106 protein-coding genes (1 of these 106 running past the window's edge) are annotated in these 115,343 nt (G+C 53.8%); 57 read left to right on the top strand and 49 right to left on the bottom strand.

The annotated features are described in order from the left end of the window. The 9 genes from ADINL_RS03275 to ADINL_RS03315 all read left to right on the top strand — a co-directional run. Positions 1-441, top strand: a 441-nt coding sequence (locus tag ADINL_RS03275; RefSeq protein WP_036543978.1) for a methyl-accepting chemotaxis protein, incomplete at its 5' end; no start/stop codon positions are given. Between the two features lie 17 nt (positions 442-458). Next, the gene (locus ADINL_RS03280; protein ID WP_036543981.1) at positions 459-2,393 is read left to right on the top strand and encodes a methyl-accepting chemotaxis protein; all 1,935 of its coding nucleotides are present in this window, start codon (positions 459-461) and stop codon (positions 2,391-2,393) included. Further along, positions 2,390-3,484 carry a chemotaxis-specific protein-glutamate methyltransferase CheB gene (gene cheB, locus ADINL_RS03285; protein WP_051632519.1) on the top strand — a complete coding sequence of 365 codons (1,095 nt, stop codon included), beginning with the start codon at positions 2,390-2,392 and terminating at the stop codon, positions 3,482-3,484. The genes ADINL_RS03280 and cheB overlap by 4 nt, the downstream gene beginning before the upstream one ends. After that, positions 3,481-4,962 (top strand): CheR family methyltransferase, encoded by a 1,482-nt coding sequence (locus ADINL_RS03290; RefSeq protein WP_036543983.1) that lies wholly within the window; start codon positions 3,481-3,483, stop codon positions 4,960-4,962. The genes cheB and ADINL_RS03290 overlap by 4 nt, the downstream gene beginning before the upstream one ends. Positions 4,963-4,965: 3 nt before the next feature. Further along, positions 4,966-7,083: a hybrid sensor histidine kinase/response regulator gene (locus ADINL_RS03295; RefSeq protein ID WP_036543985.1), complete on the top strand. Its 2,118-nt coding sequence runs from the start codon at positions 4,966-4,968 to the stop codon at positions 7,081-7,083. Between the two features lie 23 nt (positions 7,084-7,106). Then, positions 7,107-7,469: a response regulator gene (locus ADINL_RS03300; RefSeq protein ID WP_036543987.1), complete on the top strand. Its 363-nt coding sequence runs from the start codon at positions 7,107-7,109 to the stop codon at positions 7,467-7,469. Between the two features lie 26 nt (positions 7,470-7,495). Continuing rightward, on the top strand, positions 7,496-9,193 hold the full coding sequence (locus ADINL_RS03305; RefSeq protein WP_036543989.1) for a diguanylate cyclase: 1,698 nt from the start codon (positions 7,496-7,498) through the stop codon (positions 9,191-9,193). Beyond that, positions 9,186-9,707: a chemotaxis protein CheW gene (locus ADINL_RS03310; RefSeq protein ID WP_051632520.1), complete on the top strand. Its 522-nt coding sequence runs from the start codon at positions 9,186-9,188 to the stop codon at positions 9,705-9,707. Before ADINL_RS03305 ends, ADINL_RS03310 begins: the two co-directional genes overlap by 8 nt. 2 nt (positions 9,708-9,709) lie before the next feature. Beyond that, a complete protein-coding gene (locus tag ADINL_RS03315) occupies positions 9,710-10,114 on the top strand; it encodes a hypothetical protein (RefSeq protein ID WP_036543994.1) in 405 nt (134 codons plus the stop codon). Here ADINL_RS03315 and ADINL_RS03320 read toward each other — a convergent pair. From ADINL_RS03320 to prmB, 16 genes are all read right to left on the bottom strand, one after another. Further along, entirely contained in the window at positions 10,093-13,692 is a 3,600-nt protein-coding gene (locus ADINL_RS03320; protein ID WP_036543996.1) for a DUF6701 domain-containing protein, read from the bottom strand. The genes ADINL_RS03315 and ADINL_RS03320 overlap by 22 nt on opposite strands. Then, positions 13,689-14,093, bottom strand: a complete 405-nt coding sequence (locus tag ADINL_RS03325; RefSeq protein WP_051632521.1) for a hypothetical protein — start codon at positions 14,091-14,093, stop codon at positions 13,689-13,691. Before ADINL_RS03325 ends, ADINL_RS03320 begins: the two co-directional genes overlap by 4 nt. Beyond that, positions 14,090-14,914: a type II secretion system protein gene (locus tag ADINL_RS03330; protein WP_036543998.1), complete on the bottom strand. Its 825-nt coding sequence runs from the start codon at positions 14,912-14,914 to the stop codon at positions 14,090-14,092. The genes ADINL_RS03325 and ADINL_RS03330 overlap by 4 nt, the downstream gene beginning before the upstream one ends. Next, the gene (locus ADINL_RS03335; protein WP_051632522.1) at positions 14,911-15,381 is read right to left on the bottom strand and encodes a type IV pilus modification PilV family protein; all 471 of its coding nucleotides are present in this window, start codon (positions 15,379-15,381) and stop codon (positions 14,911-14,913) included. Before ADINL_RS03335 ends, ADINL_RS03330 begins: the two co-directional genes overlap by 4 nt. Then, on the bottom strand, positions 15,371-15,844 hold the full coding sequence (locus ADINL_RS15835; protein WP_051632523.1) for a GspH/FimT family protein: 474 nt from the start codon (positions 15,842-15,844) through the stop codon (positions 15,371-15,373). Before ADINL_RS15835 ends, ADINL_RS03335 begins: the two co-directional genes overlap by 11 nt. Further along, positions 15,837-16,289: a prepilin-type N-terminal cleavage/methylation domain-containing protein gene (locus ADINL_RS15840; RefSeq protein WP_051632524.1), complete on the bottom strand. Its 453-nt coding sequence runs from the start codon at positions 16,287-16,289 to the stop codon at positions 15,837-15,839. Before ADINL_RS15840 ends, ADINL_RS15835 begins: the two co-directional genes overlap by 8 nt. Positions 16,290-16,310: 21 nt before the next feature. Next, the gene (locus ADINL_RS03350; protein ID WP_084154378.1) at positions 16,311-16,721 is read right to left on the bottom strand and encodes a prepilin-type N-terminal cleavage/methylation domain-containing protein; all 411 of its coding nucleotides are present in this window, start codon (positions 16,719-16,721) and stop codon (positions 16,311-16,313) included. A 38-nt stretch (positions 16,722-16,759) separates the two neighbouring features. Then, entirely contained in the window at positions 16,760-17,275 is a 516-nt protein-coding gene (locus ADINL_RS16750) for a type II secretion system protein (RefSeq protein WP_051632525.1), read from the bottom strand. Positions 17,276-17,353: 78 nt separating this feature from the next. Then, positions 17,354-17,824 carry a type II secretion system protein gene (locus tag ADINL_RS03360; protein WP_036544000.1) on the bottom strand — a complete coding sequence of 157 codons (471 nt, stop codon included), beginning with the start codon at positions 17,822-17,824 and terminating at the stop codon, positions 17,354-17,356. A 3-nt stretch (positions 17,825-17,827) separates the two neighbouring features. Next, positions 17,828-19,054, bottom strand: coding sequence for a type II secretion system F family protein (locus ADINL_RS03365; protein WP_036544002.1), 1,227 nt, complete (start codon positions 19,052-19,054; stop codon positions 17,828-17,830). A gap of 9 nt (positions 19,055-19,063) precedes the next feature. Further along, positions 19,064-20,824 carry a GspE/PulE family protein gene (locus tag ADINL_RS03370; protein WP_051632526.1) on the bottom strand — a complete coding sequence of 587 codons (1,761 nt, stop codon included), beginning with the start codon at positions 20,822-20,824 and terminating at the stop codon, positions 19,064-19,066. After that, a complete protein-coding gene (locus tag ADINL_RS03375) occupies positions 20,821-21,186 on the bottom strand; it encodes a hypothetical protein (RefSeq protein WP_036544004.1) in 366 nt (121 codons plus the stop codon). The genes ADINL_RS03370 and ADINL_RS03375 overlap by 4 nt, the downstream gene beginning before the upstream one ends. Next, complete coding sequence (locus ADINL_RS03380) at positions 21,179-21,868, bottom strand: type II secretion system protein M (RefSeq protein ID WP_036544006.1); 690 nt, start codon at positions 21,866-21,868, stop codon at positions 21,179-21,181. Before ADINL_RS03380 ends, ADINL_RS03375 begins: the two co-directional genes overlap by 8 nt. Then, positions 21,865-22,509 carry a hypothetical protein gene (locus ADINL_RS15850; protein WP_051632527.1) on the bottom strand — a complete coding sequence of 215 codons (645 nt, stop codon included), beginning with the start codon at positions 22,507-22,509 and terminating at the stop codon, positions 21,865-21,867. The genes ADINL_RS03380 and ADINL_RS15850 overlap by 4 nt, the downstream gene beginning before the upstream one ends. Then, a complete protein-coding gene (locus ADINL_RS03390; RefSeq protein WP_161667729.1) occupies positions 22,506-23,318 on the bottom strand; it encodes a type IV pilus biogenesis protein PilM in 813 nt (270 codons plus the stop codon). Before ADINL_RS03390 ends, ADINL_RS15850 begins: the two co-directional genes overlap by 4 nt. A gap of 322 nt (positions 23,319-23,640) precedes the next feature. Then, positions 23,641-24,558 (bottom strand): 50S ribosomal protein L3 N(5)-glutamine methyltransferase, encoded by a 918-nt coding sequence (gene prmB, locus ADINL_RS03395; protein WP_036544010.1) that lies wholly within the window; start codon positions 24,556-24,558, stop codon positions 23,641-23,643. A gap of 112 nt (positions 24,559-24,670) precedes the next feature. On the opposite strand from prmB, the gene ADINL_RS03400 reads away from it, so the two are divergent. Together ADINL_RS03400 and ADINL_RS03405 are read left to right on the top strand one after the other, a co-directional pair. Next, the gene (locus ADINL_RS03400; RefSeq protein ID WP_036544012.1) at positions 24,671-25,936 is read left to right on the top strand and encodes a mechanosensitive ion channel family protein; all 1,266 of its coding nucleotides are present in this window, start codon (positions 24,671-24,673) and stop codon (positions 25,934-25,936) included. A gap of 88 nt (positions 25,937-26,024) precedes the next feature. After that, the gene (locus ADINL_RS03405) at positions 26,025-27,254 is read left to right on the top strand and encodes an EAL and HDOD domain-containing protein (protein WP_036544014.1); all 1,230 of its coding nucleotides are present in this window, start codon (positions 26,025-26,027) and stop codon (positions 27,252-27,254) included. A gap of 60 nt (positions 27,255-27,314) precedes the next feature. Here ADINL_RS03405 and ilvD read toward each other — a convergent pair whose 3' ends face one another. Continuing rightward, entirely contained in the window at positions 27,315-29,150 is a 1,836-nt protein-coding gene (gene ilvD, locus ADINL_RS03410; RefSeq protein WP_036544016.1) for a dihydroxy-acid dehydratase, read from the bottom strand. Positions 29,151-29,301: 151 nt separating this feature from the next. Between ilvD and ADINL_RS03415 the strand changes: the two genes are divergently transcribed. The 4 genes from ADINL_RS03415 to ADINL_RS03430 all read left to right on the top strand — a co-directional run bounded on the left by ADINL_RS03415 (position 29,302) and on the right by ADINL_RS03430 (position 31,991). Continuing rightward, complete coding sequence (locus ADINL_RS03415; protein WP_036544018.1) at positions 29,302-29,562, top strand: hypothetical protein; 261 nt, start codon at positions 29,302-29,304, stop codon at positions 29,560-29,562. A 163-nt stretch (positions 29,563-29,725) separates the two neighbouring features. Next, positions 29,726-29,914 (top strand): PepSY domain-containing protein, encoded by a 189-nt coding sequence (locus tag ADINL_RS03420; RefSeq protein WP_161667730.1) that lies wholly within the window; start codon positions 29,726-29,728, stop codon positions 29,912-29,914. A 29-nt stretch (positions 29,915-29,943) separates the two neighbouring features. Then, positions 29,944-30,627: a response regulator transcription factor gene (locus tag ADINL_RS03425; RefSeq protein WP_036544022.1), complete on the top strand. Its 684-nt coding sequence runs from the start codon at positions 29,944-29,946 to the stop codon at positions 30,625-30,627. Then, entirely contained in the window at positions 30,627-31,991 is a 1,365-nt protein-coding gene (locus ADINL_RS03430; RefSeq protein ID WP_036544023.1) for an ATP-binding protein, read from the top strand. Before ADINL_RS03425 ends, ADINL_RS03430 begins: the two co-directional genes overlap by 1 nt. Here the strand turns inward: ADINL_RS03430 and argA are convergent. The 3 genes from argA to ADINL_RS03445 all read right to left on the bottom strand — a co-directional run bounded on the left by argA (position 31,984) and on the right by ADINL_RS03445 (position 35,403). Continuing rightward, complete coding sequence (gene argA, locus ADINL_RS03435; RefSeq protein WP_036544026.1) at positions 31,984-33,333, bottom strand: amino-acid N-acetyltransferase; 1,350 nt, start codon at positions 33,331-33,333, stop codon at positions 31,984-31,986. The two genes, ADINL_RS03430 and argA, sit on opposite strands and share 8 nt — an antisense overlap. Positions 33,334-33,435: 102 nt before the next feature. Then, positions 33,436-34,701: an inorganic phosphate transporter gene (locus ADINL_RS03440; protein ID WP_036544028.1), complete on the bottom strand. Its 1,266-nt coding sequence runs from the start codon at positions 34,699-34,701 to the stop codon at positions 33,436-33,438. A gap of 21 nt (positions 34,702-34,722) precedes the next feature. Then, on the bottom strand, positions 34,723-35,403 hold the full coding sequence (locus tag ADINL_RS03445; protein ID WP_036544030.1) for a TIGR00153 family protein: 681 nt from the start codon (positions 35,401-35,403) through the stop codon (positions 34,723-34,725). 237 nt (positions 35,404-35,640) lie between these two features. Here ADINL_RS03445 and glnE point away from each other — a divergent pair, with 237 nt between their 5' ends. Beyond that, a complete protein-coding gene (gene glnE / locus ADINL_RS03450) occupies positions 35,641-38,544 on the top strand; it encodes a bifunctional [glutamate--ammonia ligase]-adenylyl-L-tyrosine phosphorylase/[glutamate--ammonia-ligase] adenylyltransferase (protein ID WP_036544032.1) in 2,904 nt (967 codons plus the stop codon). Between the two features lie 51 nt (positions 38,545-38,595). On the opposite strand, the gene ADINL_RS03455 is transcribed toward glnE, so the two are convergent. After that, positions 38,596-39,594, bottom strand: coding sequence for a branched-chain amino acid aminotransferase (locus tag ADINL_RS03455; RefSeq protein WP_036544034.1), 999 nt, complete (start codon positions 39,592-39,594; stop codon positions 38,596-38,598). A gap of 166 nt (positions 39,595-39,760) precedes the next feature. Here ADINL_RS03455 and ADINL_RS03460 point away from each other — a divergent pair, with 166 nt between their 5' ends. The 5 genes from ADINL_RS03460 to ADINL_RS16755 all read left to right on the top strand — a co-directional run bounded on the left by ADINL_RS03460 (position 39,761) and on the right by ADINL_RS16755 (position 44,622). Then, positions 39,761-40,669, top strand: a complete 909-nt coding sequence (locus tag ADINL_RS03460) for a mitochondrial fission ELM1 family protein (protein ID WP_036544036.1) — start codon at positions 39,761-39,763, stop codon at positions 40,667-40,669. After that, positions 40,666-41,766, top strand: coding sequence for a glycosyltransferase family 4 protein (locus ADINL_RS03465; protein ID WP_036544038.1), 1,101 nt, complete (start codon positions 40,666-40,668; stop codon positions 41,764-41,766). The genes ADINL_RS03460 and ADINL_RS03465 overlap by 4 nt, the downstream gene beginning before the upstream one ends. Continuing rightward, positions 41,763-43,007: an O-antigen ligase family protein gene (locus tag ADINL_RS03470; protein WP_036544040.1), complete on the top strand. Its 1,245-nt coding sequence runs from the start codon at positions 41,763-41,765 to the stop codon at positions 43,005-43,007. The genes ADINL_RS03465 and ADINL_RS03470 overlap by 4 nt, the downstream gene beginning before the upstream one ends. After that, positions 43,004-44,056, top strand: coding sequence for a glycosyltransferase (locus ADINL_RS03475; RefSeq protein ID WP_036544042.1), 1,053 nt, complete (start codon positions 43,004-43,006; stop codon positions 44,054-44,056). The genes ADINL_RS03470 and ADINL_RS03475 overlap by 4 nt, the downstream gene beginning before the upstream one ends. A 437-nt stretch (positions 44,057-44,493) precedes the next feature. After that, a complete protein-coding gene (locus tag ADINL_RS16755; RefSeq protein WP_161667731.1) occupies positions 44,494-44,622 on the top strand; it encodes a glycosyltransferase family 4 protein in 129 nt (42 codons plus the stop codon). A 43-nt stretch (positions 44,623-44,665) separates the two neighbouring features. Here the strand turns inward: ADINL_RS16755 and ADINL_RS03485 are convergent, their stop codons facing one another. Together ADINL_RS03485 and ADINL_RS03490 are read right to left on the bottom strand one after the other, a co-directional pair. Next, positions 44,666-45,643, bottom strand: a complete 978-nt coding sequence (locus tag ADINL_RS03485) for an NAD-dependent epimerase (RefSeq protein ID WP_036544047.1) — start codon at positions 45,641-45,643, stop codon at positions 44,666-44,668. Then, a complete protein-coding gene (locus ADINL_RS03490; protein WP_036544049.1) occupies positions 45,640-46,434 on the bottom strand; it encodes a glycosyltransferase family 2 protein in 795 nt (264 codons plus the stop codon). Before ADINL_RS03490 ends, ADINL_RS03485 begins: the two co-directional genes overlap by 4 nt. Before the next feature lie 107 nt (positions 46,435-46,541). Between ADINL_RS03490 and ADINL_RS03495 the strand changes: the two genes are divergently transcribed. Both ADINL_RS03495 and asnB read left to right on the top strand, forming a co-directional pair. Further along, positions 46,542-47,621: a glycosyltransferase gene (locus tag ADINL_RS03495; protein WP_036544051.1), complete on the top strand. Its 1,080-nt coding sequence runs from the start codon at positions 46,542-46,544 to the stop codon at positions 47,619-47,621. Next, on the top strand, positions 47,622-49,460 hold the full coding sequence (asnB, locus tag ADINL_RS03500) for an asparagine synthase (glutamine-hydrolyzing) (RefSeq protein ID WP_084154381.1): 1,839 nt from the start codon (positions 47,622-47,624) through the stop codon (positions 49,458-49,460). An 8-nt stretch (positions 49,461-49,468) separates the two neighbouring features. Here the strand turns inward: asnB and ADINL_RS03505 are convergent, their stop codons facing one another. After that, positions 49,469-50,395, bottom strand: coding sequence for a lysophospholipid acyltransferase family protein (locus ADINL_RS03505; RefSeq protein ID WP_051632529.1), 927 nt, complete (start codon positions 50,393-50,395; stop codon positions 49,469-49,471). A 109-nt stretch (positions 50,396-50,504) separates the two neighbouring features. Between ADINL_RS03505 and msbA the strand changes: the two genes are divergently transcribed. Both msbA and ADINL_RS03515 read left to right on the top strand, forming a co-directional pair. After that, a complete protein-coding gene (msbA, locus tag ADINL_RS03510) occupies positions 50,505-52,262 on the top strand; it encodes a lipid A export permease/ATP-binding protein MsbA (protein WP_036544053.1) in 1,758 nt (585 codons plus the stop codon). Positions 52,263-52,277: 15 nt separating this feature from the next. After that, positions 52,278-53,750 (top strand): glycosyltransferase family 39 protein, encoded by a 1,473-nt coding sequence (locus tag ADINL_RS03515; protein ID WP_036544054.1) that lies wholly within the window; start codon positions 52,278-52,280, stop codon positions 53,748-53,750. On the opposite strand, the gene waaA is transcribed toward ADINL_RS03515, so the two are convergent. Beyond that, the gene (gene waaA / locus ADINL_RS03520; RefSeq protein ID WP_239644326.1) at positions 53,751-55,019 is read right to left on the bottom strand and encodes a lipid IV(A) 3-deoxy-D-manno-octulosonic acid transferase; all 1,269 of its coding nucleotides are present in this window, start codon (positions 55,017-55,019) and stop codon (positions 53,751-53,753) included. It lies immediately after the preceding gene. Between the two features lie 88 nt (positions 55,020-55,107). Between waaA and ADINL_RS03525 the strand changes: the two genes are divergently transcribed. Genes ADINL_RS03525 through ADINL_RS03535 form a run of 3 tightly spaced genes read left to right on the top strand, consistent with a single transcriptional unit; the run spans position 55,108 to position 57,298 of the window. Further along, positions 55,108-56,139 carry a glycosyltransferase family 2 protein gene (locus tag ADINL_RS03525; RefSeq protein WP_084154382.1) on the top strand — a complete coding sequence of 344 codons (1,032 nt, stop codon included), beginning with the start codon at positions 55,108-55,110 and terminating at the stop codon, positions 56,137-56,139. Then, positions 56,139-56,510 (top strand): GtrA family protein, encoded by a 372-nt coding sequence (locus ADINL_RS03530; RefSeq protein WP_051632530.1) that lies wholly within the window; start codon positions 56,139-56,141, stop codon positions 56,508-56,510. Before ADINL_RS03525 ends, ADINL_RS03530 begins: the two co-directional genes overlap by 1 nt. Further along, positions 56,507-57,298 (top strand): ChbG/HpnK family deacetylase, encoded by a 792-nt coding sequence (locus ADINL_RS03535; protein ID WP_051632531.1) that lies wholly within the window; start codon positions 56,507-56,509, stop codon positions 57,296-57,298. Before ADINL_RS03530 ends, ADINL_RS03535 begins: the two co-directional genes overlap by 4 nt. Here the strand turns inward: ADINL_RS03535 and ADINL_RS15855 are convergent, their stop codons facing one another. After that, positions 57,299-59,212, bottom strand: coding sequence for a methyl-accepting chemotaxis protein (locus ADINL_RS15855; RefSeq protein WP_051632532.1), 1,914 nt, complete (start codon positions 59,210-59,212; stop codon positions 57,299-57,301). 171 nt (positions 59,213-59,383) lie between these two features. Between ADINL_RS15855 and lptM the strand changes: the two genes are divergently transcribed. From lptM to ADINL_RS03565, 6 genes are read left to right on the top strand one after another with little or no spacing between them, the layout of a single operon-like run. Then, on the top strand, positions 59,384-59,500 hold the full coding sequence (gene lptM / locus ADINL_RS16190; protein ID WP_084154383.1) for an LPS translocon maturation chaperone LptM: 117 nt from the start codon (positions 59,384-59,386) through the stop codon (positions 59,498-59,500). An 8-nt stretch (positions 59,501-59,508) separates the two neighbouring features. After that, positions 59,509-60,765 (top strand): diaminopimelate decarboxylase, encoded by a 1,257-nt coding sequence (gene lysA, locus ADINL_RS03545; protein WP_036544059.1) that lies wholly within the window; start codon positions 59,509-59,511, stop codon positions 60,763-60,765. A gap of 12 nt (positions 60,766-60,777) precedes the next feature. After that, entirely contained in the window at positions 60,778-61,608 is an 831-nt protein-coding gene (dapF, locus tag ADINL_RS03550; RefSeq protein ID WP_036544062.1) for a diaminopimelate epimerase, read from the top strand. After that, positions 61,605-62,312, top strand: coding sequence for a DUF484 family protein (locus ADINL_RS03555; RefSeq protein ID WP_036544064.1), 708 nt, complete (start codon positions 61,605-61,607; stop codon positions 62,310-62,312). The genes dapF and ADINL_RS03555 overlap by 4 nt, the downstream gene beginning before the upstream one ends. A 1-nt stretch (position 62,313) precedes the next feature. Next, the gene (xerC, locus tag ADINL_RS03560) at positions 62,314-63,228 is read left to right on the top strand and encodes a tyrosine recombinase XerC (RefSeq protein WP_051632533.1); all 915 of its coding nucleotides are present in this window, start codon (positions 62,314-62,316) and stop codon (positions 63,226-63,228) included. Further along, a complete protein-coding gene (locus ADINL_RS03565; protein ID WP_036544066.1) occupies positions 63,221-63,964 on the top strand; it encodes an HAD family hydrolase in 744 nt (247 codons plus the stop codon). The genes xerC and ADINL_RS03565 overlap by 8 nt, the downstream gene beginning before the upstream one ends. 8 nt (positions 63,965-63,972) lie before the next feature. On the opposite strand, the gene hemW is transcribed toward ADINL_RS03565, so the two are convergent. From hemW to ADINL_RS03600, 7 genes are all read right to left on the bottom strand, one after another. Beyond that, the gene (gene hemW, locus ADINL_RS03570) at positions 63,973-65,133 is read right to left on the bottom strand and encodes a radical SAM family heme chaperone HemW (protein WP_036544068.1); all 1,161 of its coding nucleotides are present in this window, start codon (positions 65,131-65,133) and stop codon (positions 63,973-63,975) included. Further along, the gene (gene rdgB / locus ADINL_RS03575) at positions 65,130-65,735 is read right to left on the bottom strand and encodes an RdgB/HAM1 family non-canonical purine NTP pyrophosphatase (protein WP_036544070.1); all 606 of its coding nucleotides are present in this window, start codon (positions 65,733-65,735) and stop codon (positions 65,130-65,132) included. Before rdgB ends, hemW begins: the two co-directional genes overlap by 4 nt. 3 nt (positions 65,736-65,738) lie before the next feature. Further along, positions 65,739-66,176 carry a DUF4426 domain-containing protein gene (locus ADINL_RS03580; protein ID WP_036544072.1) on the bottom strand — a complete coding sequence of 146 codons (438 nt, stop codon included), beginning with the start codon at positions 66,174-66,176 and terminating at the stop codon, positions 65,739-65,741. Positions 66,177-66,201: 25 nt separating this feature from the next. Continuing rightward, on the bottom strand, positions 66,202-66,792 hold the full coding sequence (gene metW / locus ADINL_RS03585) for a methionine biosynthesis protein MetW (protein ID WP_036544074.1): 591 nt from the start codon (positions 66,790-66,792) through the stop codon (positions 66,202-66,204). Continuing rightward, entirely contained in the window at positions 66,782-67,939 is a 1,158-nt protein-coding gene (metX, locus tag ADINL_RS03590) for a homoserine O-succinyltransferase MetX (RefSeq protein ID WP_036544076.1), read from the bottom strand. The genes metW and metX overlap by 11 nt, the downstream gene beginning before the upstream one ends. 58 nt (positions 67,940-67,997) lie before the next feature. Beyond that, on the bottom strand, positions 67,998-68,531 hold the full coding sequence (locus tag ADINL_RS03595; protein WP_036544077.1) for a YggT family protein: 534 nt from the start codon (positions 68,529-68,531) through the stop codon (positions 67,998-68,000). 86 nt (positions 68,532-68,617) lie between these two features. Next, the gene (locus ADINL_RS03600) at positions 68,618-69,316 is read right to left on the bottom strand and encodes a YggS family pyridoxal phosphate-dependent enzyme (RefSeq protein ID WP_036544079.1); all 699 of its coding nucleotides are present in this window, start codon (positions 69,314-69,316) and stop codon (positions 68,618-68,620) included. Between the two features lie 90 nt (positions 69,317-69,406). Between ADINL_RS03600 and ADINL_RS03605 the strand changes: the two genes are divergently transcribed. After that, positions 69,407-70,441: a type IV pilus twitching motility protein PilT gene (locus tag ADINL_RS03605; protein ID WP_036544081.1), complete on the top strand. Its 1,035-nt coding sequence runs from the start codon at positions 69,407-69,409 to the stop codon at positions 70,439-70,441. Between the two features lie 22 nt (positions 70,442-70,463). Continuing rightward, the gene (locus ADINL_RS03610) at positions 70,464-71,639 is read left to right on the top strand and encodes a PilT/PilU family type 4a pilus ATPase (RefSeq protein WP_036544083.1); all 1,176 of its coding nucleotides are present in this window, start codon (positions 70,464-70,466) and stop codon (positions 71,637-71,639) included. Between the two features lie 60 nt (positions 71,640-71,699). Here ADINL_RS03610 and ADINL_RS03615 read toward each other — a convergent pair whose 3' ends face one another. From ADINL_RS03615 to metK, 9 genes are read right to left on the bottom strand one after another with little or no spacing between them, the layout of a single operon-like run. Next, positions 71,700-72,977, bottom strand: a complete 1,278-nt coding sequence (locus ADINL_RS03615; RefSeq protein WP_036544086.1) for a dihydroorotase — start codon at positions 72,975-72,977, stop codon at positions 71,700-71,702. A gap of 14 nt (positions 72,978-72,991) precedes the next feature. Beyond that, positions 72,992-73,990, bottom strand: coding sequence for an aspartate carbamoyltransferase catalytic subunit (locus ADINL_RS03620; RefSeq protein WP_036544089.1), 999 nt, complete (start codon positions 73,988-73,990; stop codon positions 72,992-72,994). A 39-nt stretch (positions 73,991-74,029) separates the two neighbouring features. Further along, a complete protein-coding gene (gene pyrR / locus ADINL_RS03625) occupies positions 74,030-74,542 on the bottom strand; it encodes a bifunctional pyr operon transcriptional regulator/uracil phosphoribosyltransferase PyrR (protein ID WP_036544091.1) in 513 nt (170 codons plus the stop codon). Next, complete coding sequence (ruvX, locus tag ADINL_RS03630) at positions 74,529-74,999, bottom strand: Holliday junction resolvase RuvX (RefSeq protein ID WP_036544094.1); 471 nt, start codon at positions 74,997-74,999, stop codon at positions 74,529-74,531. Before ruvX ends, pyrR begins: the two co-directional genes overlap by 14 nt. Before the next feature lie 12 nt (positions 75,000-75,011). Continuing rightward, positions 75,012-75,578 carry a YqgE/AlgH family protein gene (locus tag ADINL_RS03635; RefSeq protein WP_036544096.1) on the bottom strand — a complete coding sequence of 189 codons (567 nt, stop codon included), beginning with the start codon at positions 75,576-75,578 and terminating at the stop codon, positions 75,012-75,014. Positions 75,579-75,638: 60 nt separating this feature from the next. Next, positions 75,639-76,619 (bottom strand): energy transducer TonB, encoded by a 981-nt coding sequence (locus tag ADINL_RS03640; protein ID WP_051632534.1) that lies wholly within the window; start codon positions 76,617-76,619, stop codon positions 75,639-75,641. Then, entirely contained in the window at positions 76,616-77,569 is a 954-nt protein-coding gene (gene gshB, locus ADINL_RS03645) for a glutathione synthase (RefSeq protein ID WP_036544099.1), read from the bottom strand. Before gshB ends, ADINL_RS03640 begins: the two co-directional genes overlap by 4 nt. Before the next feature lie 34 nt (positions 77,570-77,603). Further along, positions 77,604-78,332, bottom strand: coding sequence for a 16S rRNA (uracil(1498)-N(3))-methyltransferase (locus ADINL_RS03650; protein WP_036544101.1), 729 nt, complete (start codon positions 78,330-78,332; stop codon positions 77,604-77,606). Between the two features lie 18 nt (positions 78,333-78,350). Next, positions 78,351-79,571, bottom strand: a complete 1,221-nt coding sequence (gene metK / locus ADINL_RS03655) for a methionine adenosyltransferase (protein WP_036544103.1) — start codon at positions 79,569-79,571, stop codon at positions 78,351-78,353. A gap of 248 nt (positions 79,572-79,819) precedes the next feature. On the opposite strand from metK, the gene tkt reads away from it, so the two are divergent. The 10 genes from tkt to ADINL_RS03705 all read left to right on the top strand — a co-directional run bounded on the left by tkt (position 79,820) and on the right by ADINL_RS03705 (position 94,095). Next, the gene (gene tkt / locus ADINL_RS03660) at positions 79,820-81,814 is read left to right on the top strand and encodes a transketolase (RefSeq protein ID WP_036544105.1); all 1,995 of its coding nucleotides are present in this window, start codon (positions 79,820-79,822) and stop codon (positions 81,812-81,814) included. A 33-nt stretch (positions 81,815-81,847) separates the two neighbouring features. Next, positions 81,848-82,867, top strand: a complete 1,020-nt coding sequence (locus tag ADINL_RS03665; RefSeq protein WP_036544107.1) for a type I glyceraldehyde-3-phosphate dehydrogenase — start codon at positions 81,848-81,850, stop codon at positions 82,865-82,867. A gap of 36 nt (positions 82,868-82,903) precedes the next feature. Then, positions 82,904-84,073, top strand: coding sequence for a phosphoglycerate kinase (locus ADINL_RS03670; RefSeq protein WP_036544109.1), 1,170 nt, complete (start codon positions 82,904-82,906; stop codon positions 84,071-84,073). A 27-nt stretch (positions 84,074-84,100) separates the two neighbouring features. Then, positions 84,101-85,165, top strand: coding sequence for a class II fructose-bisphosphate aldolase (gene fba, locus ADINL_RS03675; protein ID WP_036544111.1), 1,065 nt, complete (start codon positions 84,101-84,103; stop codon positions 85,163-85,165). 405 nt (positions 85,166-85,570) lie between these two features. Continuing rightward, on the top strand, positions 85,571-86,584 hold the full coding sequence (locus ADINL_RS03680) for an amino acid ABC transporter substrate-binding protein (RefSeq protein WP_036544113.1): 1,014 nt from the start codon (positions 85,571-85,573) through the stop codon (positions 86,582-86,584). A 94-nt stretch (positions 86,585-86,678) separates the two neighbouring features. Then, positions 86,679-87,857 (top strand): amino acid ABC transporter permease, encoded by a 1,179-nt coding sequence (locus ADINL_RS03685; RefSeq protein ID WP_036544115.1) that lies wholly within the window; start codon positions 86,679-86,681, stop codon positions 87,855-87,857. 1 nt (position 87,858) lies between these two features. After that, positions 87,859-88,953, top strand: coding sequence for an amino acid ABC transporter permease (locus tag ADINL_RS03690; protein ID WP_036544117.1), 1,095 nt, complete (start codon positions 87,859-87,861; stop codon positions 88,951-88,953). 15 nt (positions 88,954-88,968) lie between these two features. Next, positions 88,969-89,718 carry an amino acid ABC transporter ATP-binding protein gene (locus tag ADINL_RS03695; protein ID WP_036544119.1) on the top strand — a complete coding sequence of 250 codons (750 nt, stop codon included), beginning with the start codon at positions 88,969-88,971 and terminating at the stop codon, positions 89,716-89,718. Between the two features lie 188 nt (positions 89,719-89,906). Further along, positions 89,907-90,962, top strand: coding sequence for an efflux RND transporter periplasmic adaptor subunit (locus ADINL_RS03700; protein ID WP_051632535.1), 1,056 nt, complete (start codon positions 89,907-89,909; stop codon positions 90,960-90,962). A gap of 1 nt (position 90,963) precedes the next feature. Then, positions 90,964-94,095 (top strand): efflux RND transporter permease subunit, encoded by a 3,132-nt coding sequence (locus ADINL_RS03705; RefSeq protein WP_036544121.1) that lies wholly within the window; start codon positions 90,964-90,966, stop codon positions 94,093-94,095. A gap of 9 nt (positions 94,096-94,104) precedes the next feature. On the opposite strand, the gene ADINL_RS03710 is transcribed toward ADINL_RS03705, so the two are convergent. Beyond that, positions 94,105-94,782: a cytochrome b/b6 domain-containing protein gene (locus tag ADINL_RS03710; protein ID WP_036544123.1), complete on the bottom strand. Its 678-nt coding sequence runs from the start codon at positions 94,780-94,782 to the stop codon at positions 94,105-94,107. Between the two features lie 144 nt (positions 94,783-94,926). Here ADINL_RS03710 and ADINL_RS15860 point away from each other — a divergent pair, with 144 nt between their 5' ends. From ADINL_RS15860 to ADINL_RS03740, 6 genes are all read left to right on the top strand, one after another. Then, a complete protein-coding gene (locus tag ADINL_RS15860) occupies positions 94,927-97,008 on the top strand; it encodes a sensor histidine kinase (protein ID WP_051632536.1) in 2,082 nt (693 codons plus the stop codon). Continuing rightward, positions 97,001-98,317, top strand: coding sequence for a diguanylate cyclase domain-containing protein (locus tag ADINL_RS03720; protein ID WP_051632537.1), 1,317 nt, complete (start codon positions 97,001-97,003; stop codon positions 98,315-98,317). The genes ADINL_RS15860 and ADINL_RS03720 overlap by 8 nt, the downstream gene beginning before the upstream one ends. A gap of 198 nt (positions 98,318-98,515) precedes the next feature. Further along, complete coding sequence (locus ADINL_RS03725) at positions 98,516-99,565, top strand: ABC transporter substrate-binding protein (protein WP_051632538.1); 1,050 nt, start codon at positions 98,516-98,518, stop codon at positions 99,563-99,565. 61 nt (positions 99,566-99,626) lie between these two features. Next, the gene (locus ADINL_RS03730; RefSeq protein ID WP_036544125.1) at positions 99,627-100,406 is read left to right on the top strand and encodes an ABC transporter ATP-binding protein; all 780 of its coding nucleotides are present in this window, start codon (positions 99,627-99,629) and stop codon (positions 100,404-100,406) included. 16 nt (positions 100,407-100,422) lie between these two features. Beyond that, a complete protein-coding gene (locus tag ADINL_RS03735; protein WP_036544127.1) occupies positions 100,423-101,205 on the top strand; it encodes an ABC transporter permease in 783 nt (260 codons plus the stop codon). Positions 101,206-101,246: 41 nt separating this feature from the next. Then, positions 101,247-101,897, top strand: coding sequence for a TetR/AcrR family transcriptional regulator (locus tag ADINL_RS03740; RefSeq protein ID WP_036544129.1), 651 nt, complete (start codon positions 101,247-101,249; stop codon positions 101,895-101,897). A gap of 13 nt (positions 101,898-101,910) precedes the next feature. On the opposite strand, the gene ADINL_RS03745 is transcribed toward ADINL_RS03740, so the two are convergent. The 6 genes from ADINL_RS03745 to xdhA are packed head-to-tail and all read right to left on the bottom strand — an operon-like array spanning position 101,911 to position 109,900. Then, positions 101,911-103,104: a urate hydroxylase PuuD gene (locus tag ADINL_RS03745; protein WP_036544130.1), complete on the bottom strand. Its 1,194-nt coding sequence runs from the start codon at positions 103,102-103,104 to the stop codon at positions 101,911-101,913. Positions 103,105-103,107: 3 nt separating this feature from the next. Continuing rightward, positions 103,108-104,409 (bottom strand): guanine deaminase, encoded by a 1,302-nt coding sequence (gene guaD / locus ADINL_RS03750; protein WP_036544132.1) that lies wholly within the window; start codon positions 104,407-104,409, stop codon positions 103,108-103,110. A 3-nt stretch (positions 104,410-104,412) separates the two neighbouring features. Further along, complete coding sequence (uraD, locus tag ADINL_RS16510; RefSeq protein ID WP_084154385.1) at positions 104,413-105,267, bottom strand: 2-oxo-4-hydroxy-4-carboxy-5-ureidoimidazoline decarboxylase; 855 nt, start codon at positions 105,265-105,267, stop codon at positions 104,413-104,415. Next, on the bottom strand, positions 105,254-106,111 hold the full coding sequence (xdhC, locus tag ADINL_RS03760) for a xanthine dehydrogenase accessory protein XdhC (RefSeq protein WP_051632539.1): 858 nt from the start codon (positions 106,109-106,111) through the stop codon (positions 105,254-105,256). Before xdhC ends, uraD begins: the two co-directional genes overlap by 14 nt. Next, a complete protein-coding gene (xdhB, locus tag ADINL_RS03765; RefSeq protein WP_036544134.1) occupies positions 106,108-108,450 on the bottom strand; it encodes a xanthine dehydrogenase molybdopterin binding subunit in 2,343 nt (780 codons plus the stop codon). The genes xdhC and xdhB overlap by 4 nt, the downstream gene beginning before the upstream one ends. Beyond that, positions 108,434-109,900: a xanthine dehydrogenase small subunit gene (xdhA, locus tag ADINL_RS03770; protein WP_036544135.1), complete on the bottom strand. Its 1,467-nt coding sequence runs from the start codon at positions 109,898-109,900 to the stop codon at positions 108,434-108,436. The genes xdhB and xdhA overlap by 17 nt, the downstream gene beginning before the upstream one ends. A 181-nt stretch (positions 109,901-110,081) precedes the next feature. Here xdhA and ADINL_RS03775 point away from each other — a divergent pair, with 181 nt between their 5' ends. From ADINL_RS03775 to gpt, 5 genes are all read left to right on the top strand, one after another. After that, on the top strand, positions 110,082-111,608 hold the full coding sequence (locus ADINL_RS03775; RefSeq protein ID WP_036544136.1) for an ABC transporter ATP-binding protein: 1,527 nt from the start codon (positions 110,082-110,084) through the stop codon (positions 111,606-111,608). After that, positions 111,605-112,690 carry an ABC transporter permease gene (locus ADINL_RS03780; protein WP_036544138.1) on the top strand — a complete coding sequence of 362 codons (1,086 nt, stop codon included), beginning with the start codon at positions 111,605-111,607 and terminating at the stop codon, positions 112,688-112,690. Before ADINL_RS03775 ends, ADINL_RS03780 begins: the two co-directional genes overlap by 4 nt. Next, positions 112,687-113,619, top strand: a complete 933-nt coding sequence (locus ADINL_RS03785) for an ABC transporter permease (protein ID WP_036544140.1) — start codon at positions 112,687-112,689, stop codon at positions 113,617-113,619. The genes ADINL_RS03780 and ADINL_RS03785 overlap by 4 nt, the downstream gene beginning before the upstream one ends. A 34-nt stretch (positions 113,620-113,653) precedes the next feature. Beyond that, a complete protein-coding gene (locus tag ADINL_RS03790; RefSeq protein ID WP_036544142.1) occupies positions 113,654-114,718 on the top strand; it encodes a BMP family ABC transporter substrate-binding protein in 1,065 nt (354 codons plus the stop codon). 171 nt (positions 114,719-114,889) lie between these two features. Then, on the top strand, positions 114,890-115,343 hold the 5' portion of the coding sequence (gene gpt, locus ADINL_RS03795; RefSeq protein WP_036544144.1) for a xanthine phosphoribosyltransferase. 56 nt of this gene lie beyond the right edge of the window; the window shows 454 of its 510 coding nt (coding positions 1-454); it begins with the start codon at positions 114,890-114,892; its stop codon lies off the right edge, out of view.

A 115,343-nucleotide genomic window follows, 5' to 3' on the forward strand; every position in this document is an offset into this window, starting at 1 on the left:
AAACGCTTCTCGGTGGTAGCCGGTGAGATTCGTCGTCTGGCTGACAGTGTGACCGACTCCACGCTGGAGATTGAGGACCGTATTCAGGAGATACAGGACTCGATCAGCCGTCTGGTGATTAACTCGGAGAAGGGCGCCAGTTCGATTCAGAGTGGCATGGACGTGAGTGCGGTGACGGCCGTTGATCTGAATGAACTGGTGCAGGCCGCGACCAAGACCAGTAATGCGGCACAGCAGATTTCGCTATCGACACGGCAGCAGAAGACGGCCAGCAGTCAGGTGGTGATTGCCTTGCGGGATATCGCCAATGCCAGTACCCATAATGCACAGTCGGTGCGTGATATTACCGAAATCAGTGAGGTGATGCTGAGCATGTCAGCCGAGCTGGACTCACTGGTACGGGCCTTTCAATTAAGTCAGTCGTCTGATGTGAATTCTTGACACTTAAGGAGCTTTCAATGCAGAACCTGTCATTCCAGAAAAAGCTGCTCTTTTCGATGGCGGGGCTTTTGCTGGTCGCACTGTTGCTGCTGAGTCTTCTGGCCGGAAACCTGATGCAACGGGAAGTCAGCCAGGCACTGGCCAGTGAAATGCGCAGCAGTCTGGCGCAGACACATACCACCGCCTCCCAATGGGTAGATGCCAAAATTAATGTAATGCAGGCGCTGGCCGCCCAGTTGCCAGGCTATCCGGAGAGCTGGGAGCCCTGGGAAGAGCGTTTGACGCTGGGGCTTCAGGCCGGAGATTTCGATCTGGTGTATGTGGGTACAGCGCGTGGTGACATGATTCAGTCCCAGCCACCAGGCGACCTGCCTGCCGGTTATGATCCACGGACCCGCCCCTGGTTCCAGGGTGCCCAAACGGCACAGCAACTGATTATCACCGCGCCCTATGTCGATGCAGTGACCGGTGATCTGGTGATTACGCTGGCGCTGCCGCTGGAGCAGGCCCGCAGTCATATTCTGGGAGCTGACCTGCTGATTTCCGGAATCGTCAAGCAACTGCTGCAAACCGATCTGCGTTGGCCTGCGGAAACCTGGATGCTGGACGACAAGGGTCAGATACTCGCACATCCCAATGCCGATCTGCTGCAGCGTAATCTGAATGAGGTGTTGCCTGGCGTGAGTCTGCAGTCAGATATTCAGACTATCTCCTATGAGGGACGGGACTGGTTACTGTCGAGTGTCGAGGTTCCTCAGGCAGGCTGGACCTTTCTGCTGTTGATTGATGCCTCGGAGGTGAATGCCGGACTCGTCAGTCTGAGCTGGCAGCTGTCGGCACTGTCTTTGCTGGTGATCCTGATAAGTTGCCTGGTGCTCTATCAGTTAACACGTTCACTCAGTCAGCCGCTGGTCAGCTTTCAGCAACAGCTACAGCAGATTACTCAGACACTGGATCTGTCTCAGCGTATTCAGGTACGTGACCGATCCGAAGTGGGTGATCTGGCAAATCAGACCAATCATTTGCTGGAGCGGCTTGCCAATATTATCCAGGCTATTTTCCGCAATGCAGACAGCTTAACCCGCTCGGCAGACCGTCTGGCACATACGGCCGGGCTGGTGAACCAGAACACTAACCTGCAGCAGCAGGTCAGTCAGTCGATGGCGGCGGCGGTAGAACAGATGTCCTCCTCTGTGGCAGAGATTACCTCGACGATGGAAGAGCTGTCGGCCTCTTCCACCCAGATAGCAGACCACTCCCAGTCGGTGGTGGATGTGGCAAACCTGACGCTGGATAACAGCAAGAAAGGTGCCCAGGCGATGCAACAGCTGGTGCAGCGAATGACCGAAATTCAGCAGGATAATGCCCGCAGCCTGCAGGAAATCATGGAACTGGGTGCCAAGTCGAAGCAGATCAGCAAGGTCATGGATCTGATCAACACGCTGGCAGACCAGACCAAGCTGATCGCCTTTAACGCGGCACTGGAGGCGTCCAGTGCAGGCGAATCTGGCAAACGCTTCTCGGTGGTAGCTGGTGAGATCCGTCGTCTGGCTGACAGTGTGACTGACTCCACGCTGGAGATTGAGGACCGTATTCAGGAGATACAGGACTCGATCAGCCGTCTGGTGATTAACTCGGAGAAGGGCGCGAGCTCGATTCAGAGTGGTATGGAGGTGAGTGCGGTCACGGCAGATGACTTGAATGCTCTGGTGCAGGCTGCGACCAAGACCAGCAATGCCGCCCAGCAGATTTCGTTGTCGACACGGCAGCAGAAGACCGCCAGCAGTCAGGTGGTGATTGCCCTGCGTGATATCGCCAATGCCAGTAGCCATAATGCGCAGTCGGTGCGCAATATCACTGAGATCAGTGAAGAGATGATTCATATGTCCACTGAACTGAATCAGCTGGTACAGGAATTTCATTTGGCTGAAGCGGAGTCTGCCAAAGAATGAACCCGAGCAACCGCGTGATTCGTGTACTGGTGGCGGATGACAGCAGTCTTGCGCGAGGGCTGCTGCGCGCGATTCTGGAGGATGAAGCGGGAATCGAGGTGATCGCTGAGGCACGCCATGGGCGAGAGGCCGTAGAGATGGCCCGTGACCTGAAGCCGGATATTATCACCATGGATCTGAATATGCCGGTCATGGATGGTATGCAGGCTATTTCTGAAATCATGCATCAGAAAGCGATTCCCATTCTGGTAGTCAGTAATGAATCAGATGCGGAAAAAGCCTATGAAGCATTGCGCCTCGGGGCACTGGAAGTGATCTCCAAGCCTGATTACACCCCGGAGCAGGCGGCAGAGTTTATTGCCAAAATACGCTTGTTGGCGGGTGTTCCGGTGATTACGCACCTGCGCCGGCGCTGGGGACCGGACAGTGTGCCGTTTGTAGCAGAACCGCCTCTGTCTGGTCAGTATGGAGCTGCTCCCAGAGGCTATAACCGGGTCCTGGTCATTGCTTCTTCTACCGGGGGGCCGCAGGCTCTGGCTTGTCTGTTACCCAAGTTGTCAGTCAACTTCCCGGCCCCCATACTGATCGCCCAGCATATCAGTGATGGCTTCGTTGAGGGTATGGTGCATTGGCTGGGCAGTCTGTGTCAGTTGCCGGTCAAAGTAGCTCAGCAAGGTGAAGTACTGCGGCCTGGCCAGGTTTATGTATCCCCGTCAGAGCAGCATCTGACTCTGGCGGCCAATCATAGTGTTACCCTGATAGAGCGTCAGATGAGTGATATCTATCGTCCTAGCTGTGACCTGTTACTCAACTCGGTTGCCCGTCATTGTGGCGCTGATGCAATTGGCTTGATTCTCACAGGTATGGGGCGTGATGGTGCAGCGGGAATGTTGGCGATGTATCAAGCCGGAGGTATTACGCTGGCACAGGATGAAGCCAGCTCTGTGATCTATGGCATGAATCAGGAAGCGGTCAATCGGGGTGGTGTGCTCCGGGTCTTGCCATTGGATGCCCTGGCGGACGAGTTGCAACGGGTGGTGAGTCTGCCTGCTTCAGTTTATCGTGAACACCTGACACGAGGTGAGTCATGAACGATACCTTAGCACCCTTTAAAACCCTGATTTATGAGCACTGTGGACTGGTGTTAGAGGGAATTGCTGAAGCACGCCTGCACAAGGCATTGCATCAGGGTGCTGAACGTATGGCGGTGACACGGCTGAGTGAGTATTTTCAGCTTCTGCAACGTACCCCGGAAGAGTTTGAAAAACTGATCAGTGCATTGACGGTGAATGAAACCTATTTCTTTCGTGAACCGGATCAGATTGCACTGTTTACCAATCAACTGGTGCCTCGCCTGCTGTCACGTCAGAGTCGTCGGCCATTGAAAATCCTCAGTGCGGGCTGTTCTTCCGGAGAGGAGCCCTACAGCCTGGCGATGGCACTGGATACCGTGTATGGCGAGCAACGGCGGCATCTGTTTCAGATCGATGCCGGTGATCTTGATCGCCAGATTCTGGCCAAGGCCGAACAGGGTATTTATTCTCCATTTTCTTTTCGCAGCCTGGATGCCGCCTTGCAGCAGCGCTATTTTCAGCCACTGGATCGCAGCTTCCAATTGATCGAGTCGATCCGTAACAGCGTGAATTTCTACCCGCTGAACCTGATGGCTGAGCTGGGACCTCAGGGACTGGATCAATATGATTTGATTTTCTGTCGTAATGTGTCCATCTATTTTGATCCGCCAACACGTTTGCAGTTACACCAGCGTTTTTATAATGCATTGAATGAAAATGGTATTTTGCTACTCGGTGGGTCTGAAACACTCGGTAATGACATGGGTGTATTCGAGCTGGTTGAAGAGCACGGACACTATTATTTCATTAAGGGTGAGTCGTATCGTCCAGCCAGCAGTCAGGCTGTGAGCTGGTCTCAATCACGCCGTGCTCCTCAGGCGGTGGAGCACCCTGCCAGTGTGTCTCAGGACAGTGTCTTGAGTCCCGTCGCGGCGACTCCCACTGGGGCCCTGAACCTGCCGCCACTGGACTGGATACGCCAGTTGGTACAGGAGGGCCAGACGGAACAGGCGACACGCTTACTGGACCGCCATTTAAGCGAACAGGGGCAGCCCGTCTCGGTCGGTGTGAGTCTGCTGAAAAGCTGGTTGTTGTTGAACAGTCGCGTTTTTGCCGAAGCGGATCAGTTGTTGGATCGGGTGCTTCAGGAAGACCCCTGGTCTGTTGATGCATTGCTGCTCAAGGGACTGAATGCCAAATGGCAGCAGCGCCATGAGCAGGCTGTTGAGTGGTTTCGCAAGGTGATCTATGTCTGTCCGGAAAGCTGGCCTGCACATTATTACCTGGCAGAAGTGCATCGTCTGGACGGGCGTGATGAGCAGGCGATCAAAGCCTATCAGGCTGTTCGCCGAATTCTGTCGGATGATCGACATGCGCCTGATGGCCTGCTGTGGGTGCCTTTACCGCTGCCACGTGGCGATATTCTGTTTCTGAGTGAGCGTCATGTGCTGAAGCTACGGCAGCGGCTATCGGAAACCGGCGAGGGTGAAGGTTAAGTCATGGCACTGGATATCAAAAAGTTTCTGCAGCGATTTATCGAAGAAGCCCGTGATCATCTCAGCCGTCTGGCTGAGGGCGTTGCGGCGCTGGAACAGGGCCAGAGAGATCCAGAGCAGATCCATAGTCTGTTTCGTTCAGCACATACCCTCAAAGGCTCTTCACGGATGCTGAAGCTGGAGCCGATCACCGCCCTGTCACACAGCCTGGAAGATCTATTGAGCACATTACGTGAGGGACAGCTGCAGTTGACACCCGGGGTTACCGGACTGATGTATCAGGCTCTGGACCAGCTCTCGGATCAGTTGGAACGCCTAGCCGGGACACTTGATGCAGCCAGCCTTGCCGAGGTTGATGCTGCGTTATGCAAGGCGCTCAGTGAAGCCGCCAATCCACCAACATCGGCAACGAATCAGGCAGAAGAGGTCGCTGAGACACCGACGCAAGTTCCTGCTGCCCAGATTACATCCCGTCTGCAAACCCAGGATACTGTGCGTATTCGGCTACACAAGCTGGATGAACTGATCAAACTGATGGGTGAGGTTGTGTCCAGTCATGCCGGCCTTAGGGCTCTGGTCGGCGAAGCCCAGCAAATGCAGTCGAGTGATGCTTCAGCATCCACCCTGCCTGTTTTTGTCAGGACGCTTAAAGACCGGGTGCAATCCCAGGAACTGCTGATGCAGGAACTGCATGATACCGCCTTGCAAATGCGCATGCTGCCGCTATCCATCGTGTTTGAACCAGCTACACGTCTGGTGCGTGATCTGGCGCGTTCATTAGGAAAGCAGGTGGAGTGCCGGGTTCAGGGGGCTGATATTGAGCTCGACCGGCAGATGATCGATCAGTTGGCTGATCCGGTCATACACCTGTTGCGCAACGCACTGGATCATGGCATCGAATCACCTGATCAGCGCGAGGCAGCATCCAAGCCGGCACAAGGGCTACTGACACTGAAAGCTGCTCAGGATGGTGGCTGGGTTGAGATTGAAATAGCTGATGATGGCCAGGGTTTGAATCTGCAAGCGATACGTCAGAAAGCCCTGTCCAGGCAGTTGTTTACACCTGAGACTTTGGAAGGAATGACAGATCAGGAAGTGATGGACCTGATATTTTTGCCGGGATTCTCGACCAGTCATTTGATCACAGATCTGTCCGGACGCGGGGTGGGCATGGATGTAGTAAAGCGTTCGGTTGTCGATGGTCTGCAAGGTGTTATTTCACTCGATAGCCGGGTGGGTCAAGGGACTCGATTTACACTGCGCTTACCTTTATCCTTAGCAATGATGCGGGTGTTATTGGTGCGCGTTTCCGGTCATCTTCTCGGTTTTACAGCACAATATGTTGCCGAGCTGATTCAACTGCCACGCAGTGCCATGATTGATGTGGCAGAGCGTAATGCAGTGATTATTCGTAATGAATTCGTCCCGGTGATGAAACTGTCAGATCTGATAGATTTGCCGCATACAGAGCCTTCTCCTCGGCATTCTGAGCGCCAGGAAACGCATGCGCTGTTGCTGGTGACCCGGCTGCATCATGAAAAACTGGCACTGGAAATTGATGAGCTGATTGATGAGCGTGATCTGGTGATCAAGCAATTGCCGTCACATCTTGGGCAGTTCAGCCTGATTGCCGGGATGGTCACCACAGGACATAACCAGTTGGTCAGCCTGCTGCATGTGCCTCATCTGATGGAGCTGACCCGTCGTACACGCAGTCGGACAGCCAGTCAGACGGTTGCTGTCTCCGAAAAGCCCAAACCGCGTTTACTGGTTGTTGATGACTCACTCAACACCCGGGAGATCGAGCGCGATGTGCTGGAAGCCTGGGGTTATCAGGTGACGCTGGCTGAAGATGGGCAGGATGGTCTGAACAAGGCATTGGCTGAACGTTTTGACGCCGTGTTGACCGATGTTGAAATGCCGGTGATGGATGGTTTTACCCTGACCGCACGGCTGCGTCAGGAGCCTGATTATCAGAATACGCCGATTATTATCATTACGTCACGGGAAAAAGAGAGTGACCGGCGTCGCGGAATCGAGGTCGGAGCAGATGCCTATATTGTTAAAGGCAGCTTCGATCAGAACAGTCTTGTGGATACACTGAAGGTTTTGCTGGACTAGGATATAAATATAGGATCGACAGGATGCAGATACTCGTTGTTGATGATGATTTACTGGCTGGTGAGATGACTGCGGCTGTACTTGAGGATCAGGGCTATGAGGTTATTCAGGCTGCAGATGCGGTAGAAGCGATTAATCAGTTGAATCGTTATCCGGATATTGCCCTGATTGTCAGTGATATGAATATGCCATTGATCAGCGGTATTGATCTGTTTCGTGACCTGCGGGAACAGGGCAAACACCTGCCCTTTATTCTGCTCACCGGAGATGATCCGGTACAGTTGCAGCAACAGGAACCGAGTCTGAATGCCTGTGTGCAAAAAGACTTTAACCTGGAGTACACCTTGCCTGCCATGATCGTTCAGGTCATGGCAGGCTCCATATAAACAAACAGGCTGACGGAGAAATCCTGATGGATGTCAACAAGCCAACGCTGCAGGAAAAATTGACCCGGCTGAGAATGAGTTTTCTCAGTCAGATGCCTGCTCGTCTGGATAAAGCACAGCAGCAGTTCAGCGCCTTGTCTGATGATTGGGACAGTCATGCGTCTCAGGCGGTTGATCTGCACCGTTTCTTTCACAGCATCAAGGGAACGGCGAGTTCTTTTGGTTTTACTGATCTGGCTCATTTGGCTGGTGAAGGTGAAACCATCATGCTGGCATTGATTGAAACTCAGGATTCGACAGAGGCAGCCACACAGATCGCTCCTTTAGGCAGTCTGCTCAGTGCCATGAAGCAGCAGCTTAAGCAGTTGCAAAGCCATACCTCTAGCGATAACGGTACACAGTCTGCACCCTCTTTTGAGATGGAGCAGTTTGAATCCAATCTGATAGCAGGGAAACGCAAGGCGCTGATCTATATCTGTGATGATGAGCCTGAACAGGTGAGTCAGCTGGGTTACCAGTTACACTGCTTCGGTTACTCCATCGAGTTTTTTACGGATACGTTGAGCTTTCGCGAAGCCGTGATGAAGCGCCGTCCGGATGCCGTCATCATGGATGTGTATTTTCCCAATGGCAGCACAGCGGGTACGGATGAGCTGGCCCGGCTTTCTCAGGTCATCGGTGAGGCTCTTCCGGCCATTGTGTTGTCAGGTTATGGTGATTTTGAGGCCCGTTTGGGAGCCGTCAGAGCCGGGTGTATGGCCTATTTCACCAAGCCCGCCCGTGCGCTGGATCTGGCTGCCAAGCTGGATGAGCTACTGGAAGGCGACAGCCGTGAAGAGCAGCTGCGTATTCTGGTCGTGGATGATGAACCGGAAGTGGCGGCCTATCACAGTCTGATTCTGCAGGAAGCAGGTATGAGTGTGCGCCAGTTGCATGACCCCTCCGGTATTCTGGATGCCCTGCAGCAGTTTAATCCTGATCTGGTGCTGGCAGACATGTATATGCCCCGTTGCACTGGCGTTGAGCTGGCGGCTATCGTGCGCCAGTTGCCCGAGTACGTCAGTCTGCCGATCGTGTATTTGTCCAGTGAGACCAATCGTCAGAAGCAGTTCTCGGCCATGCAGGTCGGGGTTGAAGGCTTTATCACCAAGCCGGTTGTGCCGGAAGAGCTGGTTGCCGCCGTAGTGCTGCGAGCCGAACGGATGCGAACGCTGCGTGCCTTGATGTCACGAGACAGCCTGACCGGCTTGTATAACCATACCAGCACTACCGAAATGCTGCATACCAGTCTGGCACAGGCGATGCGGCTGGAAGAGAATCTGGTCGTGGTGATGCTGGATCTGGATAACTTCAAAGCCATTAATGACCTGCATGGTCATATGGCTGGGGATCAGGTGCTGATTGCGTTATCCCGTATTCTTCGACATCGGCTGCGCAGCTCCGATATTATTGGCCGTTATGGTGGTGAAGAGTTTGCTTTGCTGCTCAAAGGCGTGACCCCTGGCTATGCCGAAAAACTGGTGAACCAGCTGCGCGAGGACTTTTCCAATATCGCATTTACGGCGGGCAAGGCACGCTTTAACTGTACCTTCAGTGCCGGTATCAGTTGTTATCCGGATTATACCCATGCGGACAGTCTGCGGCTGGCCGCTGACCGGGCGCTGTATCAGGCCAAAAATCAGGGTCGTAATCAGGTGGTTGTCAGCAGGCCAAAACATGACTGAAACACTCGATAGCTTACTCGCATCAAGGGAATCTCAACGACGCGAGGTCGTCAATGTCGATGAGCCCATGATCAAACTGGTGATCTTTCGTCTGGGAGAGCGTTGTTTTGCCTTTCCCGGTGAGGTGATCCGCGAAGTCTTGCCAGGGGATGAGCCTGTCTACTTTGTACCGGGTATGCCATCCACGATAGAGGGGGTCATCAATGTCCGCGGTGATATTGAGTCGGTGATCCTGCTGCAGCGGGTATTACAGCTTTCGGCTGCAACAGAGCCTGCCAGTGGTCCCCGGGCATCGATTCTGCTTGGACAGGGGCAGCAGATGCACAGTGGTCTGCGTGTCGATCGACTGCTGGATGTGGTTGATGTACCACAAAGTCTGGTGCAGCCGCCACCAGACAGCCTGCCAGAGCATTTGCGTGAATGTGTGACGGGGTTGTTGTCGTATCAGCAGCTGGCCATTACCCTGCTGGACCTGGACCAGGTCTTTGCAATTTGGGAAAGAGGCACCTCCTGACGATGGCCTTGCCGCTGGTCATTTTTACCCATGGACCGTCCTGGTTTGGATTGGAAGCCCGTCATATTGCAGGGCGAGGCCATCTCTCTGCTGAGGATCAGGATGTGATTGCCTTTTCCCGACTGTTTTGCATGCACAGTGAGCCTTCCGGTCGTCTTGAATACCTGCGTTTACGGACATCAACAGCAGAATGGCGACTGGGCATCCAGGGTAAGATTGAGCTGATTGAACTCAACGCAGATGTGATCTTCCCGTTACCGGATCCCTTGTATAAGCAGCGCAGATTTTTGCCACTCAAGGCGCTGGGCTTTCATCATCAACAGCAGCATCAACAGCAATTGATTGCATTGCTGGATGCAGAGCAGCTGACTCAACTGGCGCTGGATCAGCGCCAGATTTCCCGCTGATAGATAATCGCCGGATTGCCGCGATACAGTCCCCAAACAGCGCGACCGACCGGATCATCGGTATGCCAGCCATTACCCTGCCAGTCATATCTGAGCCAGGGTTGATCACTGAGCAGAGGTGTCACATCGGTAAAGCCGCTATTGCCTTCACCCGGCGCGCTGAACCTGAGTAAGTATTCACCGGCTGACAGGTTGAACGGCCCTGCTGCATGCTCGGTGCTGCCTGTGGCAATGGCAATACTGCCAGTCTGGTTTTGGGCTTGATCATTGTCGAGTCGGAACAGTTGCAGCGGGCTGCAGCTGTTGGCGGTATGTCTGGCCCAGCGCTGTCCGTCAAAATATTCGGCAACCAGAGGCAGATTGATTGGCGCAGTTTCCAGATAGGCATGCCGTGAACCAACAGTTAACCGGCCACTGAGGAAGGTCTGCGCGGCGTTCATATCAGCTGATGAGCCCTGAACACTGTCACTGTCTGCCGCACTGAGCTGTGGATATATCTGCACAGGTGCGTGAGGGCGGCTGGCCATGCGCAGGTCGGTATCGAGACTGAAGTCAGCACGTCCTTGGGTAAAGGCTTGCAGGCTGAGATTCCAGTGACCGAATTGACCGCTGCTTTGTCCATCCGGTGTCCGTAATGGAATGCCGGATAGATCTTCAGCTGTTAGTTTGGCGAATCCGTCACGGTAGTTATGTGTCGGCTGGTTTTGCAGGTTGAGTGCCTGCACATGACCTTGTACCCGGAACGGTTGCCCTGCACTTTGATTGGCTGAACTGGTCTGCAGCCCTGTATAGCTGAACGCATCGGGGCTGCCTGGCAGGCAGGCTGAATCAACTTGATAATGCAGATCAAAATGGCTGGGGATAAAGCGCCCGATGGGTGCTGATGTGCCTGGGCTGACACTGCGCCCAAAATAGTTGCCCGCCATAGGCACCGCATGGAACCGGAACACTCCTACTTCGGATAACGTCAGGTCTTCTGTTGTGCTGCCTCCGGATGTGATCGGCATCTGGCTGACAGACAGTTCGGCACTCCGGCCTCCGGCAGGTGCAACCAGTTCTGCAGACACTGTAATGGCCTGCTGCTGGTAGTTTTCAGTTGTCGGATTATCACACAGCTGAGGGTCGTCATCTGCTGTCCAGCGTACCCCTCGCAGCTGCATGGCAAAGGTTTCGCCTGCAATCTTGAATACGGAACAATCGGCTAGGTCACCTTCGCAGGCTGCGTTTGCTTCCGGTGTTTCCAGACAGAGGCCGGCGGGCTTGCTGCTGAACTCACCGGAACCGGAGAGCACCAGACCCTGCTCAATAGTATTTTGAGCGCCACTATAGCGTGCTTCCAGCTGCTTCAGTCCGGCGTCATCATAACGTATGGGTACCTGGGCGTTGGCCTGCTCGTCAAAGGTCAGTTCCAGCTGCGTCCAGCCAGTGGTATTGCTAATGCTCTGATTGTTCAGCCTGAGCGGCAGACTGCCGGTTGCCGGATTACTGTATTGGCTGCGAAAGGCGACGGTACGTGTACCGGTAAAGGCAGGCGCACAGGATTCTGGATTGCTGCTGGAGGCGCGTCTGGCGCTGAGGGTAAAACTGTCGGGTTTTCCGGCTATCAGATCGGGCAATTCCATCAAAAAACCACTTTCAGCAAAGCTGAGCACGCAGGAGCCCTCAACACCCTGACGGAAACAGCGTGTAACATTTGCGGCTGACGGATAATTGGCAGACAGGCCGAGCGTCACATTACCGGAGGTATTGCGGCGTAATAAAAACTGCCCTTCACCCGCATCCAGCGTACCACTTGGGCCCTGTTCCCAGCGAATTGCACCACTGCTGGCAGGAGACAGCGTCACTGATGCCGGTCCGGAGAAACGGCTGCTGCAACTGTCGTTGGCACAGGCGATGACCTGAATCGGCTCGGCTGCACAAGTGAGACCACTGCCACGGTGCAAAATACGGTAATGATGTACATCGGCGATCAGTGGCTCCATTTTGAGTCCACAGACTTCCAGGTTATCGATTTCGTGATTGTCATTAGACCCCCCGGTGGAGCCGGTGAGCGTGAGTAACAAATTTTCCGGTACCTGAGCCTGGCCTGCGCTGCTGAGGATATCTACCGGACCGATCAACGGCGCGAATCCGCTGCCTAGATCTCGCTCTACGGTGACCCAGGATTGACCAGCAGCTCGGCTATCGATGGTGATGCGGTAGCGCTGTCCAGCGGTGCTGCGCAATGCTGGCGACAGGGTCTGGGTTCCTTGCAGGTAAGCGTAACCACTGGTTCCAGCACCTGAACCACGCATGGCAACACTGTGCTGGCGCCTGCCAGGCCCGCCCTGACGTCCTTCGGTAGGGTTGGAGTAATTACCAAAAGTATCCAGCGCAATGCCTAACCAGCCTCCGGCAAAGCCCTGAATACCGCTGCTGCGCTGGGCATAGCCGAGCGACCCTCCGTAGCCACCGGGTGCTGGCGTGGTAGCTGCGTCGGAGAAGACGACTGCGATACCATCCGCACCGCTGCCGCCATAAGCGAAGAAGTCAAATTCAATGGTGACCAGGTTATCGGCTGACGGAAACAGCCGCTGTAGTGTTGCCGCAGTGGCTACATTTGCTGAGGCGTCCGTCATTCGTAACCGCTGGTTGACAATACGCGGATTGCCAAAGCTGCCGCTTAGATGGGTGACAGACCAGTCGTTACCCAGCTGCTCCCGTGCAAAGGTGTCATTGAAACACTGCAAGACAGGCCCACCACAGTCACGCTGGGTGTTTTTCAGTGTGATTCGTTCGGCTTCAGTCAGTACCCGGTCATGCAGGCGCAGTTCATCGATCAAGCCGTTGAAGTAGTGGGTGGGTTGACTACCTGACCAGAGAAAGGCACCGATACGCAGATCACCACTGGAGACTTTGTTGGCTAGCGGGATGGACTGGTTGCCGGAATTCAGTGTTGCCAGTGGTGTATCCGATTGCTCGCTGTAGAGCTGACCGGTGAGCCGGACATTGTTGCTGTTGCCCTGGCGCTCAGCTGCAAAAGAGAAGAAATACCATTGTCCGGCACTCAGGTTGTAGTTGATGCTGCCGGTGTAGGAGCCACCCCAATGGTTCCAGAGTGTAAACTTGAGCTGTCCATTCTCGATAAACACATGATATTCATGTGAGCTGCTGTCATTACCTTTCATCAAGACAGTCATGGTACCGCTGACACTGTCCGGACGTATCCAGCCGGACAGATGCATCTCAGCGTTGGCACCCTGAGTCATTGGTGACAGTTCTGTCGTATGGGGTACCTGAATGTAATAACGGGCGGTATACCAGGTATTATTGGGGGCCGCATTAAACCCTTCGCCACGGAACCAGCCTGCCTGACAGACTTTACCGGCAACACTGGTCAGTCCATTCATGGCACGTCCATGGTGCGCATTACCGCTGCTGTCCTGTACCTCATTGGGCGTTGAGTTCCACTCTGTTTCATCCAGACGCCACTCAGCGAGCAAGTTGGCCTGTGCTGTAACTGAAAACACGCTGAGGCAGAGGCTCAGCAGACCGATGTACAGCCAGGGGGTTCGACGAGATGCATCGCAACGGTTCATGGGATAATACTCCAGATGGTTGCTTCCGTTTCACGCTGGACCACCCCAAAGGGTGTTTCTTGACTGACCTGGGCCTGCAGATGGTAAATACGTAGCAGATTCAGACCTTCATAAATATCGGTAGACTGGCAACTGAGCTGCAGCTGAAAGCCTGCCATTTCGGCCTGGCTGTCGGGGTAGCACGCCTGCTGTTCCAGTACCTGATAGCGTCCCCACTCCAGACCACTGCGAGCCACATAAAAGGCCTGTTTGCCTTGCTGTGATAACAGCATGCCGACATGCTGGGTTGCGCCCATTTGTGCCATAACACCGGCCAGTCCTCCCAGTACAATCAGGATAAACAGGACGGCAATCAAAGAGATGCCTTGCATTCTGTGCTGGGCGTAAGGGCGTATCATCATGGGGTATTCATCACCTGTGCCTGATACAGTAGTTCCACCGTTTCATCGGCTTCCGAGATGCTCAATCGCAAGGTGACCAGGCCATTGCGGATATGGTCACCGGGCAGATAACTGAATTCACAGCGCTGCAGGCGACTGGCCATCAGTTGTCCGTTATTCAGGCCGGTGGGTTGCTGGACCTGAAAGCCATAACCTGTGTAGCGTATCAGCTGATTATTGCGGCAGGCATAGGTGACGGGGCCCGTGGCCGGAATCAGATCAAAGCGCTGCGCATTCAGCGAAGGAAAGGGAAATTCTATTGCCTCGAAGATCAGTTGGCTCTGCGATGAGCCAGTCTGCAGGCGGGTTCGGTTGTCTCCCCGGTAAGCATTGGCACTGGAGTCAGGATCGACATTGGCGTTAAAAATTACCAGGTAATCACCGGGATTTATGTGTCCCAGCACACCTCCCAGAACATCAAAGCGCGTGACACTGCTGGTGAAGTTGAGCGACTCTCCAACCGGATTGTTGATATCACTCAGGTCTGCCTGAGCCCGATAGCGTCCACCACCCTGAGTGGGTATAAATTCCAGGAACTGATCACTCCCGGACGTGGTGATACGAACACTGTTGGGTAATGCCATGCGTACTTCCCGGGTCATACGCGTCAGGATTCTGTCGGCTTCAGCCACCAGACTTGCCCGCCGGGACTGGTCCTGAAAGGCCTGAATCGGTTGCAGCAGGATACCGATGGTGACGGTACCCAGGATACCCAGGAGTACAATCACCAGAATCAGTTCAATCAGTGTGAAGCCATGTTGATTATGATGGCAGCCAGTCATGGTCCCTCCTCAATCCAGGGGGCCATGAATGCACTGAATTCAGCTTCTACTGATGCAATGCGTTGATGATTTACCCGGATATGCACCCAGCAGCCATTGACCTGTTGTCCAGCGGGACCAAAAGCGGATTCAGTCACTTCAATACGGACCTGATAATCGGCCAGCTCGGCCAGGGCAGTGCCATCGATCTGTCTGGGGGATTCCTGGAGTTGATCGTAGTCATCTACATATTGCCAGTGTCCCCGTTGACCACCGGACGTGTTGCCGGGGTTGCAGCGTTTGGCCTGAATTTCTTCCATATAGCCTTCTGCAACAGCAACCGCCTGTTGCTGCAGTACCGGGTCGGCACTGCGCAGGATCGTATTCGTATAGACCAGCAGGATGCCGGCCAGACCGGCCGCCAGAACCACCAGCGTAATCACCAGCTCGATCAGGGTGAACCCCTGTTGTGATGACTTAGTGCACATGGCCAGTACCTGCTTCGATGCGAAGGCTATAGTCATCAATCTGAAGAAGTAAACCTTGTGAAGGCACGCCAAGTCCATCAAAAGTCAGGTTTGCAGCAGGTGACAGGGTGACCCCTGCTGGAATCTGCCCCCGACCTGAACGGCTGCCATCCCAGGGTTGGCCTGAGCCGGGGTTAATCAGAAAGTCGCCATCCGAAGGGCAGAGGCTGCCACGACAGATACGATACCCCCCTGTGGTAAATACCAGGGTGATGGGCTGGTTGGCGGCCACTGCACTTTGCTGGGCAAAGCGAATGGCCGATGCCAGCTCTTCTGTATAGCCATAGGCGGCAAAACCAGTCTGGGTAAATCGCGGTAATACGATGGCCGTCAACACACCCAGCAAGACCAGCACCAGTATCAGTTCCACCAGTGTGAAGCCTTGCTGTCTCGGGTGATGTCTCAGGCACAGCGTATCATTCATGGTTTCCCGCCAGGATGACTGTATAACGTGCGACGATGCCATATGGAGGTTTGTGTGGCCGGATGATCGCACAGTTCAGTGTGGTGCCGTCAGGTCGGCTGGATGGAAAGGTCGGCGCCGACTCCACACCGATCATATAGCCATCTGGCAAGGCCAGCTCATTAGCCAGAACCCGATTAGCCATTGTCAGGCTGCAGGCATCCAGATAACTGGTTGGATTGATGCGTACACACCGATCCGTGGACGCATCCTGTCCATCCAGTGCACAGGCGGCATAGTTAACCGACATGGCCGAGCTGATTCGACTTGCCGCGGCTTCCAGAGTGGCATTCTCAGCATCTGTACTGAAGTCAATAAAGCGCGGCAAGGCAACCGCGCTCAGCACGCCAAGAATGATGATCACAATAATCAACTCGATCAGGGTAAATCCTTGTTCCCTTGTCATTGGTGTCACCTTCAATGAGTATTATGGGGTAGTCGGTGGAGTAACCCAGCGTATTAGAGTGAAATCAGCGTTATCCGCTACTCCTGTAGCGCTTAAAGTACAGGTGGCTGACTGTCCATTGGCATTTGGTGCTGTTTCACCAGTTTTCAGTGCACCAGTGTATTTTGAGGTATCTAGGTTTTGGACTAGTACATTATTTACTTGAGCGATAGAACAATCAGTTACATCTTCACATTCATCTTTTCCAATAACACAGGCCGCATAGTTAATTGACATGGCTGAGCTGATAGCTGCTGCATTCGATGTCAGTGCTGCGGCTTCCGCATCGCTGGAAAAGTCGATAAAACGCGGCAGGGCCACGGCGCTCAGAATGCCAAGAATGACGATCACAATGATCAGTTCTACAAGGGTGAAGCCGGATTGGCTTTTCATGGTCTATCTCCTAACGGGTCGATTTAAGCAAATATGAATTAACAGTCATCAGTGACTTTGTTGATAGTGGGACGTCCACCTGCCGATGAGGGCGATGAGTAGTCAATACGGCAGCCTGGAATGCCATCCAGTTGAATCTGTACGGTGGCACTGGCACCTGTTCCGCCGCCAATAAAGGCAAAGCGGGGAGAAAAGTCATCAAACAGGGGCGTGATTTCAGAACCCTGCGCACGCGGATAGCCCCAACGGGTCAGGATAATGTCATCACCAGTACAGCCGCCCACGCTGGTGGCAGTGTCTCCGGACTCCAGTCCGACACAGCCTGCGGTAGCCGTATGGGCACCACCTGCTGCCGACTTGGCAAAGACGATATTGGCACCGGAGCGCAGTGAGCTGGTGGTGCCGTCAATGACGGCTACGCGTGCTTCACGCTGCAGTGAAATAAATTTGGGAATGGCAAAGGCGGCCAGTATGCCCAGAATCAGGATAACGATCACCAGCTCGATCAGGGTAAAACCCTGTTGGCGTGAGCGCTGTTGTGTTCCATATTGCATGGTATAACTCCTTAATGCTCTTCGTTATTAAGCTGCCGGGCAGAGATTGCCTGTGTCAGCTGAATTCATTGGCTGTCTTTAACAACCTTCCAAGCGCTGTTCCAGCCTGGGCTGCCCACCGGGCTGCTCCGGGGGTTGGTAGCGCACTAAACAGTCTGGCCGACTGTCGACGCAGGCTTGCAGCCATTCGCCATCGATATTCAGATGCCAGCGCCCGGATAAATCATCAAACAGGCGCAGGATGTTGTCGGTCGAGGTAATGGCCGGGTAGCCATACTGCACCTCGATCTCACTGCCTTCTCCCAAACCATAGGCTGTCAGGCGATAGCGCCGTTCCCCCAACTTGCCGACGGCACTGCTCTGTAAATACACCATCCGGCCCGCGAGCTTCAGGGATTGAGCAAAATTCTCAACCATCAACACCCGTGCTTCCCGTTGCAACAGCATGATGCGCTGTATCCCGGCTGTTGCCAGTAGCCCTGCCAGTATTACCACCACTGCCAACTCCAGCAGGCGTATCCCCTGGCTGTAGCCGCCGCGCCCGGGCATGGGTCAGCGTCCTGCCAGCTGTGTCAGATCCCACATCGGCAGGAAGATACCCAGCGCCAGTATCAGTACAATGACACCCACGGCCACGGTCAGAATGGGCTCGATAATGCTGGAGAGGTTGTCGATGTCATAGGCGACTTCACGGTCATAGAAATCGGCAACTTCGAGCATCATGGTATCCAGTTGGCCGGTCTCTTCACCGACCGCAATCATCTGCAGTACCACAGGTGTAAAAATCTGTGCAGCGGCAGCGGTGCGCAGGGTTGAATCGCCGCGTTCGATACCGCTTTGCATCGACAGTACTTTTTCTGTTACGTATGCATTACCCGTGGTGTAAGCCACACCTGCCAGCGCCTGTGTGATAGGGACGCCGGATTGCAGGGCGACGCCAAAGGCGCGCACAAAGCGTGCAATCGTTGCACGCAGCAGGATATTGCCGATTTTGGGAAAGCGCAGCTTGGTTTTATCCCACAGGTAACGTCCCTGATCGGTATTGCTCCAGTGGCGGAAGGCGAAGATACCCAGCATGATGCCGATGAGTATTTCCAGCCACCACTGAGTGGCAAAACCAGAAACCGCGAGAATGATGATCGTCGGCAGCGGCAGCTCCATTTTGACACTGTCAAATACCTGGGCAAATGCCGGAATTACCACGGTGGTCAGCACGGCAATAGCAATGGCAATAGCGATAATGACAAACATTGGATAGCGTGTGGCGGATTTGATTTTATTGGCGGTATCCCGATCGCGAGACAGATAGTCATGCATGGTCAGGAACACCCGGTCCATCTGACCGGTCATCTCTCCCACCTGTAACAGGCTGATATAGAGGGTGCCGAAGACCTTGCGATGACGACCAAAACTGCCAGCAACATCACGGCCTCCCTCAAGGTCACGGCTGATATCGCGCAGAATTTCTGCCAGGCGAGGGTTGGAAGTCGATTCTGACAGCCGACTCAGTCCCTGAATCAGTGGTACACCGGCTTTGGTGATGCTGTACATCTGGCGGCTGAAGAGTATCAGCTCATCCAGAGTGATTTTACGTGGCGGCAGCAGTTTGTTGATCTGCTCGGTAATCGATTCCTGTGAAGCTGATGCAGGCTGAATATCCAGTGGAATCAAACCATTGGTCAGTAGCTGGCTGGCGGCAGCATCGATGGAGTCAGCGGTCAGCCGACCTTCGGTAATCCGGTTTTGTCCCTGTCGGGCACGATACTGAAACTCTGCCATACTGCGTCCTTACTCCGTCTGCCGCTGAGGTTCAAGCATGACGGACTCCCCAGCCACCCGGATAACTTCTTCCAGCGTGCTGATGCCGTCTGCAGCCAGATCCAGGGCACTCTGCCCCAGTGTTTTAAAGCCGGGGCGGGTGTTGGCCAGGCGATGAAACTCACTGGTATCACTGCGTCGCAGGGCGTCGGCCAGTTCGGTATCTATCTCCAGAAACTCAAAGATACCCACACGGCCCTTGTAGCCGGTGTTGTTGCATTGCATGCAGCCCTGGCCTTTGACAAAACCCTGTCCCTTGAAGCGCAGCTGTGGATTGCTGCTCAGCCAGGCTTGCTCGTTGGCGTCAGGTGTGTGAGGGTGCGCACAGTTATCGCACACCTTGCGGATCAGCCGCTGTGCCAGCACCGCCTGCAGAGAGGTGGCGACCAGGTACCCGGCTGCGCCCATGTCGATCAGTCGGTTGGCGGTGCTGACCGCATCATTGGTATGCAGGGTCGACAGTACCAGGTGACCGGTCATGGCGGCACGCAGGCCGATTTCAGCTGTTTCCTGATCGCGCATCTCCCCAATCAGGATGACATCCGGGTCCTGACGCAGCGCTGTTCGAAGGACGCCTGCGAAAGTCAGGCCGATCTTGAAGTTGACCTGTACCTGATTGATCCGCGGCATGCGGTATTCAACCGGATCTTCAATGGTGATGATTTTGCGCTCTGCCCGGTTCAGTTCAGTCAGGGCAGCATAGAGTGTGGTGGTTTTGCCGCTGCCGGTGGGGCCCGTGACCAGAACCATACCGTGTGGCTTATGGATCACCCGCTTGAAGCGACTGACCAGCTCAGCAGGCATGCCGGTATGATCCAGACTGACCACACCCTGTGATTGATCCAGCAAACGCATGACGACTGATTCACCATAAATCGTTGGCATGGTCGACAGACGTACATCGATCGCGCGGTCTTTGACGCGGATATTGAAACGACCATCCTGTGGCATGCGTTTTTCAGAGATGTTCAGACCGCCCATCAGCTTGAGACGTGATACCAGCGCGGGGGCGATCCGTTTTTCTTTCATGATCTGTTCTTGCAGCACACCATCGATACGTTGCCGTAACCGCAGCACCTGCTCGTCCGGTTCGATATGGATATCCGAAGCCTTGACCTGAACAGCGTCTTCAAACAGCGATTGCAGCAGACGGACAACCGGCGCATCGGTGACATCGGCGCCACGGGCCAGCTGCGCCAGGTCAAAGTCACTTTCAGCCAGCTCTTCACCCAGCTCTTCAGCAATAGAGCTGATTTCGTCGGTGCGCCGGTAGAGCGTATCGAATGCATTCAGGACATCACTTTCACGCACAATCGCCGGGCTGACCGGGCGTTTCAGCAGTCGGCTGATCTCATCCTGAATGAAGATGTCGGTCGGATCCGCCAGGCCTACCAATAATCCATCGGGACGCTCTTCCAGAACGATGGCACGAAAGCGCCGTGCGAGTGTTTCAGGCAAAAGCTTGACGCTGGCCGGGCGTAACTGGAAATGGCGCAGATCGACATAGGGAATCTTCAGCTGCTCAGCGAGAAAGTCCAGCAGTCCCTGTTCATTGATAAAGCCCAGGGAGATCAGCATGCGTCCCAGGCGTGTGCCGGTTTTTTTCTGCTCAGAGAGCGCCTTGTCGAGCTGTTCGGGGGTGATGACCTGTTTTTCAACCAGCAGATCACCCAGACGAATTTTCTGACGTAGAGGGGCGCTCTGGGGGCTGGCTTGAGGCGTCTGGGTCATGGCTCACTCCGGTTCAGTTCGCTGTCAAAGGTCAGGCTGTGAGGCTGAATGATGACCGGCTGGCCATCAGTGTTGCGGCCCAGTAATACATTGTCGGTATGAATCTGCAGAATACGATAGCCATCAACTTCATCCCCGACACCGACGGGCTGGCTGTTGATAACGGCATAGGCGCCACGGCTGCCTGTCATGACAATGGCCTGTAAATGCAGGCGCTCACGGGCCTCTTCGGCGGGCGTCAGGGGTGACGGTGCGTTAAAGGGCCGTAAGGGGTCAGGGAAGTTGAAGTCCCTGGATTCTTCGGCCAGTAACGGCGTCAGGCAGAACAGACTGAGGCTGAGAAGCAGAGCTTGTCTATACACGTAACCAGCCCTCATCCAGCGTCAGCGTATACAGACGCAAGCGGAAGTGCACCTGCGGGTAGTCTTCGCTGATAACCTGAATCTGATCCCAACTGATCACCCAGGGTAACTCACTGAGCATGTCCAGATAGCGTACCAGCCCATGGTAGTTACCCAGCAGCTCCAGCTCGACACCTCGGCGGTAGATACCTGAACTGGCTTCAGATGCTGTCTGGACGGAATCGCTGTCATCTTCCACTGCGTCAGGTGCCGAGAAAATGATTTCAGTGGGTAAGCTGCGCAGTGAGTGAAGGCTGACCCCTTCGGTGACATTGACCAGCGCACGCAAGGCTGTATTCATCTGCTCGGGAGAGATAAAGCGGGCAAATTCCTGATCCAGTGCCTCGCGGGCCAGAGTGGCTTCCTGTTCCAACCGTTGAACGCGTTCGCGCAGTGCAATGTTGGGGTCGGCAGAGAGGCTTTGCAGCAGTTCCTGCTCCTGATTTTTCAGTGTGTCCAGCTCAAGCTGCTGACGCTCAAGTTGCTGCGTTAATTGCTGGTGCTGACGACGGTCCGGCTCCGTGAGCAGGGTGTCGATCAGCAGCACGACAACCAGTAATGCAATGAACAAAATGATGATCCGCTCGCGTAACGAGCGTTTTTCCAGCTGGGTTTCCAGACGTTGCCAGTAGTGCTTCATCATGGTGTTACCCCGTTCACATCCAGTGTACACCCCTGGGCTTTACAGCCCGCCATCAGGCGAAAAGACAGCACATCAGGCATACCTGTATGGCCAGTATCGGGTGGCAGTATTTCCAGAGTGTGAAAAACACGGCCAATAAACGCAGTTTCCATACCCAGCAGATCGATATAGACCGGCAGCAGTTCCGCTTCGGTGACATAGCCCTGCAGCAAAATATCCTGCCCGAGCCCTGCCAGATGAATACCGGTCAGCCAGAGCCCATCCGGTTTCTGACGGGCAAGTCCACGCAGGAAAAATTCCGGTTCGATGGCATCCAGCGGGATTAATGCTGTTTCACGCAGTGCGCGCAGATGGCGGATTTCGTTCTCCAGTCGGCGTGTCTGCTGAACCAGCACCGGGTCGGCTTCTGGGCGAGTCAGTGCTGCCAATTCGGTTACTGTATGGCGTTGCAGGTTGAGTTGCTGTGCCAGTTGCTGACTGTCGCGTTTCAGGTTGCTCAGACTGTAAGCACTCCAGCCGCTGTAGAGCAGCATTACCAGCGCAGCGATACCCAGCAGTTGTAGCAGTTGTCTGGCGCTCAGCTGTTCACGACGCTCATGCAGTGCAGCCTGATACAGATTGATCTGTTGGCGTTGCATCATGGTGCCAGCCTCCCGATCAACCCACCCCAGGCCAGGGGCGCCAGATCAATCTGAGCAGTTGGTTGGACCTGTGCAGGCATGTCAACCAGCGCTGTCTGGATACCCAGCAGGTTGGTTACTGCGGTTGGTAACCAGTCAATCTGGCCGCTACGATCCAGAAAGTGTAACTGGCGCACCGGTGACTGGCCAAAGTGGCTGTCGTAGTAATCCATAGTGCGCTGTACTTCCAGAGCAAACTGATCAACCAGTTGCAGTTGGGTCATTTCATCCTCTGTATTGAGGCGTTCAAGTCCCAGGTTAATGACACGTGTAATATAGAAGGTATCACCCCGACAGATATACAAACGGCTGTCATGCGCATGGCAGTGCACCAATCCGAGCGTATCGCCGGACTCTATACGTCGTTCAGCCAGGTTGCGCATGGCGAGTTGGGCGATGTCGATCACAGCCGGTTGCAGGCCTGCATCACGCACCAGCTTGGTCAGGGTTAGCAGGCGCTGGCGACGGGCGACTGCTGCAAACAGCTGATTGGAATGGCCATGACGTCCTTGAGGAACTTCAAAAATATCACTGATAGCTTCGGTGACTGGATATTCAAGGTACTCCTGAAGTTTCCAGTGCGTTGCGGCCTGTAGCTCTGTCTCAGGTACATCCGGCTTGTCCATCTGGATGAGTTCAAAATCACCTTGCTCCAGTGTCAGCACGACACGCGCACCTTGAAGCCCCAGCTCGGCCACCCAGCCCTTGAGTAATTCAGTTGCCTGATCCAGTGTTTTAAAATCAGACTGACGTGAATGCTTCAGGCTCAAAGGGTCTGCTTGATCGGTGTTAGCCGCTTGCACCAGACAAATGCTGTTACGGGTAACGCACAGGCCAATAAAGTCTGCTGACTGTTTGCGGGGTATGAGCCTGTGTAGCCTGTTTAACACATTCGACTCCGTCGGAGTATGCTGAGCGGTCCTTTCCTCAGTGCAGATAGGTACAGAGTCCTGTTATACCTGTAAAATTTGCAAGGCATGTTTACATTTGCTGCCAGTAAAACAGCCGAGCGCGCTAGAATAGCCTAGGAATTTCGCTTTAAACATGATCTTTGTCAAGCAGATAGCGCATTAATAAAGCATGATGGATGTTTCAGAAGTGGTTGCGATAGTGTTTTAAATCTTCGGAGGTGAGTAAAAACACACCATTCCCGCCTTTTTCAAATTCGGCCCAGATAAATGGAATATCCGGATAGGCTTCAATCAGGTGTGCTTCACTATTACCCACTTCAACAACGAGGAGCCCATCTTCAGCCAGATAGTCACTGGCTTCACGGAGAATTCGGCGGGTAATATCCAGTCCATCCGGTCCGGAAGTCAGCGCCAGTCTTGGCTCATGTTGATATTCCCTGGGCATGGTATCGAAGTCTGGTGCATCCACATAAGGCGGGTTGCTGACAATCAGATCGTAACGCTGTCCACGCAGGGCATTGAACAGATCGCTGTGCACAGCTGTCACACGATGTTGTAATTCATGGCGTGCAATGTTTTTGCCAGCTACGTCCAGAGCATCGGTGGAAATATCCACCAGGTCCACTTGCGCTTCAGGAAACTGATAGGCACAGGCGATCCCTATGCAGCCACTGCCCGTGCAAAGATCCAGTATTCGTTCTACCGGACCTGGTCTGAGCCAGGGTGAAAACTGATGTTCAGTCAGTTCGGCAATGGGTGAACGCGGGATCAGCACCCGTTCATCAACATGGAAGGGCATGCCCATATACCATGCCTCACCGGTGATATAGGGCAGGGGTATACGCTCTTCAGTACGCCGGCGAATGTAGGTCAGAATCCGCTGCTTTTCCTGGCTGGTCAGACGTGCATCCAGTACTTCCGGACTGGCATCCCAGGGTAGATGGACGGCATTCAGTACCAGTTGGACGGCTTCATCCCAGGGGTTGTCCGTACCGTGTCCATAGAACAGACTGGCTTGCTGAAAGCAGGTCATGGCCCAGCGAATATAGTCGCGCAGGGTGTGAAGTTCGGTGGCAGGATTGTCGGTCTGAAAGGTCATGCGTTGCGCTACTCTGGCTGTTATAGTGGCTGGCAGCAGTTTAACCCAAGAGCTGCTACGAGGGTAGCAGCCGGAATTGGGCAAGATATCTGGCTGGAAACGAGGAAAGGATATGTGGGTAGAGGCGGTCACGCAGTGGCTGGGGAAACTGTCAATTGAGCCAACAGCTCTGACGCAGCTGGTGGTTGCGTTGGGCTTGATTGTACTGATTGCGATTTTGACACACCTGGTTTTACACCGTTTGGTACGCCGGGTTATGGAATGGCTGGCAGGTAGCGGCGGAGCGGAGCAGGTCTGGAAACGCGCGTTGTTTGAGCAGCAGTTGTTCAAGCGTGTGTCATTTATTGTACAGGCACTGATTATCCAGATACAGGCTCAGCATTGGCTGGAGCCAGGCTCGATGACGCTGCTATTGATCAGTAGTCTGACCCAGCTCTGGATTCTGCTGTTCAGTGTGTTGGTGCTGTTCGCTTTGCTGGATGTGCTGCTGGAACTGTCGCAGTACAGTCGGGCTACCCGGGATCTGCCGTTGCGGGGGATTTTTCAGGGAGTGAAGCTGACCTCTGTGGTCTTGGCAGCAGTGATCGCCGTATCGATCCTGATTGGTAAGTCGCCGGTCATTCTGTTCAGCGGTTTAGGTGCCATGACGGCAGTGTTGTTGCTGGTCTTTAAGGATCCGTTGATGGGGCTGGTGGCGGGTATTCAGTTGTCTGCCAACAAAATGCTGTCGGTTGGTGACTGGTTGGAGATGAGTCGTTATGGTGCTGATGGCGCTGTGGTGGATGTCAACCTGACTACGGTCAAGGTGCAGAACTGGGATAATACCATCACCACAATTCCTACCTATGCACTGATTTCCGACTCCTTCAAAAACTGGCGGGGGATGCAGGAATCCGGTGGTCGGCGGATCATGCGCAGTGTTCACATTGATGTCAGCAGTGTTGCCTTTCTGACGGAGGATGACATTGCTCGCTTGCGTAAATCCAGTGTCCTGAGCCCCTATATTGAACAGCGACTCACTGAAGTGGCTCAGTATAATGAGGCGCATGGCATTGACCTCAGTTCGCCGTTAAATGGGCGTCGCTTGACCAATCTGGGCACCTTTCGTGCCTATCTGAACACCTATTTGAAAACACATCCACGTATTCATCCACAAATGATTATGATGGTGCGTCAGTTGGAAGCGACCAGTCAGGGGGTGCCTATCCAGATCTATGCGTTCACCAACACCACTGCCTGGGTGGAGTACGAAAATATTCAGGCGGATATTTTTGATCATGTGTTGGCGGTGATCCCGGTTTTTGGGCTGCGTCTGCATCAGTCCCCAACCGGCTATGATATTCGCCAGCTCAAGTTGCCGGATACGCGTACAGACTGATGCTTTAGTGACACAGGTGGTCTATTTTGTATATGCTACGGTTGTTTGAATTAACTGCCTGGATCACTATGGAGTGAACCCCGTGAGCATGATGCCGTTAATGGATGAGGATCAGGGTCTGCCGGTGCTGATGGCGCGCCAGGCCATCTATACCAAGAGTCAGGATGTTGCTGCCTACGAATTGTTGTTTCGCGATGAGCAGGGTAACTTTGTCATGGGCCTCAAGGATGATGATGCGACCCTGGCTGTATTGGTCAATTCGTATGCATCGTTTAGTAAAGCGACCAAAGCACAGGTGCCTTTTTTTCTGAAAGTGACTGACAAAGTCCTGCTCAATGATGAGTTACCGGATTTTCCTCGTCACCTGTTTGTACTTGAACTCCTGCCTCATACGCAGGTGACTTCACGCTTGATTGCGCGTCTTGAAACGCTGGCCAGTCAAGGCTACCGTTTGGCGCTGTCTGGTTTTGACCCTTCCGATACCAAGCTTCATCCATTATTGAAGGTCGTGCATGTTCTCAAACTGGATATTCAGCTGATCGGGCTGAGCCGGATTCCGTCGTTGGTGCAGAAACTGAAGCCTTTCAATCTGGAGTTGCTGGCTGACAAGGTCGAGACCCAGGAGGAGTTCAGGCAGTGTCTGGAAATGGGCTTTGCGCTCTATATGGGGTACTTTCTGAGTAAACCGGATCTGGTGCGCGGAAAAAAGCTGTCAGGCAGTAAAGTGTTGCTGATGCAGATCTTGCAGGAATTGCAGAACAAGCATGCCACCGCTCAGTCGGTTGAAGAGATTGCCCTGAAAGATCCTGAACTGACCTATAAAATACTCCGTGTGGTGAACTCGGCGGCAGTCAATCTGCGTCGCGAGGTCACCTCTTTATCGCATGCCATTGCGCTACTGGGCATGGATCAGGTGCGCCGCTGGGTAATGCTGTTCCTGGCCAAAAGTGACAATGGTAAACCAACGGAGTTAACACGGACCATGTTGGTGCGTGGACGAATGTGTGAGCTGTTGGCTGAAATGCTTGAATACCAGGACCCCATGGAGTGTTTTATTGTCGGGTTATTGTCGCAGCTGGATGTCATGATGGACATGGAAATGGAGGTGCTGCTCAATGAGGTGCCTTTGCAGCAGTCGGTCAGAGATGCGCTGTTGAATCGAGAAGGGCAATCTGGTGCTTTGCTGAGCGAAGTCGAGGTCTACGAGCGTGGTGAGTTTGAACGCCTGAAAAAACTCCTGCCTTCTCAGTTCTATGAGGTAGCCTATCGTCATAGCCTGAAATGGTCTGAACAGGTGCTGGAGGCTATGCAGGGATAACGCATCGGACCGGGATAAACTTCAGGTGGCGTGAAGCCACCTGAAACTTGATCCCAGATCTTAGTCCAGCAGTGTCAGATCGCGTACTGCGCCTTTATCCGCAGAAGTGACCAGTTTGGCATAGGCTTTCAGTGCAGCCGTCACTTTTCTGGGCCTTTCCATCGCCGGTTTCCATCCCAGAGCATCCTGTTCAGCTCGACGCTTGGCCAGTTCTTCATCAGACAAAAGGACATTAATGCTGCGGTTGGGAATGTCGATGCAGATTGGGTCGCCGTTGCGTACCAGTCCTATCGCACCACCGGAAGCAGCTTCCGGAGAAACATGGCCAATCGACAGTCCGGAGGTGCCGCCTGAAAAACGGCCATCTGTTAACAATGCACAGTCTTTTCCCAGTCCTTTAGACTTGAGGTAAGAAGTCGGATAGAGCATCTCCTGCATACCGGGCCCGCCTTTGGGACCCTCATAGCGGACGATCACGACATCACCCGCTTTAACCTGGTCCTTCAGAATGTGCTCGACAGCCTGATCCTGTGACTCGGTAATATGCGCGGGGCCTTCAAAGCGCAGAATAGAATCATCCACACCGGCTGTTTTGACGACACAGCCATCTTCGGCGATATTGCCGAACAGCACCGCCAGACCCCCTTCTTTGGAGAACGCATGTTCCAGGTTGCGGATGCAGCCATTTTCACGATCACCATCCAGTGTCGGCCAGCGAGTGGACTGGCTGAAAGCCGTTTGTGTCGGAATGCCAGCCGGACCCGCTTTATAAAACTCCAGTACCTCAGACGTCGGGTTGCGCATGATGTCCCAGTGTTCCAGAGCCTCTGCCAGTGTGTTGCTGTGAACCGTAGGAATGTCGGTGTGCAGTTTCCCGGCACGATCCAACTCGCCTAAAATGGCAAAAATCCCTCCGGCACGATGGACATCCTCAATATGGTATTTCGGCGTATTCGGAGCGACTTTGCACAGCTGCGGTACTGTTCGCGACAGGCGATCAATATCACGCAGGGTGAAGTCCAGTTCACCTTCCAGCGCGATGGCCAGCAAATGCAGGATGGTATTGGTCGAGCCACCCATCGCGATATCCAGTGACATGGCATTTTCGAACGCTTTGAAATTGGCAATATTGCGCGGTAATACCGAGACATCGTCTTGCTCATAATAGCGCTTGGCCAGGGTAACGATGCGGTGTCCGGCTTCTTCAAACAGGCGGCGACGATCACTGTGCGTTGCCAAGGTGGTGCCATTCCCTGGCAGTGACAGACCCAGAGCTTCAGTGAGACAGTTCATTGAGTTGGCGGTGAACATGCCGGAGCAGGAACCACAGGTTGGGCAGGCTGAGCGCTCATACTCGGCTACCATCTCGTCAGATGCATTACTGTCTGCAGCGATTACCATGGCATCGACCAGATCCAGCTTGTGTTCGGAAAGCTTGGTTTTACCTGCCTCCATTGGGCCACCGGAGACAAAAATAACCGGAATATTCAGGCGCATGGCTGCCATCAACATTCCCGGTGTAATTTTGTCGCAGTTGGAAATACAGATCAGGGCATCGGCACAGTGTGCATTGACCATGTATTCAACCGAGTCCGCAATAATATCTCGGGAGGGTAGTGAATAGAGCATGCCATCGTGACCCATGGCGATGCCATCATCCACGGCGATGGTGTTGAACTCTTTGGCAACGCCGCCAGCCTTCTCCACTTCCCGGGCTACCAGTTGGCCCATGTCTTTCAGATGGACATGTCCCGGCACAAACTGGGTGAAGGAGTTGGCAATCGCAACGATAGGTTTGTGGAAGTCGTCATCTTTCATGCCGGTGGCACGCCACAGGGCGCGGGCACCCGCCATATTACGACCGGCGGTCGACGTTCTGGAACGATACTCAGGCATCGGTTAGTCCTTGGGTAACAGGTGTGTTGTCGGTTTATCCCGAGTATATCAGATTCTGTCTGGCTGTCAGGCGTACAGTAAGGGTGCTTGAACAAAAGTCAGGTGCGTTCTATGCTCCCCGGTCATGAAAAGACAGCAGGGCAGATAAACGATGACCATCAAGATTGATAAAAAAGCGATTCGCCAGGACCGGATACTGCGTATCTGTATGAAGACCGGTATCCCTCTGAGTGTGTTGGCATTGATCAGCCTTTGGGTGGGCCAGTACGCCGGTTCGCCGGCACTGGGCAAAGTCTTTGTGGTCTCTGTGTTTTTTGCTATCCCTATCGGGCTGTTGTACAACGTCCGTTTCATGATGCTGTCGATTCGAGAGGTCAGACGTCAGCAGGCTGAACAGCGGCAATCAGACTGATTCGTTAATCAGGAGTTCATTTGAGACCAGATAGACTCGCTGTATTGAATAACCTGCCGGAGGAACCCTAATGTTCAGGGGGCGAAAAACTAACCTAAGCCGGATGCGGCGTACCCTCGTATCGGGTTTGATACTGAGCGCTTTGGGTGTATCCGGATGGCTGATGGCTGAACCTGTGACCAGCCTGAAGCGTGCTTCCGAGATTGCTCAGCAGGCGTTTGGCGGGCAAGTCGTAAAGGCTGAAGAGGTTGAGGTTGATCAGAAAAAGGTCTTTGTGATCCGTATCGTCAATGACGGACGCGTACGGGATGTGATGATTGACCCAGCCAATGGTGCGATACTCAATCCCTGATAGGCAGATATAACCGGAAGGAAAACGGCATGAAAGCATTGATCGTTGAAGATGACCTGGATTTGCGCCGACAGCTCAGCCTGCAATTGACGGATAAGGGTTACACCGTCGAGGAGTGCGAAACAGGCAAGGATGCGCTGTTTATGGGGCGGGAATATGAGTTTGATGTTGCCATTGTTGACCTGGGTTTGCCGGGATTGTCAGGTCTGGAGGTGATTCGTGGCTGGCGCGAAGCGCAGCGTGATTTTCCGGTATTGATCTTGACTGCACGTGGACACTGGCAGGACAAGGTCGAAGGGCTGGAGTCGGGTGCGGATGACTATCTGGTAAAACCCTTTCAGCCGGAGGAGCTTACAGCCCGACTGAATGCGCTGGTTCGTCGCGCAGCCGGACATGCCAAGCCCAAGCTGACCTTTGGCCCCTTGACATTGGATACTGTCAGTCGAGTGGTGCGACTCCAGGACGAAGAGGTCCGGTTGACCAGCTACGAGTACCGTACGGTTGAATATCTGATGCTCAATGCGGGTAAAACCATCTCCAAGGCAGAGCTGACAGAGCATCTGTATCATCAGGATTTTGATCGTGACAGTAATGTACTGGAAGTCTTTATCCGCCGCTTGCGCCAGAAGCTTGATCCGGATCAGACATTGCAGCCGATTCTTACCGTCAGAGGGTTGGGCTACCGCTTTAATCCAGAGCTTAAGCCGCATTGATGCGTCGGCTACTGCCCCGTTCACTCAAGTCTCGCCTGTTTCTGGCATCCTTGATTGTCTTGCCACTGATTATGGTGGTAGCCGTCGTGATTTTGCAAAGAGCCCACTATGACAGTCTGGTGGCATCCGAGCGTTCCCAGGCACAGTTACAGGTCTATCTGTTGCTGGGATTGGCAGAGTTTGATGGTCATGGACTGAATTTGCCGGACATGTTGCCTGAGCCGGGGCTTTCCCAGCCGGGTTCAGGTGTGTATGCGTTTATCAGTAATGATCGCCGAGAGCTGCTGTGGCAATCGGATTCTGCTGCACTGCTTCCGGCTGAACTGATTACCTCGACACTGCAAAGCTTCCCTCAGCCGGGCCAGGTCATTTTTCGCTATCTTGAAACAGAACCTTTCTATTTGCTGCAATATCCGGTGATCTGGGTGGGTAGCAATGAAGAACGGCTGTTCAAAATATCGGTGTTGCGCAGTGATGAGCGTCTGCGTGAGCAGATGCGGGCGTTCAGTACTCGTTTGTGGGGCTCCTTGCTTGGTGTGCTAGTGCTGGCGCTGAGTATGCAGTATCTGATTTTGCGATGGGGGTTACGACCGCTAGGGCGCCTGGCTGCCGATTTGCGCCGGATTGAAAAAGGGGAAGCTGACAGCCTGTCGGGTCATTACCCGCGTGAAGTTCAGCCGGTCACCGACAACCTCAACCAGTTGCTGTTGACTGAACGCCAGCAACGTGAGCGGTACCGCAATACTCTGGCAGATCTGGCACATAGTCTGAAAACGCCCTTGGCGGTCATTCATGGTGCCAGTGGTGAGAAGCTCTCTGCCGAAGCCTACCGTAGCCTGGTAGAAGAGCAGAGTCAGCGTATGAACCAGATCGTTCAGTATCAGCTGTCACGTGCGGTGAAAACTCGTGGTGGTCTGGCAGCCCGGCCTGTTGATGTGCGTCCCTTGGTACAGCGTATCGCGGATGTGCTGACCAAGGTCTATGCTGAAAAAGGGCTGCGTATCGATAATGATGTTGCACAGGATGCCCAGTTTCAGGGGGATGAGCGAGACCTGATGGAGTTGATGGGTAATCTGATGGAGAATGCCTGTAAATATGGTCATCAGTGGGTGCGCATCAGCTCCTGTCCGGCCCGTAATGGGCTGTTACTGTTTGTTGAGGATGATGGCCCCGGTGTGTTACCAACACAGGCCAAGGTGATTCTGGAAAGAGGGCAGCGTATCGATACCTCTACCTCTGGGCAGGGGATTGGGTTGGCTGTCGTGGTTGATATTCTCAGCAGCTATGGCGGGGCCCTGGAAGTCGACAGCTCTCCAGAACTTCAGGGTGCCCGCTTTCGTATGATGCTGCCTACGCTTACCTGATTGGCAGAGGTTTGAAAAAAACCTTGGAGTTGCGCTGAAAGTTATACAGTGCTTTCTTTTCACCCGGCAGCTCATCCAGCGATGCGGCCTGAAATCCCCGTTCAATAAACCAGTGCGCTGTGCGTGTGGTCAGCACAAACAGCTGCGTCAGGCCCAGCGTCCGGGCACGTGCTTCCAGTGCCTGCAATAAACGGTCACCTCGTTCACCACCGCGATAGTGATGATCAATGGCAACACAGGCCAGCTCACCAACCTGTTCTTCCTGGAAAGGATAGAGCGCGGCACAGCCGATGATGGCGCCATCACGCTCGATGACGGTAAAGCGGTCTATTTCCATTTCCAGACGTTCACGTGAGCGGCGGACCAGAATGCCTTTGGCTTCCAGCGGTGCTATCAGCTCAAGGATACCGCCCACATCGTCGATCACGGCGGTTCGGATCTGTTCATAAGACTCCCGCACCACCATGGTACCAGAGCCATCCCGTGTCAGCAGTTCGGAAATCAGTGCGCCATCACGCTGAAAACTGATCAGATGGCAGCGAGGGACACCCTCGTCACAGGCATCGGCAGCCGCCTGTAACAGTCGGGCTGTTTCGCTGTGAGCTTGAGTCGCATCTTCGATTCCGGCCAGATACTGGTTGACCCAGCGCCGGGCCGTTGCTGCCAGTAACTCGCTGCGCAGATCACCATGGCTGTCGGTGATACCGGCTTCACTGCCAAACAGGATCAGCTTGTCCGCATTCAACGCGATGGCCGTGCGTGTAGCAACCTCTTCCACGGACAGGTTGAATACTTCGCCAGTCGGTGAAAAGCCCAGGTTGGAAATCAGCAGTATATTGCCCAGATCCAGCTGGCGGCGTATGGCCTGGTGATCGACACGGCGCAGTTCGCCGGTATGGCCCAGATCAACGCCATCGACGACGCCAGCAGGGCGGGCGGTGACAAAATTGCCACTGCACACCCGGATTCTGGCACCATGCATCGGCGTATTGGACAGTCCCATAGAGAACTGCGATTCCAGCAGTGTTCTCAAGACGCCCGCCGCTTCAATAGCACATTCCAGTGTGGCAGCATCGGTAATGCGCTGGTGGTGATGCAGGCGGGTTGGAATGCCGCGGACTTGTAAACGTTCTTCTATTTGAGGGCGAGAACCAAACACCAGTACCAGACGAACCCCCAGACTGTTGAGCAGGGCAACATCATGCACAATATGCGTCAGATTGGGGTCAGCCAGTGCCTCGCCACCCAGCATCAGTACAAAGGTTTTGCCACGGTGTGCATTGATGTAGGGGGAGGAGTGTCTGAACCAGTCAATATAGGGGTCGTTGTCTTGCTTGCTCACGGTAGGAACCTGATCCTTTATTCAGTCGTACGTCACGGAAACCTGCACTCATAATGCAGGCTTCCGTGTCTCAGGTCCATTACTCTGAATGAAATTCCTGTATTACAGGAAGATGGCGCTGAGGGTAAAGAAGATGGCAATGGACAGTAAGGCACCAGCAGGTAGTGTTACAATCCAGGAAATAAAAATGGTACCGATAATGCGCAGGTTCAAGGCTGCCATTCCGCGTGCCAGTCCTACCCCCAGAACTGCACCGACCAGCGTATGTGTCGTGGAGATGGGCAGGCCGGTACCTGACGCGACAACGACGGTTGCCGCTGCCGCCAGTGTGGCAGCAAAGCCCCTGCTGGGTGTTAGTTCGGTGATGTTTTGGCCCACGGTGGCAATCACCTTGTGACCATACATGACCAGACCCGCCACTATGCCGATACCGCCCAGCAACAGAATCCAGGCGGGCATGACCGAGCGTGCTGCGACTTCACCGCCAGACTGTACAACGCTGACTACCGCGGCCAGAGGGCCAACTGCATTGGCAACATCATTGGAGCCGTGAGCAAACGCCATGGCACAGGCCGTAAACAACATCAGGATGCCAAAAATTTTCTCCACATTGGTAAAGTGAAAATCCTTGTCGTCTGCCGCGGAGTATTTGATTTTGCGAATCATTGAAATGCCGACTAGCATTGCAATAATGCCGACGCCAACGGATGCGGCACTGCTTTGTGCAAATGTCATATTCAGGCCGACATGCGTCAGTCCCTTGGTGAAAGTCACCATGGCGATAATAAAACCGACCAGGAAAATGTAGAAAGGTACTACCCGTTTGGCATTGGCAAACGGATCATCGGTACTCAGAATCAGGTGCTGTACGCTGCGGAACAGCCAAAAGGAGATAAAGCCTGCGGTAACGGGTGAAATCACCCAACTGGCAACAATGGTCCAGATTTTTCCCCACTGTACTGCGTCTACTGAGATGCCGACAGCGGCAAAGCCGACGATTGCACCAATGATGGAGTGGGTGGTAGAGACTGGCCAGCCAAAGTGCGTGGCGATCAACAGCCATAGCCCGGCAGCCAGTAGTGCTGACATCATGCCGAATACCAGCAAGTCAGGCGAATCTGCCAGCAGTTCGGCATCAGTAATACCGCTACGGATCGTCGAGGTGACGGCTCCGCCAGCCAGGTAGGCGCCGGCAAATTCAAAGATGATGGCAATAATGATGGCCTGTTTCAGGGTGATAGCCTTGGAACCGACAGAGGTTCCCATGGCATTGGCGACGTCGTTGGCACCAACCCCCCAGGCCATGAAGAAGGCAAACAGACAGGCCAGCAGAATCAGGATAGTGCCGTGTTGAGCTAATACGTCCATAACTTCTCGCGTACTTGTGGATTAACGGGCCAGTAGCAGCTGTAAACGGCTGCCGACATGCTGGGCGTAATTGGCCAGATCACCGATATCATCGATAATGCGGTACAGGAAAATGACATCTACTGCATAGACATCCCGTTCAATGTTGAACAGTGAGTTACGCAGCTTGCGCTCTTGCTCGTCATTTTCATGCTCCAGACGGTCCAGCTCATCAATCAGCTTTTCTACAACCTTGACTTCGTGTCCACGAAAACCTGCAGCCAGTAATTCATCCAGTTCGTTCAGTGCAATTACGGCCTGCTCAGTGGTCTGGATAGCCGTTTCCAGGAAACGACCCAGTTCATCCTGGATCTGTTCAGGAATCTGCATCTTGCGACCCAACATCATTCCGGCAATATCCTTGGCACGATTGGCAACCTTGTCCTGCATGCGCAGCAGATCCAGCAGGTCACTGCGTGGCACCGGCAGAAACAGGTTGCCGGGCAGGTTTTGGCGGATGGCACGTTTCATGTCATCGGCTTCACCTTCGATGACTGCGATACGATGCTGTATCTGCTGGGCTGTTTCCCAGTCATTGTTCAATACAGCCTGTAGAAAAGGTTTCAGTTCAGCGGCGGCTTCCTGCGCCTTGGCGATATGTTCCTGCATCGGTTTGAAGGGTGATCGGGCAAACATTTGCAGGATCGGGTTATTAGTCACCATGGGAGACAAACCTGTATTGGTAGAAAGACAGGCGAATTATAAGGGTCATAGTCACAATAATGTAGTTAAACCGTCATAAAAATGACAACAAACCGTCATTATTGTGTTGTAGAGATCAATCAGATGGCTTTAAAAAGCTTGGCGCAAACCCGGGATATCTTCACAAACCTGGCTGCTGAACCACAATCAGGTCTGCTATGCTAGTCGCTGCCCCGCCTGAATTGTGAGAGAGGAAACATGTCCGAATTACGCCCACTGGATCAGCTGCCATCTCTGTTACAGCCTGTTGTGGAAAAGTCCTGGCAAAGTCTGCAACCTGCCTGTGCTCAGGTACGGCCGCTGTATGCCGCACTGGAAACCGAACTCTGTCAGGTCCTGGCGATCAGTGATTTTGTCGCCGACCAACTGACGCGTCGTCCAGAGTGGTTGGTACAGCTACTGGAGCGGGGGGATCTGCTGCAGAGCTATACCCTGACAACCTATGCTGACCGTTTAACGGCATTGCTGGCGAACATTGATGATGAGCTGCAGATGCAGCAGCAGCTCAGGCGTTTTCGTCAGTATGAAATGGTGCGGTTGATCTGGCGTGATTTGATGCGTCATGCGGATATGCGTGAAACCACCCGTGATCTGTCGCGTCTGGCAGATGCCTGTATTGATCGTGCACTGGACTGGTTATATCAGCGTGCCTGCAAGCGTTGGGGCGTCCCTATGTCACCGGAAGATGCTCAGGGGCAGCGTCACCCGGTACACCTGGTCGTTCTGGGAATGGGCAAGCTCGGAGCGGATGAGCTGAATCTTTCTTCAGATATTGATCTGATGTTTTGTTTTTCGGCAAAGGGTGAAACCGATCACCCCAATAATCCACTGGAAAATCAGGATTTTTTTATCCGTCTGGGGCAGAAGCTGATTCAGGCGCTGGATAACCAGACTGTTGAAGGTTTTGTGTTTCGTGTCGATATGCGGCTGCGCCCTTTCGGTTCTGCCGGACCGCTGGCTATCAGTTTTAGTGCCATGGAACATTATTATCAGGAACAGGGGCGTGACTGGGAACGTTATGCCATGATCAAGGCGCGTCCAGTCGCCGGTGATCTGCAGGCAGGAGAGCAGTTGCTGCAACAGCTGCGCCCGTTCGTATATCGCAAATATATCGATTTCAGTGCGTTTGAGTCCTTGCGTGAAATGAAGCGCATGATCAATCACGAGGTGCGTCGCAAGGGGTTGGAGCAGAATGTCAAACTGGGCTCAGGTGGTATTCGTGAAGTCGAGTTTATTGCCCAGGCGTTTCAGTTGATCCGTGGTGGTCGTGACCGGGTGCTGCAGCAGCGCGAACTGCTCAATATTCTGCCGCTGTTACCAGAGCATGTCGGTATGCCCGATACCGCCGTAGCCGAACTGACTGATGCCTATGTCTTTCTGCGCAATACCGAACATGCGATCCAGGCGATTGCCGATGAGCAGACGCAAGAGTTGCCTTCAGATCCTGTAGGTCAGGCCCGAATCGCTCTGGCGATGGGCTATGCTGACTGGTCGACTTTCCAGCAGCAGCTGACAGAGCACCGTCAGGCTGTATCGCGTCATTTTGCGGATGTGATTGCTCCGGCTGATGCCGATGCGGATACCGTGGAAGTCACCGATGAGGCAGAGTGGCACAGTTTGTTGACACAGGAGCTGGATGACGATCAGGCGTTGACCCTGTTGCGTCGTAAAGGCTTCAGTCAGGCGGAATATGCATTAAAACTGTTGCAGGATTTGCAGCAGTCACGTGCGATGCAGATGCTGCAACAGGTCGCCAAAACCCGTTTGCTGCAGGTATTGCCCGCTCTGCTGGAAACGGTTGCTGGCTGTGACAATCCTGAAGTGACGCTGGAACGTGTGCTGCAATTGATACAGGCAGTGTTGCGTCGTTCCGCTTATCTGGTATTGCTGGCTGAAAATCCGGCAGCGTTGCGACAGTTGGTTCAGCTGTGTTCAGCCAGCGCCTGGTTCGCCACTTTGTTAGCCAAACAGCCGGTGCTGCTGGATGAGCTGATTGACCCGCGTACCCTGTTCACACCGCCGGATAAATCGCGGTTGCAGGCTGAACTACAGCAGCAGTTGCTCAGAGTGCCGGAAGAGGATGTCGAGCAGTTGATGGAAACACTACGTTATTTCCGACATGCCCATGTCCTGCGAGTGGCGGCATCCGATATCACGGGCGCCTTGCCATTGATGAAAGTCAGTGATTACCTGACCTGGCTGGCTGAAACGCTGCTGGAAGCCGTGTTGCAAAGTGCCTGGAAAACCCTGACAGCCAGGCATGGCGTGCCAATGCGAGCCCCTGGAGAGCCCTGTGATCCTGACTTTATTGTAGTGGGGTATGGCAAGCTCGGCGGGATTGAGCTCTCGTATGGCTCTGATCTGGATCTGGTGTTTATCCATGATGCTGATCCGGACCTGAATACGGATGGTGAGAAATCAGTACCCAATCCGGTGTTTTTCAACCGTTTGGGGCAAAAGATGATTCACTTGCTGAATACCTTTACCCCATCGGGTCAGTTGTATGAAATCGATATGCGGCTGCGCCCTTCCGGTAACTCCGGTCTGCTGGTCTCCAGTCTGTCTGCTTTTGAAAAGTATCAGCAACAGGAAGCCTGGACCTGGGAACACCAGGCATTGGTCCGTGCCCGCGTCGTGGCAGGCAGTCCGGCGTTGACCCGGCGCTTTGAGGAGGCACGTGCCAAGGTGTTGATGCGCCAGCGTGACAGCACAGCACTGCTCGAAGAGGTGCGCAGTATGCGTGAGAAAATGCGGACACACCTGGCAAGCCCTGCTTCAGCAGAAGATCAGTTTGACCTGAAGCAGGATCGTGGCGGTATCGTGGATATCGAGTTTATGGTGCAGTACTGGGTCTTGAACCATGCCTGGGAATATCCGGACCTGGTGACCTATACTGACAATATTCGCATTCTGGATGTGATTGAAGCACGGCAGTTGCTCAGTGCTGAGGATGCAGAAACCCTGCGTGAAGCCTATCGTGTGCTGCGTTCGGTGGGACATCGTCAGGCGTTACAGGAGCAATCCAACAGTGTGGTTGCTGATGCACAACTGAATGCCTACCGACAGCGGGTGATGGCGATCTGGCAGCAGGTGATGGAGTAAGAGAGATGGCCGCACCAGCGTCTTGTGCGGCCACCTGAAACGGGCTGGTTATCAGATGCGGGTGAGCCAGCCGTGGGTGTCGTCAGCCTGGCCCCACTGAATCGCATTCAGTGCCTGGCGCAGTTTACGAGTGGTTTCGCCTACGCCACCCTGACCAACAGCATGTTCTTTACCCTGGTAAATCAGCGTACCCACGGGTGTCAGCACAGCTGCCGTGCCTGAGAGTGCTGCCTCACAACCCGGTTTGGCGGCGCGTTCCAGCAGTTCATCAACGGTCAGTTCCCGCTCAGACACCTGCATGCCCATATCCCGCGCCAGGGTCAGGATGGAGTCACGGGTAACACCGTGCAGGAAGCTTTGATCCAGTGCCTTGGTGATGATTTCATTGCCATCGATCAACAGGAAGTTGGCTGCGCCGGTTTCCTGAACATCACCGCCCGGGCAGAAAAGTACCTGGTCGGCCTGAACTGTTTCACGCGCGCGCATGATAGGCTGCAATGCGCTGGCATAGTTGCCGCCGCTCTTGATCATGCCCATGTGCGGTGCACAGCGCATGCCCTGATCTTCCAGCAGCAGGCGCAGTGCCTTGTCACCACCTGCGAAGTAGTCGCCAACAGGTGATACCAGAACAAAAAAACAGGAGGTTACGGAAGGCACGGCCGCTTTACCAATAGCCGGTTCAGTACCAAAGTGAGTTGGTCGAATGTATAGCGAGCCCGGCGGTGCCGGCACTTCGTCCGCAAAACGTGCCACGGTGTCCTTGATCATCTGCGCAACGGTCGCTTCATCCAGTGCAGGCAGGCCGAGCAGGCGTGAACTTTGCGACAGACGGGCAATGTTACGGTCCATGCGGAAGATGTTCACCGAGCCATCTTCATGGCGAAAGGCTTTCAAACCTTCAAAGCAGGTGCTGGAATAATGCAGTACATGAGCACCCGGGTGCAGTGTAATGCTATTACTGCTGACCATCTCCGGCACGCTCCAGTTTGAACCGTCAAACCAGGTGATCGCCATTTCAGGCATGAAAACAGTACCGAATGCAGCAGCCATGAATCAATCCTCAACAAACCTATAAAGAGCCCTCGATTGTAATCATACCCTGGGCTAAAGGGAATTGTCTGAATGTCCTGATGACTAATTTTACCTGGAAGCTGGGGCTTTTCCGGTGTGACTGCTATCATGCGGAAAAACATTAGGAAAAGAGTGGGAAGCGCACGTGAGTGCAATCTGGATCATCACTGATGGTAAACCCGGACACTATAACCAGTCCCTGGGATTGGCGAATGCACTGAAAGCCTTGCAGCCGCCGTTGCAGGTGGAGACCTTGCCTGCCTTGCCAAAGCGTCAATTGCTCCGGATCCTTGCCGGAGGTGCTTTGCCAGAACCTTTGCGGACAAGTGCGCAGCGTAACCCGCCACAATTGCTGATTGCTGCCGGACATGCAACCCATTTGAGCCTGTTGCTGCTGAGTCGCCATTTAAAAGCGCGCAGCGTGGTATTAATGCAGCCCAGCCTGCCGTGTCGATGGTTTGATCTGTGTCTGATTCCCCGACATGACCACCCGCGTCCGGCAGCAAATATTGTTGAAACTCAGGGGGCTCTGAATCCCATGAGCCCCGGTGTCAAACACGCGAATACCGGTCTGATTCTGATTGGTGGCCCTTCGAAACACCATGGATGGAATGATGATCAGCTGTTGTCACAGTTGCGGCCACTGCTTGCCTCATCAACCTGCCAGTGGCTTATGACCTCATCACGTCGTACGCCAGAAGAAACACTGCTACGGCTGAAATCGCTGGAAGGTATAACGTTTGTGCCGTTCAGTGAGACGCCGCCTGGCTGGGTAGCGGCTCAATTGAGTACAGCCGAGCAAGCCTGGATAACAGCAGACAGTGTATCGATGGTGTATGAAGCCCTGACAGCGGGGTGTGCGGTGGGGGTTCTGGATGTGCCATTACGTCAGGCGGAGCGCCCCAGTCGGTTGGTTAAGGGGCTGGAGCAACTGGTCCGGCAGGGATGGGTGCATCAGGGTGTTGATCACTCTGAGGCGTTACAGGCGGTCACTCCGACGCTGAATGAAGCCCAGCGATGTGCGCGATTGATTCATGATAGAGGTTGGTTATGAAAGTGGTGCAAGTATTGCCCGCGCTAGAGCTTGGCGGTGTCGAACGCGGCACGCTCGAAGTGGCGGAAGGCCTGGTAAAAGCGGGGCATGAATCGATAGTCGTGTCAGCTGGCGGGCGTCTGGTCAACGCGCTGGAGGCCGCTGGTAGTCAGCATGTCCAATGGGATCTGGGACGTAAATCCCTGCGCACTTTTTTACAGGTCCGTCCATTTCGTCGCTGGCTGGAGCAGCAGCAGCCGGATATTGTCCATGTCCGCTCCCGAATGCCTGCCTGGATTGTCTGGCTTGCCTGGCGGGGTATGAACCCTGAAACGCGGCCGCGCTTTATTACCACCCTGCATGGCATGCATTCGGTGAATCGTTACAGTGCCATTATGGGCAAGGGCGAGCGAGTGATTGCGGTTTCCGAAACGGCTAAACGTTATCTGCTGGATAACTTTCCGGAAGTGGATCCTGCTAAAGTCACCGTGATTCACCGCGGTATTGATCCTGATGAGTTTCCACGGGGTTATCGCCCACCAGATAGTTGGCTGGAGACGTTTTATACTGATAACCCACAGGCGCGGGATAAGTTCCTGATCTGCTTCCCTGGGCGTATTACCCGCTGGAAAGGGCATCTGGATCTGGTTGAGGTGATAGGCCGGCTTAAGGCACAGTTGCCCAATGTGCATGTGTTGGTTATAGGCAGTGATCCCAAGGGAAAGTTTCTGGCAGAAGTGAAGGCTGCTATAGAAGCGCAATCACTGGTTGAACACTTTACCTTTCTCGGTACCCGCTCCGATATGAAAGAGCTCTATGCCATCAGTGATGTAATGTTATCGCTGACCAGCACCACTGCCGAAGCCTTTGGGCGAACTGTTGTTGAGTGTCTGTCAATAGGGACGCCAGTGGTGGGGTATGCTTATGGTGCAGTTGAAGAAACCTTGTCAGCTCTTTATGCCGATGGACTGGTGGACACAGGAAATGTTGAGGGTGTTGTAGAGAAGATTGTCACTCTGGCATCTTCAACAGAGCAGAGAAAGCCAGATGAGAATAATTTTCTACTCAATAATATGATTAGAAAAACGTTAGCAGTATATGAGAGGTTTAGTTCATGAGATCACAGGTGTTGCCTTGGGGCTTAAAAGGTTCTGGGTTTTTTTTGATGGTGTTTTTACTGTCGTTCTCTATTTTCTTTGCTGTTGAAAAAGCGTATAAAATACTGCCAGTGATATACTTTATTGCTGCGGTTTTTTATGTTTTAAAAGAAAAACCTTTTTTGTATTTAAAAATAATTTTGTTTTATTTTTTTGCTGTTTCTTTTGTTATTTTTGGTGATATTTTTAATATTTTCTTTGGTAATTCTGATTTTAGTGGGATTGAACAGGTCGCTAGAAACCTTATACTGGTTTTTCCGCTTGTTTTTCTTTTAAATAATGAAAAAATCTCTGAAAGATCCATAGTGTTTTCTGTTTTTTTGATGTTGTGTGTTACAGCTATAGCTTCTATTCTTCAGTTTTATTCGGTCTATGCGCAAGAGTCATCACACTTTAATGGACAGCGTATTGGCTTATGGTGGAATCCAGTTCCTTTTGCAAACTCTATTGTAATTTTTCTTGGGCTACTCTTAGGGGCTGCTTTAATAGCTCCAAAAAGCTATTGGAATAATATTATTGTTGGGTTAGCCTGTTTGATAATGTTCGTTGTTATTTATCTTAGCGGTACGCGCAGTGCGCTTCTCTCATATTTTGTCGTAGTTTTTATTTATTTACTGGCAATAGCTTTAGATGACAAGCGTGTTTTGTTCAGGTCTTGGATGGCTGTTGCACTTTTTGCTTTGGTTATTGCTACAGCTTTTTTATTTGGTGACAGGGTCGCCTTGGCAGTCGAGCAGCTTTATAGACATTTTGATGAAGGCCCTGAGTATACTTCGGTAAGCATTAGATTGAGTAGCTGGTATTATTCGTGGTTAATATTTCTTGATAACCCTTTGTTTGGCTATGGAACAAGGGGGGCTAGTGCAGTTGGGAAAAGCTTTGTTGATGCCGGCGTTGTTCCTGAGTATGTGGTCAATTATCATGCTCATTCAGATATATTTGACGCTATGAAGCGTAACGGGTTATTAGGAATTTTCGGACTGTTATGGGTTTATTTATCACCTTTTATTATGATGTGGTATTTTAAGATTTCATTAAGAGATATGGCACCAGTGCTCTTGGTTATTGTTGCTTTTTTTATAAGTGGTCTGACTGAGATTAATATAAGACATAATGTGTCTGCAAACTCTTTTTATATGGCATATATGCTTGCTTTGGCTGTTGTGTTTAGACCAAAAGTTCAAGGAGGTAAGGTGTTATGAATGATGGTTCTGGGCTGGTAAGAATCGGACTGGTATTGTGCTCAGACAGGAAAGGGGGGTTGGAAAATGCATTTGTTGATATGGCTTATGCGCTAACAGCGCTTGGCTATAAGGTTGTCGTTTTTACGCCAGGTAATGCTCCCTTTAGATTGATGATGCCTGATTCGGTTGAGTTTCATGATTACAATCCTAAAGGGTATTGGGATATTTTTAGTGGTTACAAAACAAGGCGTTATATTAAGAATAATAATCTCGAATTGATGGTTACCATCAATTCGAGAGCGACCTATACCATTGCGAAGTCAGTTGCTGGTCTGAACCTGCCCGTATTGGGCATTTCTTATAGCTACAAGCATAAAAGAATGCAGGCAGCTGATCGTCTTGTTGTTGTTACAGAGCACATGAAGGCCCATTATCTTCAACATGGCTGGTCTGCTGATAATGTAGATGTATTGCCCTGTGTGTTAAGAGACTTTCCTGTAGAAAAAATACCCTCAAAGCCAGTCGAAAGTGTTGTAAAGCTGGGTTTCGTGGGCAGGCTTTCACCCGAAAAAGGTCTTGAAGAGCTAGTAGAAGCCATGTCTTTGTTGATAGGAAAAGGGCGCACTCTTTCGCTGACAATTGCCGGTAGTGGCGATGATGAGCATAAAATACACGCACTGTTAGAGCAAAAAAAACTGCAGCAGAGCGTGGTTTTTAGCGGTTGGATCACGGATATTCGTAAGTGGCTAAAAACTATTGATCTACTTGTTGTCCCTTCTAAAGAGGAAACCTTCGGCATCGTTGTTCTTGAAAGTATGGCGCATGGATGTCCGGTGGTATCAACCTGTGCGCCAGGGCCTGCTAGTCAGATAGAACATGGTGTGACTGGCTGGTTAGCTGAGACTGGTAATGCCGAGTCTTTAGCGAAGGTTATAGATGTTGCATTGAGCCAGGCTGACTCCTGGGAACATATTATCGACAGAGCGAGAGCCAGCGCTTCAAAGTACTCCATTGAAGCGCAGTTACCAAAGCTGAAAAATATTATTCAGCAGGTACTGAAAAAATGATGCAGGCTGTTATCTTGGGTAGCCGCCTTGCTTACTCTTTCGCTTATAGTGCTTATAAAGTTTTATCTGCCTTAGAAAACGGCTATAAGCATAATTCACTGCATAGATGTAGCCTATCAGGCCTCTGTGCAAATAGCGCTTAATAAATGACAACCAGAACTCCAGCAGAATTCGCGCTACGGATGGCTTAAGTCCTTTGGCGACCATATCCTGAACCTGAGCGTCAGAGTAGGTATTCATTTTTCGATACGGTGAGAAAAACTGCGTATGGATTCATGGGCTATTTTGATGCGAAGTTTTTCTATCTGAGTGTCTGGCTATTATGATTAGCGTGTATTGTTCAGGCTGCGCAGAATGCTCAAGACGTTATCACCTGATCTGATTGTGAGCCATAACTCACGTGCTGCTTTTGCTTTGTCTCAAGCCATCAAAGGGCTGTGGCGCTGCTAAAGGATCGCTGTGCACTGGAGTTGCATATTGCTGGTAGTGGACCGGATCAGGCAGTGATAGAAGCGTTGGCGCAGCAACTCGGTGTTGCATCTGCTCTGCATTTGTCCGGCGAGTGACTGCCTAGTCAGGTGCTAGCTAGGTGTTAGTCAGATGTTATGGTCAGATATTATGGTAAGTGCGGTACCAGTCAACGAATGCCTGGATACCGGCCTCTATAGTGGTGGTCGGCTTGTAGTTGACCAGTTGTTCCAGCTGTGTGGTATCAGCATAGGTTACAGGAACGTCGCCGGGCTGCATCGGCAGATAGATTTTTTCTGCTTCCCGGCCACAGGCGGTTTCAATCGCCTGAATAAATCGACTTAGCTCAATCGGTTGGTTATTACCTATATTGCAAATGCGGTAGGGTGCCGGGTCGCTTTTTTCTGCCTGGGGCGGTCGAGCCTGAATGCGCAGAATGCCTTCGACGATATCGTCGATATAGGTAAAGTCGCGTTGCATTTTTCCATGGTTGAAAACTTTGATCGGGCGGTTGTGCAGCAGTGCTTCGGTGAACAGCCAGGGTGCCATATCGGGTCGTCCGGCCGGTCCATAGACAGTAAAAAAACGCAATCCTGTGACCGGGAGTCGGTACAGATGTGCATAGGCATGGGCCATCAGCTCGTTGGATTTTTTGGTGGCGGCATAGAGTGAAACCGGATGGTCAACCGGGTCCTCTTCACTGAAGGGTACCTTGCTGTTCATCCCGTATACCGAGCTGGATGACGCAAACACCAGATGCTCGACCTGATGGTGTCGGCAGCCTTCCAGAATACTCAGCGTTCCGGTCAGGTTGCTGTCGGCATAGGCAAAAGGCGCGTTCAGTGAGTGGCGAACGCCTGCCTGTGCGCCCAGATGGATGACGCGTTGGAACCCGTGCGTCTGAAACAGGCTGTCCATGGCTTCACGGTCAGCCAGATCAGCCTTGATAAACTGAAACTGTGGATATTCCTGTAGTTGGCCGAGACGGTAGGACTTCAGGGCTGGATCATAATACTCATTCAGGTTGTCGAGTCCGATGACCTGCTCACCCTGCTGGAGTAGTCTCAAGGCGGTGTGCATTCCGATAAAACCGGCTACACCTGTCACCAGATACTTCATGATTTGTCTGCCCGTTCGTTTTGTGCTTGCTGATGCAGCTCATACAGCTTGATCTGACGCAAGAAGCGGCTGTAGGCAAAGTTCATGGCATAGATGTAGCCCATCAGGCCGCCACGCCAGTATCCCCTGAAGCAGTAGCCACTGATAAAGGATATCCAGAAGTCGATGACCATGCGAATGCGGGAAGGTTTTCGCCCTTTGTTCAGCATGTCACGTGCCTGAGCATCGGTATAGGCATTCATCTTGTCCAGGCGATGACTGAAGCTGCGCAGCGAGTCGTGCGCAATACGTCCCTTCAATTGCCCGGTTGAGGCACCATCCTGCATGATCACGCGGTCATGGACCGGACTGTCGCTATAACGGCCACAGCTTTTACGATATAGACGTACCGGGTTATAGGGGGTGTAACTACTTAAACGATCTGTCAGATACAGGCGGTCGTGTATCGCTACATGGTAGCCCTCTGCCAGGCGGTCAGGTTGTTGAAACAGTTGCTGCAGCTCTTGCTGCAACTCTGGCAGGATGCGTTCATCGGCATCGATATTGAGTATCCAGTCTTCCGTTGCCTGGTCTTCAGCAAAACGTTTTTGCTGTCCATAACCAGGCCAGGGATTGTAGAGGACCCGTGCGCCCAGTGCTTCAGCGACCTGAACAGTATCATCGGTACTACCTGAGTCAATCACAACCACCTCACTGACCCAGTCTCGAACACTCAGGATGGCGTCCGCAATACGGTCTGCTTCATTCAGGGTGATCAGGGTGACACTGACAGGCAGTTGTGTTGAGGTCATAGAGGGTCCGGATTTATATGGGATCTGAAATGGGGTTTGCTATAATCGCTATGCATTTTCAGATGATTGTCGGTAGATAGCAACCCCGACATGGCAGTGGAGGGGTAATGCCCAGGATTAGTACACTTCAGATAATCGGCAGCAAGAAGCTCGGCGGTGCGGAAAGTTTTTTTATCCGGCTGCATGAGGCGTTTGTGCGTTCTGAACATTTGTCTTCTGTAGCGATTACACCGCCGTCGAGTGCGTTAAATGCGGCGCTGGTTCCGCCCATGGAAACGACCGCCATGCGCAGTGTATTTGATCCGTTTTCCCGCTTTGGTTTGTCTCGTCTGATTCGCCGCCATCAACCGCAGATCGTACAGACCTGGATGGGTCGCGCGACCCGGCTGGTGCATTTGAATCCGGCGAAAGGGCCAATACATGTGGCTCGCTTAGGTGGCTTTTATGATCCGGCCCAGTATCAGCATGCGCATGCCCTGGTCGGTAATACCCGGGCGATTTGTGACTATCTGGTGCAATCCGGAGTGCCTGCTTCGCGGGTATCACATATCAGTAATTTCGTGCCGTTACCAGCGCCTCTTCATGCATCTGAGCTGCAGGCTGTTCGTCAGCAGACTGGTGTGCCTGAGGACGCGCTAGTTGTGTTTGCGTTGGGACGACTGCATGAAAATAAAGGCTTTGATACCTTGATTCGCGCCCTGGAGTGCTTGCCTGAATCTCTGGGTGGTCGCCCAATCCATCTGTTATTGGCTGGTGATGGGCCATTAAAGGATGCCCTGACTGCCCAGGCGGCGGCCTCTCCAGCGGCATCACGTATCCACTGGCTGGGCTGGCAGCGTAATCCCAGTCCCTACTTTTATCTGGCAGATCTGTTTGTCTGCCCGTCGAGACATGAACCCTTAGGGAATGTGTTGCTGGAAGCCTGGGCGCATCGTTGTCCGCTGGTGTCGACACGCAGTCATGGCGCACTGGAGCTGATTGAGGATGGTGTTTCCGGTTTGCTGTGTGATATTGATGATCCGCAGCAGATGGCCGCACAGATGCAGTCACTGTTACAGGCTTCGCCTGACCAGCGTCAGAGTTTGATCGAGCAGGGTATGCAGGCGCTGGATGCCGGCTTCAGTGAGCGGGTGATTCTGGATGCGTATCAGGATTTGTATCAACAGCTCTTGCAGGGGACTCGCTGAATGTGTGGGATTGCCGGTTTATATACACCCGGTCGGGAGGTTTCTCTGGCCGCAACGCTGCCGATGCTTGATGCTCTGGCACACCGCGGGCCTGATGGACAGGGGCAGTTTCTGGATCAGGATCTGGTGCTGTTGCATGCACGTTTGTCGATTATTGATCTGCAACAGGGGCAGCAGCCTTTGTACAGTCAGAGTGGTGAACAGGTTCTGGTCGCGAATGGTGAAATTTATAATCATGTGGAGTTGCGGGCTTCGCTGTCTGCACAGGGTAACCGTTTTTCAACCCATTCCGATTGTGAAGTGATTCTGCCATTGGCTGAGCGTGATCCAACGGGGTTTGCTGCGCAGCTCAAGGGGATGTTTGCGCTGGCCTTGTTTGATAAAACAGACCGTTCCCTGACGCTGGTGCGGGACCGATTTGGTATCAAACCACTGTATTACATGGAGGTGCCTGGCGGTATCGCCTTCGCCTCTGAAACCAAAGCACTGCTGCCATTGCTGCCATCGATTGCCGGTATTGAAGCCTCAGCGGTGGGGCGGTTTTTGCAGATCAATTTTGCCAGTGGCGAGCAGACCGCTTTTAAATCAATCCGGCGATTACCACCCGGGGGGCGTCTGAGAATCGATGCCAATGGACAGATCACACTGTCTCAGTGGTGGTCGCTGGCGGATGAGTTGGCGCGTCAGCCGGTCTTTAGCGGTCAACTGCCGGAGGCGGTAGCGTGTTTTGATCAGCTGTTGAATCGAGCGCTGACTGAGCATTTGCGCGCGGATGTACCTGTCGGTTTGTTTCTGTCGGGTGGTGTGGACTCCAGTATTCTGGCAACACAGCTGGCGCGATTGCCTGCCCAGTCAGGGACTCCCAAGGCCTGGAGCCTTGGTTTTGACAGCCAGTCGGTACAGGATGAGGCAACTGCCGCAGCCGAAATGGCCAAGACCTGTGGTATCGAGCTGGATGTTATTCGGGTGAATCCTATCACCCTGTTTGATCATCTGGTGTACGCCATTTGGGCAACAGATGAGCTGATGGGCGATTTTGCTGCCTTACCGACCCTGTTGCTGGCAGAGGCCGCTTCTGTGTCACATAAAGTGGTACTGACCGGTGAGGGTGGTGATGAGGTGTTCGCCGGGTATGGGCGTTATCGCATGCCGCGTCTGCAGCGCTGGTTATATGCCTTGCGATCACCGGGAACTGGTGGTTTTCGTACCCGGGGACGCTTCGATAAAGCCTTGCCTGCAGCCTGGCTGAAATCACACTGGCGGCGTCAGATGCAGCAGGACTGGCGGCAGCCGTTTCAGCAGTCCTGGCAGGAGGCTGCTGCGCTGGAAGATTTGCAAAAGCAGCAGTATACCGACATGCAGACCTGGCTGGCGGATGATTTGCTCACCAAGGCTGATCGCATGTTGATGGTTCAGGGTGTCGAGGGACGGGTGCCGTTTCTGGATCATGAGCTGGTGTTGTTTGGTTTGTCTTTGCCTGCTTCCCTGAAAATACAGGGGCGTATCGGTAAACAGGTCCCCCGTGCCTGGCTCCAGCAGCAGTCTGGAGTGAATTCAATGGGACGCAAGCGCGGGTTTTCGGTGCCGGTCGTGGATTGGGTGCAGTCCCTGGATCGTACACAGCTGGCGTTGGCACTGACGCAGTCGGCAGCGCTTCAGGAAATACTGGAACCAGCCGCCCTGAGGGCAAGTCTGAAACAGCCGGGTCCTTTGGATAAGTCGCTGGTGGAGCCTCTGGCCGCTCTGCTGCAGTTTGCCATCTGGTCAAAGCTGTTTATTGAATCGCCAGGTCAGGTGCCTCCTCGGCGTGTAGAACCCTTGTCCTGGTTGCTGTCCTGAAGGTTCTGCTATTTTGATCGGCGATAGAGAAAGTTTTTGCCCTGCGGGTGACTCTTGAATCGCCGGTGTACCCACATGTACTGGGCGGGATCCTTGCGAATGGCTCGCTCAATTTCAGCATTGATGCGTGTTGCATCCTGCACATCATCCCCGGTTGGAAAGGGGTCAATGATAGGAAACAGCTCCAGTTCATACTGGCCGTCTTCACGTCGATGTTGTGCCAGCATCAGGATCGGTGATTGATTTAAGCTGACCATGCGCGAGGTTGCTGTGATGGTGGCAGCAGGAATACCGAAGAAGGGGGCCATGACTGATTGGTGCAGGCCAAAATCCTGATCCGGTGCATACCAGATGATGTGATTTTTTTTCAGGTTACGGATCACACTGCGGATATCCGAGCGTTCGATCACCTGACCGAAAAAGCGTTTGCGCCCTTGCGTGATGACCTGCTCCAGCAGTGGGTTGTTGTTACGACGGTACATTGCATCCACTGGATAGTGAAAATTGAACAGTAGTCCACCCAGATCCAGAGTTGAAAAGTGCGCACCTAGCAAAATCACGCCGCGACCTTTGGCAAGCGCTGCATCGATATGCTCTTTCCCCTTCAGCGTTACACGGTCACGAAACCAGGTGTCCGGTGCCCACCAGGCCATGGCTGCTTCCATCAGGCCGATACCATTGTGGTGAAATACGTCACGTACCATCTGCTGTTGTTCAGCGCGGGAAAGTTCGGGAAAGCACAGACGAATATTGGTCTCAGTGACATGGCGACGATCGCGTGCCAGCAGGTAAAGTAACTGGCCAAAGAAACTACCAATGTGCATTTGCCAGCGATAAGGGAGGCGCACGAGTAAACGCAGCAAACTGACCCATAACCAGGTGGGCCATAGGCGGAGCTGTTTCAGGGGCGAGAGAGGTTGCTGAGGTGTCTTCACGGGCGTATTTTCACTGATTCAGAACAAGCTGTACCACATTCTAACCTGTTATCTCCGCTCTGTGCAGTTATACTACGCCTTTTGTATGAGTGATCGGTAAGAGAAATATATGCGGAAAAGTGCGGAAAATGAGGTGGTCAGTGGCTGGGATGTATACTGGCGGCTGCTGAGTTATGTGCGCGGGCATTGGCCGATGTTTATATTGGCGTTCATCGGTTTTGCCCTCTACGCCGCCTCTCAGACAGCAGCCGCCAAGTGGCTGGAAGGCTTTATTGATGCGGTTGAAAGCGGCAACCTGGATCAGCGTGTCTGGTTGGCGCTGGCGATTATTCTGATTTTTCTGGTGCGGGGCCTAGGGACCTTATTGGGTAACTATGGTTTCTCTTACGTGGCGCGTGCGGTTGTCAGTCGCTTGCGCTGTCAGATGTTTGATCACCTGCTGGTATTACCCTGTGCATTCTATCAACGGCATACCTCCGCTGAGTTGTTGTCGCGCTTGACTTATAACGTCGAACAGGTCACAGGTGCGGCGACTGATGCATTGAAAACAGCCGTTCGTGAAGGGCTGACAGTGATCGGGCTGTTTGGATATATGCTCTATCTGAACTGGAAGCTGACCCTGTTGTTCGTCGCGATCGCACCCTTGGTCGGCGCAGTCGTCGCGCTGGCGTCCAAGCGTCTGCGGCGCCTCAGTCATGGTATACAGGACTCTGTGGGCGATATTTCTTCGGCTGCCTCGGAAGCGATCAAGGGATACCAGGTGGTGCGAGTGTTTGGTGGAGCTGAAGCGGAGCGTGCACGTTTCAATCGTGTGTCGGAGCGCAACCGCAGGCAGTTTATGAAGATGGTGGTGACTCAGTCGATTACTACACCCGTTATACAAATGCTGGTGGCCGCGGTGGTTGCGCTGCTCACCTATATTGCCATGTCGCCTGCGCTCCTGGCGTCGATGACCACCGGCCAGTTTATAGCCTTTATTTCGGCTGCCTCCCTGATGGCCAAACCCATTCGTCAGTTGACTGAAATTAACAGTACGGTGCAAAAAGGTGTCGCAGCAGCTGAAAGCTTTTTCAAGCTGTTTGATGAGCAGCCTGAGCGCAATACCGGTGCGGTAACACTGACCTCAGCGCAGGGTCGGGTCGAGTTTCGTGAAGTGTCTTTCAGTTACCCTGATAGTGAGGGGCCTGCTTTGAAACAGGTCAGTTTTCGCATCGAACCGGGTGAAACGGTTGCGCTGGTTGGGCGTTCCGGCAGTGGCAAGTCGACACTGGCTGGATTGTTGCCGCGCTTTTATGATGTGAAAGAAGGCGAAATTCTGCTGGATGACCGTCCACTGTCGGAATATACCCTGGAGAGTCTGCGCAGTCAGATCGCGCTGGTGAATCAGCATGTGGTGCTGTTTGAAGGCACTATTGCGGAAAACATTGCCTATGGTGCGTTGGCCGGGGCCTCAGATGCGGCGATTCGTGCAGCGGCCGATGCCGCTATGGTCACCGAGTTTACCGAGCGCTTGCCTCAGGGGTTGAATACGCTGATTGGTGAAAATGGCCTGTTACTCTCCGGTGGCCAGCGCCAGCGCATTGCCATTGCACGTGCCTTGCTTAAGGATGCCCCGTTGTTGATTCTGGATGAAGCGACTTCGGCGCTGGATACGGAATCTGAGCGCTTTATCCAGACCGCGCTGGAACATGTGATACAGGATCGTAGTACGTTGGTGATCGCACATCGTCTCTCGACGATCGAGCGTGCCGACCGCATTCTGGTGATGGAGCAGGGCGTGGTGATTGAACAAGGTAGCCATGAAGAGCTGCTGGCACAGGGCGGCAGTTATGCACGCCTCTATAAGATGCAGTTTAATCAGGACTGAGAGCAAGGTGACTGAATGAAGCACTGGCGTGCATTGGGCGATACTACGCATCAGGTCTGGTTGCTGCTCCTGCTGAATGCGTTGCTCTGGACATTGCTGCCCTGGCTCAGTGTTTACAGTTTGCCACTGGATGTCGTAGAGGGTTTGTTCTGGGGGCAAGAGTGGCAGTGGGGCTACTATAAGCATCCACCTTTACCTGCCTGGCTGGTGAATCTGTCCTGGATGGGACTGGGTGATCTGGGGCCTTTTGTGTTAAGTCAGCTGAGCCTGCTGATTACCTTTGTCTATGTCTGGCGTCTGGGGCTGCGTTTGCTCGGGCGGGAACAGGCCGCTCTGGGTACGCTGCTGCTACTGGGCGTGTATTACTTCACCTGGCCCAGTCCTGAGTACAACCACAACATCGCGCAGATGCCGATCTGGGCGGCGGCAGTATTCTATTATCACCGGGCACTGCACAGTGAGCATTACCGTGACTGGTTGTTATTAGGCTTCTGTGCGGCACTGGGACTGTTAACCAAATATGTCACACTGGTGCTGCTGGCGGTTTTGTTTTTGCATCTGTTGACCCGGTCTTCCGGGCGCAAGCAGTTACTGCGATGGCCGTTGTGGAGCGCAGTGGCATTGATGCTGCTATTGTGTCTGCCGCATCTGATATGGCTGGTGCAACATGAGTTTCTGCCGTTGCAATATGCGCAGCAACGCTCTAACGGCAGCAATGGTTTACAGGCACACCTGTTTGGTCCGCTGAAATTCCTGCTGGTACAGCTGCTGGATCATCTGCCGTTGCTGTTATTACTGGCGGCCACTGGCTTGTTGCGCTCTGGTATCTGGTCACGTGATCAGGCCGATGCGGATGCGCGCTGGTTTTTAATCTGTATCGGGCTTGGGCCAGCACTTCTGACCGCTCTGGTTGCAGGTGTGACCGGGACAGGTTTGCGAGACATGTGGGGCACGCCGATGTGGAATCTGTCAGGACTGTTGCTGGTTTCCTGGTGGATCACGCCGCTCTCGGTGATCGCTCAGCGTCGTTTATTGCGCGGTACCTGGGTGATGGTGCTGCTGCTGATTGCACTGCGTCTGGTGGATATGAGTCTGCTGCCGTACCTGAAAGACAAACCATCCCGGACCGGCTGGCCGGACAAGGCCATGGCAACCCAACTGGAGCGGGAGTGGCAAGCGGATACCCTGTGTCCGTTACGTGTCGTTGCTGCTGAATATTGGCTCGGCGGGCTGGTGTCGTTGCGAGCAGCAGAGCGGCCTTCTGTACTGGTCGAGGGCCGGTTTGATTACAGTCCCTGGATTGAACCGCAGCAGTTGGCCCACACAGGTGCCCTATTGGTCTGGCAGGAATCTGCTATGCCAGCAGCGCTTGCTGCGCTGGGCGAACCCTCGCGTCAGGGTGAGTTGCAGCTGGATTGGCCTGTTTCGAATGCCGAACCCTTAACGCTCTATTGGGCGATCCTGCCACCAGCAATGGCCTGCGAATAATTACAGCAGTGTATCCAGTTGATGCTCCAGTCGTGCCAGGGCACCGGCATGACTGGCAACGTAACGGCTGGCGGCCGCTCCTGCGGCGTCTCTCGCCGAGTCTGCTTTCAACCACAGGTTGACCTGTTCCGCCAGTTGTTGGGCTGTCTCGACCTGTACCAGTGCACCCGCGTCTTTCAGACCCGCAGTAATGGCGGCAAAATTAAAGGTATGTTGACCGCAGATCACCGGTTTTCCCAGTAATGCCGGTTCTAGCGGGTTATGGCCACCACGCTCGATCAGGGAGCCGCCGACAAACACCACATCCGCGGCACTGCAGAAAATCATCAGCTCACCCATGGTGTCGGCCAGATAAATCCGGGTTGCAGGAGATGGCTGCTCACTCTGGCTACGCCGCAGGGTTTCCAGACCCGTGGTGTTGCAGAGTGCTGCGACCTCGTCAAAGCGCTCCGGGTGGCGAGGTGCCAGTACCAGCAACAGAGATGGGTGTTGCTCGAGCAGGGCAGGGAGAACGCTGAGTAACTGTGCTTCTTCGTCATCGTGGGTGCTGGCAGCCAGCACCACAGGGCGTTCCGTACCCCAGAGCTGACGCAGTTGTTGGGCCTGGGTTGCCCATTCAGGTTGAATGGCAACGTCAAACTTGATACTGCCGGTGACGCTGAGTCGTGACGAATCCATGCCGAGTGCCTGAAAACGCTGTGCATCCGCTTCGCCCTGAGCCGCCAGATGTGAGAGCTGGGAGAGCATTTGGTGTGTCAGTCCGGGAAAGCGGGCGTAGCCGCGAGCTGAACGCTCAGACAGGCGCGCATTGGCCAGCAGTACGGGGATTTTCAGCTGCTTGCACTGACGCAGAAAGTTGGGCCAGAGCTCAGTTTCCACAATCAGGCAGGCGCGTGGTCGGGCGATCTTCAGAAAGTTTCGCATGGCCCAGGGCAGGTCGTAGGGGCAATAGCGGTGTTCAACCTCATTACCGAACAGTTGCACGACCCTGTCAGCACCCGTCGGGGTCATGGTGGTAATCAGGATCGGCAGATCCGGAAAGCGTTGCTGCAGGCGTTTGACCAGTGTTGCAATGGCTTGTACTTCACCTACCGAAACGGCGTGTATCCACAGCGGTGCTGCGTTGGTTTGCAATGCTGGCGTCAGCCCCAGACGCTCTTGCCAGCGTTGCCGATAGGCGGGTGCCTGACGCCCCCGCCACCAGAGCCTGACCAAAATGGAAGGCAGCAGCAAATGTAAAAGGCAGGTATAAAGTATGCGACTGATCATGGGATTTATGGCGTATCCGGTGCGAAAATTTAACAGATAGTTTACCATTATCCCCCGCAGTCTCTAGGACTTGATACTGGATAGAAGCATGGCCGACAAAATAACACAACACACTTCGGAATCAGATGCCTCCCTGACCCCTCGTCAATTAAAGGGAGCTCCGGCAATTACCTGTATTTTGCCAGCATACAATGAGGCCGAAAATCTCAAAGTGATGATTCCGCTGCTGTGCGAGTATTTACCGCGTCTCTCAGAGCGTTTTGAGTTGCTGGTCGTGGATGATGGCAGCCGTGACGCCACGTCGGCGGTTGCGATTGCGCTGGCAGAAAGCTACCCGGTGTCGTTGATACGACTGTCGCGTAATTTTGGTAAAGAAGCGGCCATGAGCGCCGGACTGGATCATGCCGATGGTGATCTGGTGATTCTGATGGATTCAGATATGCAGCATCCGGTAGAAGTGCTGGAAGAGTTCTACCAGCATTGGCTGGAAGGCTACGACATGATTTACGGCATACGTTCGGATCGCTCCGATGAGCATCCGATCAAGCGCCGTTTGACACGTTACTTTTACCATATGCTCAGCCAGAGCGCTGATGTTGAGATTCAGGCGGATGCCGGTGATTTTCGCATGCTGGACGCCAAGGTTGTCCGGGCTTTGCGGGCCTTGCCGGAACGCAAACGCATGATGAAAGGACTGTTCGCCTGGGTCGGATTTCGCAGCATCGGTGTACCTTTTCAGGTTAACCCCCGCTTCAGTGGGCAGACCTCTTTCGGTATCAGGCGTTTGTCATCTCTGGCACTGACCGGTATTACGGCTTTCAGCAGTACGCCACTGCGCATGTGGATGTTTATTGGTGCCGGCATTTCGCTGTTGTCGATTACCTATGCGGTGGTGATCGTCTTGCGCACCCTGATCTGGGGTGTCGATGTACCTGGCTGGCCGACGCTGGTTGCCGGTATCGGTTTTCTGGGTGGCGTGCAGTTATTGTCGGTGGGCGTGCTGGGCGAATATGTGGCACGCATTTTTTCCGAGGTCAAAGCACGTCCTGTGTACCTGATTTCCGATCACCATCCGCTACGTCCGGAGATGAAACGTGATGCAGAGGAGCCTGAGTCCTGATGTTGGCTCAGGTGTCACGTTTTGCACTGGTGGGTATCAGCGCGCTGATCGTGCACTGGCTGGTTGTTCGCTTGCTGGTGCCATTGGGTATGCCCCCTTTGATTGCCAATGTGTTCGGCTTTGCTGTCGCGTTTAATGTCAGCTATTTTGGTCACCGCAAGCTGACCTTCAAGGCCGATGCGCTGAATCATTCGCGCACTCTGCCGCGTTTTGCCAGCGTTGCCCTGGGCAGTTTTGCCGTTAATGAGGCGCTGTATGCATTGCTGCTGATGCTGACCCCTCTGCGCTATGATGTGGCGCTGTTGCTGGTGTTGGGTATCGTGGCTGTATTGACCTATCTGTTCAGTCGTTTCTGGGCCTTTGCCGCATGAAATCGCTGGTGTTATGCGCGGATGACTTTGGCCTGTCTGCCGGAATCAATGAAGGTATTCTTCAGTTGTTGGCGCAGCAGCGCTTGTCTGCTGTCAGTTGTATGACCTGTTTGCCGGGTTGGCATCAATATGCCACTGCACTGAAACCCTATCATCAGCAGGTTGCTATCGGACTGCATTTTAACTTGACCGAGTCGTCCCGGGCGCTGCCCTTGGGCCAGTTGATGCAGCAGGCATTAACGCGTCGCCTTGATCGTGACTGGGTCAGGGATGAACTGCAACGGCAACTGGATGATTTTGAAACTGCACTGGGTGTCGTGCCGGATTTTGTTGATGGGCATCAGCATGTACAGATCTTTCCGGGTGTGCGGCAGGTGTTGGCAGAGGTATTGCAGCAGCGTTATCCACAGTCGTTGCCCTGGGTAAGGCGGGTCAACCCGCCTTTCAGTGGTCATGATTCACGGCTGAAAGCCGGCGTGTTACGCGTGATGGCGGCAGGGTTTACCAGCCAGCTACAACGTCAGCATATCCCGTTGACGCAGGCCTTTGCCGGACTCTATTCACTGCAGCCGGAAGCTGATTTTCCTGAGCTGCTGCATGGTTGGATGCAGCAATTACCCGAAGGTGGTTTGATTATGTGCCATCCAGGTGCCACAGGTACTGCGGTAACCGGATTGGCACGAACCCGGCAGCTGGAGCTGGACTATCTGTCCAGCGATGTCTTCGGCAGGCGTATGCAGCAGCAAGGTGTCTGTCTGACAGCTCACCCGGCATTGCTGCAGGTCTGATTAGACCTTGAAGCGTCCTACCCGAGTCTGTAGCTGATTTGCCAGCTGTGCGATTTCATCGCTGGCGGCAGCAATATGATTCGCACCTGTGGATAACTGCTCGACACTGCTGCTGATGCGCACCAGTGTATGGCTGACATCATCGGCCACCGCCGCCTGTTCTTCCGTTGCGCTGGCGATCTGGGTATTCATATCATTGATGGTAGCAATGACTCCGGTAATATCCTGCAGCTTTTCCGATGCCTGCCCGGCACATTCGACGGCGACATGGGCTTTGGTATAACTGTTATTCATGACGTCTGCTGCCTGATGTGAGGCATTTTGCAGTTTTTCGATAATGCCACGGATTTCTTCTGTCGAGCTTTGTGTCCGTGTTGCCAGCGTTCTGACTTCGTCAGCGACGACAGCAAATCCACGCCCATGCTCACCTGCGCGCGCGGCCTCAATGGCTGCGTTCAGTGCCAGCAGATTGGTTTGCTCTGCAATGCCGCGAATTACTGCCAGCACCGTACCTATCGATTCAGTGTCTTCCTGCAGCTTCTGCATCACTGTGACAGCATGCTGAACCTCCTGAGATAGAGCGCCCACTTCGCTGGCATTTTTCTGTACTACAGCATCGCCTTCGCGCACATTCTGGTTACAACGTTCTGCTGACTGCGCCGCATGTGCAGCGTTGCTGGCGACCTGAGTGATGGATGCGGCCATTTCTGTCATTGAAGACGCTGCCAGCGTGGTTTCGTGGCTCTGTTGCTGAACCTGCTGATTGGTCACCTGACTGGAAGCTGCCAGTTGCTCTGCCGCTGAGCCCAGCTGGATGGCTGCTTCAGAGACCTGTTTTATAATGGATTGCACACCGCTGACGAAGCGGTTGAAGCTTCGGGCCAGGTCACCCAGTTCATCCTGACGCTCTTCGCTAAGTCGTTGGGTCAGGTCACCATCACCTGCAGCAATCTGGTCCAGTGCAGAGCGGGTCTCGTTGATGGGTTTTACAATCATGCGTGATACCAGCACGATAATCACGATCAGTACCAACAGGGTGATACTGAATGCGGCGATCAATGACAGGCGCAGATTCAAGGCAGCAGCCATGACATGATCGTAGGGGAGCGCAACAGCCATGGACCATCCCTGGGTGCCAGAGACGGGCTGGTAGGCAATGACTGAGCGCTGCTGCTTATCCAGTTTTAACTCGGCAATGCCGGTCTCGCCAGCAATCATGCGACGCCCGAGCGCGGCATATTCTGGCTGGCCTGATTCAACTGCGTTGTCTTGCATCCTGCGTTGAGCTTCAGGGTGGGCTATATAGATACCACGTGAGTCGATTAGCCAGGCGCGGGCTTGCTCGCTGGAAGCTGCATCGACCTGTTGCGTCAGAGTGTCCAGCGTTACCGTAGCTGCCAATAAGCCAATCAGTCGCCCTGACCGATCAAAGACAGATTGTGCCAGGACCACGATGGCATTACCGGTGGTGCCTGAGTAGAGCGGGTCACTGACCAGTGACGTATGATTTCGTTGGACAATGAGCTGCTGAAAGTAACCGCGATCAGCCCGGCTGGCGATATTGCCATTGTGATGATAGGCGTTGCCTTCGAGGTCAACAAAGAACATGACCTCAAAGTCGCCCCCCATGCGCTGCCCATAGTCTTTTACAAATTCGAAAATTTCATCGGTATCGCCCCGGGTAAAGGGTGCCGTGCGTGCCAGTGTCTGAATCACAGTCAGGCGTGATTGAACCCAGGCACTGACATCGTTAGCGCTTCTGGAGGCAACCATCCTTGCCGCTTCTTCACCCTGAGCTGCCACCGTCCGGCTGGTATGCGAAATGACAGCATAGGCAGCCAGCAACAGGCAGAGTGCCAGGGGAATACTGGTGATCAGAATCAATCGGGGCGTCATTCGTAGTTGGGTCAGCATGGCTGTTTCCTCTCAGGAAGAACTAAACGCTTGTACTATAGATCAGCAGAGGTTGTTTTACATAGCACTATCAAATCCTTGCCGTTCTGATCTGCAGCTCTGCCCATCACAGGCTACATCAGGTTATAATCCCGGGTTTAATCCGATGATCAGCCCTGAAGGTGGTTCAGTATGAGACTTGTGTGGTCGGTGGTGTTTGCCAGTCTGCTGCTGTTGAGTGGCTGTGGCCAAAAAGGGCCGCTGTATTTGCCGGATCAACCCGATGTCGCGACCCAGCAGGGCGAATGAGAGAGTGAATGGACAGTTTTGAATACCGTGATGGTGTGCTTTTTTGTGAAGAGGTGTCTCTCGCTCAGGTAGCGGAAACACAGGGTACACCCGCTTATGTATATTCGCGTGAGGCGATTGAACGTGCCTATATGGCTTATGCCAATGCCTTGAATGGACGCGATGCGCTGATTTGCTATGCAGTCAAGGCAAACTCCAATATTGCCTTGCTGAACCTGCTGGCACGTTTGGGGGCCGGATTCGATATCGTTTCGCTGGGTGAGCTGGAGCGTGTTCTGCGTGCCGGTGGTGATCCGGCGAAGGTGGTGTTTTCCGGTGTTGGCAAGCAGCCTGCCGAGATTCGCCGGGCGCTGGAGCTGGGTATTTTCTGTTTCAACATCGAATCAGATGCCGAACTGGATCGCGTCAATGATGTTGCTCTGGAGGCTGGCCAGGTGGCACGGGTATCTTTCCGTGTGAATCCTGATGTGGATGCCGGTACGCATCCGTATATATCAACTGGCCTGAAAGAAAACAAGTTTGGTATAGATATTGACCAGGCTGAGGCCGTTTACCGACGTGCAGCTGCACTGCCGGGTGTCGAAGTTGTGGGTATGGATTGCCATATTGGCAGCCAGCTGACGGAAATCAGTCCTTTCCTGGATGCGTTGGACCGGTTGCTGGCGCTGATCGATCGTCTGGCAGCACAGGGTATCGTCATTCATCATCTTGATCTGGGTGGTGGTCTCGGTGTCTGCTATACCGATGAGACACCGCCTTCAGCAGAAGCCTTTGTCGAAGCGATGCTGGAGCGTATCGGTGATCGCCCGCTGACTCTGATTTTTGAACCTGGGCGCTCGATTGTTGCCAATGCAGGCGTGTTGCTTACCCGCGTCGAGTTCCTGAAGCAGACAGGTGAAAAACACTTCGCCATTATTGATGCAGCGATGAATGATCTGATTCGCCCGTCACTCTACAGTGCCTATCAGGAAATCATCCCGGTTCAGCTCAATGACGATGTACCATCACGTCGCTGGGATCTGGTTGGACCTGTGTGTGAAACCGGTGACTTCCTGGGTAAAGACCGCGAGTTGCGTCTGCAGGCTGGTGATTTGCTGGCCGTGTGCTCGGCAGGTGCCTATGGCTTTGTCATGGCATCCAACTACAACAGCCGTCCACGTCCTGTTGAGCTGATGGTGGATGATGAGCAGGTCTATGTCATTCGTGAGCGCGAGAAAATCAGTGATCTGATGCAGGGTGAACAGCTGCTGCCATCGGATGACTGAGCGGAGAACAACATGCTGGTACGTTTCAGTAAAATGCATGGTCTGGGCAATGACTTTATGGTTATCGATGCGGTCGCGCAGCGCGTCCGTCTGACGCCGGAGACAGTCAAGCGCCTGGCCGACCGCCATACCGGGGTGGGGTTTGACCAGTTGCTTCTGGTTGAGCCGCCAAGTCGTCCGGATATGGACTTCCGTTATCGTATTTTCAATGCGGATGGCTCGGAAGTGGAGCACTGTGGCAATGGCGCACGTTGCTTTGCCCGATTTGTACGTGAGCGCCGTTTAACTGTAAAACAGGAAATTCAGGTCGAGACTGCCAAGGGTAGTGCGGTGTTGAAAGTGCTGCAGGACCGTCAGATACAGGTTGATATGGGGGTTCCCATTCTGCAGCCGGTTGAGATTCCGTTTGCGGCTGAGCGTCAGGCTGAGGTTTACAGTCTTGAGGTAGAGGGAACATCATATGATGTATCGGCTGTTTCCATGGGTAATCCTCACTGTGTGCTGCTGGTTGACGATGTCGCGCAGGCGCCCGTCAAACAGTTGGGTCGGGTGATTGAGTGTCATCCACGCTTTCCGCAGCGGGTGAATGTCGGTTTTATGCAGATTCTGTCACCCGATCGGGTTAAATTACGTGTATTCGAGCGCGGTGTCGGCGAAACTCGTGCCTGTGGTACCGGTGCATGTGCGGCTGTTGTTGCTGGACGCTTGCGTGGGTTGCTTGATGAAACGGTCTGTGTTGAGTTGCCAGGTGGCGAGTTGCAGATCAGCTGGAAAGGACAGGGGCAGCCTGTATTGATGACAGGGCCAGCCACCACCGTGTATGAGGGGCAGATTTACCTATGACACAGCAAGCAATAGATACACCGGATACTACTGCAGAGACAATCACGGCTGCCCAGGTAGCTGAGTATCTGGCAGGGCATCCAGAGTTTTTTGATGCGCATGCCTGGCTTTTGGAAAAGCTCTATGTACCCCATCAGCGTGGTACAGCGGTGTCTCTGGTGGAGCGTCAGACATCCTTGTTGCGTGAACGCAATCAGAAACTGCATGGTCATCTGTCTGAGCTGATCGAGATTGCCCGTCACAATGACGTGCAGTTCGACAAGACCAAGCGTATGGTGCTGTCGCTGCTGGAGGCTCAGACGCTGGATGATGTGGCAATTGCCGTCGAAGAAAGCCTGTGCCAGGACTTCTATGGCGATGATGCACGACTGATATTGTTCAGCGATACACCCTTCGATGTAAACAGTCTACGTATTCTCAGCCGTGCTGACTGCAGCCTGGTGCAGCCCTTGATTGAAACCAGTCTGCCCAGTTGTGGACAGCTGTCGGAAGCGATGAACCGCTTTCTGTTTCAGGAGAATGCCGCGCGGATTCAGTCTGCGGCGGTGGTACCGCTGGTGAAGGGGGAGACGCTTGGATTGCTGGCGATCGGCAGCTTTGATCCGGATTATTTTCAGAGCAGTCAGGGTACGCTGTTTCTCAGCTATGTAGGTGAAGTGCTCAGTCGTATCGTCATGCATATTCTCGAATCACCGCGGCGCTGATATGGCCTCCTGCCCGGATGAGTCTTTCTGGGTGGATGCATTTTTGCGCCACCTGAAAACAGAGCGACAGCTGTCATACCATACGCTGCAGCATTATGGGCGGGATCTGCAAAAACTGACTGAACAGCTGCAACAGCTTGAGTTGCCGGGCTGGGCTGGGCTGAACGAAAAACGTCTGCGTCAGGCGGTGGCCATGTTGCACGGCAATGGCTTGTCGGGACGCAGTTTGCATCGCCTGCTGTCGGCCACTCGAACCTTTTATCATTTTCTGAATCGGGAAGGCTGGGTTGAGCATAACCCGGCTGTTGCGGTGCAGGCTCCGAAATCGGGACGCCGCCTGCCATCGACACTGAACCCGGATCAGTTGAACCAGCTGCTGACACCCCCGGATGAAGAACCGATCACACTGCGTGATTTTGCCATGATGGAGCTGGTTTACTCATCCGGTTTGCGGGTCTCGGAGCTGGTATCTCTGGAAATGAGTGCGATTGATTTGGGTGATGCATCCCTTCGGGTCACAGGTAAAGGGCGTAAAACACGCGACTTGCCGATGGGACGCCAGGCTGTTCAGGCGCTAAAACGCTGGTTACAGGCTCGGCCTCTGTGGAACCGTCATGCCAGCAGTGCTGTGTTTCTCAGTCAGCGAGGTACAGCACTGACAACGCGTAGCGTTGAGCAGCGCATGGCCCATTGGGGTGAGTATCTGGGTGCACAGGGACGTGTTTATCCGCACCGGTTACGCCACAGTTTTGCCAGTCATCTACTGGAATCGAGTCAGGATTTGCGTGCCGTGCAGGAGCTGCTGGGCCACAGTGATATCAGTACCACCCAAATTTATACACATCTGGACTTTCAGCATCTGATGCAGGTGTATGAGCAGGCACATCCACGAGCCAGGAGAAAACCCCGTGATTAAAGCCATAACCTTCGATCTGGACGATACACTCTGGGCGGTTGATCCCGTAATTCAGCATGCCAACCGTACGCTTTGGGAGTGGCTGCATGCTCATGCACCCGCCATGACGGCACAGTTTGTACTGGAAGATTTGAATGAGGGGTCTCGTTTGCGCGCGGGGATTCTGCAGCGCCATCCGCAGATCGCGCACAGTATGACGCAGATACGTTTGCGTCTGTTGCATGAGTGTCTGCTGCAGTCTGGCTATAGTGATGCTGACGCTGAAGTACTTGCCAACAATGCCTTTGATGCGTTTATTGAGGCCCGTCATGAAGTTGAGCTGTTTGCGCATGCTCGCAGCATGCTGGAAAAGCTGAAACAGCAGGGCATGATACTGGGGGCTTTGAGCAATGGTAATGCAGAGGTCAGTCGTACCGGGTTGGCCGATTTGTTTGATTTTCAGTTCAATGCGGATCAGGTAGGGGCGGCCAAACCTCACCCTCTGATGTTTCAGAAAGCGCTGGAATATCTGAATATCCAGCCTGAAGAGGTGGTTCATGTCGGTGATCATCCGGTGAATGATATCCAGGCGGCTGCCCAGCTAGGGTTCTGGACCATCTGGGTCAATCTGGATGCAGGACCCTGGCCGGGAGGGCGACCCGCAGATGCTGAGGTCACCAGTCTGGAACATTTACCTGCCGCTGTGACAGCCATTCAGGCGATGAAAGCCACAAACTCACAGGAAGCCTGTGTCTGATTGCTGGATCAGACAGACTCGATAAAATACTCCAGCAAGTCATTCAGGAACAGCCGTCCCTGATGGGTTGGCTGTAAACGATCCTGCTGATCTGAAAGTAGACCTTTGTCTCGTGCCTGTTGCAATGCCCTATTCAGAGTGCTGAGTGCCAGTCCCGTACGTGCCTGAAACAGTGCTGCAGGTACACCCTCATAGAGGCGCAGGGCGTTCAACATAAACTCAAACGGCAGCTCTTCATCGCTGACCCAATGGCGTTGGCTGTTATGGGTCAGCGCCTGCATATAGGCTTTTGGCTGACGCAGCTTTTGATGGCGCTCAATGCGTAAACCTGCCGCATCCGCATGTGTGACCTTGCCATGTGCTCCGGCACCGATGCCGAGATAATCACCGAAGGTCCAGTAGTTCAGGTTGTGCTGGCTGTGTTGCCGCTGACGGGCATAGGCCGAAATTTCATATTGTTGATAACCGGCACGTTGCAGCAGTGCCTGACCTTGCTCCTGAATATCCCAGAGTGCTTCATCCACGGGCAGTTGTGGTGGTCGGGCATGGAACTCGGTGTTGGGTTCCAGGGTTAACTGATACCAGGACAGGTGTTCAGGGCCGAGATCTATGGCCTGTTGCAGGTCGGCCAGTGCATCGGCCGTTTGTTGCTCTGGCAAACCATGCATCAAGTCCAGATTGACGCGGGGAAAGAGCTGGAGTGCAGCCTCTGCTGCTCGTCGTGCATTATCAGCCGTATGTACTCGCCCCAGTGCCTGCAGCTGACGGTCATGGAAGCTTTGAATACCCAATGACAGGCGGTTGACTCCGGCAGCACGAAAACCACTGAAACGCTGTTGCTCAAATGTACCCGGGTTGGCCTCCAGGGTAATTTCAGTGTTGCTGGCAATTCCCATCAGTTGATCAATCTGCTGCAGCAGTTCAGCGATAGCCTCGGCGGAAAACAGGCTGGGTGTGCCGCCGCCGATAAAGATTGAATGCAGTGGGCGAGGGTCAGGCAGGCGCCTGAGTTCCTGTGTCAGATCGGCTGTCAGCGCATGGATATAGGCTTGTTCGGGTAATGCTGCATCCCGCTGGGCATGAGAATTGAAGTCACAATAGGGGCATTTACGAATGCACCAGGGGATATGCACATAGAGTGATAGCGGAGGTGTGGCCGGCAGTGTCATGCCGGCAGTAACAGGTGCAGTTGCTCAAAAAATGCACGCATCGCCTTACCGCGATGGCCATGCAGATGCTTCTGCTCAGCACTGAGTTCAGCGACAGAGGCCTGCAGAGCCGGAATATAAAATATCGGATCATATCCGAAACCGCCTTGCCCGCGGCGCTCTGTCAGGACAACACCTTCCCAGCTGGCCTGACAGATCAGGGGGGTCGGGTCCAGCGCATGACGCATGTACACCAGGACACACTGATAGCGGCCAGTCCGTTCGGCTTCAGGTATGCCGTCGAGAGCGGTCAGCAGCTTGTCAATATTGGCTTCATCACCTGCGCCCTGACCGGCGTAACGTGCGGAGTAGATCCCCGGTGCGCCTTTGAGTGCATCCACTTCCAGGCCAGAGTCGTCGGCCAGTGCAGGTAATCCGGTTGCCTGGCTGGCGTGGCGGGCCTTGAGTATGGCATTTTCGACAAACGTCAGCCCGGTTTCTTCTGCTTCCGAGACCTGGAAGGCTGACTGTGGCAGAAGTTTAATGCCCTGGCTGGAGAGCATCTGACCAAACTCACGCAGTTTTCCAGCATTGCCGCTGGCGAGTACAAATTGCTTGCTCACACATCAATCCACATAGAAAGTTTGCTGTAATTCAATGGTATAAGTTTGTTCACTGTTTTCAGGTGTGACATCCAGCCGTATTGTCAGCAGGTCTTCATTGGTAAACTGGAAGCTGCTGATGGAATAGATAGCATCCGCTTCAGTGATTTCCCGGAAGCTTAACGACTGGCGTTGTTGCACGATATTGCGTGTCTCTCCCTGTACCTGTGCGCTGACAGGGCGGGTGCTGCCATCGGTCTGCTTTTCCAGAACCGCCAGGTTAATCAGCCCCCGGTTACCGCTACGGGTGAGGCCATGGCGTGATGCCACCTCGGCAGGGATCAGTGTGGAGTTGAATGCATTGTAGTGAATTTCGTAACGCTCGTCGCTGAACAGTTGTTCGGCATGCAGGGCGCCACTTGTCAGCAGGGCTGTAAATAACAGGGGAAGCAAACGATACATGATCTTTCTCCGGTCGGTCTTGGGATCAGCGGGTAATGCGGTAGATGGCAATCTCGCCGAGCATGTTTGGCCACAGGCGTATCCACCAGCGATGCTTGTGCTCATGGTCTATCACCGTTCGGTCCACTATGTAGATGTTGCGTTCGACGCAGAGTTCCTCAAAGTCCTTGAAGGTAAAAAAGTGGATGTTCGGTGTGTTATACCAAGTATAGGACAGGAACTTGGAGACCGGCATACGGCCACGTATTGCCAGATAACCGCGTGCACGCCAGTGTGCGAAGTTGGGGAAGGTCACGATGCATTCCTTTCCAATCCGCAGCATCTCTTCAACTATCTGGTCCGGGCGATGCATGGTTTGCAGCGCGTGACTCATGACAACGGTATCGAAGCTGTTGCTGCGAATGCTGCAAAGGCCCTGATCAATATCCTTTTCAATAACATTGACTCCCTTCTCGATACAGGCGGTGATATTGTCCGCATTGATCTCGATGCCATAGCCTTGTACCTGTTTCTCTTTGACAAGATACTCCAGCAATTCTCCTTCACCGCAGCCCAGGTCAATCACTCGTGAACCCGGACGAATCCAGTCGCGGATAATTTCCAGATCAGCGCGCATCAGCAGTCTCCAGTTCATTAGCGATACGATTCATATAGGCACCAAAAACCTCCATGTAGCGAGGTATCGGAATCAGAAAGGCATCATGGCCATGGGCTGCCTGGATCTCGGTGTAGGTCACTTTTTTACCTGCCTCGATCAGTGCATCGACAATCTCGCGGGAACGTTCCGGAGAAAAACGCCAGTCGGTGGTAAACGACGCAATAAAGTAGTCGCATTTCACCTGCCGCAGCGCTTCTGCCAGCTCATTGTTGTAGTCGGCCGCAGGGTCAAAGTAGTCGAGTGCTTTGGTCATCAAGAGATAGGTGTTGGCATCGAAAGCTTCAGAGAAGCGTTCCCCCTGATACTGCAGATAGGACTCGATTTCGAACTGCGGGTTGAAATCGAAACTGAGTTTGCCTGAGCGCAGTTCACGACCAAACTTTTCGCGCATGCCATCTTCAGACAGATAGGTGATATGACCCACCATTCGTGCCAGCATCAATCCGGTTTTGGGCACCACCTGTTGTTCGTAATAGTGGCCCTGATAGAACTGGGGATCTTTACTGATCGCCTGGCGGGCAACCTCGTTGAAGGCGATATTCTGAGTGCTGAGTTTGGGCGCGGCAGCAATGATGACACAATGGCGCAAGCGTTCAGGATAGTCGATAGACCACTGGAGCGCCTGCATGCCGCCGAGACTGCCGCCCACTACGGCAGCCCATTGATGAATGCCCAGATGATCGGCAAGACGTGCCTGGCTTTCGACCCAGTCGGGCACAGTGACGATTGGAAAGTCCGGGCCATAGGGTTTGCCGGTTTCCGGATTCAGCGTGTTGGGTCCGGTGCTGCCATGGCATCCGCCGAGGTTATTCAGCGCCACCACAAAAAATCGGCGGGTATCTATCACCTTGCCCGGTCCGATAGCTGAATCCCACCAGCCCGGCTTGCGTTCTTCAGGGCTGTGATAGCCTGCTGCATGATGATGCCCGGAAAGTGCATGACAGATCAGTACCGCGTTACTGGCGTCGGCATTCAGCTCGCCATAGGTTTCAATCATCAGATCATATTCAGGCAATACCCGCCCACTGGCCAATGTCAGTGGTGTGTCAAAATGGATGCTGGTTGGCGTTACCAGACCGACTGAATCTTCGGGAAAATCCTTCACCTTGTTACCCCTTTGTTGATCACACTGAAAATCGATAAGCGGATGGTCGAAATTCAGGTCACATCAAGCGGGGCAGTTGTGACTGGATGATCTGGATGACCAGGAAAATAGCAATCGGCGACAGGTCCAGGCCGCCAATAGGCGGAATGACCCGACGTACCTGGGCAAACAGCGGCTCCACCAGTTGTTGCAGCAGCTGTGGAGCTGGATGCGGTGAGTTGGGTGCAACCCAGCTGATAATCACTGAGCCGATGGTGGACCAGAACAGGATAGTGAGCAGCGTATCCAGTACACCTACCACAGACAGCATGATTATCGCCGCCGTATCCAGACGGCTGCTGGTCATGGAAACCAGCAGAAACAGTGTGCCCAGCTTGACCAGAAAGGCCAGTAACAGCGGTGACAGATCCAGTCGTCCGACACGTGGTACTATGCGCTGCATCGGTATCAGTGGTGGCTGGGTGATCTTGACCACGGCCTGAGAAATGGGGTTGTAGTAGTCAACATTCATCGCCTGCAGCAGAAAGCGCAAAATGACAATGAAGGCGAACATTTCGCCAATAGTGCGAATAATCAGTAATAGCGGATCCATGATCTACCCTTAAACTTGATGCAGCTGAACGGCCAGTATAGAGATTTTCTACCAGTGAATGAACCTTTTCGCTGGGGGAATTCGGTTCACTCAGTGGTTTTGGCCGGACGGGGCCCAAACAGTGCTGTACCGACACGTACCAGCGTGCTGCCTTCCTCAATCGCCGCCTGAAGATCGGATGACATACCCATCGACAGCGTATCCAGATGTAAACCCTGCTGGTTCAGTTCGTCGGCCAGTCGGGCGATGGCGGCAAAGCTCCGGCGCTGTTGTGCAGTGTCATCAGTAGGTGCCGGAATTGCCATCAGACCACGCAATTTAAGATTAGGCAGGGCATCGATCTGTTGTGCCAGAGCCAGGGCTTCAGTCATGCTGCAGCCGGATTTGCTCTGTTCATCATCAATGTTGACCTGCAGGCAGACATTCAGTGGTGGCAGATGCTCAGGGCGCTGCTCGGAAAGGCGCTGGGCTATTTTCAGTCGGTCCACACTGTGCACCCAGCTGAATGTCTGTGCAATCAGGCGGGTTTTGTTTGATTGTATCGGGCCGATAAAATGCCATTCGATATCCAGATCTGTCAGGTCAGCCATCTTCTCCAGCGCCTCCTGCAGATAGTTTTCGCCAAAGCATCTCAGGCCCAACTGAAAGGCTTCACGCACTTCGTCCGCACTGCGGGTTTTGCTGACGGCGAGGAGTGTCACTGTATCTGGCTGGCGCCCGGCTGCTGCACAGAACTCATTGATCTCGCGCACTACCTGTGTGGTTTTCTCTGCTATGATAGACATAAGGAATATTCTGGTTGTTGTCTGTTCAGGGATCAGGTTATTCTGCGATAACAGAACCTCCGATTGGAAGAAGCTGCGAGCATTAATTCTATGGATATTACTGAACTCTTGTCCTTTGCCGTTCAGCAGGGTGCATCCGACTTGCACCTGACCTCAGGTATGCCACCGATGATTCGTGTCGATGGCGATGTCCGGCGTATCAAGTTGCCTGCACTGGATCACAAGCAGGTGCACACGCTGGTGTACGATATTATGAACGACCGCCAGCGTAAGGAGTACGAAGAAAATATGGAGGTGGACTTCTCCTTTGAGGTGCCCAAGCTTTCCCGTTTCCGTGTCAATGCCTTCAATCAGCATCGCGGTGCTGCAGCTGTATTCCGAACCGTTCCCAGCAAGGTGCTGACCCTGGATGATCTGGGCATGGGCAAGGTGTTTCAGGATCTGTCGGAAAAACCGCGAGGACTGGTGCTGGTCACCGGGCCGACCGGCTCCGGTAAAAGTACCACGCTGGCGGCGATGATCGACTATATCAATGACACGCGTTCAGAGCATATCCTGACCATTGAAGATCCAATCGAGTTTGTTCATGAAAGCAAAAAATGTCTGGTAAACCAGCGTGAGGTCCATCGGGATACGCACAGCTTCGCCAATGCCTTGCGCTCCGCTTTGCGTGAGGACCCGGATATCATCCTGGTAGGTGAGATGCGTGACCTGGAAACAATTCGTCTGGCGCTGACCGCCGCGGAAACAGGGCATCTGGTCTTTGGTACATTGCATACCACCTCGGCAGCCAAGACCATTGACCGTATTATCGATGTATTCCCTGCGGCAGAGAAAGACATGGTACGTTCCATGCTGTCAGAATCACTGCAGGGCGTTATTTCCCAGACCCTGATGAAGAAACTCAAGGGGGGGCGAGTGGCGGCACATGAAATCATGATTGGCACACCCGCAATTCGCAACCTGATTCGTGAAGACAAGGTGGCGCAGATGTACTCTGCGATACAGACAGGTGCGTCTTTTGGTATGAAAACCTTGGATCAGTCACTGAGCGAGCTGGTATCCAAGGGGATGATATCCCGTGAGGCTGCACGCGAAAAATCGAAGAATCCGTCATCCTTCTGATGGCTAAGTAAAGGACCGGGCTATGGATTTCACACAACTGCTGAAGGTGATGTCAGACCGCGGGGCGTCTGACCTGTTTGTCACAGCTGGCGCTGCGCCAGCTATCAAGGTTGATGGTACGATCAAGCCCCTGACCAAAGAGGTGCTGAAGCCTGAGCAGGCCAGAAAGCTGGTGTACAGTACCATGAATGACAAGCAGCTGGCAGAGTTTGAAGGCACGCATGAATGTAACTTTGCCATCAGTGCGCAGGGGATTGGCCGTTTTCGTGTCAGTGCCTTTGTGCAGCGCAATACCCCGGGGATGGTGATGCGACGCATCAACACCTATATTCCGACGATGGAAGAGCTGCATCTGCCTGCTGTGTTGAAAGACCTGTCCATGACCAAGCGCGGTCTGATTCTGTTTGTCGGTGGAACCTCAACCGGTAAGTCGACCTCGCTGGCATCCATGATTGATTATCGTAACCGGAATCATGCTGGGCATATCATTACCATTGAGGACCCGATTGAGTATATCCATAACCATCAGAAGAGCATCGTGACTCAGCGAGAGGTCGGGCTGGATACGGATTCTTACGAGATCGCATTGAAAAACACCCTGCGTCAGGCACCGGATGTGATTCTGATGGGTGAGATTCGTGACTCCAATACCATGAAGTACGGTTTGAGTTTTGCCGAGACCGGACACTTGTGTATGGCGACCCTGCATGCCAACAACGCCAACCAGGCGCTGGATCGTATCATCTCCTTCTTCGGGCCGGATCACCATGCCCAGGTGTGGATGGATATGTCTCTGAACCTCAAGGCCATTGTTGCACAGCAGCTATTGCCGACAGTGGATGGACAAGGGCGTCGTGCAGCCATCGAAGTGATGATCAATACGCCTCTGATACAGGATATGATTCGCAAGGGTGCGGTGCATGAGATCAAGGATGTGATCAAGAAATCCACTAACCTGGGTATGCAGACCTTTGATCAGGCGCTGTTTAACCTCTACAAGGAGGGAGTGATCAGTTACGATGTGGCACTGAGCCATGCCGATTCAGCCAACGATCTGCGTTTGATGATCAAGCTGAATGCAGAAACCAAAGACAAGTCCAGAGCCCCTGTCAGCGATGATTCCATGCCCTCCTTTACCCTGCAGGAAGAGGATGACAATATGAACCTGACCGGTGTTGCCGAGGTGAAAAGCATGTAATACGCCGGTGTCTGAACTGTCCGTTGAGCGGATGGTTCAGACACCGATCGTTTTGCTGCATCAGTGCTTGCGGTATACCACACGTCCACCGAGCAGCGTGGTCGTCACTCGCCCCTTGAGTGTTTTTCCACTGAAAGGCGAGTTTTTCCCTGCTGAACGCAGTGTCTCTGCATTCACAACCCAGCTTTCTTCCGGATCAAAAATACAGATATCCGCCTGCTTGCCAGGCATCAGACTGCCACTGTCGAGGCCCAGGATCCGGGCGGGTGCAAGGGTCAGCTTTTCAATCAGTTGCGGTAATTCGATCAGCTTGCGTTCCACCAGTGTCAGGCTGAGTGGTAGGAGTGTTTCCAGACCGCTCAAACCGGCAGCTGTTTCGGCAAAGGGGGCCTGTTTGGAAATCAGGTCCTGGGGTTGATGGTCTGAACAGATGGCCGTGATGCTGTGACTCAGCAGCCCCTGCAGCAGACCTGCGCGGTCCAGCGCACTGCGCAGGGGTGGTTGCAGGTGCAACGAGGCATCAAACTCATTGACCTGTTCATCGCTGAGGATCAGGTGGTGCACGGCTACATCAGCAGTCACTTTCAGGCCGCGTTGTTGTGCGGCGCTGATTAGTTGTACGGAGCGTTCGCAGGACAGCTGGCCAAAATGTGCACGCACACCGGTTTGTTCGACGAGCAGCAGGCAGCGTGCCACTTCAATGGTTTCGGCTGCTTCAGGAATGCCGCTGAGTCCCATGCGTGTGGCGTTGGCACCTTCGTGCATACAACCACTGACGGCCAGGCTGGCATCCTGTGCCTGAAATATCACCAGCAGATCAAAGGTGGCCGCATATTCCAGGCAGCGGAGCAGGTTCAGTGAACTTTTGATCGGGAGGCGGGCATTGCTGAAGGCAATACAGCCCGATCCGGCTAGTGCATGCAGTGGTGCCAGCTGTTCACCCTGCAGGCCCTGAGTCAGTGCCCCCATTGGTAGCACACGGGTGAAACCGGCATCGGCAGCACGGTCCTGAATCAGCTCGGCTACAGCGGGTGTATCCACGATAGGCCGGGTGGTCGGTGGTGTGATCAGTGTGGTAATGCCGCCAGCCGCAGCGGCAGCGGTTTCGCTGGCAATGGTGCCCTTGTGTGTTTCCCCGGGCTCGCGCAGATGGGCGCAGAGATCGATGAGGCCGGGGCATACGATCTGGCCGTCAGCCTGAATCAATTCATCACAGTGAAAGTCTTCCGGTGCATCGCCAATCGCCAGTATTTCGCCATCACCAATATAGAGATCTGTGATTTGATCCAGTCCACTGGCTGGATCGATAACACGCCCACCGGTAATTTTGATATTCATGCTCATACGCTCCCTTACACCTCAGTACTCTGCTGGTTGAGTTTCAGTTGGCCGCTCATCGCCATGGACATGACCGCCATGCGTACGGCAATACCGTTGGTGACCTGGTTGAGGATCACAGAGCGAGGGCCATCAGCTACACCTGACTCGATTTCCACACCCCGGTTGATTGGTCCCGGGTGCATGATAATGGCGTCCGGACGGGCATAAGCCAGTTTCGCTTCAGTCAGACCATAGAGCTTGTAAAATTCCGATTCACTTGGCAGCAGCGCTGTTTGCATCCGTTCTTTCTGCAGTCGCAGCATGATGATCACATCCACATCTCTCAGACCGCGTGACATTTCTGTGTACACCTTAACGCCCATGGCTTCAATATGACGTGGCAGCAGGGTCAGCGGGGCGATCACCCGTATTTCGGCAGTTCCGAGAGTGCGCAATGCATGAATCTGGGACCGGGCGACGCGGGAGTGCAGAATGTCACCGACAATTGCCACCTTGAGTTGAGCAAAGTCACCTTTGTGCTGACGAATGGTCAGCATATCCAGCATGGCCTGGGTGGGGTGAGCATGCCGACCATCTCCGGCGTTGATGACAGCGACATCCGGTGTGACGTGTTCGGCGATAAAGTGAGCGGCACCACTGGCCGAGTGGCGGACAACAAACATGTCGCAGTGCATGGCGCGCAGTGTCATCAGGGTATCTTTCAGGGTTTCTCCCTTGGAGGTGGATGAGGTGCTGATATTCAGGTTCAGCACATCCGCCGACAGGCGTTTGGCGGCCAGCTCAAAGGTGGACAGTGTGCGTGTGCTGGCCTCGAAGAACAGGTTGGCAACCGTTTTGCCGCGTAATAACGGGATTTTTTTGACCTGCTGTTCGCTCATGTCAACAAAGGAGTCGGCAGTGTCGAGAATTTCAGTCAGCAGCCCGGCATGCAGACCTTCGATGGTGAGAAAGTGCTTCAACTGGCCTTCGGGTGTCAGCTGAATGCTGTCGTAGTGGTTCTGGCTCGGCATGGTTGTACTCTCTAAATTGGCGACAAATGAAGTGGGCGTTTAGCGTGTGCGTTGTCGGATTTCCAGCAATAAGGGCTCAGGTCCTGAGAGTTTGATTTGCTGATCCGGTCCCAGGGTCATGGTGTCACCGCAGACATCCGGCTGAATCGGCAGTTCACGATTTTGCAGGTCGATCAGGGTGACCAGTGTGATGGATGCCGGGCGACCATAGTCAAACAGTTCGTTCATTGCGGCGCGGATCGTCCGGCCGGACATAATGACATCATCCACCAGTATCAGGTGTCGGTCTTCGGTTGCACAGGGAAGCTTGGATGGCAATACCTTGGGGTTCAGTCCGTTACGGGTAAAGTCATCTCGGTAAAAGGAGATATCCAGCATGCCAAGCGGGCTGCTCAGTTCCAGTTGCTGGTGCAGGCGTTCGGCAACCCAGACGCCTCCCGTGCGGATACCGATGATCAGCGGATCTTCCAGGTTACGGTAGGTCATCAGTGCTTTGAGGTTCTGGGTGATGCTGTCCAGCAGACGTTCAACATTCAGGTTACCCGATACCATAGAGGCTCTCCAGAGGTGTGTGGCTGGGAATAAGGGGGGCGTCGGCAAACCAGTCTTCCAGAATCAGGCGGGCAGCGATACTGTCGACAGGGTCTTTTCGGTAGTTTTGTCCGCCCCCGGCGGCGCGGTGCAATTGTTTGGCTTCGCGGGTGGTGAGGCGTTCATCCATCAGAAAGCAGGGACGTTGGCAGCGTTCATGCAGACGATTGGCAAATTTGCGTGCCCGGCGTGCCATGTCGCTGATCGTGCCGTCCATATTCAATGGAATGCCGATCACCAGGCAGTCTGGTTGCCAGGTCTGAATCAGTTTTTCCAGCTGTACCCAGTCAGGGATGCCATCGCGGGCATTCAGCGGCTCCAGGGGGGAGGCTGTTCCGGTCAGTCGCTGGCCAAAGGCCACACCGATTCGGCGAGTGCCAAAATCAAATCCCAGTGCCGTGTCAAAAGATGGCTGCATGCAGTTATTCGGTCAGGCATGTCCGGCATGAGCTGTCATGAGTTGCAGGTTGACGCCCAGTGATGCCGCAGCTGCCTGAAGTCGCTCCTCAGCTGGTAACCGGAACATTATATCTGAATTTGCCGGACAGCTTAACCAGGTGTTGTCACAGATCTCCTGTTCCAGTTGTCCCGGGCTCCAACCTGCGTAACCGAGGGCGACAAGGCAGTCTTTGGGACCCTTGCCCAATGCCATGGCTTCGAGGATATCCATGGAGGTAGTCAAGCGGATTTCCTGGCTGATGGCATGGCTGGAGAGCCAGCGGCGACCGTCATCACGATGCAGTACGAAGCCGCGATCAGGGTGAATGGGGCCACCCTTGAAGACAGGCATCGGGTCAATGGCAATGCGGCTGTAGTCGAGTTCGATATGGGCGAACAGGTCATGTACCAGCATGCCTGCAGGACGATTGATGATAATGCCCATGGCACCGTATTCACTATGATCACAGATATAGGTCAGGCTGCGTGAAAAATGGCGATCATCGAGATGGGGCATCGAGATGAGAAATTGATCGCGCAGAGAAGTCGATTCGGACATGCGAGTCACCCTGGATATTGAGTTACCGACGGACTCATGAAATAAAGCCTTACCTTAGGCTTAGTACACACTGGCACGTTTCTCAAACTTCCAGGTACGAATTATTTCAAGTCGATCGGTGGTTCGACGCATTTCATTAGTGAAGGGCTGGAAGGGTGAAGCCATTTGCACAATGCGTACGGCGGCATTATCCAGTACAGCATGACCGGAAGATTGCAGTACTTCAATTTCAGCGACACTGCCATCTGGCAAAATGGCTACCAGCAGTCTTAGGCTGCCGTTAATATCATTGCGGCGCGCTTCTTCGGGGTAATTCATATTACCGACAGACTCGATTCTGCGGCGCCAGTTATCCAGGTAGATGGCATCATCATGTGCCATGGTGGAGGGGGCAGATGTCAGGCGGCGAACTCTGGGGCGACGCGCCTGATCTTGCTGCTGGGCTGACAGTTGTGCCTGAATACTGGCAATTTCCATGCTGCGTGCCAGCAGCGATCCTGATGGACCGGTGGTGCTGGGGGGTGGCGTGGTCGCAGGTTGTTGTTGCTGTTGCACGGGTGCCTGTTCAGGTGCCGGTGCAGCAGTCACGACCGGGGTGCTGGGTTCACCGGTTTTTGGCGGGGCCGGAGGCTCCGGTTCGGGCGCAGGTTCTGGCTCGGGAGGGGTGGGTTCCACCGGAGGCTCGGGTTCAGGCTCAGGTTCGGGCTCTGCCAGGGGTTGAGGAATGGGGGCCTGCTCATGAATATGAGGGTCTTCCAGCAGGGACTCTTCGATCACGCTCGGGTCAAGAATTTCCTCACTTTCACCGCTACCCAACTGATCGGCCTGGGCAAAAAAATCGGCTTCCTCCGGGGGTATTTCAGTGGCATGGCGTGCCAGGGTGATATCGAGTGTGTGTTGCGGACGGACCGCCTCCGGTAGCTTGAAACCGATGGCCAGAATCAGGAAACCATGCAATGCCAGGGCTAGAAACAGGTTTAGACCGAAGCGGTCGGTCGCTGTTTTATACCAGGCAAGTTGGCGGTCCGGGGTCAGGTTCATCGGTTTGCAAGGCTGCGCTCAAGGGTGTCCATCAGCTGCATGCCGATGTCCAGGCCAAATTGTGTATCCAGTTCCCGGATGCAGGTTGGGCTGGTGACATTGATTTCAGTCAGGTAATCACCGATCACATCCAGCCCGACGAACAGCAGTCCCTGAGCCTTCAGGGTCGGACCAACCTGTTCGCAGATCCAGCGGTCACGATCGGTTAACGGGCGGCCTTCACCCCGTCCGCCGGCTGCCAGGTTGCCACGCGTTTCGCCGGCAGAGGGAATGCGTGCCAAAGCGTAGGGTACAGGCTCTCCGTTAATCATCAGAATGCGTTTATCTCCGGCACTGATTTCCGGCAGGTATTTCTGCACCATGCACATCTGCTGGCCGTGTTGGGTCAGCGTCTCAATGATCACTCCGAGGTTCAGGCCATCTGCCTGTACTCTGAAAATTGAAGCACCACCCATACCATCCAGTGGTTTGAAAATGACATCCTGGTGCTCGGCATGAAAGGCCCGCAACTGTTCACTTCGGCGTGATACCAGTACTGGCGGGCAGCAGTGCGGGAAGTGTGTTGCAAACAGCTTTTCATTGTAATCACGCAGTCCCTGTGTGCGGTTTACAATCAGGGTGCCCTGCTGTTCAGCCAGTGCCAGCAGTTGAGTGGAATAGAGAAATTCGTTATCGAACGGTGGGTCCTTGCGCATCAGAATAATATCCAGATCCGCCAGGGGGCGTACTTGATATTCTCCACGTTCAAACCATTGCTCCGGGTTCATGGCAACCTGCAGGGGCGCCATGCGCCCCATTGCCTGTCCCTGTACCAGACTCAGGTCGGACTGTTCCATATACCAAAGCTCCCAGCCTTTGCGCTGAGCGGCCCAGAGCATGGCCAGGCTGGAGTCTTTCTTGTAGTGGATAGCGTCGATGGGGTCCATCACTATGCCGATTCGTATACTCATCTGTGCATCCTGTGGTTGTGTGGGCTGAGTCAGTTTAGTTCAGATCACCCCAGAGATAGTGTAATACCGCGCAGGCGGCAACAGGGGCTGTTTCAGTACGCATGACCCTGGGACCCAGTGACAGGGGGTGGAACCCTTTGGTTTTGGCCAGTGTCACTTCATCGTCTGTCAGTCCGCCCTCGGGGCCAATCAGCAGTGCTACGGAACGGGGGGGCTGATAACCGCTCAAGGCGGCTGCCTGATGTGGGTGCAGGACCAGTTTGAGGTCTGCCTTGCAGCTGTTCAACCAGTCTTCCAGCGTCTGTGGCAGCAAAATTTCTGGCAGGCAATTGCGCAGAGATTGTTCACAGGCGCTGGTGGCTACCTGCTGCCAGTGGCGCTGGCGCTTGTCCTGGCGTTCGGATGACAGGCGTACTTCACAACGTTCGGTAAACAGTGGAGCGATACGGTGACAACCCATCTCGGTGGCTTTCTGTACAGCGTAGTCCATGCGTTCGCCGCGGGACAAGGCTTGGCCTATTTCGATTTGCAGCGGTGATTCCCGTACTGTCTGCTCTGTTTCCAGCAACTGAACCTGAATCTGACGTTTATCCAGCTGAGTGATTTCAGCCAGATAATCGCAGCCATCGCCATTGAACAGGCGCAACCTGTCACCTACGCGCATTCGCAGAACCTTGCCTGCATGCTGAGCGACATTGTCGCTCAGGGTCAGTTGCTGCAAGCCAGTCAGTGGCTGATCTTCAAAAAAACGCGGGACTCTCATAGGTTCCAGCCGCTAGCGTTACAGGCCCGCGGCCTGGCGCAGGCGTTCAGCCCGGTCAGTTTTTTCCCAGGGGAAGGCCGTAAAGGTTTCACGCTGGGTTTTGCCATCCTGATCGATCCATTCATAGGTGGTTTCAAAAGGTTCACGTCCAAAGTGACCATAGGCGGCAGTGAGTTGATACATGGGGTGTAGCAGATCAAGCATCCGGGTAATCGCATAAGGGCGCAGATCAAACTCGCGACGTACCAGCTCAATGATCTCGGCGTCACTGATTTTTCCAGTACCAAAGGTATTTACTGATACCGAGGTCGGTTCGGCGACGCCAATCGCGTAGGAGACCTGGATTTCACAGCGGTCAGCGAGACCCGCTGCAACAATGTTCTTGGCAACATAACGTCCGGCATAGGCTGCTGAGCGATCAACTTTGGATGGATCTTTGCCGGAGAAGGCGCCACCGCCATGACGAGCCATGCCGCCATAAGTGTCTACGATGATCTTGCGGCCGGTCAGGCCGCAGTCGCCAACCGGTCCTCCGATAACAAACTTACCGGTAGGGTTGATGTGGTAGCGGGTGTGTTCGCTCAGCCACTCTTTCGGAATAACAGCTTCGATAATTTCGCGCTGTACCATGCGGCGCAGATCTTCCTGGCGAATTTCCGGGTCATGCTGCGTGGAGAGTACTACAGCCTCGACACCACATGGCTTGCCTGCATCATCATAGCGGAACGTCACCTGGCTTTTTGCATCCGGGCGCAACCAGGGCAGCATGCCGCTCTTGCGCAGCTCGGCCTGACGTTCAACCAGGCGATGTGCGTAGTGTATTGGTGCAGGCATCAGCGATTCGGTTTCATTGGTAGCATATCCGAACATCAGGCCCTGGTCGCCAGCGCCCTGATCTTCCGGTTTGCTGCGATCTACGCCCTGGGCGATATCGACACTTTGTTTGCCAATCAGATTGATGACACCGCAGGTGGCACCATCGTAGCCCACGTGTGAGGAGGTGTAGCCGATAGCATTGATCACGTTGCGTACCAGATCTTCCAGATCGACCCAGGCCGAGGTGGAAATTTCACCCGCAACAATGGCAACACCCGTCTTGACCAGTGTTTCACAGGCCACGCGCGCATGTTTGTCACGCGCAATGATGGCATCGAGTACCGCATCGGAGATCTGGTCCGCAATTTTGTCGGGATGACCTTCAGAAACGGATTCGGAGGTGAACAGGGAGTATTCGCTCATGTCAGGAAATATCCTATCGCTTTAATATTTATCATCAGTCTGTGAACCGGTTGACGCCATTTTAGCGGTTTGGGCAGTTTTTTTCACAACTGAATTTGGGGTTAAGGGTTAAAATTAAGGGTTTTTGCATGATTTTTACGCTTTATGCGGATTTGCATTTGAAGCGCGTGGCTATCTGCGAGAAAATCAGCAGCTGAAAATTTTACGAACCCAACATCAGAATCGGGCCACCCCCAGGAGTTGATTAAATGTCCTCTCGTCGTGAACTTGCCAATGCCATTCGTGCATTGAGCATGGATGCCGTCCAGAAAGCCAAATCCGGACACCCCGGAGCGCCAATGGGAATGGCGGATATTGCAGAAGTCTTGTGGAATGACTTCATGAAGCATAACCCCGCTAATCCCTACTGGTTTGACCGGGATCGATTCGTGCTTTCCAACGGCCACGGTTCGATGTTGATCTATTCTCTGCTGCACCTGACCGGCTATGACGTCAGCATTGATGATCTGAAAAACTTCCGTCAGTTGCACAGTAAAACAGCCGGTCACCCGGAATACGGTTACTGCCCGGGTGTTGAAACCACTACCGGTCCGCTGGGTCAGGGCATTACCAATGCGGTTGGTATGGCGCTGGCTGAGAAGGTGCTGGCTGCGCAGTTCAATCGTGAAGGGCATGAGATTGTCGATCATTACACCTATGCCTTCCTGGGGGATGGCTGTTTGATGGAAGGGATCTCACATGAAGCCTGTTCGCTGGCGGGTACGCTGGGGCTGGGCAAGCTGATTGCTTTCTGGGATGACAATGGCATTTCAATTGACGGTGAGGTGGACGGCTGGTTTACCGATAACACCCCCGCACGTTTTGAATCCTATGGCTGGCAGGTGATTGCCGGTGTGGATGGTCATGATGCTGACCAGATCCGTGAGGCCATTGAGCAGGCACGTGAAAATACCGATCAACCTACGCTGATCTGCTGCAAAACCATCATCGGTTTTGGCTCACCCAACAAGCAGGGTAAAGAAGACTGCCATGGTGCGCCGCTGGGTGATGATGAAATTTTGCTGGCACGTGAGCAGTTGCAGTGGCCACACCTGCCATTTGATATACCGGGTGAACTCTACGACGACTGGAATGCTCTTGAGGCAGGCCAGTATGCAGAAAATGAGTGGAATGACCGATTGGCTGCCTACAAACAGGCCCACCCTGAGCTGGCTGATGAGCTGCTGCGCCGCTTGAGTGGCGAGCTGCCTGCTGACTTTGAAACCCAGGTGGATCGCTGGATCGCGGATGTAGCAGCGAAGGGTGAAACAGTTGCAACGCGCAAGGCGTCGCAGAATGCATTGAATGCACTGGGGCCGGTATTGCCGGAGTTTCTGGGCGGTTCGGCAGACCTTGCCGGTTCGAACCTGACACTCTGGTCTGGCGCGAAAGGTGTCAGCCGTGAAGATGCCAGTGGAAATTATGTTTACTACGGTGTCCGTGAGTTCGGCATGAGTGCGATCATGAATGGTATTGCACTGCACGGTGGCTTTATTCCGTATGGTGCGACCTTCCTGGTGTTTATGGAATATGCCCGCAATGCGGTGCGTATGGCTGCCCTGATGAAACAGCGGGTCATTTTTGTCTATACCCATGATTCCATAGGGCTGGGTGAAGACGGGCCAACACATCAGCCAATTGAGCAGATTGCCAACCTGCGTCATACCCCGAATATGGAAACCTGGCGTCCTTGTGATGCGGTAGAGTCTGCCGTGAGCTGGAAGTCTGCCGTGATGCGTACCGATGGCCCCAGTGCGTTGATTTTCTCTCGTCAGAACCTGGCACATCAGCCACGCTCTGCGGCGCAGCAAGCCGATATCGCACGCGGCGGTTATGTGCTGAAAGCCTGTGAAGGCCAGCCGGACCTGATTTTGATTGCCACAGGCTCGGAAGTGGCGCTTGCGATGGAAGCCGCTGATCAGCTGGCTGCAGAGGGACGTCGTGTACAGGTGGTCTCCATGCCTTGTACAGAGCGTTTTGACAAGCAGGATGCAGCCTACCGTGAGTCCGTATTGCCGAAGGCGGTTACCGCGCGTATTGCGATTGAGGCCGCGCAGGCTGACTTCTGGTACAAGTATGTCGGCCTCGACGGTGCCATTATCGGTATGCGCAGCTTTGGTGAGTCCGCACCTGCAGGCGAACTGTTCAAGCACTTTGGCTTCACTGTGGATAACCTTGTCCAGACAGCTCGCACATTGCGTTGATCGCGGTCGTCAGGAACGGATGCACAGGGTACTATGAGCTATCGGATTGCGATTAACGGCTACGGTCGTATTGGACAGAGTGTGCTGCGCGCACTCTACGAACGCGGCTTGCAAAAGCGTTTGCAGGTCGTGGCACTGAATGAGCTGTCTGATATCGAGACCCTGACCTATCTGACCCGCTATGACACCACACACGGGCGTTTCCCGCTGCCGGTCAGTCATGATGGTGAGCAATTGCTGATCGACGGAGATGCGATCCGGGTTCTCAGTGTTGAGGACCCGGAGTTTCTGCCCTGGACAGCGCTGGATGTTGATCTGGTGCTCGACTGTTCCGGGAGCTTCTCGGATCGTGCCCAGGCACACAAGCATTTGAACAGTGGCGCCAAACGTTTGCTGTTCTCTAATCCGGCTTCGGCAGATATTGATGCCACTATTATCTATGGCATCAACCATAGCCAGCTCAATGCCACTCAACGAATCGTTTCGGCGGCATCCTGTACTACCAACTGTCTGGTTCCGGTGCTGGAGTTGCTGGATCGTCATTTTGGTATTGTGAATGGCGTGACAACCACCGTGCATTCGGCGATGAATGATCAGCCGGTGATTGACAGTTACCATCGGACAGATCTGCGTCTGACACGCAGTGCATTGCAGTCAATCATTCCGGTGGATACCGGTCTCAGCAAGGGTATTGATCGCTTGCTGCCGCATCTGGCGGGCCGTTTTCAGTGTTTGCATCTGCGTGTACCCACCATCAATGTGTCGTTAATGGATTTATCGGTCAATCTGGCGGTTGATGTCAGTGTGGAAGAGGTGAATACCTTGATGCGCCAGTCAGCCGTTGAAGGGGCGCTGGTCAATCTGTTGGGGTATACCGAGGAGCCACATGCCTCGGTTGATTTCAATCGGGATGGCCGCTCTGTGATTGTCGATGGGACTCAGACACGAGTATCGGGAGGGCGTCTGCTGAAACTGATCTGCTGGTTTGACAATGAGTGGGGCTACGCGAATCGGATGCTGGATGTTGCCGAACACTGGCTTGAGCAGACGTGACGTTTTTGATTAATCAATGAAACAGGGACTCAGCGTATGAGTATTCAGAAAATGACAGACCTGGATCTGGCCGGCAAGCGCGTGCTGATCCGGGAAGATCTTAATGTACCCGTAAAAGATGGAAAGGTGACTTCCGATGCACGTATTCGTGCTGCCTTGCCAACCCTTGAACGTGCGCTCAAATCCGGTGCCAGGGTGATGGTGATGTCTCACCTGGGGCGGCCTGCCGAGGGTGAGTTTGATGAAAAGTACTCACTGGCCCCGGTGGCTGAACACCTGTCTGCGTTATTGCAGCGTCCGGTGCCCCTGATCCGTAACTGGCTGCACACCCCGTTTGAAGTGGCTGAAGGCGATCTGGTGGTGCTGGAGAATGTGCGTTTCAACAGCGGTGAGAAGAAGGATGATGAAGCCCTGGCAAAAACCATGGCAGCCTTGTGCGACGTGTTTGTCATGGACGCCTTTGGTACCGCGCATCGTGCTCAGGCATCTACGCATGGTGTTGCCAGGTTTGCTCCCATCGCCTGCGCTGGGCCTTTGCTGGCCAATGAGCTGGATGCCCTGGCAACAGCACTGGATGCGCCTGCGCGTCCGATGATGGCGATCGTCGGTGGTTCCAAGGTATCGACCAAGCTGGAAGTTCTCAACGCCTTGTCGGAAAAATGTGACCAGCTGATTGTGGGTGGCGGTATTGCGAATACTTTCCTGGCCGCAGCCGGCAAGCCGGTCGGTAAATCCTTGTGCGAGCATGATCTGATTCCGGTTGCCAAAGCATTGATGGAAAAGGTTTCCATCCCGCTGCCGGTGGATGTTGTGGTTGCCAAAACCTTTGCTGAAGATGCCGAAGCGATCCTCAAGTCGGTAGACGATGTTGAAGAAGACGATATGATACTGGATATCGGGCCGGTTTCTGCACAGCAGTTGGCAGAGCAGCTGAAAAAAGCAGGTACGGTGATCTGGAACGGGCCTGTGGGTGTGTTCGAGTTTGATCAGTTTGGTGAAGGAACCCGTGCGCTGTCTCTGGCGATTGCCGAAAGTCAGGGGTTCTCAATTGCGGGTGGTGGCGATACGCTGGCAGCTGTGGACAAATACGGTATTGCTGATCAGGTGTCTTACATCTCTACTGGAGGTGGTGCTTTCCTGGAGTTTGTTGAAGGCAAGGTGTTACCCGCTGTCGCAATTCTGGAACAGCGCGCTGCCCAGTCCTGATTATTATAAAATTTAAGAGGTTTTCTCATGGCACTTATTTCTATGCGACAGTTGCTGGATCATGCCGCCGAACAGGGTTACGGCATTCCGGCGTTTAATGTAAACAACCTTGAGCAGATGCGCGCTATTATGGAAGCGGCAGCGAAAACTGACTCTCCTGTTATCGTGCAGGCATCCGCCGGTGCGCGCAAATACGCAGGTTCCAACTTCCTGCGTCATATGATTCTGGCGGCGATTGAGGAGTTTCCCCAGATCCCGGTATGTATGCATCAAGATCATGGTACCAGTCCCGCTGTCTGTCAGCGTTCCATCGCCATGGGCTTTTCGTCGGTGATGATGGATGGTTCCCTGGGTACGGATGGCAAAACACCGACCAGCTATGAGTACAATGTTGATGTGACGCGTCGTACTGTTGAAATGGCACATGCCTGCGGGGTCTCAGTTGAAGGTGAACTGGGTTGCCTGGGATCACTGGAGACAGGTATGGCTGGTGAAGAAGATGGTATTGGTGCTGAAGGCATTCTGTCACATGACCAGATGCTGACCGATCCTGAAGAAGCAGCAGATTTTGTGCGCAAAACAGGTGTGGATGCACTGGCTATCGCCATCGGTACCAGTCATGGTGCCTACAAGTTCACCCGTCCACCTACCGGTGATACCCTGGCTATTCAGCGTATCAAGGAGATTCATGCACGTATTCCGGATACCCATCTGGTCATGCATGGTTCATCCTCTGTCCCCCAGGACTGGCTGGCCATTATCAATGAGTATGGTGGCGAGATACCTGAAACCTATGGCGTGCCGGTTGAAGAAATCGTGCAGGGCATCAAGTACGGTGTGCGCAAGGTGAATATCGATACCGATCTGCGCCTGGCCTCAACTGGTGCAATACGCCGTTTCCTGGCGCATAACACCGCTGAGTTCGATCCACGCAAGTATTTGAAAGAAACAATCAATGCCATGCGTGATATCTGCATCGATCGTTATGAAGCTTTCGGTTCGGCTGGCAATGCCAGTCGTATTACGCCCATCTCCCTGGAAAAAATGGCTGAACGTTATGAAGCGGGTGAGTTGAACGTCAAAATCAACTGATCCGCCGCTTGCTCAGGACGGGTGCGCTTTGGGGTGCACCTGTCCCTCTCCGCTCTGTATTTCTTCTTGGTTCCATAATTGTCCTTAGTACATTCAACTTATCTAACCTATTGAGTTTTATAGTAATTAAACGACTGTTTGGTTTTTGGTCTTATCAAGGGCTGCTTTGCACTAAAGTTGCGCAGGGGTTATTTTTTTGTGTATTTTTGGGGCGTTATAGGCTAACGTTGAATTGAGCTTATGGCTCATTAATAAGTAGAAGCGCGTCAAACGCTCGGTTTTTTCTTTGTCAGCCAGCAAAAATGAATTGCTGGCTCGGAAATTGCAATGACTCCCGTGCGTTGATGCGCAGCTGCTTTTCCTGGGTTGCGTAAAACAAAAAACAACATTCATGGGAGAAACTACATGAAGAAGATTGCAACACTCGTTGGCGCGGCAGTGGCTGTTACAGCTGCAGCAGGCGTTAATGCAAGTACCCTGGACACTGTAAAAAACCGTGGCGCTGTTCAGTGTGGCGTCAGTGATGGCTTACCTGGCTTCTCCGCTACCGATAGCGCGGGTCGCTGGCAGGGTATCGATGCCGATTTCTGCCGTGCAGTTGCTGCTGCCGTGCTGGGTGATGCCGAAAAAGTCAATTTTGTGTCCTTGACGGCTACTGAGCGTTTTACTGCGCTGCAGTCAGGTGAAATTGATGTCCTCCCACGTAATACGACCTGGACGCTGACGCGTGACGCTTCTCTGGGTCTGAATTTTACCGGTGTCAACTACTATGATGGTCAGGGCTTCCTGGTCAGCAAAGAGTTGGGTGTTTCCAGTGCTCTGGAGCTGGACGGTGCGTCTGTGTGTATCTCTTCCGGTACCACAACTGAGCTGAACCTGGCAGATTACTTCCGTATGAACGGCATGAGCTATGAGCCGGTTCTGTACGATACGTCTGATCAGACAGCTGCAGGTTTTGAAGCCGGTCGTTGCGACATTCTGACCTCTGACCAGTCTCAGCTTTATGCATTGCGCCTGCAGCTGTCTGATCCAGACAGTGCGGTAGTACTGCCTGAAGTCATCTCCAAGGAGCCACTGGGTCCTGTCGTTCGTCAGGGTGATGATGTGTGGTTCAACATCGTCAAGTGGACGCTGTTTGCCAAGGTCAACGCTGAAGAGCTGGGTATCACCAGTGCGAACGTTGATGAGATGACTTCCTCCAATGATCCGTCCGTTCAGCGCTTCCTGGGCACCTCTGGTAACATGGGTGAGCTGCTGCGTCTGGATAATCAGTGGGCGTACAACATCGTCAAGCAGGTGGGTAACTACGGTGAAGTATTTGAGCGTACCGTTGGTACCGGTTCTCCGTTGAACATTGAGCGTGGCCTGAATGCGCTCTGGACAGACGGTGGTTTGCAGTACGCGCCGCCCATCCGTTAATTGTCCATTTCTGTGTAAACAGTCCGGGTCATGAGGTGTTCATCTCATGGCCCATTTTAGAGTCTTTTGGCTGTGACAGAGGCGCATATACTCGATGAAACCAACTAACCGCAACGGTCTTACCCGTCTGTTTTATAACCCGACCGCACGCAGTCTGTTTTTTCAGGCACTGGTGCTTGGCGGGTTGCTCTGGTTTGTACTCACGATTGTGGGTAATGTGACCACCAACCTGAATGCACGGGGTATCTCTTCTGGATTCGGATTCCTTAGTCAGCCTGCAGGCTTTGGTATCTCTCAATCCCTGATTGAATACAACGAGACCTTCACTTTTGGACGTACCTTTTTCGTTGGCTTGCTGAATACACTCCTGGTCTCCGCCATGGGGGTTGTTGCAGCAACGATACTGGGGGTGTTTGTCGGCATCAGCCGCATTTCGCCTAACTGGTTGCTACGAAAAATCTCGATGGTGTATATCGAAATTCTTCGTAACATCCCGTTATTGCTGCAGATCTTTTTCTGGTATTACGTGGTATTGCAAACCTTGCCACGACCCCGAGACAGTCTCAGTTTCGGTGAAACCATTTTTATTAATATCCGTGGTGTGTTTATGCCCAAGCCGATGGCTGAAACAGGGTTTGCCCTGTATGTCGGTCTATTGGTGGCAGCTGTCGTCGGGGTGATCTTCCTGGGGCAGTGGGCGAAGCGGCGCATGCGGGACACAGGACAGCAGTTTCCGGTGTTCTGGACCTCAGTGGCTATTTTGCTGGGAACTCTGGTATTGGGTTTCTTCATTACCGGTCGTCCCATTGCGCTGGATTACCCTGAACTGCGCGGCCTTAACTTCCGTGGTGGCATGTCGCTGATTCCTGAGTTGATTGCACTCTGGTTTGCCTTGACCATCTACACCAGTACTTATATTGGTGAGATTGTCCGTTCCGGTATCCAGTCGGTCTCTCATGGCCAGACAGAGGCCTGCCGTGCACTGGGCCTGAATGAAAAACAGCGTATGAATCTGGTGGTGTTGCCACAGGCCATGCGGGTGATGATTCCCCCCATGACCAGTCAATACCTTAACCTGACGAAAAACTCCTCGCTGGCGACGGCGATCGGTTATCCCGATCTGGTGTCCGTATTTGCCGGTACAACACTGAACCAGACAGGTCAGGCGATTGAAATTATCACCATGACCATGCTGGTGTATCTGACAATCAGTTTGCTGGTGTCCGCCTTTATGAACTGGTTCAACAAACGTGTTGCCCTGGTGGAGCGCTAAGATGGAAAAATTTATACCTATTCCCAGTCGTCCGGCACCGGTGGTTGAAGTCGGTCTGATCGGCTGGATGCGAAAAAATCTGTTCTCCAGCATCCCGAATACGCTGGTGACACTGTTCACTGTCTACATGATGTGGATTGTGTTGGTGCCTTTCCTGAACTGGGCGTTTATCAGTGCTGACTGGATCGGTGATTCCCGGCAGGATTGCGACAGTGGCGGAGCTTGCTGGGTGTTTGTGACGGTTCGCTGGAACCTGTTCATGTATGGATTCTATCCGGAAGATAGCTACTGGCGACCGAATCTGGCCTTTATTCTGCTGTTGGGAATTCTGGTCTGGCTGTCGGTACCGCGACTGCCATTCAAGAAGTGGGTGGCTATTGCTGCATTAACGGTTTACCCCGTGGCTGCATATACACTGCTGTACGGTGGTTTTGGACTGGATGTGATCCCGACCCACCGTTGGGGTGGCCTGATGCTGACGCTGGTGCTGGCGCTGATCGGTATCGTGGTCGCGATTCCGATTGGTATCCTGCTGGCGCTGGGGCGCCGCAGTGAAATGCCGGTTATTCGTATGGTCTGTGTGATCTTTATCGAATTTTGGCGTGGCGTTCCGCTGATCACTATTCTGTTCATGGCATCAGTGATGTTGCCACTGTTCTTTGCCGGTGGTACCGATGCTGACAAACTGATGCGTGCCTTGATCGGTATTGTCATGTTCCAGTCTGCCTATATGGCGGAAGTGGTGCGTGGTGGTTTGCAGGCGTTGAGCAAGGGGCAGTTTGAGGGGGCGGATGCTCTGGGTCTGAGCTACTGGCAGAAAATGAATCTGGTGGTGCTGCCTCAGGCACTGAAGATCATGATCCCCGGTATAGTGAATACCCTGATTTCGTTGTTCAAAGATACCAGTCTGATCGTCATCATCGGTCTGCTGGATGTGTTGGGTATGGTGCGTCAGGCGCTGGCAGATCCGGCCTGGTTAGGCTATCCGGCAGAAGGCTATCTGTTTGCTGCCTTCATGTTCTGGATCTTCTGCTTCAGCATGTCCCGTTACAGTATTTATCTTGAAGATCGCCTGAATACCGGCCATCGCAAATAATTGGAGTTCTGGTCAATGACGAACCAACAAGACTTTATCATTACCTTGAAAAATGTGAATAAATGGTACGGTGAGTTTCACGTGTTGAAAGATATCAACCTGAACGTGAAAATGGGTGAACGTATCGTAATCTGTGGACCGTCAGGCTCCGGCAAATCGACAATGATTCGCTGCATCAACCATCTGGAAGAGCACCAGGAAGGCGATATCGTGGTCGATGGTGTGTTGCTGAATAATGATCTGAAAAATATCGGCCAGATTCGTAAAGAAGTGGGCATGGTATTCCAGCACTTTAATCTTTTTCCGCATCTGACAGTGTTGCAGAACTGCACACTGGCGCCTATCTGGGTGCGCAAGATGCCGCAAAAAGAAGCGGAAGCGATTGCGATGAAATATCTGGAGCGCGTTAAAATACCGGATCAGGCAAACAAGTATCCGGGACAGTTGTCTGGTGGTCAGCAGCAGCGTGTAGCGATTGCGCGCAGCCTGTGCATGAATCCACGCGTGATGCTGTTTGATGAACCGACTTCGGCACTGGATCCGGAAATGATCAAGGAAGTACTGGATGTTATGGTTGAACTGGCTCAGGAAGGCATGACCATGCTGTGCGTTACGCATGAAATGGGCTTCGCCAAGAAAGTGGCAGACAGGGTCATTTTCATGGATGCCGGACAGATTATTGAAGAAAATGAACCTGAGTCCTTCTTCAATAATCCACAGTCAGACCGTACCAAGCTCTTCCTCAGTCAGGTACTGGGACACTAAGCTCCATTTTTTCGGACGGCGACCGATCGCCGTCCGGTTTTGACTTCTTTTACCTTTCTTTACATCCTGTGTCATCTGGACGCCATCCTGTTCAGTTACAATTCTGGTGCCATTTGAACCTATCCCGGCCCCTATCGGTCTATACTGGCAACTGCCTGTTGTGTCGAACTCCAAGGAGATATCCATTCGTGCGCCTCTTTTTTCCAGCCTTGTGTGTGTTAGCGCTTGCGATGTTATCTGGCTGTGATCAGCCGTCAGCACAAAGTGGCCCACCCATGGCCATAGAGCGCCCGCATCTGGTTGAGCTGCATCAGGTGACTCAGGAGAGTGTACGTCTGGACCGGGTGAGGACAGGAACTCTGCGAGCGATCACTCGCTATCGCCTGTTTGCCCAGGAGGAGGGGCAGATAGCTCAGTTACCCTGGTATCCGGGAGACTGGATTGATCAGGGTGAATTGCTGATGGCACTGGATGACAGTCTGTTGCGTTCGCAGATCACCCGCAGTCGTGCCGAACTCAATCGTGCTGAGCGTGATCTTGAGCGTGTGCGTGCGTTATCCCAGCGTAACCTGGTCTCTGTGGAAGAGTTGCAACGGCGTGAGACTGAACTGGAAATTGCGCGTGCAGAACTGGCGATTTTAACCACCCGTCTGAGTTACACCCGTATGGCGGCACCCTTTTCCGGGGTTGTAACGGAGCGGCTGTCTGAACCGGGAAACTTTGCGTCCAAAAACACCCATCTGTTGACGCTGATAGATCCTCAGTCAGTTGTCGTGGATTTGCAGTTGTCGGAGCAGGTGATTACCCACCTGCGAGTGGGTGATGAGGTGGAGATTCAGCTGGATGCTTTGGGTGCCCGTCAGTTCCCGGGCAAGATTACCCGGATTTATCCAGAAGTCGATCCACTGACACGTCGTGGGCAGATCGAGATACGTCCTGATCCTGTGCCTGACGGTGCGCTGCCGGGACAGCTGGCCAGGGTCAGTTTGTCGGCTAATCTGCAGCAGCGCATGATGATTCCCTTTGCGGCGTTACGCTATGAGCAAGGTGAGTATGTATATGTGATGAATGAAGACCGCAAGATTGAAAAGCGTGAGGTAATCACCGGATTACGCGTAGCGGATCGTGTCGAAGTACTCAGTGGCTTGGAGTCAGGAGATCGTATCGTTATCCGTGGCTTCATGGGGTTGACTGAAGGTCGTGAAGTGCTGCCGGTGATACCCCTGGCGGAGCGGGAGGCCTGATATGTCAGTACAGGTGCAGCGCCATGGTGCCGGGTTAGCCGGTTGGTCGATCAAACATCCGGTCGGTGTGTCGATGATTGCCCTGGCCGTGATTGTCCTGGGAGTATTTACCCTCAGTCGCCTGTCTGTGGATCTTTTGCCACGACTGATTTATCCGGAAATCCGGGTAAATATCAGTGATCCCGGGGTGCCTGCACTGGTGATGGAGGATCGGGTCACGCGGTTTCTGGAAGAACAGCTGGCCGTGACCGAGGACATGGTCAGCATACAGTCCAGTACCGGTCAGGGACGAGCTGCAGTCGACCTGATTTTTCCCTATGGCAAGGATATTGATGTAGCGCTGCGTGATGCCAGTACCCGCCTGGATCGTGCGCGTCGCTTGTTGCCGGATACCATCGATCAGCCCACCATCTTTAAACGGGATCCATCACAAATACCGGTGATGCAATTTGCTATCAGCTCGGCTTTACGTGATCCGGTTGAATTGCGCAGCTGGGTCGATGATGTGTTTGCCAACTGGTTTATCAATTTGCCCGGTGTGGCCGCTGCCGAAGTGGGCGGTGGACTGGAGCGCGAGATCCAGATCTTACCGGATCCCATGCGTTTGGCAGGTCTCGGATTAGAGCTGGATGACCTGGTCGATGCCCTGACACGCAATCATCGGGAGGACCCGGCCGGGCGTCTGCGAACAGACCGGCAGGAAATCAGTGGCCGGATTAGTGGGCGTTTTGAGAGTGTCGAGGCCTTGTCCGGTCTGGCGATTCCACTGGCTGATGGTAGCAGTGTGTCGCTGGATGAGGTCGCATTGATTCTGGATACTCACAAGGATGAGCGCTTGCGCATCCGCGCCAATGGCATACCGGCGTTGCAGTTGTCCATTCAGAATCAGCCGGATGCCAACACCATTGCTGTGGCCGATCATGTGCAGGCGCGCATGCAGTGGTTGCGTGAACAGGGCCTGATCCCGGCCGATATTGCCATTTATCCGATTATGGATCAGTCCATCTATGTGCGTCAGGCTCTGAATAACTCGGTGTTGGCGGTGATCAGCGGTGCGCTGTTGGCAATGTCTGTTGTGTATGTGTTCCTGGGCAATTTGCGACGAACCCTGATTATTGGCAGTGCCATACCGATTGCCGTCATGGTGACTTTCGTATTGATGGGATTGGGTAATCTGACGTTGAATATCATGACACTGGGTGGCCTGGCGCTGGGTGTCGGGATGCTGGTAGACAATACCATTGTGATGCTGGAAAACATCTACCGGCATCAGCGAGAAGGTGAGTCGAGCCAGGAGGATGCAGCTAACGCGGCGGCTGAAGTCAACAGCGCCATTCTGGCATCCACCTCTACTAATCTTGCGGCGATTTTACCCTTCCTGTTTGTGGGCGGTCTGGTTGGGCTGTTGTTCCGTGAGCTGATAATTACCATATCGGCTGCTGTAGTGGCTTCCATGGTGATTGCCCTGACCCTGGTGCCCGCGCTTTCATCTCGCGTATTGACCCATAAAACCAGCCGATTCCGCCGTTGGGTGGACCGCAGCATTGAAGCCTTGCAGTCGCTCTATGGTCGTTTGATTGCGGGGGTGCTCAAGTATCGCTGGCCAGTACCCCTGGTGTTTATCGGTTTGCTGGTGTTCAGTGCACCGACTTTTTTCAGTGGCGCCCAAACCTTCCTGCCAACTCTGGATGATGGTCAGGTGGATATTCGCCTGATTGGCGACCCGGACATTACACTGGATGAAATGGACCAGCGAGTACTGAAGGTTGAAGCACTGATCCACCAGGATGAAGACGTCGCCAGTGTGTTTGTAGTGTCCGGTGGTTTTGTCTGGGGACGATCTTCACGGGAGGCGGCCAATCAGGCCAGTCTGTCAGTTCAGCTGGTGGCTTTGTCAGAGCGTGATATCACCGCGCAGGAGTGGATTAACCGGATGAACCGCAAGGTGGCCGAAGAGCAGTTGGCAGGTGTGCAGGTGCGCATGCGTCAGCGAGGTATCCGAGGCATCCGTACCAGTACCAGTGATGATGATATCAGTGTACGCATACAGGGACCGGATCTGGATGTCCTCGATCAGCTGGCACGTGACTCGGTTGAACGTATGAACGCTGTGGAGGGAATTCAGAACCTGGCATTTTCCTCTGAAGAGCAGGTGCTTGAACTGGATTTTCGGGTCGATCGCGAAAGGGCGGTGGCGCTGGGCATCGATGTACAGGATATCAACGCTGCATTGATGATGGCGCTGGAAGGACGTGTCGTGACCGATTTTTATGAGGGTGGACGTGGTTTTGATATCCGCGTTCGTTTGCCGGATCACCTGGCTCAGGATGTTCAGGATCTGGAGTCTGTGATGCTGTTCCCTTCCTCAAATGGCCGTCAGCCCGTGTATCTGGGTGATATTGTACGGGTTGAGCTAACCAAGTCGCCAGGCACTATCCGGCGTGACAGTCAGATGCGTATCGTTGAAGTGACCGCATCTTTGGTTGCCGGGTATCCTCTGGGTGAGGTGTTGCAGCAGATTGATCAGGTGCTGGCGGATCAACGTTTGCCGGAGGGCTATAGTCGCTTTGATGGTGGCGCGGGGCAGACTTTGCAGGAAGGTCAGCGTTTGACCGGCATTTTGCTGTTACTGGCACTGTTTCTGGTATTTGTGGTGATGGCGGTGCAGTATGAGTCCTTGCGTAACCCGCTGGTGATTATTCTCAGTGTACCCTTCAGTGCCATAGGTGTCGCCGCTGGCCTGAATCTGTTGGGCATGCCGATCTCCATGCCGGTCTGGCTGGGAATGATTATGCTGGCGGGAATTGTGGTGAATAATGCGATTGTACTGGTTGAGTATATCGAATTGCAGCAGGATCGCGGAATGCGTCGGGACGAGGCGATTATTGCGGCAGCCCGGTTGCGTCTGAGACCGATCCTGATGACCACCATGACGACGGTGGCGGGGATGTTACCCCTGGCTATTGGTATAGGTGAAGGTTCAGAAATGCTGCAACCTCTGGCGGTTGCGATCGTGTTTGGTTTGAGCTTTTCAATGCTGGTTGGTTTGCTGCTGGTACCGGTGATCTATTCTTATCTGCAACCGTCCGAGCGCAGGACCAGTGCCCTGGCCCAGACTGTTAGCACTGCTTGAGTAACGATCTCAGAAATAAAAAATATACCCGACACTGCCGACGGACAGAACCAGGGCGATTGCAAAACGTACCCAGGGAAAACTGGCTTCTGCTTGCAGGGCGCGCTTGTCTGGCGCTGTCTCGTCCAGTGGTTTTCGCCCGGTGATCATGGCTTTGACCAGTGCTTCACCCAGCAGTTTGTACACAGCGATGGCGACCAGATGCAAAGCGACCAGAATCAGAATCCAGTCAAAGAAGCGACGGTGCCAGCCGCTCATCCAGCGAACTGTATCACGATCAGCCGAGTTCACCAGTGGACCCGAAAACAGAATATCATCGGTGGTGAACAGGCCGGTCAGCAGCTGAAATCCCAAGGCACTCAGTAATACAACCACCATCAATCCGCCCAGTGGATTGTGACCCAGGTAATGCAGGGGCTGGCGCTTCAACAGTGCGCTGGCGTATCGCCACCAGGCAGCAGGGCCGGTAATAAATCGACTGAAACGGGCGGCCGGGGTGCCAATAAAGCCCCAGATGATACGGTATACCAGCATTCCCATGAGGATCTGTGCCAGCAGCATATGATGTTCCAGCGCATCAAAGTTTTCACTTTGCGTGGCAGAGAACCAGAGCAAAAACAGCAGCACCGGCAAACTCCAGTGAAACACCCGTATACTCCAGTCCCAGACTTTAATCTCCGTGTTCATGACAGGATCCTTTGTTCAAATTAGAAAAAAACCATATACACAGACAGCATAACATACCGAAAAGTTTAACTGGCAGCATTTGAGCTGATGCAAGTTAGCGCTTATGATGAAAACTGTTATTCACAAAGATTGATAATACCGCCTATGTCTGGCACTTTGCCTGCGCTTCCCCGAACAACTGCCGTGAATCTGGCCCTGGTGTTGCTGGGCATGCTGATTTTGTTATCTCTGTATCTGCTGCACCGTTCATCTACTCAGGATTATCAACAGCAGCGACTGTTGCAGGTAGAGCAGTCTGTGCGCTCTTTGTCCTTGACACAACGAGAGCTGGTGAATGCCCGTTTGCATGAAGTGGACCGCAGTCTGCTCACGTTGCGACGCTTATCAGAGCATTCAGGCGCCAAGGGTGACGAGTTGCGGGAATATATGCTGTCACGCCAGCTCTCCAGCCCGGAATTACTGGATTACTTCTGGCTGGATCGACAGGGGGAGATGCGAGTACGTACTTTTGATCAACCCGCTCCTGTTGTTGCTGACCGTGACTATTTTCGTGTTCACCAGCATCGGACTATTGATCAGCCTTACCTCTCTTCACCCGCCTGGTCCAGAATGCACGATCCACATCTGTTTATTGCCCTGAGTCGACCGGTATTCAATAGTGATGGCGTGTTCGATGGTGTGTTGGTAGCGGCCATAGATGTCAATGTGCTGGCTGAAGAACTGGGACAGATTACGGAACAGGCTGACTTGACGACAGCACTGCTGACGCTGGAAGGCGAGTTGATTTATCGTATGCCAAAAATAAATCTGCAACCCGGCCTGATGGTGGCGCAGGTCATGCAATGGCAGGGTGAACCGCCGGATAACTATACCTATCGTGGTGCTGCACCGGTGGATGGCAAATGGCGGCAGACCGCCTATCAACGTCTGGATGACTGGGGTCTGCTGGTTGTCGTGACCCAGGATCTGGAAGCTGTATTGCAGGATATTGAGCGATTTTATCAGCGTGAAAGTTATAAGTTTGCGCTGATGGCTTTATTTGCTGTTTTGGCTTTGGTGTTCTGTGGCTGGATGGTACAGCGTCAACGGCGTCTGGATCAGTATATGAACGCCCAGTTGCGCGAAAGCCATGAGCGTTTGATGGAAGCGCAACAGCAGGCACATCTGGGGCATTGGGAGGCCGATCTGAGTCAAGGGACATTATGGTGGTCTGATGTTATTTTCGATATCTATGGTCAGGACTCTCAGAGCTGTCAGCCTACCCTGGATAGTTTTGTCCAGGCCATTCATCCCGATGATCGTGACGCAGTTTTAAGCCTGTCAGTTGCGCCCGGTCCACAGGGTGTAGTGGATGTTCAGCATCGTATTGTCCATTCTGATGGGGCTGTGCGTTGGGTACATCAGCGCGTGCGGGAAGTTGTGGATGAACAGGGCAGGCGGCTGTTAGGGTCAACACAGGATATTACCGAACAGAAGCTGCATGAAGAGGCGATCCGGCGTCAGGCTGAAGCCCTGCAGGCATCGAATGATGAACTGGAACAGTTTGCCTATGTGGTGTCGCATGATCTGCGGCAGCCGTTGCGCATGATTATCAGCTTTTCCAAGGCGCTGGAACCGCCGCTGTCGCAACTTCAGGATGCCTCTGTGCATGAATATCTGGGCTATATTCATGAGGGAGGGCAGCGTCTGGATGAGATGCTGGTGTCACTGCTGGAGTATTCCCGGGTTGGACGTGGTGGTGAGCCTGTCAGTGCCTGTTCTGTTGCTCAACTCAGAGATGAGGCGTTGATCTATCTGGGTCCGGAAATTCGATCATCGGGTGCTGAAATTGAAATCGATGGGGAATGGCCGGTTTTGCCGGTGAGCCGCAATGAAGGTGTACGCCTGTTCCAGAATTTGATTGGTAATGCCCTGAAATTTCATGCCCCGGAGGCGGTACCACGTATCCGCCTGACAGGAGAGTGTCGATCTGATCTCTGGCTGTGTCGTATCACTGATCAGGGAATCGGTATTGATCCGGCGCAGCTGGAGCGGATATTCAAGGTGTTCCAGCGACTGAATCCCCGCTCCGCCTATCGTGGGGAGGGTATCGGGTTGGCTGTGTGTCGAAAAATTGTACAGCGTCATGGCGGTGAAATTCATGCAGAGTCCAGAGGTTCTGGGCAGGGTGCCTGTATTCATTTTACCCTGCCCTTGATGACGTCAGAGGAGAGTTCGGGTGCTTGATAGAGAAATTCAGTTGGTATCGAACCGCCATCGGGTGTTGTTGATCGAAGATGAGCCTGGTGATGTTGCTCTGATTCAACTGCATTTGCAGGAAAAAGATGCGGATGCGTTTTCACTCAGCGTGGCCGCGACGCTGGCGGAAGCCATGACATGGCTGGAGCAGAGTGACGAGCTGCCGGATGTCATTCTGCTGGATCTGAACTTGCCGGATAGCGCCGGTCTGGTGACACTGCTGAATCTTAAAGAGAAGAGTCGTGATATTCCGATCGTGGTATTGACCGGTGTTGATGATACCCGGCTGATTCGTGAAGCCCTGAAATCCGGTGCTCAGGACTATCTGGTTAAAGGAACAGATGGGCAGGCGCTACGTAAAGCGCTGCGTTATGCCATAGTGCGGCATGAACGGGACCAGACTGCACGGCTGTCGGAAGCGGTTTTTAATATTACCGATACCGGCATCATGATGCTGGATCGTCACTTTCTGATACGTCAGTACAATCCGGCTTTCCTGCGCCTGACCGGTTTGACCGCACCTCTCAAGTCAGGCCTGACGCCACATATGCTGCCTTGCCAGTTTCAGGCGACCCGCAGTTGGGAGGTGCTGTTGGATGAGTTGCAGGAAAAGGGTGCCTGTGCCGATGAGCTGGCCTGTCGTTTGCCGGGTTGTGTTGAGCGTGTACTGTCGATGCGTGCCCATGCTGTCTATACCTCGGACGGCTATGTTTCCGGCTATGTGATGGTATTTGATGATATTACCGAACGTAAACGGGTACAGGAAAAGCTGGCATATCAGGCCACCCATGACAGCCTGACCGGTTTGCCGAATCGTACCCTGTTTCATGATCGTCTGCAGCAGTCAGTCACCGAGGCCAATCGTTATGGCACTGCTTTCGCGCTGATGTATATCGATCTGGATGGCTTCAAACCTGTTAATGACACTCTGGGGCACAGTGCAGGAGACCAAGTGTTAATTGAGGTCGCCCGGCGTATTGAGTCGGTGGTGCGTCAGTCAGATACCGTAGCGCGCTTGTCGGGTGACGAGTTCGCCGTGATACTGGGGCATTGTGATGACCTGGCCAAGGCGGAAACCGTCGCAGAGAAGCTGTTGGCAACGTTTGCTGTACCGATGCATTTACCGCAGGGGCGGGTCAATATTGGCGCCAGCATCGGTATTGCGGGTTGCCCGGCTGATGCGCGTGACGCACACTATTTGCTGAAAGCAGCGGATGAAGCCATGTATCAGGCCAAACGTCAGGGAAAGCATCAGGTCTGTCGTTATACTGCGCACAGTCCAGGTGCGCCTGAGTAAATCCGCCTTATTTTGGTGCGCGCTAAGCGCCTTACCTTCTGGTTAGCTCCCTGAGTGCAGGATCTGTGGTCTGGCATAAGTATTGCTATAAAACTGACTAACCGGTCAGTTTTGTGGTGCCCGCCAACCGTCTGTGGGTGTTCTGGTCTGCAAAACGGATACCGAAACAACGTCCGATTCAGACAAAAGGAATACGCTATGAATACTGCAAAACGTACCACGTTGAAACGGCTGGCGGCCATTTGTGGTATGGCTGCCTGTGTCAGTTTGCAGCCGCTGCTTGCTTCGCCTGTTCACGCATCAACATCGATCAATTTTACCCTGGACTGGCGCTTTGAAGGCCCTTCTGCACCGTTTTTGCTGGCGCTGGACAAAGGCTATTTCGCTGAAGAGGGGCTGAGTGTCAATATTGATTCAGGTAATGGCTCTGCAGGCGCGGTGACACGCGTGGCGACAGGGGCTTACGATATGGGACTGGCTGACTTTAATGCGCTGATTGAACATGCTGCCGCCAATCCCGATGCAGGTATGCAGGCTGTGTACATGCTCTACAACAATACGCCTGCTGCCGTTTTTACCCTGAAAGATTCCGGTATCGATACGCCTGCAGATCTGGCAGGCAAAACGCTGGCAGCCCCGGTATTTGATGCCGGTCGCAAGGCCTGGCCTGCGTTTGCATCTCACAATGATCTGGCTGTAGACAGTGTGACCTGGCAGAGTGTCGATCCTGCTATCCGTGAAACCTTACTTGCGCGCCGTCAGGTAGATGGCATCACCGGTTTCTATTTCACCAGCCTGCTGAATCTGGAAGCTCGCGGTATTGCACCTGAGATGATTACCGTAATGCCCTATGCGGATTTTGGCGTGGCCTTGTATGGCAATGCCATTATTGCCAGTGACAAGTTGCTGGCCGAGAACCCGGAGGCTGTAGCCGGGTTTGTCCGGGCGTTCAACCGCGCGTTACTGGAAACACTGGAAGATCCTGCGGCGGCGGTGAAGCATGTGAAGCGTCGTGATGCGCTGGTCGATGAGGCGCTGGAACTGAGACGCCTGAAGTTGGCTCTGGACGCTCAGGTGGTGACTGACGAAACCCTGGTCGAGGGGCTGGGTGCTGTCACACAGGCGCGTCTGGAGCAGTCTATCGCCGAAGCGGTCAGTGCGTTTGGTCTTGAGAGCACTCCGGAGGCAGCACGCCTGTTCAATGCCGAGTTTCTGCCAGAACTGAGCAGTCGTAGCGTTTCCCGTTAATTTGTCCTTGCCCTGTCTGGCAGTTTTGGCAGGGCAAGGCGTCACAGCTCGAGAACTCGATATGGCATTTGTAACCTTTGAACAGGTCAGCCTTGCGTATGAAGAAGGCGGTCCCTTGGCGATACGTGACATCTCACTGTCGGTTAAAAAAAATGAATTCATTGCGGTGGTGGGACCTTCCGGTTGCGGCAAGTCTACTTTGATGAAGCTGGTGTCAGGTCTGTCTGAACCCACTTCCGGTTATGTGTATCTGGACGGGCGTCAGGTGTCCGGGCCACAGAAGTGTATCGGTATGGCGTTCCAGGCTTCCAATCTGTTGCCATGGCGGACTACATTGCAGAATGTCATGTTGCCACTGGAAATTGTGCAGCCTTACCGTTCACAGATGCGCCGACAGCGTAAAGTCTTTGAAGAGATGGCCAGGGCTCTGCTTGCCCGGGTGGGACTGGCTGGCTGGGAGGACAAATACCCCTGGGAGTTGTCCGGTGGTATGCAGCAGCGCGCATCCATCTGTCGCGCTCTGATCCATAAACCGGAACTGCTGATGCTGGATGAACCCTTCGGTGCGCTGGATGCGTTTACCCGTGAAGAGCTGTGGTGCATGTTGCAGGATCTCTGGCAGGAACAGCCCTTTACGGTTGTACTGGTCACGCATGATCTGCGTGAAGCGGTTTTCCTGGCCGATACGGTCTATGTGATGAGTAAAGGCCCGGGTGAAATTCTGGTGCGCCGGGAGGTGGATTTGCCACGCCCGAGGACCCTGGAAGACACCTATACCGAGAGCTTTGCATCCCAGGTGCATGTGCTGCGTGACCATATTGGTGCCATTCGGCAGCACTGAAGCGAGGAAGGACAGGATGGCGTTTAATCGACGAAAATTTATGATCCGTAATGCCAGCTGGATGTTGATGCTGGTATTGCTGTTGTTGTGGGAAGCCTTGTGTGTCGGCCTGCAGGTGCCTGAGTATCTGTTCCCGGCACCCTCTGCTGTCTGGAGTGCGGGTGTGGCACGCTGGGAGCCCATTCTGATGCATGCCTGGCAGACATTCTTTACCACCCTGGTCGGATTTGGTATCGCGGTGGTGGTCGGGGTTGTGCTGGGGGTTGCTGTGGGTACCTATCCGCTGGTCTACAAAGCACTCTACCCTCTGTTGGTAGGCTTCAACAGTATTCCTAAAGTTGCCTTTGTTCCGGTATTGGTGGTGTGGTTTGGTATTGGCACGGTTCCGGCGATTCTGACGGCCTTTCTGATTTCGTTTTTCCCGGTGCTGGTGAATGTCGCGACCGGATTGGCAACACTGGAACCTGAGCTGGAGGATGTGATGCGCTCATTAGGTGCATCTAAACTGGATATCCTGCGTAAAGTGGGCTTGCCGCGAGCATTACCCTATTTCTTTGCATCCCTGAAGGTGGCGATTACGCTGGCCTTTGTCGGTTCGGTTATTTCAGAAACGGTAGCCTCCAATATGGGTATCGGCTATCTGATGATGGCTGCCAGCTCCTCGATGGATATGGCACTGGTCTTTGCCGGATTGATCGTGATCGGTGTGATGGGCGTGGTGATGTATGAGCTGTTTGCCTGGATGGAAAAACGCTTTACCCGCTGGGCAAATCGCGGTAGTAATAGTGCAGCAATTTAAGTCTGTACGGGGTGAGCTGTACACCCCGCCTGGAGTGAAGTTTGTCAGATAGCAACGCTGCCCGATCCAGTAAACCTGCTGGTCGTATCCGTAAACAGAACCAGACCCTGATCATCCGTGCGGCCGAAGTGGAGTTTGCCGAAAAGGGTTTCAGTGGTGCCAGCATTCAGGCAATAGCCAGTCGGGCAGGGCTGCCGAAAGCCAACATTCATTACTACTTCAAACACAAGGAAGGCCTTTATCTGGCGGTCCTGAATCATATTATTGAGAAGTGGGATGAGACGCTGGATCAGCTGACACCAGCAGATGATCCAGCGGTAGTTCTGCCCGCCTATATACGGCGTAAGTTGTCATTTTCCCGCGAAGATGGATTGGCTTCGCGAATCTTTGCTGCGGAAATCATTGGCGGTGCCCAGTATCTGAAAAACTATTTTAGTGACGAGTATGCTGCCTGGTTTTCCGGTCGGGTTGCCGTGTTCCGTGCCTGGATAGAGCAAGGCAAGATGGACAGTGTGCTGGCACCGGAGCATCTGTTATTCATGATCTGGTCCACGACTCAGCATTATGCTGATTTTGCCGTGCAGATAGCGGCGGCTCTGGACAAGGCTGAACCGGATGAAGCGGATTTCAAGGCAGCCGAGCAGACGCTGGTGCATGTCATTCTGAAAGGCTGTGGCATTACTCCGTCGTAATGCCACACCGGTCTCATCTTTGGCGCTGCTGTTGAATCCACTGACCCAGCAGGGCACGTTCCTCCAGGGTCATCTGGGTTTTATTCATGAAAGGCATGTCATGCGTCAGCAGTGTTCGAGCCTCAATCCGGTCGATCTGGCGTTGTATGTCAGATGCCGTTTCCAGATATACCCCACCCGGTGAAACCCGGAAAATATCATCGCTTGGCTGACGGCTGTGACAGGTTGCACAGCGCTCCATGACAATACTGAAGGCTTGCTGATCACTGACTGGTTGCTCACTGGCGTCGAAGGTCGGCAAGGGTTGCGGCCTTGCCAGTACAATCAATAGCAGAAAAGCGATCAATGCACTGACCAGAATCGACGGTTTCACGATGCCCTGATGACGCAGGTTGAAAAAGTGTCTTGCCCAGGCTCCGATCAGCATCAGTGCGCCCAGAATGGCCCAGCCATACTCGTGACTGTAAGTCATCGGCGAATGATTGCTGAGCATGATAAACAGGACCGGAAGGGTTGCGTAGTTGTTGTGGGTGGAGCGCCGTTTGGCATTCAGGCCATACTTGGGATCAGGTGACTGGCCCTGTTCAACAGCCCGGACCAGCGCACGCTGTGATGGCATGATGGTGGTGAATACGTTGGCGGCCATGCAGGTTCCAATCAAGGCGCCGATGTGGATATAGGCCGCCCGGTTGCCAATGTACTGGCTCAATAGCCAGGCCAGGAAGGTCAGGAGTCCCAGCAGCACCAGTCCGAGTAACACTGGCTTGTCAATCAGCGGGGTGCGGCAGAGTCCTTCATACGCCAGGAAACCGACCAGCAGCGTCGCCAGCCCAAGCCCTATCGCTTGCCACTGATTCAGATCCGCTTTGGCCGGGTCAATCATGTAGCTGGATGCACCGACATAATAAATCAGGATCAGCAGGAACATACCGGTGATCCAGGTGGAATAGGCTTCCCATTTAAACCAGTGCAAGCGGGCCGGCATTTTTTCCGGGCCCAGCTGGTACTTGGCTATTTCATAGAAACCGCCTCCATGAATGGACCAGAGATCACCCTTGATACCCTTGTCTTTCTTCCATTGAGGTGGCGTTTCCAGTGAGTTGTCCAGCCAGACAAAGTAGAAGGATGCGCCTATCCAGGCGATAGCTGTGACCACATGCAACAGGCGAATCAGCAGGTGCAGCCAGTCATAAAAATAGGGATCCATGGCTTAAGCCTCCTGAGAATAGGCCAGTTGGCCAAGAATGTAGGTGGCAGCAATCAATCGGTCATCTCCCAGTGTGGCCAGTACAAAGAGTTTTTCCGACAAGGTTTTGCAGTGCTGTATACGGAAACTGAGCAGAGGCGTCGACTCAGGGTCTATGACGATAAAGTCAGCTTCCTTGCCAGGCAGGAAGTTACCGATGTGCTGATCCAGAGACAGCGCCCTGGCCCCACCTAGCGTGGCGAGATAAAACGCCCGGTCCGGGTGCAATGAGTGTTGCAGCAACTGCTGTACCTTGTAGGCTTCACCAAGTGTCCGGAATAACGAGAAACTGGTGCCGCCACCGACATCTGTACCCAGTGCAAAGCGTACACCCTGATCGGTCAGGCGCGACATGTCGAACAGTCCTGAACCGAGAAACAGATTTGATGTCGGGCAATGTGCCAGTACTGTGCCCGAATCTGCCAGTCGCTGACAGGCGGAGTCGCTGAGATGAATGCCATGCGCATAGACACAGTGGGGCCCCAGTAAGCCTGCCTGTTCATAGGCATCGAGATAGTCGCGGGCTTGAGGGAAAAGCTCGGCTACCCAGGCCAGCTCATCGCGATTTTCCGCGAGATGGCTTTGTAAATACAGACCGGGATACTCCTGCATCAGCCGTCCGGCAGCCTGCAGCTGTTCAGGGGTGCTGGTAGGTGCAAACCGTGGGGTGACGGCGTAAGATAGACGCGCCTTGCCATGCCAGCGTTCAATCAATGCTTTGGAGTCGGTATAACTGCTTTCAGCGGTATCACATAAACCGGCAGGAGCGTGGCGATCCATCATCACCTTGCCGGCAATCATGCGCAGTTGATGCTGTTCAGCGACCTCAAAAAACGCCTCCGTAGACTGCGGGTGGACCGTGGTAAACACCATCGCCGTGGTGGTGCCATTACGCAGCAGTTCCTGCACAAAACGTTCGGCAATTGCCGAGGCATAGGCTTTATCGGAGAACTTCATTTCCGTCGGAAAAGTATAGTTGTTCAGCCAGTCCAGCAGTTGCCGGCCATACGATGCGATGACTTCCGTTTGCGGGTAATGGGTGTGCAGATCGATCATGCCGGGCATCAGCAGCTTGCCTGAATAATCTTCCAGCGGCGTGCCCGTGGGTAGCGATGGCATCATCGAGGCATAAGGACCGACTGCACGTATACGACCGGATTCAACCAGCAGCAGGCCGTCCTCAATATATTCTCTGGCCTGGTCCGGATGGCTGTGAGGATCTTCCAGATAGTGCAGGATGGAACCACGAAAAGCGCGCATAGTCATGAATCATGAACCTCGGTAAGTAGAGTAGCCAAACGGGCTGACCAGCAGGGGGATGTGATAATGAGCGGCTTCAGCATCCAGTTGGCACTCGATCTCGACCTGTGGATAAAAGCAGGGTTGCTGCTGTTGGACAAAGTAGTCTTGCAGATGAAACCGTAACCGATAACGGGTGTTTTCCAGCGGTTGTGTGTCTTTCAGCAGGTTGGCGATCCGCCCGTCGGTGTTGGTGGTCTCTTCATTCAGCATAATCCAGCTTTGATCCGGTTGGCATTTGAATAACTGAACCCGAATACCGGCGGCGGGCTTGCCCAGCGTGGTATCCAGTATATGTGAGGAGATTCGTGGCATGACGGTATCCTGTAGAAGCTTGGCTAAACGAATTTGGGTGATTTTTTGTTGCTCTGCGGCAGCCAGCTGAATTTCGGTGTTGCGATCATTCTCCAGGCGAGCCTGAAGCAATGCCAGCATTTCAGCAGCAGATTTGCCGGTAGCGCAGACGATAAAAATAAAACCGAAGCGCTCTTCATAGGCCTGGTTACCTGCCGCCAGGGCTTGAAGTGTGGCTTCATCTGCGTGATTGACCGACGCTTGCTCTCCGGCAGCCAGGGCTTTGCTGTCCGCATACTTGGCGCGTAATGAGCCGACATCCCCAATTTTGGGGTGGCCTTCAAATGCCTGCAGATAATCCTGTTGCGTCAGTGCTGCCCAGATGTGTTCCGCTGTCGAGAACAGCTGTGCTGCAGTAGTAAAGGGACGTGCTGCCAGCATGGCCTCAATCCATGCATCGCTGACGCAACATTGGCGCAACTGATAACGGGCGGAGGGAGTGTCCAGCTGATTAAACTCATTCAGTGTCATGAGGGTTTCCAGTCAGAGTCGCTTGAATAGTATTCAGCTCAGACAGGCTGAGCTGAGTGGATGGTAGCTGTGTGTCTGTCAGGGTCTGATACTGCTGAATTACCCGGGCAGCAATGGAAACGGCAACCTCCATGGGGCGTTTGCCGCCTATCTGTGGCAGGCCAACCGGGCTTTCAATCTGTGCGATGGCATTCTGATCAAATCCGGCATGTTGCAGTCGGTGACGAAAACGGGCTGCTTTGGTTTTGGAGCCGATCAATCCGATCAGTCCTTGATGCTGCTGCATCAGTGCCTGATGGCACAGACGGTAATCCTGATCATGGCAATGCGTCATGATCAGCACACTGGCTGATGCTGGGACCTGAGCCATCACGTCAACAGGGTCGGCAGGACTGAAGTAGTGTATATCTGCCATTCTGGGTGTCGGAAACTGCTCAGTGCGGCTATCGACCCAGTTGAGCGTCAGAGGCAGTCCCTGCAGAATCTGTATCAGTGCCTGACCCACATGCCCGGCACCAAACAGCCAGAGGCTCTGGCTGGCGTGGCAGAAGCTTTCAAACAGCAGTGTCGCGTGTCCACCGCAACACTGGCCCAACGCCGCTGCCAGTGGGTATTTGACCAGTCGCTGACCGCGGGTGCCTTCCTGCAGCAGCAGTCGTGCCTGTTCAATCGCATGCAGCTCCAGGTTACCGCCGCCGATAGTGTCATAAAGCTGTGTAGCGGTGACCAGCATTTTACTGCCGGTATTGCGGGGCACAGAACCGGCGGTGCCGATCACACTCACCAGCACATGTGCCTCGTCACTGCGTTGCAGGCGCGCCAGCGCATCACTCCAGCGTATCATCGCCTGTCTCCGTTCAGTTTTTGCCGGAGTGCTTCAACTGCCATCAGCACCCGTTCGGGGGTTGCGGGAGTGTCCAGGTCCGGACTGATACGGTAGTCGCTGAGGCTGCTGATCGCATCACGCAAGGCGGACCAGACGGAAATTGCCAACATCAGTGGGGGTTCACCCACCGCTTTGGAATGATAAATGGTGTCTTCAGTATTGGCGTGATCAAACAGTTTGACATTGAAGACCGGTGGCGTATCACTGATGGCCGGAATCTTGTATGTGGCAGGCGAGTGACTGAGCAATTGTCCGTCAGGGTTCCATACCAGCTCTTCGGTGGTCAACCACCCCATACCCTGAATAAAACCGCCCTCAATCTGACCGATATCAATGGCCGGATTCAGGCTGTGACCGACATCATGCAGTATATCTGCCTGTAACAAGCGATACTCGCCGGTCAGTGTGTCGACCAGCACTTCAGACACCGCTGCGCCAGTGGCAAAGTAAAAGAATGGACGACCCTGAGCCGTTTCCCGGTCATACCAGATTTTCGGTGTACGATAGTAACCGGTTGCCGACAAGGAGATTCTGGCGACATAGGCCTGTTGTACCAGTTCGGCAAAGGGCATGGACTGTGATGTCCCCCAGCAGACCTGATTATCGGAAAAACGTATCTCTGAGGCGGCGATGCCCTGTTGCTCAGCAAGAAAATCACTCAGACGCTGCCTGAGCGTCAGCGCTGCCTGTTCAGCGGCTTTACCATTCAGATCGGCACCACTGGATGCCGCTGTCGGTGAGGTGTTGGGCACCTTGTCTGTGCGTGTTGCCGTAATGCGTATCTGCGACAGGTCAACTCCCAAGGTCCGGGCAACGACCTGAGCCACCTTGGTATGCAGCCCTTGGCCCATTTCGGTGCCGCCATGATTGAGTTGCAGGCTGCCATCGGTATAGATATGCAGCAGGGCACCGGCCTGATTCAGGTGCTGCAGGGTAAAGGAAATGCCGAATTTAACCGGTGTCAGTGCCAGGCCGCGTTTCAGAACAGTGTTGAGTTGATTCCAGTGGCTGATGGCGGTGCGCCGGGCACGATAGTGACTGCTGGACTCCAGCTCATCAATCAGACGCTGCAGGGTGTCAAACTCGACCTGTTGATGATAGGGCGTCAGATCGCGCGCTTCTGCGTAGAGGTTGCGCTTGCGAATATCCAGCGGGTCACAACCGAGGTGTCGGGCAATATCATCCATGGCCCGTTCAATAATCAGCATGCCCTGAGGACCACCAAAGCCGCGGAAGGCCGTATGCGAGACGGTATCTGTGGCGACCCGGTGGCCACGTATGTCAGCGTTGGGCAGGAAATAGGCATTGTCGGCATGAAACATGGCGCGGTCGACAATGGCATCAGTCAGGTCTGGTGAGTGTCCGCCATTACCTATGACCTCTATGTCAGCAGCCAGGATTCGGCCCTCATGATCGCAGCCCAGATGATAGCGATTGACAAACGGGTGACGCTTGCCGGTCATCTGCATATCGTCTTTGCGCGGTAAACGCAGTTTCACCGGACGACCGGTTTTCGCCGCCATCAGTGCGGCCAGACATGCCCAGGGGGCCGCCTGGGTTTCCTTGCCGCCAAAACCACCACCCATGCGACGCATATCCACAGTGACCTGATGAAAAGACAGATTCAGTACTTCGGCGACCAGTTTTTGTACTTCACTGGGGTGTTGGCTGGAGGTGTAGATCAGCATGTCACCGTCTTCGCCGGGGATGGCGAGGCTGACCTGACCTTCCAGGTACAGGTGTTCTTGTCCGCCAATGTGCATTTTCGCCTGCAGTTGAATCGGTGATGCCTGCAAGGCTTTGGCACAATCACCCAGCTGCATGCGATGGCTGGGCCGTAACAGTTGTTGCTGTGCCAGAGCTACTTCGGCATCCAGTTGGGGTGCTTGGATTTCATAGTCAATTTCAGCCAGCAGAGCCGCCTGACGAGCCGCTTTTTCACTGCTGGCAGCCACCAGTGCAATCGGCTGTCCGGCATAGCGGATTGCGTCCCGGGTCAGAACCGGGTCGCCAGGAAAAACCGGCCCTATATCCGTATGCCCGGGTACATCGTCAAGCGTTAGCACGTCTATGACGCCGGGTGCCCGTCTGACAGCCTGCAGGTCTAAATGGCGAATCCGGCCCTTGGCGATGCGACTGCCAATGACGGCGGCGAACAAGGTGCCCTGTGGCTCGATGATGTCATCCACATAGCGTGCCGAACCGCTGACATGTAAGCGGGCACTGTCGTGTGCGACAGACTCACCTGCTGCTCCTTGTGGTTTGCTGGCAGGATGAATCTCAGTCAGTGTGCGCATAGTGGCTGACCTCCAGTGAATGCTGTTGTTGGTCTTCCAGAACCGCTCTTAACAGCAGGTTGGCGGCACTACGCAGGCGATATTCAGCTGATGCCCTGACATCCGTGAGTGGACTGAAGTCCTGTGTCAGTGCCTGTTGCGCTGCCTGAATACCGTCGGCAGTGAAAGTCTGGCCCTGCAGGGCGGCTTCTGCCTGATAGGCGCGTGCAGGTGTTGCAGCCATACCCCCAAAGCCCAGACGAGCCTCAAGGATTCGTCCCTGATGCCGTTTCAGATGTATCGCCAGGCACACAGCAGAAATATCGTCATCGAGTCGCTTTGAGAGCTTATAGATACGTAACAAACTGTCTGGCTGTAAACGCGGCAGAATTAATGCTTCGATAAATCCGCCTGCGGGCAGTCGGGTTTGCCGATAACCGGTAAAAAAGTCATCAATCGCTATTTCCGTGACGCCCTGTGGATCACGAATACGCAGTCGGGCGTTCAGTGCCAGCAGCACGGGCGGCATGTCGCCAATAGGGGATGCATTAGCGATATTGCCGCCCAGGGTGCCCTGATTGCGGACCTGCAGTGATCCGAGTCGATGCAGCAATCCAGCCAGCGGGGGAAAGGCTGCGGTCAGGGCCGCTTCGGCTTCACTGTAAGTGACGGCTGCACCGATCACCAGAGCCTCATCCTGTTCCTCTATGCGCCGCATTTCCGCCACTCGACGGGTGGAGATCAATCTGGGCAGGGGGCGTAGCTGCTGAGTGGTTTCCAGTGCCAGATCGGTTGCACCGGCTACCAGGCGAGCATCCGGATACCGGGCCATCAGTTTGAGCAAGGATTGGCTGTCACGGGGCTGGGCAAAAAATGCCTCATTACCTTGCTGCAGTGTGATGTCACCCGTGTCGCTGGCCTGAGCGGCAGTGAGCTGCTGACGGATGCTGCCGGTCTGGGCATCAAACTGATCCGGCTGCGGATTTTTTAGCAGGGATCTGGCCGCATCTATAATAGGACGGTATCCGGTACAGCGGCACAGATTGCCCCCCAGTGCCTGATGTATCTGCAGCAGGGGGTTATCGGAGGAGCTGGCATCGGGCTGGTGAGTCAGTGCAAACAGTGACATCACAAAGCCCGGCGTACAAAAGCCACACTGGGAAGCATGCTGGTCAACCAGTGCCTGCTGGACCGGATGGAGTTGATCGGTGGACTGGCTCAGTCCTTCGACAGTAATGACCTGACAAGCGTCCACGGCCCCGAGAAAGGTGATGCAACTGTTAATCGCACGATAGCGCAGGCCATTTGCATCCGGTTCGGCGAGCACGACGGTACAGACACCACAATCCCCGGATGCGCAACCCTCTTTGGTACCACGCTGCACCAAGTGAGTGCGAAGATACTCCAAAAGAGTCGTATCTGGTGCACACTCATCCACCTGGATGAGGGTCTGATTGAGCATAAATTGCATGCGATGCTTCCTGATGACGAGTGATTGAGGATTTTACTCAACTATAGATCAAATAAAACCTGACTGCTTGGCCAGGAAATTGCAGGAAGCTTGCCAACTTTTAAAAAAATGGAGTTTGCCTGCAAAAGGTGTTTATATTTCAGGGTTTCTGCAGGCAGGTGTTTTAAGCAAGGGGTAGGGTATGCGTAAGCCGTTGTTGTGTCTGGAGGGGCTGACTAAAGCCTATCCGGGTGTGCTGGCTAATGATGATGTGTCATTTGAGATCGGTGAGGGCCAGGTACATGCACTTTTAGGTGAGAACGGTGCTGGCAAATCCACACTGGTGAAGATGATCTATGGCTTGGTCAAGCCCGATAAAGGGCAGATGACATTGCGTGGGCAGTCCTATGCACCGGGCCAGCCATCCGAAGCCCGACTCAAGGGTGTGGCGATGGTGTTTCAGCATTTCAGCCTCTTCGATGCGCTGGATGTTGCTGAGAATGTTGCGCTGGGGATGGAAAATCCTCCGGCGATGCGCGATCTGGCGCGACGTATTCGTGAAGTCTCTGAAGAGTATGGCCTGCCACTGGACCCCTCTCGCCTGGTGGGTGATCTGTCGGCAGGTGAACGCCAGCGGGTCGAGATCGTCCGTTGTTTGCTGCAGGACCCGAAACTCCTGATCATGGATGAGCCGACCTCGGTGCTGACACCTCAGGAAGTCGAAGTACTGTTCAAGACTCTGCGGCAACTTTCTGCTGAAGGCACCGCCATTCTGTATATCTCGCATAAACTGGATGAGATACGTGCACTCTGTGATGAGGCCACGATTCTGCGCGGTGGGCGCAAAGTGGCGACCTGTGATCCACGGGAAAAAACGGCACGAGAACTGGCGGAGTTGATGGTCGGACAGGTACTGACGCCACCCGAGCGTGAAGAGCGTCCCATGGGCGATGTGGTGTTGCAGGTGGAGAATCTGTCATTGGCATCCAATAATCCATTTGGCACTTCACTGAAAGACATCTCCTTCTCACTGCGTGCCGGAGAAGTGCTGGGTATCGCTGGTGTGGCCGGGAATGGCCAGGATGAACTGTTATTGATGCTCTCGGGGGAGTTGTTGGCGCCCTCTGCACAGGTGCAGCTGAAAGGGCAGTCCATCGGTCATCTGGGGCCGAATGCGCGCCGTACCCTGGGATTGGTAGCTGCTCCGGAAGAACGCCTGGGACATGCGGCTGCACCGGATATGAGCCTGACAGAAAATGCACTGCTATCGGGTGCTGAACGTAAGGGGTTGACCCGTTTCGGTTTTATCGACTGGCGAGCAACCGGTGAGTTCGCGCGTGATATTATTGCCCGTTTTGATGTGCGCACTCCGGGACCGCATGTGCTGGCGCGGGCATTATCAGGAGGCAACTTGCAGAAGTTTGTCATCGGTCGCGAAATTGAGCTGAACCCGGATGTCATCATCGTCAATCAGCCTACCTGGGGGGTCGATGCAGCTGCTGCCGCGTTTATCCGTCAGGCATTGCTGGATCTGGCGAACAAGGGGGCGGCGGTATTGGTCATTAGTCAGGACCTGGATGAGTTACTGGAAGTGGCTGACAGTTTTGCTGCATTGAATGAAGGGCGTTTGACGCCGGTTCGGTCTGCCAAAGGGCTGAGCGTAGATGAAATCGGTTTGATGATGGGCGGTGCACATGATATGCATCCGGCTCATGAGGGTGCTGCATGATCCGGCTTGAAAAACGTAAAGAGCCTTCCAAGTTTTGGCGTATTGCCAATCCATTTCTGGCAGTCGCCCTCACCATGCTGGCGGGTGGCATCATGTTTGCGATGCTGGGCAAAGACCCGTTGGTTGCCATACGGTTGATCTTCTTCGATCCGATTTTCTCTGAAACCTTTGGCAGTTACTCGCGACCTCAACTGCTGATCAAGTCTGCACCGCTGATCCTGATCGCGGTGGGGCTGGCAATCGGCTTCAAAGCCAACATCTGGAATATTGGTGCAGAAGGGCAATACATTATCGGCGCCCTGTTTGGTGCAGGGGTGGCGCTGGCATTCTTCCCGCAGCCGGGCTGGTACATTTTCCCGCTGATGGTGCTGGCAGGTGCCTTTGGTGGTTTCCTCTGGGCGATGATCCCGGCAATCCTGAAGACCCGCTTCAATACCAATGAAATTCTGGTATCGCTGCTGCTGGTGTATGTGGCCGAGAAAATCCTTGCGGCCATGGCGCTGGGACTGATGCGTAACCCTGATATACCCGGATTTCCCGGCTCGCGTGACTTGCGTCGCTATGAAGCCGCACACAATGCCGAGCTGTTTGCCGGAACCGGTATTCACTGGGGGGTCGTGGCGGCCCTTATTGCGGTGATCTTTGCCTACGCGATGATGAAGCGGCATATGCTCGGTTACCATGTTCAACTGGCTGGACAGGCACCGCGTGCCGCCCGGTTCGGTGGCATTTCACCTACCCGGCTGGTGGTGATCTGTCTGGGTATTTCCGGTGCCCTGGCGGGCCTGGCGGGAATGTTTGAAGTCTCGGGTCCAGGTGGACAGGTACGTATAGAGTTCGCTTCAGGCTATGGTTTTACGGCAATTATCGTAGCCTTCCTGGGCCGTTTGAATCCTGTCGGGATCGTATTGGCCGGATTGTTGCTTGGGTTGACCTATATCGGTGGTGAACTCAGTCAAATGATGTTGCAGCTGCCCAGCTCTGCTATTCAGGTCTTCCAGGGAATGCTGCTGTTCTTTTTGTTGGCGCTGGACTTCCAGACCCATTACCGACTGCGATTGACAAGGGGTGTTCGCACATGATGATTGGCTCGATCAATATTGCTGTGTTGCTGGCGGCGCTGATGGTTGCCGCAACCCCCATACTGCTCGCTGCGATTGGTGAACTGGTGGTGGAAAAGGCCGGTGTGCTGAACCTGGGTGTAGAAGGCATGATGATTATGGGTGCCTGTGTGGGGTTTATCGTCGCGGTCAATACCGGCAGTCCGTTGATGGGATTTATAGGCGCAGCTCTGGGTGGGATCGCACTTTCGCTGTTGTTTGCTTTGCTGACGCAGGCGCTGATGACCAATCAGGTAGCCTCTGGTCTGGCGTTGACACTGTTTGGTCTGGGGCTGTCTGCTCTGCTGGGGCAGAAGTATGTCGGGATCACTCCGCCGCGTACGCCGAAACTGGATCTGGGTCCCTTGTCAGAGATCCCATTTTTCGGGCGGGCACTGTTTTCGCATGACATTATGGTCTATCTGACACTGGCACTGGTGGCCGCTGTCTGGTGGTTTCTGAAGTATGCCCGGGCTGGCATGATCCTGCGTGCAGTGGGTGAGAACCATGATGCGGCGCATGCACTGGGCTATCATGTGAAACGTGTCCGCGTACTGGCCATTATGTTTGGTGGTGCCTGTGCTGGATTGGGTGGCGCTTACCTGTCGTTGATTCGTGTTCCGCAGTGGACTGAAGGCATGACGGTGGGTATCGGCTGGATCGCTCTAGCGCTGGTGGTGTTTGCCAGCTGGAGACCCTGGCGTGCCATGGCAGGTGCTTATCTGTTTGGCGGGATTGTGGTGTTGCAGCTGAATCTGCAGGCCGCCGGTGTGAAAATACCGGTTGAGTATCTGTCCATGTCCCCCTATCTGATTACGATTGCTGTACTGGTGTTTATTTCGTCGGGCAAGGCGCGAGGAGCACTGAATGCTCCCGGATCGCTGAACCGGCCTTTTCACGCCTCGAATTGAGGCATTACGCTGTCATATAGGGAGACCTAGACTCATGAAAAAACTGCTAACTGTCGGTGCACTTTGCGCTGCACTTGCTGCGCCTGTGCTGGCTGACACAACCAAGGTCGGATTCGTCTATATCGGCCCGGTGGGTGACCATGGCTGGACCTACACCCATGATTTGGCTCGCCGGGCGGTTGAAGCTGAATTCGGTGATGGCGTTCAGACCAGCTATGTCGAGAGTGTGGGCTATGGTGCCGATGCCGAACGTGTCATGACACAAATGGCGCTGTCCGGAACCGATATCATTTTTGCCACCTCATTTGGCTACGGTCCGGATGTGAATACGGTGGCGGCGCGCTTCCCGAATGTCGCCTTCGAACATGCGACCGGTTACATTCAGGAATCCAGCAATGTCGGTCTTTACAATGCACGCTTCTATGAAGGTCGTGCAGTGATCGGTCACATTGCTGGTAAAATGACTGAAACCAACAAAGTAGGCTACATTGCTTCCTTCCCGATCCCAGAAGTGATCATGGGTATCAACTCAGCCTATCTGCATGCCAAAGCGGTGAATCCGGATGTTGAGTTCAATGTGGTCTGGGTATACAGCTGGTACAACCCTGCGCAGGAAGCTGCGGCGGCGGAAGCACTGATCGAGCAGGGTGCGGATATCATCATGCAGCACACTGACTCAACAGCACCTCTGACCGTTGCTCAGGACGCTGGCATTATGGCGTTTGGACAGGCATCTGATATGTCTGCTTTCGCGCCTGAATCTCACCTGACCGGTATTCTGGATGTCTGGGCACCTTACTACATCGACCGTGTACGTGCGGTGAAAGAAGGTACCTGGGAAGCCGGGAATGTCTGGCACGGTATTGTCGATGGCATGGTTGGCTTTGCGCCGATGAGTGAGCGCATTCCTGCGGATGTGCGTGCAGAAGCAGAAGCCATGATTGAGGCGATTGCGGCAGGTGAATATCATCCGTTCACCGGACCTATCAACAAGCAGGACGGTACGCCCTGGCTGGCTGAAGGCGAAGTGGCACCTGACAGTGATCTGCTGACCATCGACTTCTATGTTGAAGGTATCACCTCGGATATTCCAAAATAAGCCAGCACTTACTGATAAAAACCCTGGTGTTGTTCCAGGGTTTTTTGTTTCAGGCGACCGAAAAATTGATCAAACAGTCAACTTAAGGCTTTATGCGTGGTGAGTATCCGATAAAATAGCAACCCTCAACGCCTTATCAAGGTGATTATTCGCTTTTTCTGGAGAAAAATGATGACTGAACATCACTATCGCATGGACTTCCCGGTGGGTTGGGAAGAGTTGCATCGCAATGCACGTGCTCTGGCCTGGCGTCTGCTGGATAAGGGCGAGTGGAAGGGTATAATTGCGATCACCCGGGGTGGGCTGGTTCCGGCTGCCATTCTGGCGCGAGAGATGGATATCCGTCTGATCGATACCATTTGCGTTATCAGCTACCAGAAGAGTGATGCTTCCGGAACCGCCGCTGCACAGGGTGAACTGTCTGTTCTGAAAGGTGTTGCCGGTGACGGTGAAGGGATGATCCTGATTGATGATCTGGTCGATACCGGCAAAACAGCCCGTCATGTGCGTGAGATGCTGCCGAAAGCACACTTCGCGACCATCTACGCCAAACCTGCGGGCAAGCCGCTGGTAGATACCTTTATCACGGAAGTGAGTCAGGATACCTGGATACGTTTTCCATGGG

The sequence above is a fragment of the Nitrincola lacisaponensis genome (assembly GCF_000691225.1).
Taxonomy (GTDB): domain Bacteria; phylum Pseudomonadota; class Gammaproteobacteria; order Pseudomonadales; family Balneatricaceae; genus Nitrincola; species Nitrincola lacisaponensis.

Bases quoted from the DNA above. Each gene is read 5' to 3' on its own strand.
- ADINL_RS03280 (WP_036543981.1), top strand. From the start codon at position 459: ATGCAGAACCTGTCATTCCAGAAAAAGCTGCTCTTTTCGATGGCGGGG.
- cheB (WP_051632519.1), top strand. From the start codon at position 2,390: ATGAACCCGAGCAACCGCGTGATTCGTGTACTGGTGGCGGATGACAGC.
- ADINL_RS03290 (WP_036543983.1), top strand. From the start codon at position 3,481: ATGAACGATACCTTAGCACCCTTTAAAACCCTGATTTATGAGCACTGT.
- ADINL_RS03295 (WP_036543985.1), top strand. From the start codon at position 4,966: ATGGCACTGGATATCAAAAAGTTTCTGCAGCGATTTATCGAAGAAGCC.
- ADINL_RS03300 (WP_036543987.1), top strand. From the start codon at position 7,107: ATGCAGATACTCGTTGTTGATGATGATTTACTGGCTGGTGAGATGACT.
- ADINL_RS03305 (WP_036543989.1), top strand. From the start codon at position 7,496: ATGGATGTCAACAAGCCAACGCTGCAGGAAAAATTGACCCGGCTGAGA.
- ADINL_RS03310 (WP_051632520.1), top strand. From the start codon at position 9,186: ATGACTGAAACACTCGATAGCTTACTCGCATCAAGGGAATCTCAACGA.
- ADINL_RS03315 (WP_036543994.1), top strand. From the start codon at position 9,710: ATGGCCTTGCCGCTGGTCATTTTTACCCATGGACCGTCCTGGTTTGGA.
- ADINL_RS03320 (WP_036543996.1), bottom strand. From the start codon at position 13,692: ATGAACCGTTGCGATGCATCTCGTCGAACCCCCTGGCTGTACATCGGT.
- ADINL_RS03325 (WP_051632521.1), bottom strand. From the start codon at position 14,093: ATGATGATACGCCCTTACGCCCAGCACAGAATGCAAGGCATCTCTTTG.
- ADINL_RS03330 (WP_036543998.1), bottom strand. From the start codon at position 14,914: ATGACTGGCTGCCATCATAATCAACATGGCTTCACACTGATTGAACTG.
- ADINL_RS03335 (WP_051632522.1), bottom strand. From the start codon at position 15,381: ATGTGCACTAAGTCATCACAACAGGGGTTCACCCTGATCGAGCTGGTG.
- ADINL_RS15835 (WP_051632523.1), bottom strand. From the start codon at position 15,844: ATGAATGATACGCTGTGCCTGAGACATCACCCGAGACAGCAAGGCTTC.
- ADINL_RS15840 (WP_051632524.1), bottom strand. From the start codon at position 16,289: ATGACAAGGGAACAAGGATTTACCCTGATCGAGTTGATTATTGTGATC.
- ADINL_RS03350 (WP_084154378.1), bottom strand. From the start codon at position 16,721: ATGAAAAGCCAATCCGGCTTCACCCTTGTAGAACTGATCATTGTGATC.
- ADINL_RS16750 (WP_051632525.1), bottom strand. From the start codon at position 17,275: ATGCAATATGGAACACAACAGCGCTCACGCCAACAGGGTTTTACCCTG.
- ADINL_RS03360 (WP_036544000.1), bottom strand. From the start codon at position 17,824: ATGCCCGGGCGCGGCGGCTACAGCCAGGGGATACGCCTGCTGGAGTTG.
- ADINL_RS03365 (WP_036544002.1), bottom strand. From the start codon at position 19,054: ATGGCAGAGTTTCAGTATCGTGCCCGACAGGGACAAAACCGGATTACC.
- ADINL_RS03370 (WP_051632526.1), bottom strand. From the start codon at position 20,824: ATGACCCAGACGCCTCAAGCCAGCCCCCAGAGCGCCCCTCTACGTCAG.
- ADINL_RS03380 (WP_036544006.1), bottom strand. From the start codon at position 21,868: ATGATGAAGCACTACTGGCAACGTCTGGAAACCCAGCTGGAAAAACGC.
- ADINL_RS15850 (WP_051632527.1), bottom strand. From the start codon at position 22,509: ATGATGCAACGCCAACAGATCAATCTGTATCAGGCTGCACTGCATGAG.
- prmB (WP_036544010.1), bottom strand. From the start codon at position 24,558: ATGACCTTTCAGACCGACAATCCTGCCACCGAACTTCACACCCTGCGC.
- ADINL_RS03400 (WP_036544012.1), top strand. From the start codon at position 24,671: ATGTGGGTAGAGGCGGTCACGCAGTGGCTGGGGAAACTGTCAATTGAG.
- ADINL_RS03405 (WP_036544014.1), top strand. From the start codon at position 26,025: ATGATGCCGTTAATGGATGAGGATCAGGGTCTGCCGGTGCTGATGGCG.
- ilvD (WP_036544016.1), bottom strand. From the start codon at position 29,150: ATGCCTGAGTATCGTTCCAGAACGTCGACCGCCGGTCGTAATATGGCG.
- ADINL_RS03415 (WP_036544018.1), top strand. From the start codon at position 29,302: ATGACCATCAAGATTGATAAAAAAGCGATTCGCCAGGACCGGATACTG.
- ADINL_RS03420 (WP_161667730.1), top strand. From the start codon at position 29,726: ATGGCTGAACCTGTGACCAGCCTGAAGCGTGCTTCCGAGATTGCTCAG.
- ADINL_RS03425 (WP_036544022.1), top strand. From the start codon at position 29,944: ATGAAAGCATTGATCGTTGAAGATGACCTGGATTTGCGCCGACAGCTC.
- ADINL_RS03430 (WP_036544023.1), top strand. From the start codon at position 30,627: ATGCGTCGGCTACTGCCCCGTTCACTCAAGTCTCGCCTGTTTCTGGCA.
- ADINL_RS03440 (WP_036544028.1), bottom strand. From the start codon at position 34,701: ATGGACGTATTAGCTCAACACGGCACTATCCTGATTCTGCTGGCCTGT.
- ADINL_RS03445 (WP_036544030.1), bottom strand. From the start codon at position 35,403: ATGGTGACTAATAACCCGATCCTGCAAATGTTTGCCCGATCACCCTTC.
- glnE (WP_036544032.1), top strand. From the start codon at position 35,641: ATGTCCGAATTACGCCCACTGGATCAGCTGCCATCTCTGTTACAGCCT.
- ADINL_RS03455 (WP_036544034.1), bottom strand. From the start codon at position 39,594: ATGGCTGCTGCATTCGGTACTGTTTTCATGCCTGAAATGGCGATCACC.
- ADINL_RS03465 (WP_036544038.1), top strand. From the start codon at position 40,666: ATGAAAGTGGTGCAAGTATTGCCCGCGCTAGAGCTTGGCGGTGTCGAA.
- ADINL_RS03470 (WP_036544040.1), top strand. From the start codon at position 41,763: ATGAGATCACAGGTGTTGCCTTGGGGCTTAAAAGGTTCTGGGTTTTTT.
- ADINL_RS03475 (WP_036544042.1), top strand. From the start codon at position 43,004: ATGAATGATGGTTCTGGGCTGGTAAGAATCGGACTGGTATTGTGCTCA.
- ADINL_RS03485 (WP_036544047.1), bottom strand. From the start codon at position 45,643: ATGAAGTATCTGGTGACAGGTGTAGCCGGTTTTATCGGAATGCACACC.
- ADINL_RS03490 (WP_036544049.1), bottom strand. From the start codon at position 46,434: ATGACCTCAACACAACTGCCTGTCAGTGTCACCCTGATCACCCTGAAT.
- ADINL_RS03495 (WP_036544051.1), top strand. From the start codon at position 46,542: ATGCCCAGGATTAGTACACTTCAGATAATCGGCAGCAAGAAGCTCGGC.
- asnB (WP_084154381.1), top strand. From the start codon at position 47,622: ATGTGTGGGATTGCCGGTTTATATACACCCGGTCGGGAGGTTTCTCTG.
- msbA (WP_036544053.1), top strand. From the start codon at position 50,505: ATGCGGAAAAGTGCGGAAAATGAGGTGGTCAGTGGCTGGGATGTATAC.
- ADINL_RS03515 (WP_036544054.1), top strand. From the start codon at position 52,278: ATGAAGCACTGGCGTGCATTGGGCGATACTACGCATCAGGTCTGGTTG.
- waaA (WP_239644326.1), bottom strand. From the start codon at position 55,019: ATGATCAGTCGCATACTTTATACCTGCCTTTTACATTTGCTGCTGCCT.
- ADINL_RS03525 (WP_084154382.1), top strand. From the start codon at position 55,108: ATGGCCGACAAAATAACACAACACACTTCGGAATCAGATGCCTCCCTG.
- ADINL_RS03530 (WP_051632530.1), top strand. From the start codon at position 56,139: ATGTTGGCTCAGGTGTCACGTTTTGCACTGGTGGGTATCAGCGCGCTG.
- ADINL_RS03535 (WP_051632531.1), top strand. From the start codon at position 56,507: ATGAAATCGCTGGTGTTATGCGCGGATGACTTTGGCCTGTCTGCCGGA.
- ADINL_RS15855 (WP_051632532.1), bottom strand. From the start codon at position 59,212: ATGCTGACCCAACTACGAATGACGCCCCGATTGATTCTGATCACCAGT.
- lptM (WP_084154383.1), top strand. From the start codon at position 59,384: ATGAGACTTGTGTGGTCGGTGGTGTTTGCCAGTCTGCTGCTGTTGAGT.
- lysA (WP_036544059.1), top strand. From the start codon at position 59,509: ATGGACAGTTTTGAATACCGTGATGGTGTGCTTTTTTGTGAAGAGGTG.
- dapF (WP_036544062.1), top strand. From the start codon at position 60,778: ATGCTGGTACGTTTCAGTAAAATGCATGGTCTGGGCAATGACTTTATG.
- ADINL_RS03555 (WP_036544064.1), top strand. From the start codon at position 61,605: ATGACACAGCAAGCAATAGATACACCGGATACTACTGCAGAGACAATC.
- xerC (WP_051632533.1), top strand. From the start codon at position 62,314: ATGGCCTCCTGCCCGGATGAGTCTTTCTGGGTGGATGCATTTTTGCGC.
- hemW (WP_036544068.1), bottom strand. From the start codon at position 65,133: ATGACACTGCCGGCCACACCTCCGCTATCACTCTATGTGCATATCCCC.
- ADINL_RS03580 (WP_036544072.1), bottom strand. From the start codon at position 66,176: ATGTATCGTTTGCTTCCCCTGTTATTTACAGCCCTGCTGACAAGTGGC.
- metW (WP_036544074.1), bottom strand. From the start codon at position 66,792: ATGCGCGCTGATCTGGAAATTATCCGCGACTGGATTCGTCCGGGTTCA.
- ADINL_RS03595 (WP_036544077.1), bottom strand. From the start codon at position 68,531: ATGGATCCGCTATTACTGATTATTCGCACTATTGGCGAAATGTTCGCC.
- ADINL_RS03600 (WP_036544079.1), bottom strand. From the start codon at position 69,316: ATGTCTATCATAGCAGAGAAAACCACACAGGTAGTGCGCGAGATCAAT.
- ADINL_RS03605 (WP_036544081.1), top strand. From the start codon at position 69,407: ATGGATATTACTGAACTCTTGTCCTTTGCCGTTCAGCAGGGTGCATCC.
- ADINL_RS03610 (WP_036544083.1), top strand. From the start codon at position 70,464: ATGGATTTCACACAACTGCTGAAGGTGATGTCAGACCGCGGGGCGTCT.
- ADINL_RS03615 (WP_036544086.1), bottom strand. From the start codon at position 72,977: ATGAATATCAAAATTACCGGTGGGCGTGTTATCGATCCAGCCAGTGGA.
- ADINL_RS03620 (WP_036544089.1), bottom strand. From the start codon at position 73,990: ATGCCGAGCCAGAACCACTACGACAGCATTCAGCTGACACCCGAAGGC.
- pyrR (WP_036544091.1), bottom strand. From the start codon at position 74,542: ATGGTATCGGGTAACCTGAATGTTGAACGTCTGCTGGACAGCATCACC.
- ruvX (WP_036544094.1), bottom strand. From the start codon at position 74,999: ATGCAGCCATCTTTTGACACGGCACTGGGATTTGATTTTGGCACTCGC.
- ADINL_RS03635 (WP_036544096.1), bottom strand. From the start codon at position 75,578: ATGTCCGAATCGACTTCTCTGCGCGATCAATTTCTCATCTCGATGCCC.
- ADINL_RS03640 (WP_051632534.1), bottom strand. From the start codon at position 76,619: ATGAACCTGACCCCGGACCGCCAACTTGCCTGGTATAAAACAGCGACC.
- gshB (WP_036544099.1), bottom strand. From the start codon at position 77,569: ATGAGTATACGAATCGGCATAGTGATGGACCCCATCGACGCTATCCAC.
- ADINL_RS03650 (WP_036544101.1), bottom strand. From the start codon at position 78,332: ATGAGAGTCCCGCGTTTTTTTGAAGATCAGCCACTGACTGGCTTGCAG.
- metK (WP_036544103.1), bottom strand. From the start codon at position 79,571: ATGAGCGAATACTCCCTGTTCACCTCCGAATCCGTTTCTGAAGGTCAT.
- tkt (WP_036544105.1), top strand. From the start codon at position 79,820: ATGTCCTCTCGTCGTGAACTTGCCAATGCCATTCGTGCATTGAGCATG.
- ADINL_RS03665 (WP_036544107.1), top strand. From the start codon at position 81,848: ATGAGCTATCGGATTGCGATTAACGGCTACGGTCGTATTGGACAGAGT.
- ADINL_RS03670 (WP_036544109.1), top strand. From the start codon at position 82,904: ATGAGTATTCAGAAAATGACAGACCTGGATCTGGCCGGCAAGCGCGTG.
- fba (WP_036544111.1), top strand. From the start codon at position 84,101: ATGGCACTTATTTCTATGCGACAGTTGCTGGATCATGCCGCCGAACAG.
- ADINL_RS03680 (WP_036544113.1), top strand. From the start codon at position 85,571: ATGAAGAAGATTGCAACACTCGTTGGCGCGGCAGTGGCTGTTACAGCT.
- ADINL_RS03685 (WP_036544115.1), top strand. From the start codon at position 86,679: ATGAAACCAACTAACCGCAACGGTCTTACCCGTCTGTTTTATAACCCG.
- ADINL_RS03690 (WP_036544117.1), top strand. From the start codon at position 87,859: ATGGAAAAATTTATACCTATTCCCAGTCGTCCGGCACCGGTGGTTGAA.
- ADINL_RS03695 (WP_036544119.1), top strand. From the start codon at position 88,969: ATGACGAACCAACAAGACTTTATCATTACCTTGAAAAATGTGAATAAA.
- ADINL_RS03705 (WP_036544121.1), top strand. From the start codon at position 90,964: ATGTCAGTACAGGTGCAGCGCCATGGTGCCGGGTTAGCCGGTTGGTCG.
- ADINL_RS03710 (WP_036544123.1), bottom strand. From the start codon at position 94,782: ATGAACACGGAGATTAAAGTCTGGGACTGGAGTATACGGGTGTTTCAC.
- ADINL_RS15860 (WP_051632536.1), top strand. From the start codon at position 94,927: ATGTCTGGCACTTTGCCTGCGCTTCCCCGAACAACTGCCGTGAATCTG.
- ADINL_RS03725 (WP_051632538.1), top strand. From the start codon at position 98,516: ATGAATACTGCAAAACGTACCACGTTGAAACGGCTGGCGGCCATTTGT.
- ADINL_RS03730 (WP_036544125.1), top strand. From the start codon at position 99,627: ATGGCATTTGTAACCTTTGAACAGGTCAGCCTTGCGTATGAAGAAGGC.
- ADINL_RS03735 (WP_036544127.1), top strand. From the start codon at position 100,423: ATGGCGTTTAATCGACGAAAATTTATGATCCGTAATGCCAGCTGGATG.
- ADINL_RS03745 (WP_036544130.1), bottom strand. From the start codon at position 103,104: ATGGATCCCTATTTTTATGACTGGCTGCACCTGCTGATTCGCCTGTTG.
- guaD (WP_036544132.1), bottom strand. From the start codon at position 104,409: ATGACTATGCGCGCTTTTCGTGGTTCCATCCTGCACTATCTGGAAGAT.
- uraD (WP_084154385.1), bottom strand. From the start codon at position 105,267: ATGACACTGAATGAGTTTAATCAGCTGGACACTCCCTCCGCCCGTTAT.
- xdhC (WP_051632539.1), bottom strand. From the start codon at position 106,111: ATGATACGCTGGAGTGATGCGCTGGCGCGCCTGCAACGCAGTGACGAG.
- xdhB (WP_036544134.1), bottom strand. From the start codon at position 108,450: ATGCGCACACTGACTGAGATTCATCCTGCCAGCAAACCACAAGGAGCA.
- xdhA (WP_036544135.1), bottom strand. From the start codon at position 109,900: ATGCAATTTATGCTCAATCAGACCCTCATCCAGGTGGATGAGTGTGCA.
- ADINL_RS03775 (WP_036544136.1), top strand. From the start codon at position 110,082: ATGCGTAAGCCGTTGTTGTGTCTGGAGGGGCTGACTAAAGCCTATCCG.
- ADINL_RS03780 (WP_036544138.1), top strand. From the start codon at position 111,605: ATGATCCGGCTTGAAAAACGTAAAGAGCCTTCCAAGTTTTGGCGTATT.
- ADINL_RS03785 (WP_036544140.1), top strand. From the start codon at position 112,687: ATGATGATTGGCTCGATCAATATTGCTGTGTTGCTGGCGGCGCTGATG.
- ADINL_RS03790 (WP_036544142.1), top strand. From the start codon at position 113,654: ATGAAAAAACTGCTAACTGTCGGTGCACTTTGCGCTGCACTTGCTGCG.